Source organism: Paracoccus liaowanqingii, assembly GCF_004683865.2.
GTDB classification, from domain to species: Bacteria; Pseudomonadota; Alphaproteobacteria; order Rhodobacterales; family Rhodobacteraceae; genus Paracoccus; species Paracoccus liaowanqingii.
In genome coordinates this window covers 1,783,366-1,895,400 of sequence record NZ_CP038439.1, presented here as the reverse complement: position 1 = coordinate 1,895,400, position 112,035 = coordinate 1,783,366, and the positions used below count along the sequence as shown (strand labels likewise).

The following is a 112,035-nucleotide window of genomic DNA, read 5'->3' as shown; positions in this document are numbered from 1 at the left end:
CGTTGCTGGGGCCGTCGGGCTGCGGCAAGACCACGCTGCTGCGCACCATCGCGGGGTTCGAGGACATCAGCGACGGGGCCATCCTGATCGACCAGAAGCGCATGGACGAGGTGCCCGCCAACAAGCGGCCCACGAACATGGTGTTCCAGTCCTATGCGATCTTCCCGCATCTGACGGTGGCCGAGAACGTGGCCTTCGGGCTGCGCCGCGATCCGCGCGACAAGGCCGAGAAGGCGGCGGCGGTGGACGAGGCCTTGGCGATGGTGGGCCTGGCGGGCTATGGCGCGCGCTCGGCCCATGCGCTGTCGGGCGGGCAGCGGCAGCGGGTGGCGCTGGCGCGCGCGCTGATCCTGAAGCCCAAGGTGCTGCTGCTGGACGAGCCTTTGTCGGCGCTGGACCGCAAGATGCGCGAGCAGATGCAGGTCGAGCTGATCAAGCTGCAGCGGCAGGTGGGCATCACCTTCGTGCTGGTCACGCATGACCAGGAGGAGGCGCTGGTCATGTCCGACCGCATCGCCGTCATGTTCGAGGGCGAGATCGCGCAGCTGGACGGCCCCGAGGCGCTGTATGCGCGGCCCGCCACGCGGCGGGTGGCCGATTTCATCGGGGTGATGAACTTCCTGCCCGCGCAGGTGATCTCGGAGGCGGGCGGCATCGTGACGGCCGAGGTCGCGGGTCTGGGCCGGGTGGAGCTGCCCGCGACGCAGATCAGCCGCGCCAATCCCGAGGACGAGGGGCCGATGGTGGGTTTCCGCCCCGAGACGATGACCCTGCTGGGCCCCGGCGCCAGCCACAGCCAGCCGCGCGAGACGAACGCGACCATCGACGAGGTCGTCTATTACGGCGACATGACCTATTACGACCTGCGGCTGGACGGGGCGGCGCGGCTGGACGGCAAGGCCCGCACCGTGCGCATTTCCATGCGCAACGTCTTCGGTCGCGACGTGCAGGAGGTGGGCACGCGCACCCGGCTGGCCTGGTCGCCGGGCTCGCTGGTGCTGTTCCGGTAGGGACGCCCCGGCCTCAGCGCGGGGTCAGCCGGACCCAGATGCCGTCCGCCGCGCGGATGGTCAGGCGGGCCACGGGGGTGGGGGTGCGGTCGGTGACCTCCAGCCGCCAGCGCCCCAGGATGGCCGACAGCATCACCACGCCCTCGGCCATGGCCAGCCCCGCACCGGGGCAGGCGCGGGGGCCTGCGGAAAAGGGCAGGTAGGCGCCGCGCGCGCTGGCCTTGCCCTCGGGCGTGTCCCACCGGGCGGGGTCGAAGTCGTCGGGCCGGTCCCACAGCCTGCGGTGCCGGTGCAGGTGCCAGGGCGAGACGACCAGCTGCGCGCCGCGCGGCACATGGCGGTCGCGGAAGGTCTCGGGCCCTGTGGCCTCGCGCACGAACATCGCCACCGCCGGATAGAGCCTCAACGCCTCGCGGAAGACCGCGCGGGTGGCCTTCAGGCCACTGAGGCAGGCGAAATCGTCGGTCAGCATCTGGGCCTCGGCAGCCACGCGGTCCTGCCAGTCGGGGTTCGCGGCCAGCAGCCACAGGGCCCAGCCCAGGACCGAGGCGCTGGTCTCGTGCCCCGCCAGGAACAGCACCGCGACCTGGTCGATCATCTCGGCATCCGTGAAGCACCGGCCGGTCTGCGGATCGGGGGTGGTCATGATCTTGGTCGCCAGATCGTCGGGCGCGGTGCCGGTGGCGATGGCCGCCGCGCGGTCGCTGACCAGCGTTTCGATCAGGCCCCGGATGCGGGCGGCGGTGGTCCGGGTGCGGCGCGAATGGGGGCGCGGCATCCAGCGGGGCAGGGGCAGCAAGGCGGCCAGATTGACCAGCGGCTGCGCCTCCTGATGCTCGCGGAAGGCCTCGAACACGTCCGAGGCGATACGATGCTCGATGGGCAGCGAGAAGAGCGTGCGAAAGATCACGTCGGCGGCGGCATGGGCCGAATGCGGCTCGATGTCATGGACGCCCGGCGAAAGGCGCGTGGCGGCAGCGCGGGCGGCGTCCAGGATCGCGGGATAGCTGGCCCGCACCCGCCCGCCTTCAAAGGCCGGGTCGATGATGCGGCGCTGATGCGCCCATTCGGCCCCGTTCGAGATGAAGACGCCGTTGCCCAGAAGCGGCGCCAGCCCCTCGCGCATGCGGTTGGATTTCGGGAAATCGGCGGCGCGGTCCTGCAGGATGATGCGCAGCAGCGCCGGGTCGTTGCAGAAGAAGCTGTGGATCAGCGGCGTGCGGAACTCGGCCATCCACGCGCCGTAGAGGCGTTCCGGCAGGGCCGAGAGCAGGTCGCGGCGGAATCCCCGGATGAGGCCGCGCAGCGTGCCGCGCCCTTCGGTGCCCTCCGGTCGCGGCGTGCTCACGGGCGGGCGCCCACCGCCCGGGTGATGCGCGCGGGCGAGGGCTTGCGCCCCGCAAAGCGCTGCGCCAGCGTCTGCGGACCGGCGGTGATGGCGAAATAGTCGTAATCGCCGGGCCGGTCGAAGGCGCAGAGATACTGGAAATGCAGTCGGAACCAGCGGTTCTTGATCGCCTTCTGCCGCTCGGGCGACAGGGTCTGGGTGTAGGCGGCCGAGATCACCAGCGGCCATTTCTGCCCCTCGCCCCCGCCGCCGCAGACCGCCACCGGATCGCAGAGCGCAAAGCAGCAGGCATCGCCCGGCGCGGTCACGTCGAGCCAGAAGATCCCGTCGGCCCGGCCCAGCCAGGCCAGATCCTGACGCAGCCGCCCGGCATCGGGCAGGAAGGCCGCCATGGGGACGACATGGCCCAGGGTCAGCAGCGACAGCGTGGGGCCGCCGGGACGCGGCGGGTCCTCGCGCAGCAGATCGGCCAGCAGCGAGACGGCCAGATAGGCGCCCGAGGAATGGCCCACGACCAGCACCTCGTCGGGGCCGTCGTCCAGGATGTCGCGCAGGCGCGCGCGGAACTGGGTCAGCCGATCTTCCAGCGCGGGGGGATAGCCGCCGCGATGGCGGGCGGTGAAGGCATAGTCGTGCATCAGGTAATAGGCGAACAGCCGGTGATCCAGCCGCTGGCCCAGCACCAGCACCCCCCAGAGGGCCGCCAGCCCCGCCGGCAGCGCCAGCCACCCGCCCCCCAGGGCCACGACGCCCCAAGCCACCAGCCCGCCCGCCAGCAGCGCCAGCAGCAGCTGCACCAGAAGCACAACGATCGGATAGAGCGCCGCGATCACCGGCCCGCGCCGCAGCCGCATCAGCCGCGTCAGCGTGCCGGTCGCGATATAGGTCCAGGAGGTGCGCGCCAGCTGCGCGAAGGTTCCCGCGATTCCCTGCCGCATCGAAGCCTGCACGATGTCGGACCACAAGGCGACCTCGATCACGGTGCGGGTGTCGCGCCCCTCGACCTGGCCATGCACGGTCCAGGCAAAGCCCGGGGCCTGCGCCTTGGTGATGCGCAGCCGGTGGCCCGAGATGGCGGCCTGGTCGGCCCCCTCGCGGCGGTACAGCTCGCGATACCGCCGGGGCGGGATCGGGTCGAATCCCGGCAAATACAGGACATGGCGTCGGAACGGAGGGGTCATGCGGGCCTTCATCTGTCGGTTGCAGAATAGGGCCAAATGGCGGCGCGGCAAGGGGCGGCGGTCAGTCCCTGGTCCAGCGCGCCTCATGTGCCTCGATCGCGGCGATCCGGCGCGCGGTGGGCGGGTGCGACAGGAACCAGGCCGGGGCGCCGCCACCCGCGCTGCCGGTCAGCTTGTCCAGCTTGCGGAACAGCGATTTCTGCGGATCGGTGCCCAAACCGGCCTTGATCATCAGCGCGCTGGCGAAGCGGTCGGCCTCGAACTCGTCCTGGCGCGACAGGCGGGCGGCGACGGCGGTGGCGACCGCATTGGCGATCCAGGTGCCGATGCCGGGCAGGAAGCGGCCCAGCACCCCCGCCAGCGCCAGGCGGATGGCGTTCTGGCCGGCGAAGTCGATCATCCGGCGCCGCGAATGGCCAAGCGAGACATGGCCCAGCTCATGCGCGATGACGCTGGCCATCTCCTCGGCGGTGACCTCGCAGGCGTCCAGCTTGCGGATGAAGCCGCGCGTCAGGAAGATCCGCCCGTCGGGGGCGGCCAGGCCGTTCACCGGCTCGACCTCGTAGACATGGGCCTGGATGGGCGGCAGGTCCATCGCGTCGCCAAGGCGCTTGAGCATCGGCGTCAGGCGCGGATGGCGCAGCGGCGTGGCCTTCTCGTTCAGGTCCTTCTTCAGGCGCCATGCGGAAAAGAACCACATCGCGACCAGATAGAGGCCCAGCAGGATCAGCGGCAGAAACTTCATCATGCCCTCAATATGGGCGCCCCCGCCCGTCCGTGCCAGAGCCAGTTTGCCGCGCCGTCACCCCAGAAGCCGCATGGCGCGGGTCAGCCCGTCCAGCGTCAGGGGCAGCATGCGGTTTTCGAAGACCTCGCCCACCATGCCGATGGACTGGGTATGGGCCCACTGCGCCTCGGGGACGGGGTTCAGCCAGACATGGTCGGGAAAGCCCCCGGTCAGGCGCCGCAGCCAGACCTCGCCGGATTCGGCGTTCCAATGCTCGTTGGCGCCGCCCGGCACGGCGATCTCGTAGGGCGACATCGAGGCATCGCCCACCACGATGCATTTGTAGTCGCGGCCAAAGCGGTGCAGCACGTCCCAGGTCGGCGTCTGCGCCTCCCACCGGCGGCGGTTCTCGGTCCAGACCCCTTCGTAGAGGCAGTTGTGGAAGTAGAAGTGATGCATGTGCTTGAATTCGGCCCGCGCGGCGCTGAACAGCTCGTCCACCACGCGGACATGGTCGTCCATGCTGCCGCCCACATCCAGAAACAGCATGACCTTGACGGCATTCCTGCGCTCGGGGCGGGTCCGCACGTCGATATAGCCGTGATCGGCGGTGGCGCGGATGGTGCCGGGCAGGTCCAGCTCGTCCGCCGCCCCGTGGCGCGCCCATTGGCGCAACCGCTTCAGCGCGACCTTGATGTTGCGGGTGCCCAGCTCGGCCCGGTCGTCGAAATCGCGGAACTCGCGCCTGTCCCAGACCTTGACGGCGCGGCGGTGGCGGCTGTCCTCCTGCCCGATCCGCACGCCTTCCGGGTTGTAGCCGTAGGCCCCGAAGGGCGAGGTGCCCGCCGTGCCGATCCATGTGTTGCCGCCCTGGTGGCGGCCCTGCTGCTCGGCCAGGCGTTGGCGCAGCTTGTCCATCAGCGCCTCGAAGCTGCCCGATCCCGCGACCTGGGCCCGCTCGGCCTCGGTCAAGAGCCCCTCGGCCAGCTTCTCCAGCCATTCGCGGGGCAGGTCGCGGGAATCCAGCAGCGCCCCGACGGGAACCTCCTCCAGCCCGGAAAAGGTCTGGGCGAAGGCGCGGTCGAAGCGGTCCAGGTGGCGCTCGTCCTTGACCAGCACCAGCCGCGACAGCCCGTAGAAGCCGGCCACCGTGCGGTCGTCCAGTCCCGCGCCCATCCCCTCCATCAGGTCCAGCCATTCGCGCAGCGAGACCGGAACCCCCTGCCGTCGCAGGTTGTCGAGGAAGGGCAGGAACATCAGGCCATCCGGTGGACGAAGATCGTGGCGAAGACGCCGATCATGGCGCAGCCCAGGGCGAAGGCCACGGCATATTGCACCCGGTCGCTGCGCGTGCCGCCCAGCTTGGCGGCCCGGCGCCAGCCAAGAGCGGCCCCGACGATGGCGGCGATGATGACGATCATGTCGGTCCTTCCCGTGGCAGATCCTGCCGTCAGCAGATAGCCCGCCCCGCCCCCGCCCGCAACCGCGACCGATCCGCCCAATCGCGCGCGCCCGCCGCTTTCATCTTGGCCCAAATATCCACAGGGCGCCCGCCACGGCCACCCCTGGCCCGGGGACCGCGCGCGACCGCGACACGGGGCCCGCTTGCCCCCCGCCCGCCATCCCACTAGCCTCGTCCCCCGGGGGATCGGAGGATCACATGCAGGATTTCGGCGATTACGACCATATCATCGTGGGCGCGGGCTCGGGCGGCTGCGTGCTGGCCAACAGGCTCTCGGCCGATCCCCGCGCCCGGGTCCTGCTGCTGGAGGCCGGGGGCCATGACAACCGGCTCTGGGTGCACATCCCGGTGGGCTATCTGCACGCGATGGGCGATCCCTCGCTCGACTGGTGCTACGTGACCGAGCCCGAACCGGGGCTGGCGGGGCGGCGTCTCAACTATCCGCGCGGGCGGGTGCTGGGCGGCTGCTCGTCGATCAACGGCATGATCTACATGCGCGGGCAGGCGGCCGATTACGATGGCTGGCGGCAGATGGGCAATCCGGGCTGGGCCTGGTCGGACGTGCTGCCGCATTTCCGCGCGACCGAGCGGCATTACGACCCCGCCTGCGACCTGCATGGCGATCAGGGCGAATTGCGGGTCGAGCGCCAGCGGTTGCGCTGGCCCATCCTCGACGCCGTGGCCGAGGCCGCGCAGGAGCTGGGCCTGCCCGCCCGGCCCGATTTCAACACCGGCGACAACGAGGGCGTGGGCTATTTCCCCGTCACGCAGCGCAAGGGCATCCGCTGGAACGCGAGGAAGGCCTTTCTCGACCCTGCCCGCGGCCGCCCCAACCTGCGGATCGAGACCGACGCCCAGGTCCTGCGCCTGCAGATGGACGGGCGGCGCGTCACCGGCGTGGTCTTCGAGCAGCACGGCCAGCGCCGCCTGGCCCGCGCGCGGGGCGAGGTGATCCTGGCGGCCGGCGCCATCGGCTCTCCGGCGCTGCTGGAGCTGTCGGGCATCGGCCAGCCCGAGCGGCTGGCCGCCTTGGGCATCGCGCCGGTCCATGCGTTGCCCGGCGTGGGCGAGAACCTGCAGGATCACCTGCAGCTGCGCATGGTGTTCCGCATCGCGGGCGCGCGGACGCTGAATGACCGGGCGCGCACGATCTGGGGCAAGGCCGGGATCGCGCTGGAATATGCGCTTCGCCGCACCGGGCCGATGGCGATGGCGCCCAGCCAGCTGGGGATCTTTACCCGCTCGTCGGACCGCTACGACACGGCGAACATCGAATATCACGTGCAGCCGCTGTCGCTGGGCAAGTTCGGCGATCCGCTGGACGATTTCCCGGCGCTGACGGTGTCGGTCTGCAACCTGCGCCCCGAAAGCACCGGGTCCAGCCACATCACCGCCCCGGATCCACGCAGCCCGCCCGCCATCGCGCCGCGCTATCTGAGCACCGAGGGCGACCGGCAGGTGGCCATCGACAGCCTGCGCCATGCCCGCCGCCTGATGCAGACCGCCCGCATGGCCGAGTTTTCCCCCGAGGAGCATCGCCCCGGGGCGCATCTGACCTCGGATGCCCAGCTGCACGAGGCCGCGGCCCAGATCGGCACGACGATTTTCCATCCCGTGGGCACGACCCGGATGGGCACGGACCCCATGGCCGTGGTGGACCCGCAACTGCGCGTCCACGGGCTGGAAGGCCTGCGCATCGCGGATGCGGGGATCATGCCCGCCATCGTGTCGGGCAACACCCATGCGCCGGTGACCATGATCGCCAGCCGGGCCAGCGAGATGATCGCGCAGGACGCGCGCGAAAGGGCCTAGGGCCTTAGCGCCTCGCCCTTCAGCATCGACCGGAAGGCGTGCCAGCTGGATTTCGGCGTGCGGGTCATCGTCTCGTAATCGACATGGACCAGCCCGAAGCGCGGGCCATAGCCCCAGCCCCATTCGTAATTGTCCAATAGCGACCAGTAGAAGAAGCCGCGCACGTCCACGCCCTGATCCATCGCCGCCTTGGTGGCGCGCAGATGGTCGCCCGCGAACTGGATGCGGCGGGCATCCTCGGTGATGCCGGCGCCCGTGCCGCCCCCGGCCTCCAGCGCCATGCCGTTTTCCGTGACATAGAGGGGCAGGGCACCGGTATGGTCGCGGGCAAGGCGGGTCAGGAACTCGGTCAGGCCCTCGGGGCGGATCTCCCAGTCCATCTGGGTCTTGGGCAGGGGGCCCGGCGCCTCGGAGGCATGCGGCCAGAGCCCGGCATTGCCGGTATAGAGGCGGCGCGTGTAGTAGTTGACGCCCAGCCAGTCGAGGGGCTGCGCGATCAGGGCCATGTCGTCCTGCCAGCCCTGGGGCAGATGCGGGCCGATGCCCTCAAGGGCGGCGTCGGGATAGCCCTGACCCATCAGCGCGCGGATGAACCACTGGTTATAGATCGCATCCTGGGTTTCGGCGGCGCGCGCGGCCTCGGGGCTGTCGTCGGCGGGATGCGACGTCTCGAAGTTCAGCACGATGCCCAGGTTGTCCGCCCCGTCCGCGCGCAGGGCCTGCATGGCCGTGCCATGGGCCAGCAGCACATGGTGCATGGCGCGGGAGGCGGCGTGGATGTCGCGCAGGCCGGGCGCATGGGCGCCCAGGAAATGCGACAGCCAGGCGATGCACCACGGCTCGTTCAGGGTGGCGGCGCTGGTCATGCGGTCGCCGATCCGGGCATTCACGGCGCGGCACAGATCAGCGAAGCGCTGGGCGATGTCGCGGTTCTGCCAGCCCCCTAGGGCTGCCAGATCGGCGGGCAGGTCCCAGTGGTGATAGGTCAGGAAGGGCTTCAGCCCCCGCTCCAGCATGCCGTCGACCAGCTTGTCGTAGAAATCCAGGCCCTCGGGGTTCACGGTCACGCCGTCCGGCATCACCCGCGCCCAGGAGGTCGAGAAGCGGTAGGCGTCGAAGCCCGCGTCGCGCACCAGGTCCAGATCCTCGGGCCAGCGGGTCAGGTGGTCGCAGGCGCGGCTGCCGTCGCTGGCGTCGATGATGTTGCCGGGCGTGGCGGCGAAGCTGTCCCAATGCGACAGGCCCGCGCCGCGCGTGCCCTCGATCTGATAGGCCGAGGTGGCGGCGCCGAAGGTGAAGCCCTCGGGGAAGTCGGTGCGGGGGGGCAGCATGGGTCTCTCCTCACTGGTGGCGGTAACATGCTGGCATGATCGGGCCGCGCAGGGAAGGGGTCAGTGGCGCGGGGCGATCTGGCGCCAGGTGAAGGCCAGGATGAAGACGCCGGTCAGGATGACGATGATGGTGGGGGCGGGGGCGCTGTCCAGCCAGAAGCTGGCCCAGATGCCCGAAAGGCTGCTGGCGACCGCGATGGCCGTGGCCAGCCCCATCATCAGGGCCAGCCGCCGGGTCAGCAGGAAGGCGATGGCGCCGGGCGCGATCAGCAGGCCCACGGCCAGGATGATCCCCACCGCCGACAGCATCGCCACCACCGAGGCGGCGATCATCGCCAGCATCCCGTAATGCAGCCAGCCCACCCTGAGCCCCGAGACCCGCGCCTGCACCGGGTCGAAGGCCAGGAGCGCGAAGTCGCGCCATTTCAGGATCAGCGCGCCGGTGACGGCCAAGGCGATGGGCAGGGCCTGGGCGAAGTCCTGCGGGCCGATCCCCAAGATGTTGCCGAAGAGGATATGGTCCAGATGCACGCCGGGCGGAAAGAGGGTGAAGAGGATCAGGCCGAAGGCGAACATCCCCGCCATGACGACGCCAAGCGCCGTGTCGGGCTTGATGCGGCTGTTCTCGTCCAGCCAGCCCGCCGAGAGGGCGCAGATCATGCCCGCCGCGAAGGCGCCGACCAGCAGGGGCAGGCCCATCGCATAGGCCAGCACGATGCCCGGCAGCACCGCGTGGCTGATCCCGTCGCCCATCAGCGCCCAGCCCTTGAGGACCAGAAAGCAGCTGAGCAGCGCCGCGGGGATGGCCACGATCACCGCGATCAGCGCGGCATCGGCCATGACCGGAAAGGTGAAGGGCAGGAGGAGGCCGTTCATGCCCCCCCTCCCATCGCGGCGCGGGCGCGGGCACGCGCGGCGCGCAGCCCGTGGGTGGGGGCGAAGACGAAGGCTGCGAGGAAGATCAGCGTCTGCAGCGTCACGATGATGCCCCCGGTCGCGCCGTCCAGGAAGAAGCTGGCATAGGCGCCGATGGCCGAGGTGAGCGTGCCGATGGTGACCGAGATCAGGATCAGCCGCGCGAAGCGGTCGGTCAGCAGATAGGCGGTGGCGCCCGGCGTGACGACCAGCGCGATGACCAGGAAGGCCCCCACGGTCTGCATCGCCGCCACGGTCGAGGCGGCCAGCAGGGTGAAGAACAGCGCCTTGAGGCGGTTCGGATGCAGGCCGATGGTGCGGGCATGCGTCTCGTCGAAGAAGACGACCATCAGGTCGCGCCATTTCAGCAGGAGGATGGTCAGCGAGATGCCCGAGATCAGCACCAGCTGGATCACGTCGCCCGGCGCGATGGCCAGGATGTTGCCCATGGTGATCGCCTGCAGGTCCACCGCGACCGGGTTGAGCGAGACCATGAACAGGCCGATGCCGAAGAAGCCGGTGAAGATCAGCCCGATGATCGCGTCCTGCTTGAGCCCCGTGCGGGTGCCGAGGAACAGCATGGCCAGCGCGGCCAGCCCCCCCGACAGGAAGGCGCCGAGTGCGAAGGGCAGGCCCAGCATGTAGGCCCCCGCCACGCCCGGGACGATGGAATGGGAGAGGGCGTCGCCGATCAGGCTCCAGCCCTTGAGCATGAGATAGGCCGAGAGGAAGGCGCAGACGCCGCCCACCAGCGCCGAGACCCAGATCGCGGTCGCCATGTAGCCGTAGGTGAAGGGGGTGAGGGCGAGCTCGATCATCGGGCGCCGCGCGCGGGGGTGTCACACCCCCGCACCCCCGTGGGATATTTCCGCCAAGATGAAGGGGTCATGGGCGGTCGTCCGTGCCGGGGACGGCCTTGCGGTGGCGGTCGTCGTAGAAGACCAGCGGGCGTTCGTCATCGGTGAAGACGTCGACGGCGCGGCGGTCGGCATCGTCATGCAGGTCGGTGCCGCCCAGCATGAAGTGGCGCAGCGTGCCGCCGAAGGCCAGGCGCAGGTTCGCGGGGGTGAAGGTGGTGGCGGTCGGTCCCGAGGCCAGGACCGTGCCCTTGACCAGCACGACGCGGTCGCAATATTCGGGCACCGCGCCCAGGTCGTGGGTCGAGACCAGCATCACCCGCCCCTCGTCGCGCATCTGGCGCAGGAGCGTGATGATCGTCTGTTCGGTCTGCACGTCGACGCCGGTGAAGGGTTCGTCCAGCAGGATCACGCGGGCCTCCTGCGCCAGCGCCCGGGCCAGGAAGACGCGCTTCTTCTGGCCGCCGGACAGTTCCCCGATCTGGCGGCGGCGGAAATCGGTCAGGCCCACGCGGGAGAGGGCGTCGGTGACGGCCTGGCGGTCGGCGGCGCGCGCGCGGCGCAGGAAGCCCATATGGCCGTAGCGGCCCATCATCACCACATCCTCGACGAGGACGGGGAAGGTCCAGTCGACCTCCTCGGCCTGGGGGACATAGGCCACGAGGTTCTGCGACAGGGCCTTGCGCACCGGCAGGTCCAGGATGCGGACATGGCCCGCGGCATGGGGCAGCAGGTCCATCAGCGCCTTGAAGAGCGTCGACTTGCCCGCGCCGTTCACGCCCACGAGGGCCGTGACCGAGCCCTGCGGGACCGTGAAAGCGGCGTCCTTCAGGGCGGTATGGCCGTTGCGATAGGCGACGGTCAGTTGGGCGACCTCGATGCCGGGGGTGTCATTCATCTTCGAGGCTGTCGAGGATTGTTTCGGAGGTCACGCGCAGCAGGTCCAGATAGGTGGGCACCGGGCCGTCGGCCTCGGACAGGCTGTCGACATAGAGGATGCCGCCATAGTCCGCGCCTGTCTCGGCGGCGATGCTGCGGGCCGGGCGGTCCGAGACGGTGCTTTCCGAGAAGATCACCGGGGCGCCCGTCTCGCGCATCGCGTCGATCAGGCCGCGCACCTGCTGGGGCGTCCCCTGGCCTTCCGCGTTGATGGGCCAGAGGAACATCTCGGTCAGGCCGAAGTCGCGGGCGAGATAGGAGAAGGCGCCCTCGGAGGTGACGAGGAAGCGGCGATCCTCGGGCAGGGCCAGGGCACGGTCGCGCAGCGGGCCGATGACCCCGGCGATGCGGTCCTTGTAGGCGTCCGCGTTGGCCTGGTAGCCCTGCGCGTTGTCGGGATCGGCCTCGGCCATCGCCCGGGCGATGTTGTCGACATAGATCAGCGCCGAGGTCAGGGCCATCCAGCCATGCGGGTTGGGCAGGCCGTCATAGTCGCCGCCGGTGATCGGCAGCGGCTCGATCCCCTCGCTGACGGTGACGATCGGCACGTCGTCCAGCCGGTCGAGGAACTGGTTGGCCCAGGCGTCCAGATTGAGCCCGTTGACCAGCACCAGATCGGCCTCGGCGATGCCGATGATGTCGCGGGGGCTGGGCTGGTAGCCGTGGATCTCGGCCCCCGGGGGGGTGATGGACTGCACGCTGGCCAGATCGCCGCCCACGTTCCGGGCCATGTCCGCGATCACGGTGAAGCTGGTCGCGACGGTCAGGGTCTCGGCCCGGGCGGCAAGGGGCAGGAGGGTCAGAAGGACGGACAGCGCGCGGATCATGGAGGCTCCTTGGTTGGTTCGTTTTCTGCGAATCGTTCGCAACTGTCAAGAGCTGCGAACGAGTTGCAACTGGAGGGCGGTTGCGGCAGGATGGCGCGCATGGGCGAGCGACGGGCGGACAGGTTGGAACAGGCGCTGCGGGATGCGGGCGTGCGGGTCACGCGGCAGCGCGCGGCCCTGCTGCGGGTGATCGCCGCTGCCGAGGATCATCCCGATGCGGCCGAGCTGCATGGCCGGGCGGTGACCGCCGGGGCGGGCGTGTCGCTGGCCACCGTCTATCGCACGCTGACGACCCTGCGCGCGCAGGGGGTGATCGAGAAGCTGGAATTCCAGGGCGAGCCCGCCCGCTGGGAGGCCGCCGACCAGCGCCACCACGATCACATGATCGACCTGGACAGCGGCGCGGTCATGGAGTTCACCGACGAGCGGATCGAGCGGCTGCAGGCCGAGATCGCCGCCGAGATGGGATACGAGATCGTCCATCACCGGCTGGAGCTGTATGTCCGGCGCCGCTGAGGCAGGCTCGGACGGAAGGGGGCGCTGCCCCCCGTCGCCTGCGGCGCCTCCCCCCGGGATAGTTGCGGACCGCTGCAGGAGGGCGCGTGCAGGTCTTTGACAGGATCATTTCGGACCGGGGATCGCGCTATGCGGTCTCGGGCGGGGCGGTGGCCAGCCGGGCCGAGGTCGCGGCGCTGCTGGCCGAGCTGCGCGGGGTCAAGCGCTTTGCCAAGGCCACCCATCACAGTTGGGCGGTGGTTCTGGACGGCGCGGCGGTCAAGGATGACGACGGCGAGAGCGGGGCGGGGCAGCTGATCGCGCAGATGCTGGAGCGCGCCGGGCTGGAGGGGCATGTGGTCGTGGTCACCCGCTGGTATGGGGGCAAGCATCTGGGCGGCGACCGCTTCCGGCATGTGGCCGAGGCGGTGCGGCATTACCTGCGCGAGACCGGGCTGGGGTGAGGGGGGGTGACCTCCGCACGCCGGGGCACGCGGGGGTCGGTCGCTTGGGAAGAGGGGTCAGGGGCGGAACATGATCTTGCCCTCGCGCCCCGGGGTCAGGGCGGCGGTGACGGCCTCGGCGGGCTGGTCCAGGCCGAAGGTGCCGCCCGAGGGCAGCTTCAGCGCGCCGTCCATCACCAGACCGATCAGTTCGCCGAACATGCGCTGGCGATCCTCGGCCGGGGTCTGCGGCATCACGCGGGCGCCCCAGAAGCCCTTGACCGTCAAGTGCTTGAAGATGATCGGACCGGCGGGCAGCTGCAGGTCGTCGCCGGTCATCGAGCCGAAAGTGACCAGAAGGCCCTCGGTGCCCAGAAGGTCGACGAGGCCGGCCGCGATCGGGCCGCCGACGGAATCGACCGCCGCGCGGGCGCCGTCCTCGCCCAGGATGGCGTGGGCCTTGGCGATCCAGTCGGGATCGTTGGTCGAGACGATGTCGGTCATGCCGAGCGCGGCCAGCTCCTCGGCCGCCTCGGGGCGGCGCACGAGGTTCAGCAGGCGGATGCCGCGCGACTGCGCGAGGACCGCCATGATCTTGCCCACCGCGCCGTTCGCGGCGGTCTGGATGACCCAGTCCCCACGTTCGACATGCAGGAATTCCAGCAGGGTGATGGCGCTGAAGGGCATGGCGATCAGCTGGGCCGCAGCCTCGTCGGGCATCTCGTCGGGGACCGGGATCGCGCCCTCGGCTGCCGCGATGGCATATTCGGCCCAGGAGCCCTTCAGCCCGGCGACGGCCACGCGGCGGCCCTGCAGGGCCGGATCGACGCCGGGGCCGGTGGCCTCGACGATGCCCACGGCCTCGCTGCCGGCGATGGCGGGCAAAGGCGGCTTGGTGCCGTAGCTGCCGCGGATGGTCCAGAGGTCGTGGTTGTGGATCGGCGACAGGATCACGCGGATCAGCAGTTCGCCCTCCTGGGGGACGGGGCGGTCGGTCGGGGTGGTCTGCAGGACCTCGGCGGGATCGCCGAAGCGGTCATGGGTGACGGCATGCATGGGGGGGGCCTTTCGAAAGAACGCGTTGGCCCTGAACCTAGGCAGCCCGGGGGGCTTCTGCCAGAGGCGGGCGGGGTGGCGCGTCGTGCAGCGGTGCCGTCGCCTCGCGCCGCAGCGCCTTGGCCTCGGCCCGGTCCAGCGCGGCGAGGGCCTGCGCCTCGGAGGCGCCCTTGGCGCGCAGCCGCTGCCAGAGGCGCAGGCAGGAGGCGGGTGACCAAGGCAGGGCCGCGCCCGCCAGCCAGCGGCGCAGGGGCGCGGGCAGGGCGTCATAGGCCGCCATCGGGTCGCGGCTGCGGCGGCGCTGGCGCTGCGATGTGCGGCCCAGATTGCCGCAGCGCGCCGGGCGCGAGGGGCAGGCGGCGCCTATCATGCGGCGACCTCGTCCACCGGATCGACGACGACCAGCAGGCGCGTGAGGCCCGGCTGCGCGGGCGGCGAGCGGTGCAGGATCCCCGGGGGCTGGTTGCCCCAGTTGCGGCCCCGGAACAGCGCGGCGGCCCCGGTGGGCATCTGCTGGGGGTGGTCGACCCGGGCCTCGCCCGTGGCCGGGCCGAACTGCGTGCCGGCGCCGCGCAGGGTGCAGAGCAGCCGGGCGCGGACGGCATCGAGATGCCATTTCGGGCAGGACTGGCCGGCGCCGGCCTCGACGCGCAGGGTGACCAGCAGCGCGCCCAGATGGCGGGCGGCCTGGTCGGTCAACGTGGCGATCTGGTCGATCAGCGCGTCGCGATGCGGGCCGGGGGGCAGGCCGCGGTCGTCGCAGGCCGCGGCCAGGGCGGCGGATGCATCCCGCAGGCGCAGCACGCGGCGCAACTGCGGCAGGCGGCATCCGGGCAGCGCGTCCAGCCAGGCCTGGAAGGCCGGGTCGGGCCTGCGGTGCCACAGCGCCACCGCCACGCCGGGCATGGCCAGCGTCGCCAGGACGCGCGGATCGGGGGCGCTGTTGACCGCCGTGGCGGGGCGCGGGTCCGACCGCGTGCTCATGCGGCGGCCTCGGCGCGGCGCCAGGCGGGGAAGGGATCGGGCAGGCCGGCCCAGCCCTGCGGCGCCTCGCCCCATTCCTCGCCCAGAAGGCAGGCGTCCAGCCGGGCGCGCAGGCGGTCCTCGTCCATGCCGGCGCCGATGAAGACCAGCTCCTGGCGCCGGTCGCCATAGGGCTCGGCGCAGTGGCCGTCCAGATGGGCGCGGCCCTGCGGATGGGTGGGCCAGCGGTCGCGGGGCACCGCCGCCCACCACTGGCCCAGGGGCCGGACCGAGGAGAGGGCGCCCGCCAGCGAGAACTCGGCCACCCAATCGGGGCGCGTCGCGATCCAGAAATGGCCCTTGGCGCGGATCACGCCGGGCAGGGGGCCGTTCAGCAGTTCGAAGATCTTGCGCGGCTCGAAGGGCGCACGGGCGCGGTAGACGAAGGAGGCGATGCCGTATTCCTCGGTCTCGGGGGTGTGGTCGGCGAAACCGTAAAGCTCCTTGGCCCACATCGGATGGGTATGGGCGCGGTCAAAGTCGAACAGGCCGGTGTTCAGGATGTCGCGGGGCGCGACGCGGCCGTGGTCGGTCTGGATGATGCGGGCATCGGCATTCAGCGCGCGGATGATCTTGCGCGCGGCATCCACGCGGGCGGGCCCGGCATCGGCGCATTTGTTCAGCACGATCACGTCGGCGAACTCGATCTGGTCGGTCAGCAGGTCGACCAGCGTGCGGTCGTCCTGATCGCCCATGACCTCGCCCCGGTCGGCCAGGAAGTCGTGGCTGGAGAAATCGGCCGTCAGGTTCACCGCGTCGACGACCGTCACCATCGTGTCCAGCCGCGCCACGTCGGACAGGCTGACGCCGTCCGCATCTGCGAATTCGAAGGTGGTGGCGACGGGCAGCGGCTCGCTGATGCCGGTCGATTCGATCATCAGGTAATCGAAGCGCCCGGCTTCGGCCAGGCTGCGGACCTCGACCAGCAGATCCTCGCGGAGCGTGCAGCAGATGCAGCCGTTCGACAGCTCGACCAGGGTCTCGGGGGTGCGGGCCATGCCCCCCTCGGCGCGGATCAGGTCGGCGTCGATGTTCACCTCCGACATGTCGTTGACGATGACGGCGACGCGCAGGCCGTCGCGGCTGTTCAGGACCGTGTTCAGCAGCGTCGTCTTGCCCGCGCCCAGAAAGCCGGACAGGACGGTGACGGGAAGGCGGGTGTCTTGGGTCATGGCGTTCCTCGGCAAATCGATGTCCGAGGAAGTTACAGTATAACATAACGTATGGCAAGCCGCGGGAGGGGGCTGCGGAGAGGGGCATTGACGGCCCCGCCGTGATGGGCCATGCCGCGCCCCATGTTGCGCATCGATGAAATCAATTACTCCATCCAGGGTCGCCCGCTGTTCGTGGGCGCCTCTGCCTCTGTTCCCGAAGGCCACAAGGTCGGTCTGGTCGGCCCCAACGGCGCGGGCAAGACCACGCTGTTCAAGCTGATCCGGGGCGAATTGGGCCTGGATGGCGGCGCCATCAGCCTGCCCAACCGCGCCCGCATCGGCGGCGTGGCGCAGGAATCGGCGGCGACCGACCGGTCCGTGCTGGACACGGTGCTGGACGCCGATACCGAGCGCAACGCGCTGATGACCGAGGCCGACACCGCCACCGACCCCCATCGCATCGCCGAGATCCAGACCCGGCTGACCGATATCGACGCCTGGTCGGCCGAGGCGCGGGCTGCGACGATCCTGGACGGCCTGGGCTTCGACACCAATGACCAGCAGCGGCCCACCAGCGATTTCTCGGGCGGCTGGCGGATGCGCGTGGCACTGGCGGGGGTGCTGTTCGCGCAGCCCGACCTGCTGCTGCTGGACGAGCCGACCAACTATCTGGATCTGGAAGGCGCGCTGTGGCTGGAGACCTATCTGGCCCGCTATCCGCACACGGTCATCATCATCAGCCACGATCGGGGCCTGCTGAACCGGGCGGTCGGCCATATCCTGCATGTCGAAGACAAGAAGCTGACGCTGTATACCGGCGGCTATGACAGCTTCACCCGCATCCGCGCCGAAAAGCGCGCGTTGCAGGCCGCCGAGGCCAAGAAGCAGACCGAGCGCCGCGCGCATCTGCAAAGCTTCGTGGACCGTTTCGGCGCCAAGGCCAGCAAGGCCCGCCAGGCGCAGGCCCGCGTCAAGGCGCTGGCCAAGATGGAGCCGATCACCGCGCCAGAAGAGGCCAAGTTCTTCCGCTTCAGCTTTCCCCAGCCTGAGGAACTGTCGCCGCCCATCGTCGCGATGGAGGCCGTCTCGGTCGGTTATGGCGACCGCGCGGTGCTGTCGCGCCTTGGGCTGCGGATAGACCAGGATGACCGGATCGCGCTTCTGGGCCGCAACGGGCAGGGCAAGTCGACGCTGTCGAAGCTGCTGGCCAACCGGCTGGCGCCGATGACGGGCAAGGTGACCTCCTCGAACAAGCTGCGGGTCGGCTATTTCGCCCAGCATCAGGTGGACGAATTGTCGCTGGACGACACGCCGCTGGATCACATCCGCGCCGTGCGCCCCAACGAGATGCAGGCCCGCCAGCGCGCCCGCCTGGCCGGCTTCGGCCTGATGGAGGCGCAGGTCGAGACCAAGGTCCGCGCGCTGTCGGGCGGCCAGAAGGCGCGGCTGTCGCTGCTGCTGGCGACCATCGATGCGCCGCATCTGCTGATCCTGGACGAGCCGACCAACCACCTGGACATCGAGAGCCGCGAGGCCCTGTCCGAGGCGCTGAACGACTATACCGGCGCCGTGGTGCTGGTCAGTCACGACATGCACCTGCTGGGGCTGGTGGCCGACCGGCTGTGGCTGGTCAAGGACGGCGCGGTCGCCCCCTACGAGGGCGATCTGGACGATTACCGCCGCTTCCTTCTGTCGGGCGACGTGCCCGCCGAGAAATCGGGCGAGAGATCGCCCGAAGCGCCCAAGCCCGCCGCCCCCAAGCGCCCCAACCGCGACGCGGTGCTGGCCATGCGGTCGGACGTGCGCAAGGCCGAGGAGCGGGTCCAGAAGCTGACCGAGATGATGGGCAAGCTGGACAAGAAGCTGGCCGATCCGGGTCTGTACAACGATCCCTACGAGGCCGAGAAATGGGGCAAGAAGCGCGCCGAGGCCGTGCGCGCGCTGGCCTTCGCGGAAGAGTTGTGGATGGGCGCACTGGAAAAGCTTGACGCGGCCGAGAAAGCCTGACCCCAATGGCTGTGGCGGAAATGCCCGGACCGTTTCGGATGCTGCAGGGCAGCGGTTGTGCGCCGCCGATCGGCGCCTTAGATGGCCGTCACGCCCTTTGACCGGAACAGTCCCATGAAATACGCCCTGGCCTTCGCCATCCTCTTCGCCGCCCCGGTTTCCGCGCAGGATTTCGGCCTGACGGGTGACCGGGTCTTCTCGTTCGACCTGGGCCTGGGCGCCAAGATCGGTTCGGCCTATCCCGGCGCCGAAGAGGCCGAGGTCGCGCCCTGGTTCATCTTCCGAGATGCGGGCTTCGGCCCGGTGGGCACCGCGCCCGCGCAGGGCTTCTCGCTGGCCCCCTCGATCAACATCGTAGGCTCGCGCGACAGCAGCGACGAGGCCGCGCTGACCGGGCTGGACGACATCGACCGCGCCTATGAGCTGGGCCTGCGCGCCAGCTATGCCACCGGCCCCGTCACCGCCTATGGCAGCCTGCGCCGCGGCTTCGACGGCCACGAGGGCCTGACCGGCGAGGTCGGGGCGAAGTACCGCACCGAGCTGTCGGACCGCGTGACCCTGTGGTCGGGCGCCGAGGTCGGCTATGGCAACGACGCGTTCAACGACACCTATTTCGGCGTGACCCCTGCGGAAGGCGCGATCAGCGGTCTGCCCGTCACCGCCCCCGGCGGCGGCGTGAACGAGGCCGCGATCACCTTCGAGGCGCGCTATGCCCTGAACGACACCACCGCCCTGTCGGGCGAGGTGCGCTATGGCAAGCTGATCGGCGACGCTGCCGATTCGCCGGTCGTGCAGGACGAATACCAGCCCTCGCTGCGCCTCGGCATCACGCGCCGCTTCTCCTTCGGGTTCTGAGGCGGGCGGGGCCGCCTTCCTTCCATGTTCGGACACTGACGGCCTGCACCCCGGTGCGGGCCGTGATTTTTTGCGCGCCCCGCGGTGGGCAGTCAGGGCGCATCTGGTCGACGCGGGCTTGGTCGCCTGACCGGATCGCGGGGGCTTCGGGCCCGAGACCATCCGCTGCGTGCGCCTGACCTGATGAACCTTCGGGCACCGCCGGACCTGCCGCGCGCGGCAGGCCCGGCCCCGGTTGTGGGCGCGGGCGCGGGTCTCTAGGCTCGGTCGGGCCGGGCCTCCCGGACAGGACAGGCTTCATGACCCATTCCGACGTGCCTCTGCCCTTCACCTGCGACAAGCGCCCGGCCTTGGGCGATGCCGGGATGGTGGTGACCAATGCGCCGCTTGGCTCGCTGGCAGGGTCGGCGATGCTGGCCGCGGGAGGCAATGCGATCGACGCCGCCGTGGCCGCGCTGCTGACGCTGACCGTGGTCGAGCCGATGATGGTCGGCATCGCCGGGGGCGGGATCAGCCACCTGCGGCTGGCCGACGGGCGCCATGTGGTGATCGACGCGCTGTCGGTGGCGGGGCAGGGCGCGCGGGCGGACATGTTCACGCCCCTTCCGGACCGGCCGCCTGACGACATGGACACGCAGGACCGGCGCAACCTGGTCGGGCCCTCGGCCGTGGCGGTGCCGGGCAACCTGCGCGGCTGGTACATGATGCATCAGCGCCATGGCCGCCTGCCTTGGGCCGATGTGGTCGAGCCCGCGATCCAGGCCGCCGCGCGGGGCTTTGCCGTCAGCCCCTATCTGAACGGCGCGCTGGCCGAGCATGCGGACGACCTGTCGGCCGATCCGGGGATCGCCGCGCTGATGCTGCCCGGCGGTGCCCCGGCCCCGGTCGGCAGCCGGATGGTGATGGGCGCCTATGCCGACAGCCTGCGGCTGGTGCAGGCCGAGGGCGACGCGGCGCTGCATGGCGGGGCCTTGGGCCGCGCGCTGGTCGAGCGGCTGGCCACCGGCGGGCCGGATGCGGGCCATGTCACCCTGGCCGATCTGGAGGGCTATCGCGCCATCGAGCGCGAAGCGATCACCGGCAGCTATCGCGGCCATGCCATCGCGGGCCCGCCGCCCCCGGCCTCGTCCGGGGTCCATATCGTGCAGATGCTGAACATGCTGGAGGCGCATGACGTGGCCGCCCTGGGCTTCGGCACCCCCGCCGCGCTGCATCTGCTGGCCGAGGTGATCCGCGTGGGGTTCGAGGACCGCCGCGCCGCCTCGGGCGATCCGGCCTTCGTCGACGTGCCGGTGACGCGCTACATCTCCAAGGCCTATGCCGCCGACTGCCAGGGACGGCTGCGGGCGCGGGGCGGGGCTGTGGGGGCGCCGCCCGAGCCCCCCGAAAGCCGCGACACCACCCATGTGACCGTGGCCGACCGCGATGGCAACATCGTCACCGCCACCCATACGCTGAACGGACTGTTCGGGGCGCGCATCATGGTGCCGGGGACCGGGATCATCCCCAACAACTACATGGTGAACTATGACCCCCGCCCGGGGTTGGCGCTGTCCATCGCGCCGGGCAAGCGGGTGCCGACCTCGATGGCGCCGATGATCGTGCTGCGGGACGGGCGGCCGGTCTTCGCGCTTGGCCTGCCGGGGGGCGTGCGGATCTTTCCCTCGGCCCTGCAGGCGATCGTCAACCTGATCGATCACGGCATGAGCCTTCAGCAGGCGGTCGAGGCCCCGCGCCTGTGGACCCAGGGCGGGCATGTGGAACTGGAGCCCGCCTATGCGCCGATGCGGGACGCCCTGCGCGCGATGGGCCACGAGGTGCAGCTGCCTCGGACCATCGGCGGCGGCATGACCGCCATCGGCTTTGCCCCCGACAGGATGATGACCGGCGCCGCCTGCTGGCGCGCGGACGGCACGGTCCTGGCCCATGGCGGCGGGCTGGCCCGCCCCGGCATCCGCTTCAAGATCTGACCCCCCCGAAAAAAAACCGACCCCCACGGAGATGTCCATGACCCGCATTGCCCTGCTCGATCCCTCGGACCCGGCGCGCCTGGACCGGATGCGGTCGCTGCTGCCCGAGGGCTGGCAGCTGACCGCCGCGCCCTCGCGCAGCGCCGACGACCAGATGCAGGCGCTGCAGGGCGCCGCCTTCGCGATCACCGGCGATGCGCCGGTGACGGCGGCGATGATGGCCGTGCCGGGGCTGCGGGCGGTGCACAAATGGGGCGTGGGCTATGACGCCATCGACCTGGGGGCGGCGCGCGACCGCGGCGTGCGGGTGATGCGCACAACCGGGTCGAACGCCGTGGTGGTGGCCGAGACGACGCTTGGCCTGATCCTGGCGGTGAACCGCAACCTGGTGCGCGGCCATGTCGGCATCCTGCGCGGCGACTGGCCCAAGGGCGCCTTGGGGCCGACCTCGATGCAGCTCAGCGGGCGGACGGTGGGCATCGTCGGCATGGGCCATATCGGCATGGCGCTGGCGGGGATGCTGCGCGGCTTCGGCTGCCGGATCCTGTATACCAAGCGCCAGCCGCTGCCGCCCGAGGAGGAGGCCCGGATCGGGGCAGGCTTTGCCCCGCTGCACGACCTGCTGGCAGCCTCGGACGTGGTGACGCTGAACTGCGAGCTGAACGACAGCACCCGCAACCTGATCGACGCCGAGCGGCTGGCGCTGATGAAGCCCGACGCGATCCTGGTCAATGCCGCGCGCGGCGGGGTGATGGTCGAGGCCGATCTGGCGGACGCGATCCGCGCGGGTCGCCTGCGCGGGGCGGGGGTCGATGTCTTCTCGGTCGAGCCGATCGCCCCCGACAATCCGCTGCTGGGCCTGGACCAGGTGATCCTGACCCCGCATCTGGCCGCGATCTCGGCCGACGGCTTCGCGCCCACGGTGCAGCGGATGATGGACAACCTGCAGGCCGTGGCCGAGGGGCGCGCGCCCCGCGACATCGACATTCTGGTCTGAAGCGCGGCGGTCAGCGGCGCGGCGGCGCCTCCGGGCCCATCCGGGCCAGGATGCTGGCCACGATCGCGCCCGAGATATTGTGCCAGACGCTGAAGATCGCCGCCGGGACCGCCGCGAGGGGCGAGAAATAGGTCGTCGCAAGGGCTGCGGCCAGGCCCGAGTTCTGCATGCCGACCTCGATCGCGATGGCCTTGCGGCCCGCCAGCTCCAGCCCCGCCGCCCGCGCCGCCAGATAGCCGATCAGATAGCCCAGAAGGTTGTGCAGCACGACGACCGCGAAGATCATCAGCCCCGACTGCACGATGGCGCCCTTCGAGGCGCCGACCACGGCGGCCACGATCAGCACGATCCCGGTCACGCTGACCAAAGGCAGCGCCGGAATGGCCGCGCGCACGATCCCCGGCACCAGCCGCTGCGCCAGCAGGCCCAGGGCCAGCGGCAGCAGCACGACCTTGACGATGGACTGGAACATCGCCCAGGCATCCACGGGCAGGTATTCCCGCGCGAACATCAGGACCAGAAAGGGCGTCACCACCGGCGCCATCAGCGTGGTGACGCTGGTGCAGGCCACCGACAGGGCCGTGTCGCCCTTGGCCAGATAGGTCATCACGTTGGACGAGGTGCCCCCGGGGCAGCAGCCGACCAGGATGACGCCGGCGGCGACCTCGGGCGGCATCGGGATGATCCGGGTCAGCGCCACCGCCAGCAGCGGCATGATGATGAATTGCGAGGCCACGCCCACGCCCACGTCCAGCGGACGGCGCAGCACCTCGCCGAAGTCGCGAGCCGAGATGGTCAGCCCCATCCCGAACATGATGATCCCCAGCAGGGTGACGATCCAGGGCGTCAGCTGGCGGAAGGTCTCGGGCAGCAGGAAGCCCAGCACCGCGAAGAGCAGGACCCAGAGGGCAAATGTCTTGCCGACAAAGCCGGACAGTCGTGCCAGGGCGTTCATGAAACCTCTCCTTCGCGCAAGAATGCTGCGCCGTGTGCCGAGGCGCTGCGTTTAGGTGCGGGCGCGGCCAAGATCAAGCGGTTCCGGCCGTCCCGCCGGTCGTCGGGTAACGGCGACCGGCTGCGGGCAAAGAAGAACGCCCGCCGCCCGCGGGCCGGGTTTGGCGGAACGATCTCCGTCCGGCGAGGCCGCCTGTGCGGCGGATCGTTTCGCGGCCCAGTACTGCGGCGAAACAACCGCCCCGGGGCGGGGAAGTGGCCTGCGTCCCGAACCCCTTGCCGCAGCCAAGGCGGCATCCTAGCTGGCAGGTTCAGCCAGAGGGGTGCGCCATGTCCATCACGATCGCCGGGATGACCAAGCGGTTCGACCGCACCGAGGTGCTGCGCGGCATCGATCTGGACGTGGCCGACGGCGAGCTGGTGGCCCTGCTGGGGCCTTCGGGGTCCGGCAAGACGACCCTTCTGAAGATCATCGCCGGGCTGGAATGGCCCGATGCCGGGCAGCTGTCGGTGGCCGGGCAGGACTGGCTGCAGCTGGCCGCCCGCGACCGGCGCATCGGCTTCGTCTTTCAGCATTACGCGCTGTTTCCGCATATGAGCGTGCGCGACAACATCGCCTTCGGCCTGACCGTGCGCCCCCGCGCCGACCGTCCTGCCAAGGCGAAGATCGCCGCGCGGGCCGACGAGCTGATGACCTTCCTGCAGATCGACCATCTGGCCGACCGCTACCCTGCGCAACTGTCGGGCGGGCAGCGCCAGCGGGTGGCGCTTGGCCGGGCGCTGGCGATCAAGCCGCGCGTGCTGCTGCTGGACGAGCCCTTCGGGGCGCTGGACGCCGCGATCCGCCGCGACCTGCGCCGCTGGCTGCGCGGCGTGCACGAGGCGACCGGATCGACCACCATCTTCGTGACCCATGACCAGGAGGAGGCCTTCGAGCTGGCCGACCGCGTCGTCGTCATGGGGCAGGGGCGGATCGAGCAGATCGGCCATGCCGACCAGATCCACGACCACCCCGCCACGCCCTTCGTGGCCCGTTTCATGGGTGCCACGGTCGAGCTGCCGGTGACGCTGGCCTCGGGCCGCGCCGCCGCCCCGGGGCTGGACCTGACCGCCCTGCCGCGCCGGGCGCTGCCCGATGGCGCGGCAAGGTTGTTCGCCCGGCCCGCCGACATCCGCGCGATGCCCGACCCTGCGGGGGTCTGGCATGTGACCAGCCTCGCCAGCACCGGGGCCGAGCTGCGCCTGACCGCCACCCGCACCGACGGCGCCGAGGCCGAGGCGCAGATGCCCCGGCGCGGCGCTCCCGCCCTGACCAAGGGCGCCCCCGTCGCCCTGCGCGTCGAGGCGGCGGCGATCTTTCCCGACGCCCGCCGCGACACCGCCACCCCCGTCCTGCCCCTGTCCAAGGAGATCGCCCGATGAAACTGCCCGTTCTCGCCACCGCGCTGGCCCTGATCCTGACCGGTCCCGCCCATGCGCAGGACCGCCTGCTGAATGTCAGCTACGACATCGCCCGCGAACTGTTCGAGGCGCTGAACCCCGCCTTCGCCGCGCAATGGGAGGCCGAGACCGGCCGCTCGCTGACCATCGACATGTCGCATGGCGGATCCTCGCGCCAGGCCCGCGCGATCCTGGAGGGGCTGCCCGCCGATTTGGTGACCTTCAACCAGGAGACCGACATCGACGTGCTGGCCGAGAGCGGCCTGCTGCCCGAGGACTGGCGCGACGCCTTCCCCAACGGCGCCTCGCCCTATTACTCGCTGCCCGCCTTCCTGGTGCGCGAGGGCAACCCCAAGGGGATCGAGGACTGGGACGATCTGGCGCGCGAGGATGTGGCGCCCGTCTTTCCGAACCCCAAGACTAGCGGCAATGCGCGCTACACCTATCTGGCCGCCTATGCCTATGCGCTGGCGCAGAATGACGGCGACCAGGCGGCGGCGCAGGACTTCGTGCGCAGCGTCTTTGCCAATGTGCCGGTCTTCGACACCGGCGGGCGGGCCTCGACCCAGACCTTCGCGGAACGCGGCATCGGCGACGTGCTGGTGACCTTCGAGGCCGAGACCGGCCAGATCGCCGCGCAATACGAGGCCGAGGGGTTCGAGCGCGTGACCCCGTCGATGAGCCTGTTTGCCGCCTTCCCGGTCGCCGTGGTGGCCGAGAATGCCGAGGACAACGGCACGACCGAGCTGGCCACCGCCTATCTGGACTGGCTGTATACCCCCGAGGCGCAGCGCCTGCTGGCCGAGCGCGACTATCGCGTGACCGACGAGACCGTCGCGGCCGAGTTCGCCGATGCGCAGGCCCCGGTCGAGCTGGTCACCGTGGACGAGGTCTTCGGGGGCTGGGATGCCGTCTCGGCCGAGCATCTGGCCTCGGGCGGGATCCTGGATCAGGTCTTCGTCAACCGATGAGCACCGCCGCCGCCCCCTTCCGCGCCAAGCGCGTCCTGCCCGGGTTCACGCTGAGCCTGGGCACGACGCTGCTCTATCTGGTGCTGATCGTGCTGATCCCCATCTCGGCCCTGATCCTGAAGGGGGCCGAGATCGGCCCCGCCGCCTTCTGGGCGATCGTCAGTTCCGAACGCGCGGTGGCGGCCTTCCGCATCACCCTGACGGCGGCGGCCATCGCCACCGCCTTCAACGCGGTCTATGGGCTCTTGATGGCCTGGGTGCTGGTGCGCCACGACTTTCCCGGCAAGCGGCTGCTGGACGCGCTGATGGACGTGCCCTTCGCGCTGCCCACCGCCGTGGCGGGGCTGTCGCTGACGGCACTCTTCTCGGCCAATGGCTGGTTCGGACAGGTCCTGCACCCGGCGGGCATCCCGGTCGTCTACACGATCTGGGGCATCGCGCTGGCGATGGCCTTCACCTCGATCCCCTTCGTGGTGCGCACGGTCCAGCCGGTGCTGGAGGATCTGGACCCCTCGCTGGAACAGGCGGCCGAGACGCTTGGCGCGACGCCGTGGCAGGTCTTTGCCCGCGTGGTCTTTCCCGCGATCCTGCCCGCCTGGCTGGCTGGCTGCACCACCGCCTTCGCCCGGTCCCTGGGCGAGTTCGGGGCCATCGTCTTCATCGCCGGCAACCTGCCCGGGCAGACCGAGATCGCGGCCCTTCTGGCCTATATCCGGCTGGAGGAATACGACTACAACGGCGCCGCCGCCATCGCGCTGGTCCTGCTGGGCTTTGCGCTGGTGCTGCTGGTCCTGTCGAACATCCTGCAATCCTGGGCCGCCCGCCACCGCGAGGCCACACGATGAGCGCGCCCGACATGATCGCCCCCGGATCGGCCGCCACCGGCCACGGCCGCCCGGCCCGCACCATGGGCGCCCGCGCCCTGATCGCGCTGGCCGTCATTTTGACGCTGCTGATCGTGGTGGCGCCGCTGGCCTATATCTTCGCCCGCGCCTTTTCTGAAGGCTGGCGGGTCTATGCGTCGAACATCCTCGATCCCGCGACGCTGCACGCGATCTGGCTGACCAGCCTGGTCGCGGTGATCGTGGTGCCCCTGAACATCGCCTTCGGCATCGCGGCGGCCTGGGCCGTGGCCAAGCACCGCTTTCCCGGGCGCGGCATCCTGGTCACGATGATCGAGATCCCCTTCTCGATCTCTCCGATCATCGCGGGGATCTGCTATCTGCTGCTCTACGGGCGGCAGGGGCTGCTGGGACCGTGGCTGGGCGATCTGGACCTGCAGGTGATGTTCGCGCTGCCCGGCATCGTGCTGGTGACGATGTTCGTGACCGCGCCCTTCGTCGCCCGCGAGGTGCTGCCCCTGATGCAGGCGCAGGGCACCGCGCAGGAGGAGGCCGCCGTGACCCTTGGCGCCTCGGGCTGGCAGGTGTTCCGGCGCGTCACGCTGCCCAACATCCGGTGGGCGCTGCTCTATGGCGCCGTGCTGTGCACGGCCCGCGCGGTGGGCGAGTTCGGCGGCGTGTCGGTGGTGTCGGGCAACATCCGTGGCCAGACGAACACGCTGCCCCTGCATGTCGAGCTGCTGTTCAACGACCTGAACGCGGTGGGGGCCTTCGCCGCCGCCTCGACCCTGACGCTGCTGGCGCTGGTGGCGCTGGCGCTGAAGGCGGTGCTGGAGGCGCGGCGCGGCTGACCCGCGCCCCCGCCGCGCGGCCACCCGGCCCTTGCCGCGCGCGCTCAAGTCCTTGGGCGTGCAGCCCTGTCGCCCGCCTGCAACGTCGCGTCGCATCCCGCTCTGCCCGGTATCCCCGGCGGGAACCAATCCCATCCCCGGAACCTTGTCACGGGACTGACGCGAAAGCGTGGAATGGACGAGGACGGCACGTGGACGACAGGGACGACTGGACCCTCACCGAGGCACTGCATCACGAGCAGGGGCGGGGCGATCCCTTCGCGGCGGCGGTCCGGTCGACGCGCATGTCCATGATCATCACCGACCCCACCAAGCCCGACAACCCGATCATCTTCGCCAACGACGCCTTCCAGCGGCTGACCGGCTATGACCGCGACGAGCTGCTGGGCCGCAACTGCCGCCTGCTGCAGGGCGAACAGACCGATCCCGAGACGGTGGACCGCATCCGCGACGCCGTGACGGCGGGGACCGACATCGCCGTCGACATCCTGAACTATCGCAAGGACGGCTCGTCCTTCTGGAACGCGCTCTATCTCAGCCCGGTGCGCGACGATGCGGGCCGGATCCAGTTCTTCTTCGCCTCGCAGCTGGATGTGACCGACCGGATCGACGTGCAGGCGCGCATGGCCCGCGAGAAGGCCCGGGTCGAGACCGAGGTGACGCGGCGGGTGGCCGAACTGCGCGAGTCGCTGGATGCGCAGCGGCTGCTGCTGCACGAGGTCGATCACCGCGTGAAGAACAACATGACCATGATCGGATCGATCCTGCGCCTGCAGCTGCGCGAGGCGCATGACAGCCAGACCGCCGACCTGCTGCGCGCGATGATGACCCGGATCGACGCGCTGGCCACCGTGCACCGCCATCTCTACCAGTCCGAGGACGTGACGCGGTTCGACATCGGCTCCTACACCGTCAACCTCGCCTCGGACCTGACGCAGAGCCGGGCCGACTGCGACATCCGCATCCGCGCCGATCTGGGCCGGGCCGAGGTGCCCGCCGGGCAGGCCTCGGCCATCGGGCTGATCGTCAACGAGATCCTGTCCCACATGATCCTGCCCACCGATCACGGCGGCGCGCGGGTCTTCGACATCTCGTCGCGCGTGACCGGGGGCCGGGTCGAGCTGGGCATCCGCTTCGGGCGCGATGCCCGCGACGGCAGTTCCAAGAACCCCACGCTGCCGCGCTATTCCCCCTCGGGGGTCACTGAACAGATCATCTCCCGCTTGGCCGCGCAGACGCGTACCACCGTGTCCTGGGTCCAGGGGCCGTGCGGGTCCATCGAAGTCACCGTCGTCGTCGACACCGAGGTCTCATGAACCACCCCAAACCCCCGCTCTCGATCCTGGTCGTCGAGGACGAATTCATCATCGCGATGGATATCGAGATGATGATCGAGGATGCCGGCCACCGGGTCCTGGGCACCGCGGCCTCGCTGCAGGCGGTCGAGGCGCTGCCCGTCGGGGACCGGCCCGACGTGGCGCTGGTCGACATGCAGCTGGCCCAAGGCAGCACCGGGCTGGAGGTCAATGACGAGATCCGTCGGCGCTGGCCCGACACGATCGTCGTCTTCGTCACCGCCAATCCCAAGAAGATTCCCGAGGATTTTGCCGGCGCCCACGGCGTCATCGCCAAGCCCTTCTCGGCGGCGGGCTTCACGGCAGCGCTGCGCTATCTGGAGGAGGGGGTCTGCGATCCGCCCCCCGTCTCGCCCGAGCCGGGCAGCTTCGTGGCCTCGCCCGCCTTCGCCGCGCAATGGGGCTGAGCCGCGCCCGCGCCAGAGTCCGCCGTGCATAGTGCCCACGGAAAACGACCCTCCCCCGGACAGGGGAGGGTCGTTTTCAGTTTGTCAGTTCGTCGGGATGCGTCAGGCCGCTTGGGCGATGTCGCGGCCCTGCGTCTCGACCAGCGCGCCGTGCAGGGCGCGGATCGTGCCCGCCAAGGCGTCGCGTTCGACGATGAACTGCACGTCCACTTGGCGCGGGCCCTGCGTGGCGCCGATCGCCGACAGCCCGGCATCGGCCAGCGCGTTCAGCCCCCGGCTGAGCACCGCCAGCCCGTCCAGATCGCGTCCCACCGCCGACGCCATTGCCACCGCCCGCGAGGACACGCAGGCCGAGGGGAAGCGCTCGACCAGATCCTTCTCGACGCGGCGCAGCACCTTGAGGCTGCTGTCCACGTAATGCGTGATCGTGTTCGCGTTCGAGACCTTGCTGACGATGCGCACCTTGTGGCGTGTCAGCACCTCGAGGATCGCGGCGTCATAGCCCTTGGCGCCGACCATGTCCTGTTCGAACAGCTCCAGCGCGAAGACGTCCAGACCGGTGACGATCTCGACCGCCGGGGCATCCGCCGGCTGGTCGTCGATCAGCGTGCCGGGATCGTGCGGCTCGAAGGCGTTGGTCACGCGCAGCGGCACGCCCGACTGGCGCAGGGTCTTGGCGGCCTTGGGGTGGATCGCCTCCATCCCCAGGTTGGACAGCTGGTCGGCCACGTCGTAATTCGTGCGCCCCAGCTTGCGCACCGCATCGGCGCCCACCAGCTTGGGATCGGCCGAGGACAGATGGAACTCCTTGTGGATGATCGCCTCCTGCGCGCCGGTCAGCGCGGCCAGACGCGAGAAGGTCACCTCGGAATAGCCCCGGTCGAATTCGCGCATCAGCCCCTCGCGGCACTGGGCATAGCCGGTAACGATGGGCATCTCGGTCTGCGCGTCGATCCCGGACATGGCGCCCAGGATGCGCTCGTCCAGACTGACCTCTCCGGTGTCGCGCCAGCCCGACAGGTCGACGAAGCGGGCCGAGACCCCGGCGCGCTGCAGCATCAGCGTGGTGACGAAGGCCGAATGCGCCTCGCCCAGGCCCGACAGCAGCTCGCGTGTGTGCAGCATGTGTTCCGACAGCCGGAAATGGCCATAGGAGCACAGGCGCTGCAGGTCGATCAGGCAGTTCTTGGCGCCGATCAGGCGGTCGCGCACGAAAGCGTCGGCCCGCTCCAGATCGCCGGGATGCTCCAGCACCACGCGATGCGCGGCACCCATCGCCTCGCTGGCGCGGTCCAGCGCCGCCAGCCAGCCATGATCGCCCTCGCCGCTGGCGAAGGCCGCATAGACGCCGGGCTCGCCGGATTTTTTGTGCTCCAGCAGCAGGTCGGTGATGCCGCCAAAGGCCGAGACGACGAAGATCCGGCCATAGAGGTTCGGGCGGTCGCCGATCAGCAACGTGTCGCGCAGCTCATGGACCCGCGACATCGAGGTGCCGCCGATCTTCTCGACAGTATGGGTCGGTCCTGCCATGCTCAGGCCGTCTCGGCAGGCGCATAGCTGCCGTCTTCGCGATGGACCTCGGTCCCGGTGATCGGCGGGTTGAAGCAGCAGGCCATGACCAGCGTCTCGTCCGCGCGCAGCGTGTGGTGATCATTCAGGTTCAGCGCGTACATCACGCCGGGCGTGATCTGGTGCGTCTCGCCGGTGGCCAGATCGGTGATCGAGCCCTTGCCCGACATGCAATAGACGCTTTCAAAATGGTGCTTGTAGTGGAACGTGTGTTCCGAACCCGCCTCCAGCGTGGTGATGTGGAAGGAAAAGCCCATCCCGTCATCGGCCAGCAGCATGCGGACCGAGTTCCACCGGGCATCCGACACCGAACGGTCGGTGTCTTTCAGTTTGTTGAAATCACGAACGATCATGTGTCTTACTCCGCAGCAATCTTGGTGGCCAGAACGTCTCGGGCCGCATCCAGCAGGATGTCGAAGCCGCGCGACAGCAGATCGGTGGGCGTGGTCAGGGGGGCCAGCACCTTGACCACCTGATCCTCGTTCCCCGAGGTCTCGATGATCAGCCCGCCCTGGAAGGCGCGCTTGCAGATGGCGCCCGCCAACTCGCCGCCGCCCACATCGACGCCGCGCATCAGCCCGCGACCCTTCAGATAGGCACCGGGGATCATGTCGGCCAGTTCCGTCAGGCGCGTCTCGATCAGCGCGGCCTTCTGGGCCAGCTCGGCCTCGAAGGCCTTGTCCGACCAGAACTTCTCGATCGCCACGCGGGCGGTCACGAAGGCATGGGTGTTGCCGCGGAAGGTGCCGTTGTGCTCGGCGGGGCCGAAGACGTCATGCTGGGGCCGCACCAGGACCATCGCCAAAGGCAGGCCGAAGCCCGAGACCGACTTGGCCATCGGCACCAGATCCGGCATCACGCCCATCTCCTCGAACGAGAAGAACTTGCCGGTCCGCCCGCAGCCTGCCTGGATGTCGTCCAGAATCAGCAGCGCGCCATGCCGCTTGGCGATCTCGGCCACGGCCTTCACGAATTCGGCCGAGGCGGCGTTCAGCCCGCCCTCGCCCTGCACCGTCTCCATCATGATGGCGGCGGGGGCGTCGATGCCGCCCGAATTGTCCGACAGCATCTGGTCCAGCAGGGCGGCACTGTCCAACCCCTTGGCGTAATCGTCGAAGGGCACGCGGGTGACGCCCTGAGTCTCCATCCCCGCGCCGCCGCGATGATAGCCGTTGCCGGTGGCGGCCAGTGCGCCCATGGTCACGCCGTGAAAGCCGTTGGTGAAGGCCACGATGTTGGTGCGGCCGGTCACCTTGCGGGCGATCTTCATCGCCGCCTCGACGGCATTGGCGCCGGTCGGTCCGGTGAACATCACGCAGTGATCCATGCCGCGGGGCGCCAGGATATGCGTCTCGAACGCCTGCAGGAAGGCCGCCTTGGTCGTGGTGTGCAGATCCAGCCCATGCGCGATGCCGTCGCCCGAGATGTGCTCGATCAGCGCCGCCTTCATGTCGGGATCGTTGTGGCCATAGTTCAGCGACGAACAGCCGGCCAGGAAATCGATATGCTCGGATCCGTCCGCGCCCCGCATCACCGAGCCGCTGGCCGAGGCGAAGAGGGTGGGAATGCCCCGGCAATAGGACCGCGCCTCGCTTTCGCGACGGGTGAAGATGCCGGTGTCGGTGTCGGGTGTTGCCATGTCCTTGGCCATGAGAAGTCCTTTCGCACGATGTGCGTTATCAGCAGAATGGGGAATGCGCCGCAAAGGGATCAGGCGGCGCGGGCCTGACGGGCGGGCCGGGGCAGGGTGATCGTCACCATGTGCTCGGTCGCGTGGCGCCCGTCGAAATGTTCGTGGCGGGTGAAATGAGGATCGTCGCTCAGCTCGCCGCCCAGGGCGCGCGCCAGGCTGCGGAACAGCGCCCAGGAGGCGTCGTTGTCGCGCGTGATGGTGGTGTTCAGCCGGGTGGCGTCCGTGCATTCGTCGCGCTCGACCAGATGGGTCAGCATCTTGCGGCCCAGTCCCAGACCGCGCGCCCGTGGGCTGACCGCGACCTGCCAAACGAACAGCGCATCCTCGTTGGGGATCATGTGACCCGAGATCCAGCCCACGACATCGCCGTCCAGATCGGCGACCACGCAGGTGTCGCGGAAATGCTCGGCCTGCACCAGATTGCAGTACATCGAGTTCTCGTCCAGCGGCTTGCAGTCGCGCACCAGCTCCCACACGGCGGCGCCGTCGGTCGGGTCGGGCTTGCGCAGCACCAGCTGGCGGGGACGTTCGATGTCCTGCATATCCTTGGGCATGGGTCGGTGATCCTCGATTGCTTCGGGGCTCTAACTAACCGACCCGGGCGATGGTTTCAACCATTGCCCCGGATTTCCGCAAAGTTCCGGATAAGTAGTCACCCTGACTTGATAATTTTCACGTCTTTCACACGTGTCCGTGACCTTCACCCTTCGGCAGACGAATGACAGGTTGCCCCATTGCCCAGACCCCGCCGCCGGTGGCATACAGCCGTCCATGACCCAGGACGCCGCCATGACCCGCGATTCCGCCATTCCCCGCTCCGACGCGGCGCTGATCGCGCTGCGCCGCATCCTGCGCGCGACCGAGCAGTACGAGCGCGACCTCGCGCAGGCCGTGGGCCTGACCCCGGCCAAGCTGCGGGTGCTGCAGATCCTGGCCGCCCGCGACGACCGCACCGCCACCCCGACGCTTCTGGCCGCGCAGATGGGCGTCAGCCAGGCGACCGTGACAGCCTTGGTCGACCAGCTGGACAAGCTGGGCCTGACGCAGCGCCAGCGCTCCAGCACCGACCGCCGCCAGCTGCATGTCATCCTGACCGACAGCGGCGCCACCGCGCTGGCCGAGGCCCCCGACGCCCTGCAGCAGCATTTCGTGACGGGCTTTCACGCATTGCAGGACTGGGAACAGGCGATGCTGGTGGCCGCGCTGGAACGCGTCGCCGCCATGCTGAACGCGCAGGGCATCGACGCCTCGCCCGTCCTGACCCTGGGCGAGATCGGTCGCCCCCGCCCCCGCCCCTGACCTCCTGACCTCCTGACCCTTTCATCTTGGCCGAAATATCCCGGGGGGAGTCCGCAGGACGGGGGGCAGCGCCCCCCTGACGCCCTCTCAGTCCGTCCCGCCCCAGGGCCCGTGCCGGTCGGCGATCCCGTCCAGCCGCTCGAACCCATGCGCGCCGAAGAAGTCCCGCTGCGCCTGGATCAGGTTCGCCGTCCCGCGCGCCGTGCGCATCATGTCGAACCACATCAGCCCCGAGGCCAGCGCCGGCAGCGGATGCCCTGCCGCGATCCCCTGCGACACGACCTGCCGCAGGGCCGGCATCGCCCTGTCGATCAGCTCGGCGAAGAACGGCGCCAGGATCAGGTTGCGGCCCGGATCCTCGGCCAGCGCCTCGGCCATGTCGTTCAGCATGGTCGAGCGGATGATGCAGCCCGCCCGCCAGACCCGCGCGATCTGCGGCAGGTCCAGCGTCCAGCCGAAGCTGTCCGAGGCCGCCCCGATCATCGCGAAGCCCTGCGCATAGCACAGGATCTTGCCCGCGATCAGCGCCTGCTCCAGCGCCGCGGGCTCCAGCGCGCAGGGGCCCGCGCCGGCGCCGAAGCGCGCCTGGCCGGCATCCCGCTCGTCTAGCCGGGCGCTGACGTTGCGCGCCATGACGGCCGCCTCGATCACCGGGATGGGGGCCAACAGGTGCTGCGCCTCGATCGCGGTCCAGCGGCCGGTGCCCTTCTGGCCCGCGCGGTCCAGGATCACGTCGGGCATCGCGGCCCCCGTATGGGGATCGCGCGCGGCGGTGACGGCGGCCGAGATCTCGACCAGATAGCTGGACAGGATGCCCCCGTTCCAGCCCTCGAAGATCCGTGAGATGGCTGTGGCCTCCAGCCCCATGCCGTCGCGCATCAGGCCATAGACCTCGGCGATCATCTGCATGTCGGCATATTCGATGCCGTTATGGACCATCTTGACGAAATGCCCGGCGCCCGCATCGCCCATGCGGGCCGCGCAGGGGGCACCGTCCTCGGCTCGGGCGGCGATGGCGGTCATCACCGGCGCCACGCGGTCCCAGTCCGCCGCCGCGCCGCCGCCCATGATCGCGGGGCCGTGCCGCGCGCCCTCCTCGCCGCCCGAGATGCCCATGCCCAGAAAGCGGAAGGGCAGCCCGGCCTCGTCGCGGCGGTTGGTGTCGTGGAAATCGGCATTGCCCGCGTCGATCACCAGATCGTCGGCCTCCAGCAGCGGCGCCAGGGCATCCAGCTGCGCGTCCACCGCCTCGCCCGCGGGCACCATCAGGATGATCGTGCGGGGTCGGGCGATGGCGGCCACCAGCGCCTCCAGCGTGCCGGCGGGGATCACGCGGGGCGCCAGCGGTCCCGCCTCCGCGGCAAAGCGGCGGGTGACCTCGGTCGTGCGGTTCCAGACCGCAATGGGAAAGCCCTTCTCGGCGATGTTGAGCGCCAAGGCCGCCCCCATCGTCCCCAAGCCGATCAGCCCGATCCGTGCCTGTGCCATCTGCGCTGCCCCTTCTGCCTTCGGAAAATGCGGTTGCGGCCGTCTACCCGACCGCCCGCCCGCTGTCACGAGGGGGGAGTCGCTTGGGCGGGCCGGCCGGAGGAGGGGCGCGCGGCGATGCAGATCAGCGTCTGCAGGCCGGTCGCGACATGGGTGCGGGCCTCGCCCTCGACGGCAAAGACATCCAGCTGGCAGACGGTCAGCGTGCGCCCCGGCTTGAGGACGCGGCCCACCGCCTCCAGCCGCTCGCCTCGGGCGGGGTTCAGAAGGTTCAGCTTGAATTCGGTCGTCAGCACCTCATGGCCCTCGGGAAAGAGGGTGAGGGCCGCATATCCCCCGGCGGTGTCGGCCAGGGCCGAGGTGCCGCCGGCGTGGAAATAGCCCATCTGCTGGGTCAGCTCGGCGCGATAGGGCAGGTGCAGCACGACCTCTCCGGACCGGATCGCGGCGATGGTCGCGCCCAGATGGCGCATCAGGCCCTGCGCGCCGAAGCTGGCCTCGATCCGGGCGATGGTCCGGGGGGTGGGGTCCTGGGTCATGCGCGGCCTCTGGCAGGGTCCTGCAGCGGCGCGGGGCCGCAACGGACCCCGCGCCCGGCAAATCGGATCAGCGGCGGGTGCCGACCATCTGAAGCGCCAGCGCGCCGATGGCCACCTTGACCATGTCGCCCAGGATGAAGGGCGCCACGCCCACGGCCAGCAGCCGATCCGCCGGCACGAAGGCCGACAGCCAGATCAGGCCCGGCACATAGATGGCGACGGTGCCCGCGATCATCGCCAACGCCCGCATCCCCAGGCCGCGGCCCTGCGCCAGCGCGCCGGTCACGACCATGGCCAGCGCCATGCCGATCAGGAAGCCGGTCGTCGGGCCCGCCAGATAGGCCAGGCCCAGCCCGCGCTCGGGCGATCCGGCAAAGACCGGCAGCCCGGCCAGGCCAGCGGCCATGTAGGCGCCCATCGCCGCCAGCCCGAGGCGCGGACCCAGGCCCGCCGCGATGACCAGCACGGCCAGCGTCTGCAGCGTCATCGGCACGGGCCAGAACGGCAGCTGGATCTTGGCGCCAAGCGCGATCAGCGCGGCGGCGGCCAGCGTCAGGCCGGCCTTGGCGGCAAGGCTCTGTCCGGCGATGCGGTCCTGGGCAAGCAGCATGGGATGTCCCCTCGTTTGGAATGTGACGAATCAAGGACGGTCGCGCCGCCCGGAGCTGCCGCCATGAAACACTCAGGCCGGGCCTCGGGGCAAGGGGTCAGATGCCGGGGCCGTCCGTCGCGCCGTCACCGCCCCCCCAAGCCCATCGCCGCGTTGGGTTTCTCGGCCTCGCGACCTGCGTCAAGACGTCGCATCCTGGCGGCCGGGGCGGGCTTGACCCGAGGCCCCGATCCCCGCGCGCCGCTTGCGCCGACTTCTTTACACCGCGGGCGCGGGCCCGCGCCTGAGGCCCCGGGGCGGGCCCCGTCTTTTCGACCATGGCCGCGCATTTCCCGCATCCTGCCGTCTGTCGCCCTGAAAAAAAGGATGCTAAGACCCGTCGCCAACTGCATGCCGCGACAGAGGTTCGAGACATGGCTGACGACTATCAAAAAGTGGATCGCGTGATGGGTGGCCCGGCGGGCTGGGTGTCCATCGCCTTTCCCGGCATCCTGTTTCTGTACTTCCTCGGGCTCATGCCGCAGGTGGCGCTGGCGCCCGTGCTGGGCGGCATCGATTGGGTGCCCTCGCTCGGGATCCGGCTGGCGGTGCTGCTGGACGGGCTGAGCATGACCTTCGCGCTGCTGATCACCGGGATCGGCCTGGCGGTGACGCTGTATTCGGCGCGCTACCTGGGCGATCATCCCGATTATCCGCGCTTCGTCTGCTACCTGCTGATGTTCATGGTCGGCATGCTGGGCCTGGTGCTGTCGGACGACCTGATCATGCTGTTCGTCTTCTGGGAGGTCACGACGATCTCATCCTATCTGCTGATCGGCTTCAACGCCGACAGCGCCAAGTCGCGCCGCTCGGCGCTCCAGGCGCTGCTGGTGACGGGGACGGGCGGCCTGGCGATGCTGGGGGGCATGATCATCCTGGGCAATGTCGCGGGCACGTTCCAGCTGTCGCAGATCCTGACCATGGGCGACGAGATCCGCGCCCATCCCTGGTACATGGCGATCCTGCTGCTGGTCCTGGCGGGCACCTTCACCAAGTCGGCCCAGGTGCCGTTCCACTTCTGGCTGCCCAACGCGATGGCCGCGCCGACGCCGGTCTCGGCCTATCTGCACAGCGCCACGATGGTGAAGGCGGGCGTGTTCCTGATGGCGCGGATGAACCCGACGCTTGGCGGCACCGACGCCTGGTTCTGGATCCTGACGCTGTTCGGCGGCGTGACGGCTGTCTTCGCATCCGTCATGGCCATGCGGCAGACCGACATCAAGCAGGTCTTGGCCTATACCACGCTGATGGCGCTTGGCACGCTGACCATGTTCATCGGCGCGGGCACGCATTACGCGATCATGGCCGCGATGACCTTCCTGGTGGTGCACTCGCTCTACAAGGCGGCGCTGTTCCTGATGATCGGCATCGTCGACCATGCCACCGGCACCCGCGAGACGGCGGTGCTGGGTGGCCTGTCCAAGGCGATGCCGCTGACCGGGCTGGCCGCCGCGCTGGCCGCGATCAGCATGGCGGGCATCCCGCCCATGGTCGGCTTCATCGGCAAGGAATTCATGTACAAGGCCGGTCTGGGGCTGGAGGGCTTCGGCGCCTTCTGGGTCACGATGATGGCCTTCGCGGCCTCGGTGATGATGTTCGCGGTGGGCGGCATCGTCGCGCTGAAGCCCTTCCGGGGCGATCTGCGCCCGACGCCCCACGCGCCGCATGAAGGCCCCTGGCCGATGCTGGCCGGGCCGCTGGTCCTGGGCGCGCTGTCGCTGATCTTCGGCCTGGTGCCGGGCGTGCTGGGCCATTACCTGGTCGGCCCCGCCACCCATGCCGTCTTCGGTGAGGTGCGCCCCGTGGAGCTGTACCTGTGGGGCGGCATCAACATGGCGCTGATCCTGTCGCTGCTGACCTTCCTTGCGGGCTGGCTGGTCTATCGCCGGCACGAGGCGATCCGCGCCCGCCTGGCCGCCATCGAGGCGCGCAGCCGCGTCGATTTCGACGCGGGCTGGGACCGTCTGCTGGACGCGTTCAAGGCCTTCGCCGCCTGGCTGACCGGGCTGATCCAGACCGGCAGCCTGCAGCGCTACATGGCGGTGACCTTCGCCACCTTCGTCGTGCTGGTCGGCGGCACCTACATCCTCAAGGGCGCCTTCCAGGCCGGGCTCAGCCTGTCCACGGACGGGGTGCATCCGGTGCAATGGGCCGTCCTGGGCCTGATCGCCACCGGCGCGATCCTGACCGTCTGGACCCACAGCCGCATGACGGCGGTGGCGGCCATGGGCGTGGTGGGCATCGGCGTCGCGCTGATCTTCATCATGTTCAGCGCCCCCGACGTGGCCATCACCCAGCTTCTGGTCGAGGTGCTGGTCGTCGTGCTGGTCAGCCTGGCGATGCTGCGGCTGCCCTATCTGCCGCGCCGGTCCAAGATGGTGTTCCGCACCGGACATGCCGTCATCGCGGGGGGCATGGGCCTGATCACGACCTTCCTGACGATCTCGGTCCTGGCATCCGATTTCGACCGCCGCCTGACCACCTATTTCGAGGCGACCTCGTATCCCGAGGCCTTCGGACGCAACATCGTCAACGTGATCCTGGTCGATTTCCGCGCGCTGGACACGTTCGGAGAGATCACCGTGGTCGCCATCGCCGCCATCGCGGCCTTTGCCCTGCTGCGCGGGGCACCCCCCCGCCGCAAGCCCGAGGAGGAGAGCTGAGATGCAGTCGCTGATCCTGACCACGACGACACGCCTGATGGCGGCCCTGCTGCTGATGTTCTCGATCTATGCGCTGCTGCGCGGGCACAACCTGCCCGGCGGCGGCTTCATCGGCGGGTTGATCGGGGCCACGGCCTTCATCCTCTACACCATCGCCACCTCGGTCTCCGAGGCGCGGGCCGCGCTGCGCATGGACCCGTCGAACCTGGCGATGCTGGGGGTGGGGGTCGCCGCCTTGGGCGGCATGGGCGCGGGCTTCGCCGGAGAGCCGTTCTTCACCGGGCAATGGCTGTTCCTGTTCCAGGACGGCGACAGCTATGTGCCCCTGTCCACCGTCCTCGTGTTCGACATCGGAGTGTACATGGCCGTCTTCGGCGGAATCCTGACCCTGGTCTTTGCCCTGGAACAGGAGATCTGAGCGTGGAACTGCTGCTTGCCATCACCCTGGGCATCCTGGTGTCCACCTCGGTCTATCTGATGCTGGACCGCAACGTGCTGCGCTTCCTGTTCGGGCTGGTCCTGCTGTCGAACGCGGTCAACCTGCTGATCTTCGCGGGCGGCCGCCTGACCGCAGGCGCCCCGCCGCTGATCGCGCCGGGCGAATACGCGCCCACGGGCACCGTGGCCAACGCCCTGCCGCAGGCGCTGGTGCTGACCGCCATCGTCATCGGCTTCGGCCTTCTGGCCTTCACGCTGGCGCTGGTCTACCGGACCTTCATGACGCTCGGCACCGTCAACAGCGACGAGATGCGCATCGCCGAACCCATGGACGAGAAGGATCTGGACACCGGCAAGCTGGGTCTGGGCCGGGCCGACCCGCAACAACCCGCCACCGGGCAGGAGGCCGGAATATGAGTTGGCTTCTGGTCTATCCGATCCTCATCCCCGTGATGACGGCGGTGCTGTGCTATCTGTTCCGCAACACGGTCGCCGGGCGCTGGATCTCGGTCGCGGGCACCACGGCGCTGCTGCTGGCCAGCCTGATGCTGATGTCCGAGGTGCTGGACCAGGGCGTGCTGGCCGCGCAGATGTCGAACTGGGACGCGCCCTTCGGCATCACCCTGGCCGCCGACCTGCTGGGCGGCGTCATGGTGGTCATCACCGCGATCACGGGCCTGGCCACCGTCATCTATTCGCTGTCCGAGATCCCCGAGCGGCTGGAGCGTCTCGGCTTCCACGCCCTGCTGCAGACCCTGCTGATGGGCGTCTGCGGGGCCTTCCTGACGGGCGACCTGTTCAACCTCTATGTCTGGTTCGAGGTCATGCTGATCTCCAGCTTCGGCCTGCTGGTCCTGGGCGGCACGCGCGAGCAGCTGGACGGCGGCATCAAGTACGTGCTGCTGAACCTGGTCTCGACCATCATGTTCCTGTCCGGCATTGGCCTGCTCTATGGCCTGACCGGCACGCTGAACATGGCCGACCTGCATCTGGCGGTGCGCGGGGTGGAAAACACCGGGCTGCTGACCACCGTCGCGGTGATGTTCATGGTGGCCTTCGGGGTCAAGGCGGCGCTCTTCCCGCTGTTCTTCTGGCTGCCCGCCTCGTACCACACGCCACCGGTCGCGGTGTCGGCGATCTTCGCGGGGCTGCTGACCAAGGTGGGCGTCTATGCGCTGATCCGCATGTTCACGCTGGTCTTCGACCAGGACGTGGGCTTCACCCACACGCTGCTGTTGTGGCTGGCGGTCGTGACCATGGTCACGGGCGTCCTGGGGGCGGCGGCGATGAACGACTTCCGCCGCATCCTGTCCTTCCACATCATCAGCCAGATCGGCTACATGGTGCTGGGGCTGGCGCTGTACACGCCCCTGGGCCTGATGGGCGCGGTCTTCTACCTGGTCCACCACATCATCGTGAAGGCCAACCTGTTCTTCGTGGCGGGCGTCGCCAAGCGCATCGGCGGATCGACCGATCTGGCGCGGCTTGGAGGGCTTTACGCCCATGCGCCGCTTCTGGCCTTCCTGTTCCTGATCCCGGCCTTCTCGCTGGCGGGCTTTCCGCCGCTGTCGGGCTTCTGGGCCAAGTACGTGGTCGTCAAGGCCGCACTGAACCTCGAGATGTGGTTCGTGGCGGGCGTGTCGCTGGCCGTGGGCCTGCTGACCATCTTCTCGATGACCAAGATCTGGGGCGCGGCCTTCTGGCCCGCGCATCCGGACGGACTCAAGCCGCGCCTGTCGGACCTGCCGGTTGGTGACCGGGTGGCGCTGATGCTGCCGATCGTGGCACTGGCCGCGCTGACCTGCATCATCGGCCTCTTCCCCGAGCCCTTCGTGCAGTTCGCCGAACGCGCCGCGGGGCAGCTGCTGGATCCGACCGAGTATGTCACGACCGTTCTGGGGGTGCAGCCATGAACCTCTTTGCCGTCAATCTGGTGCTGGCCTTTGCCTGGGTCGCGCTGACTGGGGGGCTGACGCTTGGCGGGCTGATCACCGGCTTCCTGGTCGGCATGGCCGCCATGTGGCTGGTCCGCCCGCTGTTCCCGCAGACCGGCAGCTATTTCCTGCGGCTCTATTATTGGATCCGCCTGATCGTCATGTTCGTCTATGAACTGGTGGTCAGCTCGATCCCCGTGGTCAAGGAGGTGCTGACCCCCGGCCAGCGGTCCGAGCCTGCGCTGATCGCCGTGCCGATCACCGTGACCACCGACACGCAGATCACGCTTCTGGCCAATTTCATCTCGCTCACGCCGGGCACGCTCAGCCTGGACGTGTCCGAGGACCGCAAGACCATCTATATCCACGCGATGTTCGCGGACGATCCCGACGCGATCCGGGCGCAGATCCGCGACCGGTTCGAGGTCTGGGTGCGCGAGGCGACGGAGTAAGGCGATGACAGTTCTCGATTATGCAATCCTGCTGGGCTTCGTGCTGGTCATCCTGGGGGTGACGCTGGCGACCATCCGTCTGGTGATCGGGCCGACCCTGGCCGACCGGATCGTGGCCTTGGACATGATGACGGTGCAGCTGGTGGCCTTCGGCGGCCTGGCCGCCCTGCAGGCCCGCAGCGCGGCCTTCCTGGACGTGGCGGTCGTGCTGGCGCTGGTGGGCTTTCTGGCCACCGTGTGCCTCGCCCGCTATCTGGAACGGCGCATCCTGCTGACGGCGGAGGAACTGGCATGATCACCGAACTGATCGTTTCGCTGTTCGTGGTCGCCGGGGGCATCTTCTGCTTTGCCGCCGGGATGGGCGTGCTGCGCCTGCCCGACCTGATGCTGCGGATGCATGCCTCGACCAAGGCGGGCACGCTTGGCTCGGGCCTGATCCTGGTGGCGGTGGCCATCGCCTTCGCGGAAAGCACCGTCGTCGCGCGGGCCGTGGCGGCGATCCTGTTCCTGATCCTGACCGCCCCGGTCGCCGCCCACCTGATCGGGCGCGCGGCCTTCCGCACCGGCGTGCCGATGGTCGACGACACCGCCTGCGAGGAGGGGGTGGCCGAGGCCCTGCGCAAGCGTCCCCCCGAAGCCCATCTCGAGGCTGCCGCGGCCCCGGCCGTCGAGGCCGAACCCGAGGCCGAGGGCGGCACCCTGGCCACCGGCGGGGCGCCGCGGAAGGCCCCGTGAACGGGGCTTTCCAAACCCGCCGCTTGGGCGTAAATCTGTCGGGTTGGCGGACGAACCGCCGGATCTGAAAGAGCTGAATGAGCCAGGACATCCCCGCGATCACGCGCACCGAAGACCTCGCCCGCTTCTGCGAGGCCGCCAAATCCGCCCCCTATGTCACCGTCGACACGGAATTCCTGCGCGAGCGGACCTTCTGGTCCAAGCTGTGCCTGATCCAGCTGGCGATCCCGCCCGCCTCGACCGGCAAGACCCCCGGAGGAGAGGCCGTGCTGGTCGATCCGCTGGCCGAGGGGCTGTCGCTGGAACCCCTGTACGATCTCTTCCGCCATACCGGCACGGTCAAGGTCTTCCACGCCGCCCGCCAGGATCTGGAGATTTTCTTCCACGACGCGCAGCTGTTCCCCACGCCGCTGTTCGACACGCAGGTCGCGGCGATGGTCTGCGGCTTCGGCGAGCAGGTCGGCTACGAGACGCTGGTGCGCAAGATCGCCAAGGCCGATCTGGACAAGTCCTCGCGCTTCACCGACTGGTCGCGCCGCCCCCTGTCGGAGGCGCAGGCGGCCTATGCCCTGGCCGACGTGACCCATCTGCGGGTGATCTACGAGTTCCTCTCGGCCGAGCTGGTCAAGACCGGGCGCCAGGCCTGGCTGGCCGAAGAGATCGCCGTGCTGGAAGACCCCGAGACCTATATCACCCGGCCCGAGGAGGCCTGGCTGAAGGTGCGCACCCGCACCAACTCGCCGCGCTTCCTGGCGATCCTGCGGGAACTGGCGCGGTTCCGCGAATCCTATGCGCAGGACCGCGACATCCCGCGCTCGCGCGTCTACAAGGACGACGCGATGATCGAGCTGGCCTCGACCAAGCCGCTCTCCGAGGCCGATCTGGGCAAGTCGCGGCTATTGCTGCGCGAGGCCCGCAAGGGCGACATCGCCAATGGCATCATCGCCGCCGTCAAGGCGGGGATCGAGACGAAGGACCTGCCGCAGGTCAAGGCCGACGAGCCGGGCCGCCCGGGCAATGCGGCGCTGTCGGACCTGCTGCGCGTGCTGCTGAAGGCCAAGGCCGATGCGGCGGGCGTGGCCCCCAAGCTGATCGCCTCGGCCTCCGAACTGGACGCCATCGCCACGGGGCATCGCGACGTGCCGGCCCTGCAGGGCTGGCGGGCCGAGGTCTTCGGAAAGGACGCCCTGCGCCTGGCGGGCGGAGAGATCGCCTTGTCCGCGCAGAACGGCGCGGTCAAGGTCGTGCCGGCCCGCTAGGCCGATGCCACCGCCGGTCGTCCTGACGCGTCCCTGGCCCGAGGATGCCGAGGCGATCGCGGCGGCGCTGTCGAACTGGGACACCACGCGCTGGCTGTCGACGCCGCCCTGGCCCTACGGCGTCGCGGACGCGCAGGAGTTCATCGCGCAGGCCTCGCTGGACGAATATGCCATCCGCTTGGGCGACCGGCTGGCCGGGACGGTTCTGGCGGGGCGCGCCTTCGGGCTGTGGATCGCGCCGGATCTGCAGGGGCAGGGCATCGGACGCCGGGCCGGGGTGCTGGCGCTGTCGCGGCTGTTCCTGTCGGGCGCCGAGGGGGTCCACTCGCATGTGCTGCTGGGCAACGAGCGGTCCGAACGGCTTCTGGACTGGCTGGGCTTCGCGCCGCAGGGCCGTGCGACGATCCGGTCCCGCCCGCTGGACCGGCCCGTGGCGGCGACCGTCCTGCACCTGGACCGCGCCGCCTTCGAGGCCCGCCATGCCATCGCCCTGACCACGGCGCGCCTGTCGATCACCGCGATCACCCCGGCGGACATGCCCGCCCTGCACGCCATCGTCACGCAGCCGCAGGTCGCGCGCATGATGCTGCGCTTTCGCCCCGACATGCGGCTGGACGAGGCCGCCTCCCTGCTGGCCGATGGCGGGCTGCTGCCGCCCCTGCGCCTGGCCGTGCGCCATGCGGGACGGGTGATCGGCGCGGTGGGGCTCAGCGCGGGAACGCCGCCACGGCTGCATTATTTCCTGGACCCGCAGATGGCGGGGCAGGGCTTCGGGCAAGAGATGGTGGCGGCGGTCTTTCACGAGCTGGTCGCCCGCTTCGCCCCGCCCGAGATCATGGCCGATGTCTTCTTGGACAATCCCGCCTCGCGCAAGATCCTGAAGAACCTGGGCTTTCGCCGGGCCGAGGACGTGGCCCTGTTCGCCCATGGCCGCGACGCGCAGGCCGATGCGGCGCTGTATCGCTGGCGGCCGGGCCTGCTGCCCTGACCGTCGCGCGTCAGACGTCCTCGGGCGCCCTGGGGGTCTGCACCAGCCGGAAGCTCGCCCGCCGTTCCTCGGGCGTGGTCTCGCTCTGCGGGCGGCGATCGGGCGTCGGCCGGGCCTGTATGTCGGAGGGCGGCGCGCGCCTGCGGCCGGGCTTGGGCGCCTGCAGCAGGAATTCCGGCGCCTCTTCGGCAAAGCCGATGGTCGAGGGCGAGGGCGCCAGCGTCTGGCCCCCCTCGATGATCGGCATCACCTCGTCGCCCACCAGGTCGAAGCGGCGCGGCGCGACGCCCTGCTCTCCGTCGGCGACTAGGCAACCCAGGGCGCGCGTCACGTCGCCCAGATCCGAACGCAGCGGCAGCAGCAGCATCACCGCCGACAGCTGCGGGCGGGCATAGCTGGCCCCGGCCTGCAGGGTCAGCTGCGCGATCTGCGGGGCCTTGAAGACGCTTTCCAGCACGTCCGAGAACCGCCCGCGCGAGCTGGTGTTGATCAGCGCGCAGACCGGCATGCCGCGCACCTCCATTCCCATCAGGTCGATCAGGTGGCGCCCGGCCAGACGCAGGCGGCCCGCGCCCGGCGCGATCCGTTCCAGGATGAAGGCATGGTCCAGGATCCGGGCGATGGCGCGCGGGTCGACATCGGCGCGCGCGGGCACGGCACGACCCTGCCGGATGCTGTTCCAGTAGTTGCGCATCTCGCGCAGCATGCGCTCGGGGCGCGGGGGCTCGTAATCCTGCAGATGCAGGACACGCCCCGTTCCGGTGCCGGAGGGCGGCTCCGGTTTGGTTTCTGATCCGTCCTTCAGGTCCGACAAGGGCACCTCTTCTGGTTCCGGCATGACCGGGCTATACCCATGTCTGCAAACCATCTTTAGGCGAAAGGGATCCCCGCGCCGAGTCATTTCGTGAACGAATGGTTAAGATGCGCTGCAATCTGGGCAGGACTTGACCGCCGCGCCCTGCCGGGGCATCCCACGGGCAGCGAGACGCGGCAAGGGGACACGCAACCATGATCGACCGGACCGGCCTGATGGTCATCCTGTCCTCGCCCTCGGGCGCGGGCAAATCGACATTGGCGCGGCGGCTGATGGACTGGGACGACAGCCTGCGCTTTTCCGTCTCGGCCACGACGCGGGCGCCGCGCCCCGGCGAGGTGGACGGGGTCGACTATCACTTCACCTCGCAGGAGGGCTTCCTGCAGATGGTGGCCGAGGATCAGATGCTGGAGCATGCCGAGGTTTTCGGCAACCTTTACGGCAGCCCGCGCGGCCCGGTCGAGCGGGCGATGCGCGAGGGGCGCGACACGCTGTTCGACGTCGACTGGCAGGGCGGCCAGCAGATCCGCGCCTCGGCCTTGGGCGGGCATGTGGTGTCGATCTTCGTGCTGCCGCCCTCGCTGCCCGAGCTGGAGCGGCGCCTGCGCGCGCGCGGCCAGGACAGCGAGCCGGTGATCGCGGGCCGGATGCTGAAGAGCCGGTCCGAGATCAGCCACTGGGCCGAATACGACTACGTGCTGGTCAATGACGATCTGGACCAGACCGAGGCGCGGCTGCGCGCCATCCTGACCGCCGAGCGGCTGCGCCGCGACCGGCAGGCGGGCCTGGGCGGCTTCGTCAAGGCGCTGATGGCCGAGGAGGAGGTCCGATGACCGCCACCTTCCCCCGCATGGCGGGCTGAGCGCATGGCGCCGGCTGCCGGCATGCGCCGCCTTGCGGGGTTCCTGGACGGGGTGCCGGTGCCGATGCTGGCCGTGGACCGCGACGCCCGGGTGATCGCGGCCAACGGGCTGGCGGGCGGGCTTCTGGGCGCCGACCTGCCGGGGCGTCCCTTCGTCACCGTGCTGCGCCATCCCGCGATCCTGCAGGCGCTGGACTGGGTGCTGGACCCCACCGTCATGCCCGCGCCGACGCCAGACCCGGCCCTGCCCACGGCCCCCGAGGGGGTGGCGGTGCTGCGCGCCGCCTGCGCCGCCGACGGGCGCGAGATCATGGCCGAGATCACCATCGCGCCGCTGCCCGCGCCCTTGGGCCGCGGGGCCACCATCGCGGTGATCGACCGCTCGGTCGCGGAAGAGGCCGAGCAGATGCGCCGCGATTTCGTGGCCAATGTCAGCCACGAGCTGAAGACGCCCCTGACCGCCATGACCGGCTTCATCGAGACGCTGCGCGGCCCCGCCCGCGACGATGCCCGCGCCCGCGACCGGTTCCTGGACATCATGGAGCGCGAGGCCGGGCGCATGAATAGGCTGATCACCGAACTGCTGACGCTGAGCCGGGTGCAGGCCGAGGAACGGCGCCGTCCTTTGGGCCGGGTCGATCTGCCGGGCATCCTGCGCGGCGTGCTGGCCACCCTGACGCCGCGCGCCGAACTGGCCGGGGTGACGGTCGAGACCCTGGGGCTGGACCAGCCGCTGCGCCTGCCGGGCGACGGCGACCAGCTGACGCAGGTGTTCCAGAACCTGATCGAGAACGCGCTGAAATACGGCGCCTCGGGCGGTAGCCTGCGCGTCACGCTGTCGCGCATCGCCCACGAGCCGCTGCTGCGCGGTCCGGCCTGGGCGGTGGTGGTCGAGGATCGCGGCGAGGGGATCGAGGAGCAGCATCTGCCCCGCCTGACCGAACGCTTCTACCGGGTCGACACCCACCGCGCCCGCAGCCAGGGCGGCACCGGGCTGGGGCTGGCCATCGTCAAGCATATCGTCAACCGCCACCGGGGCCGGCTGCGGATCGAGAGCCGGCTTGGCGAGGGCAGCCGCTTCACCGTGATCCTGCCCGAGGGGCTGTCGCGCGGCTGACGGGCGCCGGGTTTTCGGCGGGCGGGGTCGGGGGGGCTGTCCGCCCCCCGGCCCGTGCCGGGCCTCCCCCCGAGGATATTTTCGTGAAGAAGAGGGGGTCCGGGGACGGGGCAGGGGCCTGCTGCCCCTCGCCCTTCGGCGGCGCTTGGCCTATAAGGCCGCCAGGTATCGGTGAAGGGATGTCGTCATGTCGCAATCGTCGCAGGCCGATCCGGCCAAGCTGGCCGCCGCCCGGGCGGCGGTGGCGCTGGTCCGGGACGGGATGAGGCTGGGCCTGGGCACCGGCTCGACCGCCAGCATCATGGTGCGCGAACTGGCCGCCCGCGTCGCGGCCGAGGGTCTGGGCCTGCGCTGCGCGGCGACCTCGACGGCCACGGCGAAGCTGGCCGAGAGCCAGGGGCTGACGGTCGAGAGCCTGGATGCGATCGGCTGGCTGGACATGACCATCGACGGCGCCGACGAGGTCGATCCGCAGCTGCACCTGATCAAGGGCGGCGGGGCGGCCCATCTGCGCGAGAAGGTCGTGGCCGCCGCCAGCGACCGCATGGTGGTCATCGCCGATCCCGGCAAGGTGGTCGAGGTGCTGGGGGCCTTTCCGCTGCCCGTCGAGGTGCTGCAGTTCGGCTTCGAGACGACCCGCAAGCTGATCCGCCGCGCGCTGGAGGGGCTGGATCTGGGCGAGCGCGACGTGCTGCAGCGCCTGTCGGGCAGCGACGCGCTGGTGACCGACGAGGGGAACTTCATCCTGGACCTGCATCTGGGTCAGATCCCCGATCCCGCCGCCCTGTCGCGCGCGCTGCAGGGCATTCCCGGCATCGTCGAGCACGGGCTGTTCTTGGGCATGTGCGATCTGGTCATCGTCGGGCGCGAGGATGGCAGCGTGGTCGAGCTGGCCCGCGACGCCGATATCGACGCCGACATGCTGGCCCATGAAGGAGAGTGAGACCGTGAGCTTCGACTATGATCTGTTCGTCATCGGCGGCGGCTCGGGCGGCGTGCGCGCCGCGCGGATCGCCGCATCCGAATACGGCGCCAAGGTGGGACTGGCCGAGGAAAGCCGCATGGGCGGCACCTGCGTCATCCGCGGCTGCGTGCCCAAGAAGCTGATGATCTTCGCCGCCCAGGCCGGGCTGATGGCCGAGGAGATGCGCGGCTATGGCTGGTGCGACGCGCAGGCCGGCGCCTTCAGCTGGGAGGTGTTCCGCGAGAAGCTGGATGCCGAGCTGACGCGGCTGGAGCTGATCTATCGCGCGGGGCTGAGCCGCGCGGGCGTCGAGGTCCATGACCAGCGCGCCCGGCTGGCGGGGCATCACGAGATCGAGCTGGCCGACGGCACCCGCAAGTCCGCCCGCCACATCCTGATCGCCACCGGCGGACGCCCGGCCCTGATCGGCATTCCGGGCGAGGAGCTGGCGATGGTCTCGGACGACCTGTTCGTCATGGATAAGCTGCCGGGGCGCGCGCTGCTGGTGGGCGGCGGCTTCATCGCCTGCGAATTCGCCACAATTTTGGCGGGTCTGGGCGTGGACACTGTGCAGGCCTATCGGGGCGACGCGGTGCTGCGCGGCTTCGACCGCGAGGCGCGCGATCTGGCGACGCTGCAGCTGAGCGCGGTGGGCGTCGATCTGCGTCTCGGCCTGACGCCGGTGGCGCTGGAACGGGCGGGCGCGGGCATCCGCGTCACCTTCGACGACGGCACCCGTGAGGAATTCGACGCCGTGCTGATGGCGACCGGTCGCGATCCTTATACCAAGGGGCTGGGGCTGGAGACGACCGAGGTCCGGCTGAAGCGCAACGGCGCGATCGAGGTGGACGAATGGTCGCAGACCTGCGTGCCCTCGATCTTCGCGGTGGGCGACGTGACCGACCGGGTCAACCTGACCCCGGTGGCGATCCGCGAGGGACACAGCTTCGTCGACACGGTGTTCGGCGCCAGGCCCCGCAAGGTCGATCATTCGGTCGTGGCCAGCGCCGTCTATCTGCGCCCGCACGAGCTGGCCACGGTCGGGCTGACCGAGGAGGAGGCGCATGCCCGGGGCGCCGTCGATGTCTATTCGACGGTCTTCCGGCCCATGCGATCGATGTTCGCGGGCAGCGATGCCAAGGTGATGATGAAGCTGCTGGTCGATCCGGCGACCGACAAGGTGCTGGGCTGCCACATCTTCGGCCCCGAGGCCGGAGAGATGATCCAGCTGGCCGCCATTCCCATCGGCATGGGCGCGACCAAGGCGCAGTTCGACGCGACCATCGCCGTCCACCCCACCGCCGCCGAGGAGCTGGTGACGATGCGCACCCCCTCGCGCCGGTTGCAGGCGCTGTCCGGGACCGGACTGGCCTGACAATCGCGTGGGCGCGGCCCCAGGTCGCGGCCAGAGGCCGGGCGCAGGCTTGCATTTCAGGTCTGGGCGCCCCAATTTTCAACTCACGGAAATACCAACGAAAGAAGGTCTATCGGATGGCAAATCAGGGCCCCTGGGGCGGAGGCGGCGGCGGAAACGGCGGTCGGGATGACGGGGATCGTGACAAGAAGCCCGCAGGTCGTCCCTGGGGCGAACAGCCGCCGCAGGGCGGCCCGCGCCGTCCCGGACCGGGAGGAGAGCCTCAGCGTCCCGAGATCGAGGATCTGATGAAGAAGGGCCAGGAGCGCCTGCGCGTCCTGATGGGCGGGCGGGGCGGCGGTGGCGGCACCGGCGGCGGCAATGGCGGCGGGGGCAGCCCGATGGGGCCGAACTTCGGGCTGAACCGCTCGACCCTGGCGGTGGCCGGTCTGGTCGCGGTCGGCCTGTGGGCCTTCGCCAGCTTCTACCGGGTGCAGACCAACGAGCAGTCGGTCGAGTTCCTCTTCGGCCGCGCCGTGGACGTGGGGACCGAGGGTCTGAACTTTGCCCCCTGGCCCTTCGTGACCGCCGAGGTCGTGCCCGTCACCAACGAGCGCGTGACCGAGATCGGCACCGGCCAGGGCGGCGAGATGGACAGCGGGCTGATGCTGACCCGCGACCAGAACATCGTGGACATGGAATACCAGGTCGTCTGGAACATCCGCGATCCGCAGGCCTACCTGTTCAACCTGGCCGATCCCGCCGACACGATGCGCGCGGTTGCCGAAAGCGCCATGCGCGACATCATCGCCCGGACCGAGCTGGCGCCGATTCTGAACCGCGACCGGGGCGCCATCGCGTCCGATCTGCAGACCTCGGTCCAGTCGACGCTGGACGCCTATCAGTCGGGCATCAACGTCGTCCGGGTCAACCTGGACCGCGCCGATCCGCCCGAGGAGGTGATCGACGCCTTCCGCTCGGTCCAGGCCGCGCAGCAGGAGCGCGACCGTCTGGAGAACGAGGCCGACGCCTATGCCAACCGCGTCCTGGCGCAGGCCCGCGGTAACGCGGCGCAGGTGCTGGAGCAGGCCGAGGGCTATCGCGCCGAGGCGGTCAACACCGCCGCGGGTGAGGCCGCGCGCTTCAACTCGATCTACGAGGAATACGTGAACGCCCCCGAGGTGACCCGCCGCCGGATGTATCTGGAGACGATGGAGCAGGTCTTCGGCGACGTGAACAAGATCATCATCGGCGAGGGCGTCGGTGGCGAGGGCGGATCGGGCGTCGTGCCCTACCTGCCGCTGGACCAGCTGCGCGGCAGCCAGACCTCGTCCGAGGACACGGGCAGCGTGCGCAACGCGACGACCGGCCTGCTGAACACGACGACGGGCACGTCGTCGACCACCACGCCGGGCACGACCAGCACCCCCGCAACCACCACCGGAGGGACGAACTGATGGCCGCACGGACCAAGCTTCTGACCACACTGGCCATCCCGGCCCTGATCCTGGTGGCCGTCGTGGCCGCCTCGTCCATCTTCATCGTCGACGAGCGGGAAAAGGCGCTTGTCCTGCGGATCGGTCGAGTCGTCGACGTGCACGAGACGCCGGGCCTGGGCTTCAAGCTGCCCTTCGTGGACAATGTCGTGAAATATGACGGGCGGATCCTGGGCATGCCCACCAGCCCGCTGGAAGTCACGCCGCTGGACGATCGCCGCCTGGTGGTCGATGCCTTCGCACGCTGGCGGATCACCGATCCGGTCCGCTTCCGGCAGGCCGTCGGCGCGGGCGGGGTGCAAAGCGCCCAGATGCGGCTGGAGCCGATCGTGCGGAACTCGATCCGCGAAGTGCTGGGTACGGTTCCCTCGACCGCCGTGCTGTCGGACGACCGCACGACGCTGATGAACCAGATCCGCGACGAGGCGCGCGGCAATTCGGGCGGCCTGGGGATCGAGATCATCGACATCCGCCTGACCCGCACCGACCTGCCCGAGCAGAACCTGGCCGCGACCTATGGCCGGATGCGCGCCGAACGCGAACGCGAGGCCGCCGACGAGATCGCACGCGGCAATGAGGCCGCGCAGCGGATCCGCGCGGCCGCCGACCGGACCATGGTCGAGCTGACCTCGGAAGCCGGGCGCCGGGGCGAGATCGTCCGAGGCGAGGCCGATGCGCAAAGAAACGCGATCTACGCCGATGCCTATGGCCGCGATCCCGAGTTCTTCGCCTTCACCCGGTCGCTGACCTCGTATCAGCGGTCGCTCAGCGGTAACAACAGCTCGTTCGTGATGCAGCCCGACAGCGAATTCTTCACCTATCTGTCGGGGGACGGCGGCGCGGATGCCAACCCTGCTTCGACCCCGGTGCCCGCCGGCACTTCGGCGGCCCAGTTCGACACGCCGGAACCCACGGTGATCGAGGACGAGGAAGGGCTGGTCACCCCCGAGGTCACCGACCGCGAGGGCAACCCCTTGGGCGAAACCTCGGGCGTGCGGCTGACGCCGGTTCCCGAAAGCCTGGCCACCCCGCCGCAGGAACCGGCCGAGATCCTCTCGCCCGATGCCGAGGTGCAGGGTGCCGCACCGACCGAGGCGCCCGCGACCGACGCCCCGGCCGCGGATGCGGATGCCCCCGCCGCCGAGGCTCCGGCCACCGAGGCGCCCGCCGCCGCGGCACCGGCCGAGGCCGCGCCTGTCGAAACGGCGCCGCAGACCGCTCCGGCGAACTGATATCGGAGCGGGCGGGGTCATCCCCGCCCGCCTTCGGATCGCGGGCTGCAATGAAAATCACGATCTGTTCACGACCCGAGAGCGTGGTTTATTTGCAACGACACCCCAGATAGCGTTCATAGCCATCAGGCAGCCAGGGGCGTCTCGTCCCGCCGCGCTGCCCTCGAGAGATGAGGACATCCAGCATGAAACCGCTTTTCCATGGCCATATCCTGACCGCATCGGCGCTGGCGCTGGCGGTGGGGCTTGGTTCCGCGGGCGCCCAGCAGGTCGTCGACCCCGCCAATTCCGACCTGCCGCCCGAAGTGAGCGAACAGGCGCAGGAGGCCGCCGAGGCCAACCGCCCCCTGGGTGCCGACGCGGCGCAGGCCGAGGCCGCGCAGGTCATGCCCGGCAGCTTTGCCGATCTTGCCGAACAGGTCTCGCCCGCCGTGGTGAACATCACCACCACCTCGGTCGTGTCGCAGCCCACCGGCGGACCCGGCTTCCCCGAGGGCAGTCCCTTCTCTGACCTGTTCCGCGAGTTCGGCATGCCCGGGATGCCCGGCGGCCCCGAAGGCGGTCCGACGCAGCGCAGCCCGCAGCGGTCGAACGCGCTCGGCTCGGGCTTCGTGATCTCGGCGGATGGCTACATCGTCACCAACAACCACGTGATCGAGGGCGCCGACCAGATCGAGGTCGAGTTCTATGCCGGCGAGCGCCTGCCCGCCGAGGTGGTGGGCACCGATCCCAACACCGACGTGGCGCTGCTCAAGGTGGAAAGCGACGCAGCGATCCCCTTTGTAACCTTCGGCGACAGCGACAGCGCCCGGGTGGGCGATTGGGTGCTGGCGCTTGGCAACCCGCTTGGGCAGGGCTTCTCGGCCAGCTCGGGCATCGTCTCGGCCCGCAACCGCGAACTGTCGGGCACCTATGACGATTACCTCCAGACCGATGCAGCGATCAACCGGGGCAACTCGGGCGGACCGCTGTTCAATCTGGACGGCGAGGTGATCGGCGTGAACACCGCCATCCTGTCGCCCAATGGCGGCTCGATCGGCATCGGCTTTTCCATGGCCTCGAACGTGGTGTCGCAGGTCGTGTCCCAGCTGCAGGAATTCGGCGAGACGCGGCGCGGCTGGCTGGGCGTGATGATCCAGGACCTGACGCCCGAGATGGCCGAGGCGATGGGCCTGCAGGCCTCCAGCGGGGCGATGATCACCGACGTTCCGGAAGGCCCGGCCCGCGAGGCGGGATTGCAGACCGGCGACGTGATCACCCGCTTTGACGGCTCCGAGGTCGAGGATACCCGCGGCCTGGTGCGCCGCGTGGCCGAGGCGCCCGCTGGCGAGACGGTGCAGGTCGTGGTCATGCGCGACGGCGAAGAACAGGTGCTGGACGTGACCCTGGGCCGCCGCGAGACCGCCGAGGGCGAGGCCCCGGCCGCCGCCGAGGAACCGGCCGAGACGGACGTGCTGGGCATGTCGGTCACCGCGCTGACCCCCGAGATGGCCGCCGAACTGGGCGCCGCCCGCGACGCGCGCGGTCTGGTCATCACCGAGGTCGACCCCGAGGGGCCGGCCGCCGACAAGGGCCTGTCGCCGGGCGACATCATCACCGATGTGAACCAGCAGGCGGTGACCTCCGTCGCGGATCTGGAGGCGCGCGTCGCCGAGGCCCGCGAGGCCGGGCGCCAGTCGGTGCTGATGCTGATCCGCCGGGGTGGCGATCCGCTGTTCGTGGCGCTGCCCCTGTCCGCGGACGGCGAGGGCGAGGCCGAATAAGGCCCGCACCCCGACACGACGATCACGACGGGGCGGCCCTTGGGCTGCCCCTTTTCAATCCGGCCCCGATCGCCTAACTGCGGCGGGACACCGAAACCGGGCATCAAGGGAACGAGCGACATGGCGAAGATTACCTATATCGAACACAACGGCACCCGGCACGAGGTCGAGGTCCGCCCCGGCATGACGGTCATGGAAGGCGCGCGCGACAACGGCATCCCCGGCATCGACGCCGATTGCGGCGGCGCCTGCGCCTGTTCGACCTGCCATGTCTATGTCGATCCGGCCTGGGTCGACAAGCTGACCCCGCGCGACGCGATGGAAGAGGACATGCTGGATTTCGCCTACCAGCCCAATCCCGAACGCTCGCGCCTGACCTGCCAGATCAAGGTGACCGAGGCGCTGGACGGTCTGGTCGTGCAGATGCCCGAGCGCCAGATCTGACCGGCATGGCCGCCCTCCGGCGCAGCGGGGCGCAGCGTCTCTGGGTGGCGCTGGCCGCCCTGCTGCTGCTGGCCGCGCCCGCATGGGCCGACCGGCTGGAGGTGCTGGTGACCGGCGTCCCCGACGACCGGGGCGTGGTGGCCTGCAGCCTGCACGGCGATCCGGGCGGCTTTCCCCAAGGCGTGCCGCTGGCCGCCGACCGGGTGCCGCCGCGCGGCGGGCAGGCGCGCTGCGTCTTTTCCGGCGTGGCGCCGGGCCGCTATGCGGTCGCGGTGATGCATGACGCGGATGCCGACGGGCGGCTTGGTACCAATGTCTTCGGCATCCCGACCGAGGGCTGGGGCGTGTCGGGCAACGCCGCGCCGCGCCTGCGGGCGCCGCGCTTCGACGAAAGCGCCTTCGACATGGGGCCGGACCCTGTGGGGCTGCAGGTCGTCCTGCGCTGACGCCGGGGTTTCGCCGCCGCGCGATCCATGGCAGCAAGCGGGGGACCTGACCGGAAAGGACCCGCCCGGATGCGCTTTCGCTGCCTGCACAGTTCCGACCTGCATCTGGGCAAGCCCTTCGGCGGCTATCCCGAGGGCATCCGCAACCGCCTGCGCGAGGCCCGCCACGGCGCCATCGGGCGGCTGGCGCAGGCCGCGCGGGATCACGGGGCCGGGGTCGTGCTGCTGGCGGGCGACAGCTTCGACGCCGAGACGCCCGCCCCCGACACGCTGCGCCAGGCCCTTCGCGCCATGGCCGAGGCCGTCGACATCCGCTGGATCCTGCTGCCGGGCAACCATGACAGCCTTGCCGCCTCGGAACTGTGGCGCCGCATCGGCGCGGACGGCCCGCCGAACCTGCAGCCGATCCTGAACCCCGAGCCGGTGGCTTTGGCCGAGGGCGTCTGGCTGCTGCCCGCGCCCTGCACGCAGCGCCGCGCGGGCCGCGACCTGACCGAAGCGATGGACGCGCCCACGCCCTCGGGCGCGCTGCGCATCGGGCTGGGCCACGGGCCGATCCTCGATTTCGACGAGGGCGGGGGCCGCGCGGGGATCATCCCGCCCGACCGGGCGGCGCGCTCGGGGCTGGACTATCTGGCGCTTGGCGACTGGCACGGGCAGATGCCCGTGGGGCCCGCCACCTGGTATTCCGGCACGCCCGAGGCGGACGGCTTCAAGCATGACACCCGCCCCGGCGCGCTGCTGGTCGATCTGGCGGGCCAAGGCGCGGCCCCGCAGGTGCAGCCGCTGCCCCTGGGCCAGTTCCGCTGGCTGCGCCCGCATCTGGACCTGTTGCCCGGCGATGCGGCGACGGACAGTCTGGACCGCGTCCTGCCCGCGGATGCCCGGCGCGACCATCTGGTCAGCCTGACCGCCTCGGGGCGGCTGGCCTTGGCGGATCGCGCCACGCTGGATGCCGCGCTGCAGGACCTGGCCCCGGATTTCGGCTGGTTCGGCGCCGACCTGTCGGCCCTGCAGGTCGAGGCGCGGCCCGACGATCTGGACCTGATCGACCGTGCCGGTGCCCTGCGCCACGCCGCCGAGGCGCTGCTGTCGGACAGCCAGGCGCCGCAGCTGTCGCAGGCCGACCGCGACATCGCGGCGGCGGCGCTGTCGCGCCTCTACAGCTTCGCGCAGGAGGTGCAGGCATGAAGCTGCGCGGGATCGAGCTGACCAATGTCCGCCGCTTCGCCGGGCGCCGGGCCATCCTGTCGGATCTGGGCGACGGCGTCACCGTGCTGTCCGAGCCCAACGAGTTCGGCAAGTCCACCTTCTTCGACGCGCTGCATGCGCTGTTCTTCGAACGCCATCGCAGCAGCCGGGCGCCGGTCAAGGCGCTGCAGCCCCATGCCGGGGGCGCCCCCGAGATCTCGGCCGAGATCGAGCTGCCCGAGGGCCGCTTCCGCCTGCACAAGCGCTTCCTGTCGCGCCCGCAGGCCCGCGTCACAGACGCGGAGGGCCGCCTGATCGCGCAGGAGGACGAGGCCGAGGCCTGGATCGACCGGCTGATGGGCGGCGATCTGGCGGGCCCCTCGGGCCTGCTCTGGGTGCGGCAGGGATTGCTGGGGCTGGAGCCCGAGGGCGCCAGCGCGGACGAGCGGCGCGAACGCGAGCGCGGCCTTGGCGCGCGGCGCGAGCTGCTGTCCTCGGTCGCTGGAGAGATCGACATGATGACCGGGGGGCGGCGCATGGATCTGGTGCTGGCGCGCGTCACGGACGAGATGGCGCGGCTGGCCACCGCCACGGGCCGGCCCCGGGCGGGCGGCGAATGGGCCCGCGCCATCGAGGAGGCGGCGACGCTGGCACAGGCCGAGGCCGAGGCGCAGGACAAGGCGCAGCGCCTGTCGGGCGACCTGACGCGCCGGGCCGAGGTGCAGCGGCGTCTGGCGCGGCTGTCCGATCCGCAGGCGGCCCGGCTGCGGGCGCAGGCGCTGGCCGAGGCACAGGCCGCCCATCAGGCCGCCCGTGCCCATGCCGACCGTACCCAGCAGGCCGAGCGCGACCTGAAGCTGGCGCAACTGGACGAGGCGGGCGCGCGGGCGCGCATCGATCAGGTGCAGCAGCTGACCCTGCGCCTGGATCAGGCCCGCGCGGCCCGGGCCGAGGCCGAGGCCCGCGCCGCCTCCCTGCAGGCGCGCGCCGAGGATCTGGCGCAGCGCGACCGCCGCGCCGCCGCGGATCTGCAGGCCGCGGCCCAGGCCACGCGTGCCAGCCGGGCGCGTCTGGCCGTGGCGCAGCGCGCTCGGCTGGCCCAGGCCGCCCGGTCCCGCGCCGCCGACCTGACCCGCAGCCTGGAGCGGGCCGAGGCCCTGCAGGCGCAGATGCAGGCGGACCGCGCGGAACGTGCGCGCCTGACCGTCACCCCCAAGGCGATGGCGGCGCTGGAGGCCGCGCAGACGGCGCTGGACCGCGCGCAGGCCCGGGCCGAGGCGCAGGCGGTCTGCATCGAGGCGCTGCCGGACGGTCCCCCGGCGACCTGGCCCGATGGCGCGCCGCTCGGGCCCGGGATGGTGCCGGTGATGGCGCGGACGCGGCTGGACCTGCCGGGCTTCGGCGTGCTGATCGTGGATCCCGGCCTGGGGCAGGGGGCGGTTGCCGCCGTGGCGCAGGCGCAGGACGCGCTGGACCGGGCGCTGGCCCAGTGCGGGGCGGCGGACCTGCCCGAGGCGCGGCGCCAGCTGGCCTTGGCACAACGGCTGGACGACGCCACCCGGCAGGGCGCGCAGACGCTGGAGGGGCTGGCCCCCGAGGGGTTGGAGACGCTGCGCACCGCCTGCGCCACCGCTTTGGCCGAGGCCGACAGCGCCCCCGCGGAGGCCGAGGACCCTGCGCCGCTGGAACGCGAGCTGGCCGCCACCGAGGCCGCCGAAGCCGAGGCGCAGGCCACCGCGCGCGGCGCCCACGAGGCCGCCATCGCCGCCGGAGAGGCCCGTGCCGATGGCGAGGGCGAACGCCGATCCGCCGAGCGGGCGCTGGCCGAGATGCAGGACGAGGCGGGCGCGCCCGAGGATCTGGCCGCCCGGCTGCAGGCGCTGCAGGCTGACCTGCCCGGCCTGTCCGCCCGCCACGCGGCGGCGGCCCTTCAGGTGCAGGACCTGGCGGCCTCGGCCCCCGACCTGACCACCGCCGAGGCCGCCCTGACCCGCGCCGCCAGCGCCGCCGAGCAGGCCCGCCGGGATCTGGAGGGGCTGCGCGAGGAGCTGGCCGCGCTGAACATGCGCATCGAGATCCTGGCCGAGGAGGGCATCGAGGAGCTGCGCGACGACGTGACCGGCCGCCGCATCACGGCCCAGGCCCGGGCCGCGCGCTTCGAGGCCGAGATGGCGGCGCTGACCCGCCTGCGTACGGCGCTGGACCAGGCCCGCAGCCGCCAGCGCGACGCCTATTTCCGGCCCGTGCTGCGCGAATTGCAGCCGCTGCTGGCGATCCTGCATCCGGGTGCGGCGCTGCAGATCGACGATGACAGCCTGCTGCCCCATGCGATGACCCGCGACGGCCAGGCCGAGACGCTGGACATCCTGTCGGGCGGCACGCGCGAGCAGGTGGCGATCCTGACCCGGCTGGCCTTCGCGCGGCTGTTCGCGCAGGCGGGTCGACCGGTGCCGGTGATCCTGGACGACGCGCTGGTCCATACCGACGACGACCGGATCGAGGCGATGTTCACCGCCCTGCACCGGGTGGCCGCCGACCAGCAGGTGCTGGTCCTGACCTGCCGCCAGCGGGCCTTCGAGAGCCTGGGCGGCGCGCGGGCGCAGGTGCGCATCGAAGCGGTGTGAGGCGTCAGTCCTGCGCGACCTGCGCCTCGATCCAGGCGCGGAAGCGGGTAAAGGCCGGGTCGCCCTGCCGCCGGTCGGGCCAGGCCAGCCAATAGGCGCCCTCGCCCGGGACGGCGGGGCGCAGGATCGGGACCAGCCGCCCCTCGTCGATCTCGGGCTGCGCCAGATAGCTGGGCAGCAGCGCCACCCCCAGGCCCGAGATCGCCGCCTGGATCATCATCGAGAACTGGTCCATCACCATCCCCGACACCGCCACGTCCGCGCCGCCCTGCGCCGCGACCCAGGCCTGCCAGCCCGAGGGGCGCGTCTCCAGCTGCAGCATCGCAAGCCCGGCCATGTCGGCGGGGGCGGCGATCTGGTGCCGGGCCAGGAAGGCGGGCGAGGCGCAGGCGGTCAGCCGTTCGTCGAACAGCTTGACGTGATGCGCGTCCGGCCAGTCGGGCTGGCCGAAATAAATCACCGCATCAAAGGCTTCGCTGGCAAAGCTGAAGCGCTGGATCTTGGTCGACAGGTTGATCGAGATGCCCGGATTGTCCGCCAGGAACTGCCCGATGCGCGGCGCCAGCCAGCGCGTGGCGAAGGTGGGCAGCACCGACAGCGACAGCACGCCCCCGCCGGGATTGGCGATCAGCCCCATGCTGGCGCGCTGGATCAGGTCCAGCCCTTGCGTGACCGAGGCCGCATAGACCGCCGCCTCGGCCGTGGGGGTCAGGCGCTTGCGGTCGCGGGTGAACAGCGGCTTGCCCAGCTGCCGCTCCAGCGAGGCGACCAGCCGGCTGACGGTGCTTTGCGTCAGGTGCAGCTCGTCCGCCGCCGCCGTGACCGAGGCGTGGCGCATCACCGCCTCGAAGGCGATCAGCTGGGACAGCGAGGGCAGAAACCGGCGTTGGCGCATACGATCATTCATAGAATGCATGATGCCATGAGGAAATAGGGTTTTTCGGGGGGCGCCGGATCGGATAGGCTGTGCCGAACAGTCACCCGATGCAGGAAGGCGCCATCATGCTGGACAAGACCACCGTGGACCACAAGGGCACCACCTTTGCCTGGGAGGATCCGTTCTTGCTGGACGACCAGCTGGAAGAGGACGAGCGGATGATCCGCGAGACCGCCGCCTCCTTCGCCGCCGACAAGCTGGCCCCGCGCGTGCAGGCGGCCTATCTGAACGAGCAGACCGACCCCGAGATCTTTGCCGAGATGGGCGCCAGCGGGTTGCTGGGCGTCACCATCCCTGAGGAATACGGCGGGGTGGGCGCGTCCTACGTGGCCTATGGTCTGGTCGCGCGCGAGGTCGAGCGGATCGACAGCGGCTATCGCAGCATGATGTCGGTGCAGTCGAGCCTGGTGATGTTCCCGATCCATGCCTACGGATCCGAGGAACAGCGGATGAAATACCTGCCCAAGCTGGCCTCGGGCGAATGGATCGGCTGCTTCGGCCTGACCGAGCCCGATGCCGGGTCCGACCCCGCCGGCATGAAGACCCGCGCCGTCAAGACCGAGGGCGGCTATGTGCTGAACGGTGCCAAGATGTGGATCTCGAACAGCCCGATCGCGGATGTCTTCGTGATCTGGGCCAAGTCGGACGCGCATGGCGGCAAGATCCGCGGCTTCGTGCTGGAAAAGGGCATGAAGGGCCTGTCGGCGCCCAAGATCGGCGGCAAGCTGTCCCTGCGTGCCTCGATCACCGGCGAGATCGTGATGGAGAATGTCGAGGTCGGCGAGGATGCCCTGCTGCCCAATGTCAGCGGCATGAGCGGGCCCTTCGGCTGCCTCAACCGCGCGCGCTATGGCATCAGCTGGGGCGTGATGGGGGCGGCCGAGGATTGCTGGTTCCGCGCGCATCGCTATGGCATGGACCGCAAGCAGTTCAACCGTCCGCTGGCCGCCACGCAGCTCTACCAGAAGAAGCTGGCCGACATGCAGACCGAGATCGCCTTGGGCCTGCAGGCGTCCCTGCGCGTGGGTCGGCTGATGGACGAGGGCCGCTTCGCGCCCGAGATGATCTCGCTGATCAAGCGCAACAATTGCGGCAAGGCGCTGGACATCGCGCGGATGGCCCGCGACATGCATGGCGGCAACGGCATCCAGATCGAATACCATGTGATGCGGCATTCGCAGAACCTGGAGACCGTGAACACCTACGAGGGCACCCATGACGTGCATGCCCTGATCCTGGGTCGGGCGCAGACCGGGCTGGCGGCCTTTGGCTGAGGGGCCTCTGGCGGGCCTCAAGGTCGTCGAGCTGGCCCGCATCCTGGCCGGTCCCTGGATCGGCCAGACCCTGGCCGATCTGGGGGCGCAGGTCATCAAGGTCGAGGCGCCCGAGGGCGACGACACCCGCCGGTGGGGGCCTCCGTTCATCGACCGCCCCCGCGCGGACGGCACGGTGGAGACGGTCGCGGCCTATTTCCACGCCACCAATCGCGGCAAGACCAGCGTCACCTGCGACTTCAACGATGCGGGCGATCTGGCGCGGCTGCGGGACCTGATCGACGGCGCCGACGTGGTGATCGAGAACTTCAAGCAAGGCGGGCTGGCGCGGTTTGGGCTGGATTATGCCAGCGTCTCGGCGCGCAATCCGGGGCTGGTCTATGCCTCGGTCACGGGCTTCGGGCAGACCGGGCCGCGCGCCCGACAGCCGGGCTATGATTTCCTGATCCAGGGCATGGGCGGGATCATGGAGCTGACCGGCGATCCTGCGGGCGAGCCGCAGAAGGTCGGCGTGGCCTGGATCGACGTCTTCACCGGGCTTTACGGCGTGATCGGCATCCAGGCGGCGCTGGCGGAACGGGTGCGGTCGGGGCGGGGGCAGCAGGTCGATCTGGCGCTGTTCGACTGCGCGATTGGCGTGCTGGCCAATCAGGCGGCCAATCACCTGCTGGGCGGGGTCGAGCCCGCGCGGCTTGGCAATGCCCATCCCAATATCGTGCCCTATCAGGTCTTTCCGGCGTCGGACGGGCATCTGATCGTCGCCTGCGGCAATGACCGCCAGTTCCGGTCGCTGTGCCTGGCGCTGGACCTTCCCGATCTGGCGCAGGATCCGGCGCTGGCCACCAATGCCCTGCGCGTGGCGGGGCGCGAGGCGCTGTGCGCGACCCTAGCCGAGGCCACGGCCCGACGCAGCCGCGGCGACCTGATCGCGGCGCTGACGCAGGCGGGGGTGCCGGCGGGGCCGATCAACCGGGTGTCAGAGGCGCTGTCCGATCCGCAGGCAGGGGCGCGAGGCATGGTCGTGGCGCCCGAGGGGATTGCGGGGCTGCGCACGCCGATCACCCTGTCGCGCAGCCCGACCGTGGCCGACGGCGCCGCCCCCGCCCTGGGCGAAGGGCGCTGGTCCTTCGATCCGGCCTGAGGTCGCGGCCCTAGTTCGCAGCGGTGACCTGCGCCAGCGGCGCCGCATCATGCAGCGGCAGCGCCGCGTGGCTGGCCCGGTCCCCAAGCGCGCAGTCGAAGACGATGTCCGTGCCCATGCCGAAGACCCGCATCTCGGGGCGCAGCGCGTCCTTCAGCCGGTCCACGGGGGACAGGCTGGTCAGGCCCTGCGGTCCCGCCCCGATGATCAGCGGCGCGACCGAGACCTGCAGCCGGTCCAAGAGCCCGGCCTCGAGGAACCCGGTGATGGTCAGCCCGCCGCCCTCGATCAGCAGCGATCCCAGCCCCATGCCGCGCAGGCCCTCCAGGATCTGCGCGGGGTCCAGCCGTCCATCGGGGCTAGGCAGGCGCAGGATCTCGATGCCCGGGGCGCGGGGGCGGTCGGTGCCGGTCACGACGATGCGGCGCGCGCCGTCCGCCGCCAGCACCAGCGCGTCGTCGGGCAGGCGTCCGCGCGGATCGATGACAATGCGCGCGGGGTTGGCGCCGCTGCACAGCCGCACCGTCAGGCGGGGCTGGTCGTGCAGCGCCGTCCTGACGCCGATCACCACGCCGTCGACCAGCGCGCGCAGCCGGTGCAGATGCGCCAGCCCCTCGGGGCCCGACACGTCGCGCGCATCGCCCGAGGCGGTGGCCACGCGCCCGTCCAGCGACTGCCCGATCTGCGCCAGCGTCACCGCCCCCAGATCGCGCCGCGCCACCGGACCGTAGAGGTCCAGCGCGGCGCGCTCGCCGGGCGAGAAGCGCCCGCAGCAGGCGCAGGCCATGCCGTTGCGGACCGACAGGATGCGGTCCCAGACCCGGGGGGTGACGTCGACGACCTGCATGGCTCCTCTCCTCTCTGGTCCGGTCAGGTCTGCCGCGCGGGCAGCGCCAGCAGATCGCGATGGCCGATGACGCACAGGCTGCCCTCGGCAGCGGCGGCGCGGCGGTCGCCCCATGCGGCGGCACCTGTCGCGCCCATCTCGGCGGCGGCGCCGGCGATCCCCTCCAGCAGCGCGCGCTGCAGGGGGGCAGTGTCGGCATCCAGGCGCCACGGGCTGTCGCCCTCGGTCACGCGAAAGCCTGCGGCGGCGAAGATCGCGGCGGCGCGGGTGGCGGCATCGGGGCCAAGCGCGGGGCCCAGGCCCTTGTCCCCGCGCTGGTGGTCGTTGAAGGCGCGGGTGATCTGGGCGTCCTCGGGAAAGGCCGGATCCCAGGTCATCACGCCGTCATAGGACAGCGCGCCATAGAAGGGCAGGCCGGCCTTGGCCAGATGCGCGGCCAGCGCCGCGATCCAGGGGGCGGGCATCAGGTCCAGCAGCGCCGAGGCGGTGACCAGCGTCACCCCCTCGAACAGCAGGGCGTCCAGATCGCGCAGGTCCAGCGCATGGGTGTCAGCCCGGCCCGGCGCTTCGGTCGCGGCCCGCTCCAGCAAGGCAGGGTCGTTGTCGACCAGATGCCAGCGCGCATGGGCGGGCAGGTGCGGGGCCAGCGTGCGCAGAGTCGATCCCGTGCCGCAACCCAGATCCAGGATCACCGGATCCGCCCCGGCCGCCGCGACGGCACCCGCCAGCAGCCCGGCATCGCGGGCGGCGATGTCGGCGGGTTCGCGCAGCGCCAGCCAGTCGGCGGAAAAGCCCATGACTAGAGGTCCCCCTCGAACCAGGCGCGGGCCATGTGGCTTTCGTGCAGAAGGATGCGCAGCTTCTTCACGCGCCCGCCATCGGACAGCCCACCCGCGCGCACCTTCTCGGCCATCCGGTCGAAGATATGCTTGCACAGGAATTCGGTCGTGGTCATTTTTCCCGCGAATTCAGGGATCTCGTCGAGGTTCTTGTAGCGAAGTGGAGCCAGCGTCTCGGCCAGCGCCTCGGTGGCCAGACCGATATCGACGACCAGGCTCTCATGGTCCATCTCTTCGGCGAAGAAGGCGGCGTCGACCGTGAAGGTCGCGCCGTGCATCCCCTGCGCGGGCCCGAAGGTGGGCGAGGGGAAGGAATGGGCGATCATGATATGGTCTCGGACTTCGACGGCGAACATGGGGACTCCTGATAAGGTCAGTAACGGATACGGTGGCACAGCGTGCCAGGATCGGCGAGGATGCCGGGATAGGCGGCGGGCAGGTCGGTAAAATCGCTCTCGCCCGAGATCAGCGCGTCCAGCCGGTCATCCGCCAGCAGGTCCAGCGCCACCGCCAGGCGGCGGCGATAGGTCCAGCGGGGCGCGCGGTCGGGCGGGATGGTCCCCACCTGAGAGCTGACGATCTTCAAGCGGCGGCTGTGGAAGGCCCCGCCCAGGGGCAGCGCGATCTGGGCCGCGCCATGCCAGCTGGCCTCGGTGATCTGGGCCTGCGACCCGGCCAGCGACAGGGCCAGGGTCAGCCCGGCCTCGGTCGCGCTGGTGTGGATGACGACGTCCTGATCTTCGGGCGCATCCTCGGGTGCGGCATGGGCGCAGCCCAAGGCCTGCGCCAGCGGGGCGCGGTCGGTCTGCGGATCAATGACAGTGACATTTGCGCCGGGCAGGCGGGCGGCCAGGCTGGCGACCAGCAAGCCCACCAGCCCGCCGCCGATCACGGCGATCCGGTCGCCCGCACCTGCGCCGCTGTCCCACAGGATGGTCAGCGCGGTTTCCATGTTCGCCGCCAGTACGGCCCGTTCAGGGGCCAGCGCCTGCGGCAGCGGGGTCAGCGCCGCCTCGGGCAGGCGGAATTCGGTCTGGTGGGGATGAAGGGCGAAGACATGCCGCCCCTGCAGCGCGCCCTCGGTGACAAGACCCACGGCGGCATAGCCGTATTTCACCGGGAAGGGGAAATCCCCCTCCTGATAGGGCGCGCGCATGCGGTCATGTTCGCTGGCGGGAACGCGGCCCGACAGGACCAGCCGTTCTGTCCCCCGGCTGATGCCGGAGAACAGCGTGCGGACATGCACGCCCTCGCCCATCGCGCCGGGGCGGGTCTGGACCTCGCCCGGCCCGGTGCACCACAGGGCGGGGGCGCTCATGCGAGCAAGTGCCCGGACTTGCGGGCCTTGGTGTCCAGATAGCGGGTGTTGTCGGGGCCGCGCCCGATCTTCAGCGGCACGCGCTCGGCCACCACGATGCCCTCGTCGGCCAGCCGGGCGATCTTGGCGGGGTTGTTGGTCATCAGCCGGACCTGGCCGATCCCCATCTGCCGCAGCAGGGCGGCGCCGGTGCGGAAATCGCGCTCGTCATCCTCGAAGCCAAGGCGGTGGTTCGCCTCGACCGTGTCCAAGCCCTGATCCTGCAGGCTGTAGGCGCGCATCTTGTTGGCAAGCCCGATGCCGCGCCCCTCTTGGTTCAGATACAGAAGGATGCCCGCGCCCTCGGCCTCCATCGCGGCCAGGGCGGCCTGCAGTTGCGGGCCGCAGTCGCATTTCAGCGACCCCAGCACGTCGCCGGTGAAGCAGGCGGAATGCAGGCGAACCAGCACGGGGCTGGCGCGGTCGGGCTGGCCGACCTCGACCACGTAATGCTCGGCCCCGCCATCGGGGGCACGGAAGACATGCAGGCGCCCGTTGCGCGCCGCCAGCATCGGCACGCGGGCGTTCGAGATCGGGCGCGGATCGCGCGGCAGTTGCAGCTGCGTCAGCGCATCGGCGGCGGGCAGGATGCACAGGTCATGGCGCAGGGCGGTGGCGATGACGTCGGGGCCGGTGGCGACCAGTGCGGCGGGCAGCAGCTCGGCCGCCTTGACCAACCGGATCGCGGCGCGGTGCAGCATGTCGGGCGCACGCTGCGACGCCTGCGGCAGGGCACCGGAGGGGGGCATGCCGTGCGAGGGATCGGCCAGCGCCTGGATCCATTCCAGACGGGCGCCGGGCGGCACGGGCAGCAGCGCCACCTCGCCCTCGTGAGGGCGATGGCGCAGCGCCTCGGCCCGACGCGAGGTCACGACCAGCTGGCAGTCGTCACCACGCTCGGCAAAGCGTTCGGGGGAGAGTGTCTCGACGGGATAGACCATCGCGGGACCCTCGGCGCCGGTCAGCACGACCGGCAGGCCAAGCCGCAGGTCCGAGACCATCCGGGCCACGCGTTCCGACAAGCGAAGGGCCAGAGGATCCCCGCCCAAGGCGGTCATGGGAGAGGCGGGCGGAAATGCTTTCATAGGTCAACCTTCGGCCCACAAACTGGACTTTTGTAAATGTTCCAACGTTGGCAGTCACGTAACAGTTCCTGAAAGGTTGCAGGGCCGTGGCACGATGTCGCAATGATTTCAATGGTCCCGCAGCGACCTCATTGTCATCTGGACGTCGCGTCTCGGCATGCCATAGTCTTGCGTTCGGGTTCAACGGAGGTTTCCCCATGCAGTTGCGCGCCACTCTGGGGCTGATCCGGTCGCTGGCCATCTACTACAATCCGTGGCGGCGCCGGCAGCTGCACGCCTTCTACGCGGGGATCCTGGCGCCCGGCGCGCTGGCCTTCGACATCGGCGCCCATGTCGGCAGCCGGGCGCGGGCGATGCGGGCTGCGGGCGCCCGCGTGGTGGCCTGCGAGCCGCAGCAGCCCTTCGCGGGCTTCCTGCGCCGCAGCCTGCCGCGCGACATCATCCTGGTGGAAAAGGCCGTGGGCCCGTCCGAGACGGTGGCGCGGATGTCGGTCTCCTCGCTGCATCCCACGGTGTCCTCGCTCAGCACCAGCTTCACCGGCGAGGCAGCCTCCAAGCCGGGCTTCGGCCATGTGCGGTGGGACAGCAGCCAGGAGGTGCAGGTGACCACGATGGACCGGCTGATCGCCGATCACGGCCTGCCCGATTTCGTCAAGATCGACGTCGAGGGGTTCGAACTGGACGTGCTGGCAGGCCTGGGCCAGCCGCTGCCGCTGTTGTCGGTGGAGTACCTGCCGGCCTTCATCGACCGCACGCTGGCGGTGATCGACCGGCTGGAGGGGCTGGGCCGCTACAGCTTCAACCCGGTCGCGGGCGAGGAGGGGCAGTTCCTCTGGGCGGAGTGGCGGGGCCCCGAGGCCGCGCGGGACTGGCTGCGCGGGCTGGACGCCCAGGGGGGCTCGGGCGACCTTTACGCGCGGCTGACCTGAACAGGCGCGCGCAGGGCTGTGGCGAAGGCGTCGAACAGGGCCGGGCTGGCCGCGATGACGGTGCCGCTGTCCTCGGGGCGTTCGGCCGGGGTCCAGCCCTCGACCCGGGCACCCGCCTCTCGCAGCAGCACAAGGCCCGCGGCGATGTCCCAGGGGCGCAGGCGGCGTTCCCAGAACCCGTCCAGCCGTCCCGCCGCGACATAGGCCAGATCCAGCGCCGCAGCCCCCATCCGCCGCACCCCCGCCGATTGCGGCAGGATCCGCGTCAGATCGCCGGCATGATCGTCGATATGGGGCATGTCGCCGAAGGGAAGGCCGGTGCCATAAAGCGCCGCATCGAAGCCCGGCGGCGGGGCAGGGGTCAGGGGCACGCCGTTCAGATGCAGCCCGCCGCCGATCCGGGCGCTGAAGGTCTCGTCCTTCAAGGGGTCGTGGACGACGCCCAGCACCAGCCGCCCGTCCTCCTCCAGCGCGATGGACACCGCCCAATGCGCGATGCCGCGCAGGAAATTCGTGGTGCCGTCCAGCGGATCGACGATCCAGCGCCGCGCGCCGGGGCGGGCTTCGGTCTCCTCGCCCAGCCAACCGTCGGTCGGGGAGGGGCCCAGCAGCCGGTCGCGCAGCAGCGCCTCGGCACCAAGGTCGGCCTGCGACACGAAGTCGCCCTGCCGCTTGGCGTCGATCCGGAGCGCGCCGCGGTCGGCCCATGCGGCGCGCAGCCCCTCTCCGGCCTCGCGGGCGGCGGCGATGGCCAGGGTCAGATCGTCTTGCGTGCCCACGGGCGGTCCTTTCGACAGGTCGGGCATAGCTGCCCGGCAGCGCGGCACAGGGGCCGCAAGGGTCGGGCCACACGGGATTATCAGTTGCGGCCCGCGCCCGATCGGGCAATCTGCCCGCAGCCATGGAATTCGGCAAGCCCGCGCGGGTCGATTTCCGCCACCCCACCGGAGGTCTTCGACCATGCGCTTTCTCAAGGCGGTCATCGGGGCCATCGTCATCATCGGTGCCGGTGTGCTGGGTCTGACCCTGTCCGACCGGCTTCTGGCCGCCCCCGACACGCAGGTGCGCGGCGGCGACGGCGTCCGCGCGCCGGTCCCGGTCGAGACGGTGCCGGTGCGGCTGGAGCGATTCGTCGACAGCGTCCGCGCCGTGGGCACCGCCCGCGCCCGGCGCGCGGTCGACCTGATGCCCGAGGCCAGCGGCCGCATCACCCGTATCGGATTTCGTCCCGGCGCCCGCGTCGAGCAGGGCGCCGTGCTGCTGGAACTTGACGACCGCGCGCAGCAGGCCGACCTGGCCGCCGCCGAGGCGACGCTGGCCGAGGCCGAGGCCGCCTTCGATCGCCAAGAACAGCTGAACCGCACCGGCAACGCCTCGGACGCCGCCTTCCAGACCGCTCGCGCCGCGCTGCTGCGCGCCGAGGCCGAGCGGGACCGCGCTCAGGTCCAGCTGGACGACCGCCGCCTGCGCGCGCCCTTCGCGGGCGTGATCGGACTGACCGATCTGGTCGAGGGGCAGATGCTGGACAGCGGCACCCCCATCGCCTCGCTGGACGACCTGGACATGATCGAGGTCGATTTCGCCGTTCCCGAACAGCTGCTGCCGCGCCTGGCTGAGGAACAGGAGGTGCGGCTGCGCTCCTCGGCCTGGCCCGACCGGGTGTTCCAGGCCCGGCTCAGCCTGATCGACACGCGGGTCGACGCGGCCACCCGGTCCATCGCGCTGCGGGCCGAGATGCCCAATGCCGACCGCGCGCTGGCGGGCGGCATGTTCCTGCAGGTCGAGCTGGTCCTGGATCAGGGCGACCGCCCCGCCGTTCCCGAAGCCTCGATCAGCGTCGAGGGCCCCGTCCACCGCGTGCTGGTCCTGCAGGACGGGCAGGCGGCCTGGGCCGAGATCGAGGTGGGCCAGCAGGCCGACGGGCTGATCGAGGTGCTGGGCGGCATCGAGGTCGGCACCCAGATCATCGTGTCGAACCTGCACCGGGTCGAGCCCGGCACCGCCGTCGAGGCCACACCCCGGGTCGACCGCACCGCCGTCGCGCAGCCGGGGACGGGCGGATGAGCCTTCCCGACTTCGCCCTGCGCCGCCCGGTCTTCGCCACGGTCATGAACCTGCTGATCGTGCTGATCGGCGCCGTCGCCGTCACCCGCCTTCCGGTCCGCGAGCTGCCCTCGGTCGAGGCGGCCGAGGTGACGGTGCGCGTCGACTATACCGGCGCCGCCCCCGATGTCGTCGACAACCAGCTGGCCAGCGTGATCGAGGGCAGCCTTGCCGGCGTCAGCGGCGTGACCGCCATGCAGACGAATTCCGACCGGGGCGGCATGCGCACCCGGCTGACCTTCGACACCTCGCGCGACATCGACGCCGCCGCCAACGACGTGCGCGCCGCCGTGGACCGGGTGCTGAACGACCTGCCGGACGGGGCGGGCACGCCGCGCGTCGAGAAGAACGACGACGAGGGCGATCCGGTCATCCGCATCAGCATGTCCAGCCTGTCGATGACGCCGCTGGAGCTGTCGGACTACGCCAGCCGCTTCATCACCGACCGGCTGGCACGGCTGCCGGGCGTGGCCAATGCCTCGATCTTCGGGGAACGCGCGCCGTCCATGCGGATCTGGCTGGATCAGTCGCGCATGGCCGCCTATGGCATCACCACCGGCGACATCATCTCGGCCCTGCAGGCCAACAATGTCGAACTGCCTGCCGGCCAGATCGAGACCGGCGCCCGGCAGCTGCAGGTGCTGGCGCAGACGCGCTTCACCAGCGCCGCCGTCTTCGGCCAGGTCGTGCTGCGCGACGAGGGCGGGCGCCCGCTGCGCCTGTCCGATGTCGCCCGCATCGAGGAGGGTGCCGAGGAGACCGACACCATCTATCGCGCGAACGGCGTGATCGCCCTGGGCCTGGGCGTGCAGCCGCAGGCGCAGTCGAACACCGTCGCCATCTCGACCGCCGTGCGCGAGGAGCTGGACCGCATCCGCCCGACCCTGCCCGACGGCATGCAGATGCGCATCACCACCGACGAGGCGGTGTTCATCGAAAGTTCGATCTCGCAGGTGATCAAGGTCTTTGCCGAAGCCGTGGTGCTGGTCACCGCCGTGATCTTCCTGTTCCTCGGCTCGTTCCGGCTGTCGCTGGTGCCGGTGGTGACGATTCCCATCTCGGCGCTCGGCTCGCTGCTGGTGATGCTGTTTCTGGGTTTCTCCATCAACATCCTGACTTTGTTCGCCTTGATCCTGGCCATCGGTCTGGTCGTCGACGATGCCATCGTGGTGCTGGAGAACATCCAGCGCCACCGCGCGATGGGCGCCAGCCGGGCCGAGGCGGCGCGGCGCGGCGCCGGTCAGGTCAGCTTTGCCGTCATCGCCACCACCGCCGTGCTGATCGCCGTCTTCCTGCCGGTCAGCTTCATGGAGGGCGAGCTGGGCCAGCTGTTCGCGGAATTCGGCATCGTGATGGCCGTCGCGGTCGCCGTGTCGGGCTTTGTCGCGCTGACCCTGTCGCCGGTGCTGGCGGCGCGGGTGATGCCGCGCGAGGATCGCCCCAACCTGCTGACCCGCAGCGTCAACCGGGTGATCGGCTGGCTGGAGCGCGGCTACGACCGGGTCCTGGGCCATCTGATCGCGCATCCGGTGGCCATTCTGGCGCTGACCGTCTTCACCGTCGCGGGCGCCGTGTCGGTCTATCAGGCGCTGCCGCGCCAGCTGACCCCGGACGAGGACCGGGGCGGGTTCCGCATCGTGCTGAATTCGCCGCAGGGCTCGAACCTGGACTATACCGATGCCGCCACCCGCCGGGTCGAGGCGATGCTGGACGAGCTGCGCGCGGAGGGGGTCGTGGACAACGCGACCTCGATCGTGGGCATCTGGGGTGACACGCGCCGGTCGCTGATCTTCGTGACGCTGGTGCCGTGGGACGACCGCGAGGTCGGCGTGGACGACGTGATCGCCGGCCTGCGCCCGCGTCTGGATGCGCTGACCGAAGTGTCCAGCTCGATCCGGCCCTCGGGGGCCTGGGTCTGGGTGGCGGCAGCGGCAGCATCAGCTGGTCCATCGGCGGCCCCGATCTGGAACGCGCCGCCCTGTGGGCCGAGGATGTGGCCGCCCGTCTGGCCGATGCGCCGGGCCTGTCGGGGATCGAGGTCGACTATGCCGCCAACCAGCCGGGCGCCTCGCTGTCCATCGATCGCACCCGCGCGCAGGACCTGGGGCTGGACAGCGAGACGGTGGCGCAGACCCTGCAGGTGCTGTTCGCCTCGCGCACGGTCGGCGAATACAGCAGCGACGGGCGGCAATATCCCGTCATCCTGCAGGCCGCCGCCGAGGATCGCGATTCGGTGCAGGACATGCTGTCGGTGATGATCCGCAACACGCGCGGCGACCTGATCCCGCTCTCGGCCTTCGCCGAGATCGCGACCGGCGCCACGGTGCCCGAGATCAACCGCTACGACCGCCTGATCTCGGTCGAGACCGAGGCCGATCTGGTCGAGGGCACCGATCTGGCCCGCGCCATCGCCACCGTCGAGGCCGCCGCGGTGGACCTGCCTGCGGGGGCGCTGCTGGTCTGGCGCGGACAGGCCGCCGACTATCAGGACAACCAGGGCGGCGTCGCCACGGTCTTCGCCATGGCGCTGATGATCGTGTTCCTAGTGCTGGCCGCGCAGTTCGAAAGCTTCCGCACGCCGCTGACCATCATGCTGACCGTGCCCCTGGGTCTGGCCGGGGCGGTGGCGACGCTGTGGCTGACGGGGGCCTCGGTCAACATCTTCTCGCAGGTGGGGATGATCCTGCTGATCGGGATCATGGCCAAGAACGGCATCCTGATCGTCGAATTCGCCAACCAGCTGCGCGAGGAGGGCCGCGATCTGGTCTCGGCCGCGCGGGAAGGGGCGGTGACGCGCCTGCGCCCGGTCCTGATGACCACCATTGCCACCGTGCTGGGCGCGGTGCCGCTGGCCACGGCCTCGGGCGCGGGGGCCGAAAGCCGCCGCGCCATCGGGGCGGTGATCGTGGGCGGGCTGTCGCTGGCCTTCATCCTGACGCTGCTGCTGACGCCGGTCATCTACGTGCTGATCGAGCGGATCGGGCGCCGGGGCGATGCCGTCGACGCGGCATCCGACCCGCAGCCCGCAGGTCCGCGGCAAGCGGCGCCCCAGCCTGCCGAATAGGCGCGGGGCGGTCAGTCCCGCGCCGCCAGCATCTCCAGGATCACGCCGAGGGCGGCGCCCATATGCGCCCGCATGGCGCCTGCCGCGCCGTCCGCATCGCGGGCGGTGATGGCCGCCAGAATGGCGCGATGTTCGGCGCGCGAGGCGTCGACGCGCTCGGCCCGCGCCTCGAACTGGGCGTTGCGCCAGGGCAGGCTGCGGCGGTTCAGATCCTCCAGTACCTCGGCCAGCACGTCATTGCCCGCCCCCTGCCGCAGGATCTGGTGAAAGCGCATGTTCAGCCCGGCATAATCGGCATCGGGCGCGTCGGCGCGCTCCAGCACCCCGGCCAGCATCGCGTGATCGGCGGGGGTCATGCGCAGGGCTGCCATGCCGGCGCACAAGGCTTCCAGTTCCGCCAGCGCCTCGAACAGGTGGCGCAGCGCCTCGGTGGACATGCGGCGCACGGCGAAGGCGCGGCGCGGGCCGCGTTCGACCAGCCCCTCGGCGGCCAGACGCTGCAGGGCCTCGCGCACGGGCGTCCGCGACAGGCCGAACTGCCCGGCCAGCGCCGTCTCGGCCAAGGCATCGCCGGGGCGCAGACCACCGGCCACGATCTGCGCGGACAGCGTGGCATGGATCTGATCGGCCGAGCGGGGGGCGGACATGGGCATTTCCATCAATTGTATTCCGGACGTCCTCACCTGTATACATGTCGCCAGACACTCACCACCGATTCCGTCACCTCCGGAGAGCCCATGACCCGTTTCGATTTCCTGTCGGGCCGCCGCGCGCCCAGCTATGGGGCCCGTGCCATGATCGCGACCTCGCACCCGCTGGCCAGTGCGGCGGGCCTGGCGGTTCTGGCCGAGGGGGGCAATGCGGTCGATGCCGCCATCGCCGCCAGCACGGTGCAGGCGGTGGCCGATCCGCTGATGACCGGGATCGGCGGCGACTGCTTCGCGCTCTACGCCCCGGCGGGGGGCGCGGTGCGGGCGCTGAACGGATCGGGCCGCGCCCCTGCCGCCGCCAGCGTCGCGGCACTGCAGGCGGCGGGGCTGACCGACCACATCCCGCAGACCAGCCCCCATGCCGTGACGGTGCCCGGCGCGATCTCGGCCTGGTGCCGGCTGCATGCCGATCTGGGATCTCTGCCCCTGTCGCGGCTGTTCCGCGATGCCATCGGCTATGCCCGGGACGGCTATCCCGTCACCCCCCGCGTGGCGCAGGACTGGGCCGATGCCGCCGCGCTGATCGGCGGCGATCCCCATGCGGCGGCGGTCTTCCTGCCCGCCCCGGCGGCGGGGGCGCGTCATGCCCAGCCCCTGCTGGCCGACCGGCTGGAGGAGATCGCGGCGCAGGGTGCGGCGGGCTTTTATCAGGGCGACACCGCCGCGCAGATGGTCGCGCATCTGGCGTCCCTTGGCGGGCTGCACACGGAACGGGATTTCGCCGAGGCCACCGAGGGCGCCGAATGGGTCGCGCCGATCAGCGCCAGCTATCGCGGCTTCGAGGTGCATGAATGTCCGCCGAACGGGCAGGGGGTGGCGGCGCTGCTGATCCTGAAGATCCTCGAGGGCTTCGACATGGCTGCCCTGTCGCCCGCCGACCGCATCCATGTCGAGGCCGAGGCGACCAAGCTGGCCTATCACCACCGCGACGCGCTGCTGGGCGATCCCGACCACTGCCCCGGCCTGGCCGAGGCGCTGCTGTCGGACCCCGCCATCGCCGCGCTGCGGGGCCGCATCGACATGGCCCGCGCGCAGCCTCCGGTGCTGTGGGACGAGCCCGAGCACAAGGACACCATCTATCTGTGCGTCGTGGATGCCGAGGGCAACGCGATCTCGTTCATCAACTCGATCTTTCACGGCTTCGGATCGGGGCGGCTGGATCCCGCGACCGGAGTGCTGTTTCACAGCCGGGGCGCGTCCTTCTGGCTGATCCCGGGCCATCCCAACGCCATCGGGCCCCGCAAGCGGCCCATGCACACGATCATCCCCGGCATGGTCACCCAAGGGGGCCGCGCGGTCATGCCCTTCGGCGTGATGGGCGGGCAGTACCAGGCCACCGGCCACGCGGCCTTCCTGTCGGCGGTGATCGACCGGGGCCTGTCCCTGCAGGCGGCGATGGACGAGCCGCGCAGCTTCGCGACCGAGGGCGTGCTGCAGGTCGAACCGACGATGCCGCAGGACATCTGCGACGATCTGGCCGCGCGGGGCCATGTCATCAAGCGCCTGGCTGGCCCGATGGGCGGCGCGCAGGCGATCCGGATGTCGGACGGCCTGCTGGAGGGCGGATCGGACAGTCGCAAGGATGGCATGGCCATCGGATTCTGAAGGGTAACCACGATGAGACGCTTTCTGGGACGGATCGGGATCGACAGCTACATGCTGATGCTGCTGGGCACGGTCCTGCTGGGGCTGGTCCTGCCCGCGCGCGGGGTCGCGGCCGAGGGGCTGGGGCAGGTCACCTACTGGGCGGTGGCGCTGCTGTTCTTCCTCTATGGCGCCAAGCTGGACCCGGCCTCCGTCAAGGCGGGGATGCTGAACTGGCGGCTGCAGGGGCTGACCTTCGGATCGACCTATCTGGTCATCCCCGCTTTGGGTCTGGGCTTCGCTGCCGTCTTCGGCGGGATCCTGGGGCCGCAGGTGACGATGGGGGTGGTCTTCCTGGCGGTCCTGCCCTCGACGATCCAGAGCTCGATCGCCTTCGTGTCGATGTCGGGGGGCAACGTGCCTGCCGCCATCTGCGCGGCCTCGCTGTCCAATCTGGTGGGCGTGGTGCTGACGCCCGCGCTGGTCGCGCTGCTGCAGCAGGCGGGCGAGGGGGGCGTCAGCCTGGACGCGGTGATCCGCATCGGCACGCAGATCCTGCTGCCCTTCGTGCTGGGCCAGATCCTGCGCCCCTGGGTCGGGCATTTCGTGCGCACCCGCAAGCGGCTGACGTTGGTCGTGGACCGGGGCGCGATTCTGCTGATCGTCTATTCGGCCTTCAGCGCGGGCACCGTCTCGGGCCTCTGGGCCGAGATCCCGCCCGTCAGCCTGATCGTGCTGATCGCGGTGATGCTGGCGATGCTGGTGGTGGTCTTCGCGCTGATCGGGGGCTTGGGCCGGCTTTGCAAGCTGCCGCCCGAGGACCGGTCGGTCCTGTTCTTCTGCGGCTCGACGAAAAGCCTGGCCTCGGGCCTGCCCATCGCGGCGGCGCTGTTTCCGTTCGAGACGGTGGGGGCCACGGTGCTGCCGGTGCTGATCTATCATATGGCGCAGCTTCTGATCTGCGCGATGATCGCGCAGCGCCATGCGCGGGCGGCGCAGACGGCGCTGGTGTCGTGACCCCGCCGTCGGCCTGACGGGGGAAAGATAGGCCCCCCGTCAGGGAACCGCGTCTGCCGGGTCACGTTGCCCCTGACCCAGCAAGCGGTTCAAGGAGCCCCCATGGCACATCGCCCCGCAGCCAGGTTGTCCATCAATGGCCAATCCCAAGACTTCCAAGGCGATCCCCGCCGCACCCTGCTCGATTTCCTGCGTCTCGACCTGGGCCTGACCGGCACCAAGAAGGGCTGCGACCACGGTCAATGCGGCGCCTGCACGGTCATCGTGAACGGTCGCCGGATCAATTCCTGCCTGTCCCTGGCCGCCATGCATGACGGCGACGAGATCACCACCATCGAAGGTCTGGGCACGCCCGAGGCGCTGTCGACCCTGCAGAAGGCCTTCGTGGCCCATGACGGCTTCCAGTGCGGCTATTGCACGCCGGGCCAGATCTGTTCCGCCGCCGCCATGATCGACGAGATCCGCGCGGGCTGGCCCAGTGCGGTCAGCGACGATCCCACCGCCGCGCCCGCCCCCATCGACGATGCCGAGATCCGCGAACGGATGAGCGGCAACCTGTGCCGCTGCGGGGCCTATGACAACATCGTCTCGGCCATCCGCGAGGCGATGGCCGCCGAAGAGGTGGCCCAATGAAGGCGTTTGACTATAGCCGGGCCGAGGCCACCGCCGATGCCGTGGGCCAGTCCGCCCGCCTGATCGCCGGCGGCACGAACCTGCTGGACCTGATGAAGCTGGAGGTCGAGACGCCCGAGGCGCTGCTGGACATCACCCGCATCGGCCTGAACGCCATCGACGCCGAGGGCGAGGGCCTGCGCATCGGCGCGCTGGTCAGCAATTCGGACGCCGCCGCCGATCCGCGCATCCGCCGCGACTGGCCGCTGCTGTCCGCCGCCATCCTGGCCGGGGCCAGCCCGCAGCTGCGCAACAAGGCCACGATGGGCGGCAACCTGTGCCAGCGCACGCGCTGCGGCTATTTCATGGACAACCGCTCGGCCTGCAACAAGCGCGAGCCGGGCTCGGGCTGCGCGGCCATCGGCGGCGTGAACCGCAACCATGCGATCCAGGGCGCCTCGGCCGACTGCATTGCCACCTATCCCGGCGACATGGCCGTGGCCCTGTCGGCGCTGCAGGCGGTCGTGCATACCGAACGCCCCGAGGGCACGCGCGAGATCCCGATGCGGCATTTCCACCGCCTGCCGGGCGACACGCCCCAGCAGGACAACCATCTGGAGCCGGGCGAGGTCATCACCTCGATCAGCCTGCCCGCGCCCTTGGGCGGACGGCAGATCTATCGCAAGGTGCGCGACCGGGCCTCCTATGCCTTCGCGCTGGTCTCGGTCGCCGCGGCGCTGCGGATGGAGGAGGGGCGCATCGCCTCGGTCCATCTGGCCTTCGGCGGCGTGGCGCATACGCCCTGGACGAACGACCATGTGGACGCGCTGCTGACCGGCGAGCGTCCCTCGCCCGCGCTGTTCGACAAGGCCGCCGACCTGCTCTTGGAAGACGCGCAGGGCCAGGGCCACAACGATTTCAAGATCCCGCTGCTGCGCCGCACCCTTGCGGCCGTGCTGGCGGAAGCCACGGGGGAATGACCATGAGCGATACCTATGACACCCCCGATACCCGCGACATGCTGGACCGCACCCGCCAGGGCGTGATCGGCAAGCCGCTGGACCGTCCCGAGGGCGGGCTGAAGGTGGCCGGTCAGGCGACCTATGCCGCCGAATATGCCCGCGAGGGCTGCGCCGAGGGTGTGCTGGTCGGGGCGACCATCAGCACGGGCCGCGCGACCGCGATCCACAAGGACGAGGTTCTGGCGATGCCCGGCGTGCTGGGCGTCTATGCCGCCCCGCAGATGCTGCGCCGTCCGGCGCAGGGTACGGCGGGCGAGGCGCCCTTGCAGGACCCGTCGCGCGTCGATTACCCGTTGCAGCCCGTGGCGCTGGTCGTGGCCGAGACCTTCGAGCAGGCCACCACCGCCGCCAAGGCGCTGCGCATCGACTATGACGATGCCTCGACCTCGGCCCGCTTCCTGCCGACGCACGAGACCGCCGAGGCGGCCAAGGAGCCGGTGACGGCGGGCGATCTGGAGGCCGCGCTGCGCGACGCCGCCCATGTCATCGACGCGAACTTCACCACGCCCGGACACGCCAGCGCGGCGATGGAGCCGCATGCGGCGATCGCGGAATGGGACGGGGACGACCTGACCCTGTGGGGCAGCTTGCAGATGATCGCCTTCAACGTGGCCGAACTGGCCGACAGCCTGGGCATCGATCCCGAACATGTTCGGATCCTGTCGCCCTATGTCGGCGGCGGGTTCGGGTCCAAGCTGGGGATCTCGCACGAGGCCGTCGCGGCCTCGCTGGCGGCGCGCGAGCTGGGCCGTCCGGTGCGCGTGGTCATGAGCCGCCAGCAGGTGTTCCAGTCGATCATGCGCCGGTCGGAAACCGTCCAGCGCATCCGTCTTGGCGCCGGGGCCGATGGCCGCCTGACCGCCTTCGGTCACGAGGCGCTGGTGTCGAACCTGCCCGAGGAGTCCTTCTCGGAGCCCGTCACGCAGGCCTCGGAATTCCTCTATGCCGGCGACAACCGCCTGCTGGCGGTGCGCAAGTCCGACATCACCCGCCTGACCGCCGGATCCGTCCGGGCGCCCGGCGAGGCCGTGGGGATGCAGGCGCTGGAGGTGGCGATGGACGAGCTGGCCATCGCCTTGGACATGGACCCGGTGGAACTGCGCAAGCGCAACCTGCCCGAGACGGTCCCGGGAGAGGGCACGCCCTATTCCTCGCGCCGTCTGGTCGAGTCGCTGGATGCCGGGGCCGCGGCCTTTGGCTGGGACCAGCGCAGCCCCACCCCCTGCGCACGGCGCGAGGGCGAATGGTGGATCGGCATGGGCATGTCCTCGGCCGCCCGCGTCAACATCCTCGCCAAGGCCGAGGCGCGCGTGACCCTGACGGCCCAAGGCCATGTCGTGGTCGAGACGGATCACACCGACATCGGCACCGGCAGCTATGCGATCTTCGGCCAGATCGCGGCCGAGATGCTGGGCCAGCCCATCGAGCGCACCACGGTCAAGCTAGGCGACAGCCTGCTGCCCGCAGGCTCGGGCTCGGGCGGCAGCTGGGGGGCCTCGTCGACCGGATCGGCGGTCTTCTACGCCTGCGAGGCGATCCGCGCGACCCTGGCGCAGGCGCTTGGCTGCAGCGCGGACGACCTGATCCTGCAGGACGGCAAGGCCTGGGCCGAGGGCGTGGAGGCACGCCCCGTCACCGACCTGCTGACCGAGGATCTGACCCGCACCGGCAGGATCGAGCCGGGCGAGCTGATGGAGAAGGTCAACCAGTCCACCTATGGCGCCTTCTTCTGCGAGGTCGCGGTCAATGCCTTCACCGGCGAGACTCGGCTGCGGCGCATGACCGGGGCCTTCGGTTTCGGCCGGGTGCTGAACGCCAAGACCGCGCGGTCGCAATGCATCGGCGGCATGGTCTGGGGCATCGGCAGCGCGCTGACCGAGGAGCTGTCCTTTGACACCCGCGACGGCCATCTGGTGAACCACGATCTGGCGGAATACCACGTGCCGGTCCATGCCGACATCCCGCCGATGGAGGTGATCCTGCTGGAGGAGCGCGATGCCGACGCATCCCCCCTGCAGTCCAAGGGCGTGGGCGAGCTGGGCATCTGCGGCGCGGCGGGCGCGATCGCCAACGCGATCTACAACGCCTGCGGTGTGCGGCTGCGCGACTTCCCGATGACGCCGGACAAGCTGCTGGCCGACCTGCCCGATCCCTTCGCCCCCGCCGCCTGAGGATCGTCCCCTGACCCAAAGCACCCGGGCGCGCGCCATCCGCGCGCCCGGGTCCATCCGACAGGAGCCTTTCCATGCCCGACGACATGCCCCCCGCCGACCGCGACGCCCAGACCTCGTCCTATGACGGCCCGGTCGGGGGATGGGGGTCGGCCAAGGGCATGGCCGCCATCGCCCGCGTGGCCCGCCCCGGTCCCGGCGCCTTCGAGACGCTGCGCCGCCAGAACAAGCCCGGCGGGCTGATGTGCTCGTCCTGCGCATGGGCCAAGCCGCCGAACCCCCATGTCGTGGAATTCTGCGAGAACGGCGCCAAGGCCACGCTGTGGGACCTGACCAGCGCCCGCTGCGGCCCCGGCTTCTTCCGCGATCACCGGGTGACCGAGCTGGCCACCTGGTCGGAATACGACCTGGAGCGTGCCGGGCGCCTGACCCATCCGCTGCGCTATGACGCCGCCACCGACCGCTATGTCGAGACGACCTGGGACGCGGCCTTCACCCAGATCGGGCGCGAGCTGCAGGCGGCCGACTCCAAGGCCACGACCTTCTACGCCTCGGGCAAGGCGGGGCTGGAGGCGTCGTTCCTCTATGGCCTCTTCGCCCGCGCGATGGGGCACAACAACCTGCCCGACAGCTCCAACATGTGCCACGAGACGACCTCGGTCGGCCTCAAGGAGGTCATCGGCTCGCCCGTGGGGACCTGCGTGCTGGAGGATTTCGACCATTGCGACATGATCCTGCATGTCGGCCAGAACCCCGGCACCAACAGCCCGCGCATGCTGCATCCGCTGCAGCAGGCGGCCAAGCGCGGCTGCTGCATCGTGGCGATCAATCCCCTGCGCGAGAAGGGCCTGCTGGAATTCGCCAATCCGCAGAGTGCCTGGCAGATGACCGTGGGCGCGCCGACCGAGATCGCGGACCGCTATCTGCAGGTCCGCGCGGGCGGCGACATCGCGGCCCTGACCGGCATCGCCAAGCATGTGCTGGCGCTGGAGAAGGCCGGGGGCGGGGTCTTGGACCACGCCTTCCTCGACGCGCATTGCCACGGGCTGCAGGACTGGATGGCTTGGGTCGATGCGACCGATTGGGCCGATCTGGAACAGGTCAGCGGCCTGACCCGCGCCGCGATGGAGGGGATCGGCGCGATCTATGCCCGGTCCAAGGCGGTGATCGGCGTCTATGGCATGGGGCTGACGCAGCATGTCCACGGCTCGGACGCGATCGCGGCGCTGGTGAACCTGCTGCTGCTGCGCGGCAATATCGGCCGCAAGGGCGCCGGGTGCAGCCCCGTGCGCGGCCATTCCAACGTGCAGGGCCAGCGCACCGTGGGCATCACCGAAAAGCCCGAGCTTGTCCCCAACGAAAGGCTGCGCGACTTGTTCGGGATCACACCGCCGATGGAAGAGGGCTGGAACACCACCGTCTTCGTCAAGGCGCTGCTGGAGGGCCGCGCCAAGGTCTTCCTGGGTCTGGGCGGCAACCTGGCCCGCGCGGTGCCCGATACCGACCGCGTGGCCGAGGCCTGGGGCCGGATGGACCTGACGGTCCATGTCGCCACCCGCCTCAATCGCACGCATCTGATGCCGGGGCGGTCCTCGTGGCTGCTGCCCTGCCTCGTGCGCGCCGAGGAGGACATGCAGGACGGCACCAACCAGCAGGTCACCATCGAGGACAGCTTCAGCCATATCCACGGCTCGATCGGCAAGCGCGGTCCCGCCAGCCCGCATCTGCTGTCCGAGACGGCCATCATCGCCCGGCTGGCCGAGGCGACGCTGCCGGTGAACCCCAGGATGCCCTGGGGCCACTGGACCCGCGACTATGGCCGCATCCGCGACCTGATCGAGGCGGTCTATCCCGACGATTTCCGCGATTTCAACGCGCGCATGGACCAGCCCGGCGGCTTCTATCGCGGCAACCCCGCGCGCGACCGCGACTGGCAGACCGACAGCGGCAAGGCGCAGTTCACCGTGCCCGCGGCCCTGGACGCGACCGGGCTGGGGCGCGATCCGGGCCTCTATCGCCTGATCACGCTTCGGTCGAACGACCAGTTCAACACCACGGTCTATGGCATGTCCGACCGGCTGCGCGGGATCGAGGGCGACCGCATGCTGGTGATGATGTCGCCCGAGGACATGGCTGCCGAGGGGCTGGTGGCAGAGCAGCGCATCGCCTTGGCGGGCGACGCCGAGGACGGGATCGCGCGCCGGGTTGCGGGGCTGCGCATCATCCCCTATGACCTGCCGCGCGGCTGCATCGCGGGATATTTCCCCGAGCTGAACCCGCTGTCGCCCCTGTCGCGGGCCGATCTGGCCTCGGACACGCCGGCGACCAAGGGGATCCCCGTCCGGCTGGACCTGGCCTGATCGGGCGCGACCCGACCCGAAAGGCCCCTTCCCATGCCGCAATTGCTGGCGTTCACCCTTCTGGCGCTGATCCTGTGGATCGGCGACATCGTCTCGACCCGGACGCGCTCCTGGCTGCCCTCGGTCTTCGTCTGCGCGCTGCTGTTCCTGGCGGGCTACTGGACGTTCTTCCCCGAGGACATCGTCCAGACCGCGGGCTTCGAGACGCCCATCGTCTTTCTGGCGATGTATCTGCTGATCACCAACATGGGCACATTGCTGTCGGTCGAGGAGCTGGGCCGCCAGTGGCGCACCGTCGTCATCGCGCTGTCGGGAATCGGCGGCATCCTGGCGCTGCTGTTCACAGTCGGCCTGACGGTTCTGGACTGGCAGACCATCGTCGTGGGGGCGCCGCCCTTGGTGGGGGGCGTCGTGGCCTCGCTGATCATGTCGCAGGCGGCGGCGGACGCCGGGCTGCAGGCGCTGTCGGTGCTGGCGATCCTGATCTATGTGATGCAGGGATTTGCGGGCTATCCCCTGACCGCGATCATGCTCAAACGCGAGGGGCGGCGCGTGCTGGCGGCCCATCGCGCGGGCGACTGGCAGGCCCCGGCGATGGCGACCGAGACAGCCGAGGCGCCCCTTCCGCCGCGCCTGTTCGCCAGCCTGCCCGCCGCCTATGACACCGCCTATTTCAAGATGCTGCGGTTGGGCGCGGTGGCCTTTGCCGCATGGGGCACCTCGGAACTGGCGGCGCCCGTCGTCACCCTCAGCCCCTTCGTGCTGTGCCTGGTCTTCGGCGTCGTTGCCACCTCCGTGGGGTTCCTGGAACGCGAGCCCTTGCGCAAGGCCAATGCCTTCGGCTTCACCGTGCTGATCCTGATGGTCTTCATCTTCGACGGGCTGAAGCGCGCCACGCCCGAGATGCTGGGCCAGCTGATCGTGCCGCTGGTGGCGATCATCGGCATCGGCTTGCTGGGGATGTATCTGGCCTCGTGGAACGTGGGGCGCCTGCTGGGCGTGACGCCCGCGATGGCCTTCGCCTGTTCGCTGACCGCGCTTTACGGCTTTCCGGCGGATTACATCATCACCAAGGACGTGATCGACACGCTGACCGAGGACGCGGCCGAGCGCGAGGTCTTGACCGCCCATCTGCTGCCGCCGATGCTGGTGGCGGGCTTCGTGACCGTCACCATGGTGTCGGTCGTGTTGGCAGGGATATTCGTGGGGATGATTGCATGACCGGATTTGCCGATGCGCGCCGGGTCGAGGCGCTGATCGAGGGGATCGACCGGTTCAACGCCACGCCGGGGCAGGGGACGACGCGGCTGACCTACAGCCCCGCCTATGCGCAGGCGCGCAACTTCGTCGCCTCGCAGATGGTCGAGGCGGGGCTGGCCGTGCGCGAGGATGCCGTGGGCAACGTCTTTGGCCGGATCGAGGGCACCAATCCCGGTCTGGCACCGATCCTGGTCGGCTCGCATCTGGATTCGGTCCCGAATGGCGGGCGCTTCGACGGGCCTGCGGGCGTGGTCGCGGGGATCGAGACGGCGTTCCTGTTCCGCGATCTGGGCCTGCGCCCCGAACGCCCCGTCGAGGTCATCGCGATGATCGAGGAGGAGGGCGCGCGCTTCGGCGGCGGTCTTTTCGGGTCGCGGCTGCTGACGGGGCAGGTGGACCCCGCCACGCTGGAGGATCTGCGCGACGATGACGGGATTTCCGCCGCCGCCACCATGCGCGACTATGGGCTGGACCCGGCGGGGGCTGCGCAGGCGGCGCTGGCACCGGGCGCCATCCACGCCTTCCTGGAACTGCATATCGAGCAGGGCCCGGTGCTGGAGGCCGAGGGCCGCGACATCGCCATCGTCGACCGCATCGTCGGGCTGGCGCAGCTGAAGGTCACCGTGCGGGGCCGGGCGGGACATGCGGGCACCACGCCCATGGACCAGCGCTGCGACGCGCTGGTGGGCGCGGTGGGCATCCTGTCGCAACTGCCCGATCTGGCGCGGCAGGTGGGCCGCGACAGCGTGCTGACCGTGGGCAAGATGGAGGTGCTGCCGGGCGGCGCCAATGTCATTCCCGACCATGTCTGGTTCTCGGTCGATCTGCGCGCGCCCGCCGAGGCGGATGTGCGCCAGCTGATCGACATGGTCCGCGCTACCGCCGCCCATGCGCAAGGCAACGGCCTGACCTGCACGGTCGAGCAGCAGCTTTACGCAGCCCCCACGCCCCTGTCGGGCCAGATCCATGCCGCGCTGACGGGGCAGGCGGATGCCTTGGGCGTCTCGCACAGGGTGATGGTCAGCGGGGCGGGGCATGACGCGATGATCATGGCGGGGGTCGCGCCCACCGGCCTGATCTTCGTGCCAAGCCGGGGCGGGATCTCGCACGCGCCCGAGGAATGGACCGATTACGTGCAGCTGGCGCGGGGCATCGACGTGATCTTCGCCACGATCCGGCAGATGTCGAACGCCCGCCCGGGCTGAGGCGCCGCAGTCAGCGCTCCAGCACCAGCAGGTCGCCCTCGAAGCTGACGCGGGCGAAGCGGCGCAGGTAGGACATGCCCAGCAGGCTGTCCTGCAGCTCGCTGTCGATGACTACGGCGGGCACGTCGCGGTCCACCGCATCGCCAAGCGCGAATTGCGCGATGGTGACGGGCGCGGTGCCAACGCGCCCGTTCGCCGTCACCGCCTGCCCCGAAAATCGCAGTCGGCCCAGGTCCATTCCGATGGCCTCGGCATCGCTGCGGCTGAGCGCGACGGTGGTCGCGCCGGTATCGACGATGAAGTCGACGGGCGTGCCGTTCAGCAGCGCCTCGAGATGGAAATGCCCGCCGGGGCCTGCCGGGATCTCGATCCGGGCGCCGCCCTCCAGCACCTGCTGGCGCGGCGCGTTGGCCCCCTGCCACCAGTCATAGCCCAGGGCCAGCCCGGCGATCACCACGCCCCACAGGAACAGCTGGCGCAGCGCCCGCCCGCCGCGGCCCGACAGCTCGACCAGCATCGCGCCCCCGATGACCACCAGCAGCAGGCCATAGAAGGCCAGGCGCGAGACCTCGTCCCCGCTCATGAGAACAGCCCCGAGCCCTGCAGCCCGTCGATGACGAACTGCACCGACAGCGCCGCCAGCAGCATCCCCAGCAGGCGCGTGACGACCATCGTGCCGGTCCGGCCAAGGGCGCGGGCCAGGGGCGTGGCCAGCACGAACAGCACCATGCAGATGCCCAGCACGGCCAGCATCATCAGGTGGATCATCGCGACATGGGCGATGCCCTGATTCTCGCCGGCCAGCAGGATCATCGTGGCCAGCGCGCCGGGCCCCGCCAGCAGCGGCATGGCCAGCGGAAAGACCGACGGATCGTCCGCGCCGCCCTCGTTCTCGGCCTGGCCCTCGCGCCGCTCGGTGCGCCGCTCGAACAGCATGTCCAGCGCGGTCAGGAACAGCAGAAGGCCCCCCGCGATGCGGAAGGCCGAGATCGAGATGCCGATGCCCGACAGGATCGCCTCTCCGGCCAGCCCGAACAGCGTCAGCAGGATCGCGGCAATCACAAGCGATCTCAGGCCGATGCGCAGCCGGGCGGGCGCGTCCATGCCCGGGGTCAGGGCGATGAAGATCGGCGCCAGGCCGATCGGGTCGATGACCACGAACAGGGTGACGAAGGCGGTGACGTAGAGGGACATGTCCATGCCCCCTTATCACCCGGCCCGGGCGCGCTGCCAAGCGCCGCTGTCCCCGCAGGTATCCCTGCGGACAGCCGCCGATCCTCACGGGAATGGGCTTTGCATTCCCCCGGGCAAGGGGGTAAATGTCAGCGGCGGGTGGCCCGACCACCCTGCAAGGGAGTTTCTCATGCTGAACAACATTGGCCTTCCGGGCATCCTTCTGATCGCGGTCGTCGTGCTGGTCCTTTTCGGACGCGGCAAGGTGTCCTCGCTGATGGGAGAGGTCGGCAAAGGCATCACCGCCTTCAAGCGCGGCGTCAACGATCCCGCCAATGACGTGGAAACCGCCGCCGACATCGACCGCACCCCAACCCGTCAGGTGCCGGGCGAGGCCGCGCGCAACGTGACCCCGCATGGCGCCATGCCGGGGACCACCTCGGTCGGTCCCGACGGATCGCCCGTTCCCGGCCCGCGTCCGACCGACCGCAGCTGATCGCCGGAAAGGCAGGGATCCCATGCTGGACGTCGGCTGGACCGAGCTGCTGCTGATCGGCATCGTGGCCCTGATCGTGGTGGGTCCCAAGGACCTGCCGCACCTGTTCCACGCCCTGGGCCGCTTCACGGCCAAGGCGCGGGGCATGGCGCGGGAATTTTCGTCGGCCATGGAGGATGCCGCCAAGGGATCGGGCCTCGACGAGGCGTCGAAATCCCTGCGCGACGTCAAGAACCTGACCTCGAAGAAATCGCTCGGCCTCGACGCGCTGGACCGCGCGGCGGACCGGTTCGAGAAATGGGACCCCAAGCGCCCGGCCCCCAAGGGCGCGGGCCTGCAGCCCGATCCCGATGCACCGGCGACCCCGCAGGCGGTGGCAAAGGCCGCCGCCCCCGTGACGGGCCCGCTGCCCGCCGCGGCAGGGGCATCGGCGGCGGCTGCAACCCCGGTCTTGGCCGCGCCGCAGGCCACCCCCGCCGCATCCCCGGCCGGGACCGGCGACGCCCCGGCTTCGGCACGGCGCCTGCATGCGGTGCGCCGCCGCGACATGAAAGACGACTGAATTGGCCAGCAAGACCAAGACCAAGCCGCAGACGGACGACGATCTGGACGACAGCTCGGCCCCGCTGATCGAGCATCTGACCGAGCTGCGCACCCGCATCATCTGGTCGATGGTCGCCTTCATCGTGGCGATGGTGCTGAGCTACACGATCTGGAACCCGATCTACAACGTCCTGACCCAGCCCATCTGCCATGCGCTGGAGGAACGCGGCCAGGAATGCGGACTGATCCTGCTGAAGCTGCAGGAGGGCTTCTTCGTCGCCGTGCGCATCTCGCTTCTGGGCGGGTTCGTGCTGGCCTTTCCGATCATCGGCTACCAGATGTGGCGTTTCGTCGCCCCGGGCCTCTATCGCAACGAGAAGGCCGCCTTCTTTCCCTTCCTGATCGCCTCGCCGGTCATGTTCTTCATTGGCGGGTCGTTCGCCTTCTACGTCATCCTGCCGATGGCCTACGACTTCTTCCTCAGCTTCCAGCAGGGACCGCTGCAGCTGCCCGACGATGCGACGGCCGCGGGTGCGGCGGCGGCCCCGGACGCCAGCGCGCTGGCGGCGATCGTGTTCCAGGGCTCGGTCGACGAATACCTGTCGCTGACCATCAAGTTCATCCTGGCCTTCGGCCTCAGCTTCCAGCTGCCCGTGCTGCTGACGCTGATGGGCAAGGCGGGGCTGGTCTCGGCCGAGGGGCTGGGATCGGTGCGCCGCTATGCGGTGGTGGCGATCCTGGCGCTGGCGGCGGTGGCGACGCCTCCCGACGTCATCTCTCAGGTGGTGCTGTTCGTGGTGATCTATGGCCTCTACGAGGTCTCGATCCAGCTAGTCGCCCGGATCGAGCGCAAGCGCGAGGCCGAGCTGCGCGCCCAGGGCCTGTGGGTCGATGACGACGAGGACGAGGGCGACGACAAGGAGCCGGCGCGGTGACCCGCCCGATCCTGGACCGCATCGCCGAGGCGCTGGAACGGATGGCCCCGCCGCCCGTGCCGGCCCCCGATTTCGGCAAGGCCGCGGCCTTCGTCTGGCACCCCGATCCCGACCGGCTGGAGCCGGTGGACCGGGTCGACCGCGTGGCGCTGGACCAGCTGATCGGCATTGACCGCGCCAAGCAGGTGCTGCTGGACAACACGCTGCAATTCGCCCGCGGCTTCGGCGCGAACAACGCGCTGCTCTGGGGTGCCCGGGGCATGGGCAAGTCGTCGCTGGTCAAGGCGGTCCATGCCGAGGCCGTGGCGCAGGGCCTGCCGCTGGTCCTGGTCGAGATCGCGCGCGACGACTTGGCCTCGGTGTCGCGCCTGCTGGCGGTGCTGGGACGGGCCTCGACGCGGCGCTTCCTGCTTTTTTCCGACGACCTGTCCTTCGGCCAGGAGGACGTGCAGTACAAGTCGCTGAAGGCGGTGCTGGATGGCGGGATCAGCGGGCGGCCGAACAATGTCATCCTCTACGCCACCTCGAACCGGCGCCACCTGATGCCGCGCGAAATGATCGACAACGAACGCGCGACCGCGATCCATCCCGGCGAGGCGGTCGAGGAAAAGGTCTCGCTGTCGGACCGCTTCGGGCTGTGGCTGGGCTTTCACCCCTGCGACCAGGATCAGTTCCTGGCGATGGTGCGGGGCTATTGCGCCATCCACGGGCTGGACATCGACCCCGACCGGCTGCGGGCCGAGGCGATCGAATGGCAGGCGACGCGGGGCGCGCGCTCGGGCCGGGTGGCGTGGCAGCTGTTCACCGACCTGGCGGGGCGGCACGGCCTTGCGGTCTGATCCGCGATGACCGGGCGCAGCGCGAATGTCCTGACCGGAACCCGCATCCGCGAGCGGCGCCTGGCCCTGTCGCGCCGGCAGGCCGAGGTGGCGCGGTCCATCGGCATCTCGGCGGCCTATCTGAACCTGATCGAACACAACCGCCGCCCCGTCGGCCCCGACCTGATCGCGCGGCTGGCCGCCGAGCTGGAGGTGCCCGCCGACGAGCTGGCCGAGGGCCGCGAGGAGATCCGCATCGCCGCCCTGCGGGAGGCGGCGGCCCATCCCGTGGCCGTGGGCACCGCGCCCGAACTGGATCAGGTCACCGAATACCTGGCGCGCTATCCGGGCTGGTCGGCGCTGCTGATCGCCCATGCCCGGCGCGCGGGCGGGCTGGAGCGCCAGCTGGTCGACCTGTCGGACCGCATGACGCAGGACCCCTATCTGCTGACCACGCTGCACGAGATCCTGTCGGCGGTGACCGCCGTGCGCTCGACCGCCGCGATCCTGGTCGAGGAGGGCGAGATCTCGCCCGAATGGCGGCGGCGCTTTCACCAGAACCTGCATCAGGACAGCCAGCGCCTGTCGCTGACCGCGCAGGCGCTGGTGGCCCATCTGGACAGCTTCGAGGCCGAGGGCCACGCCTGCACCCCCCAGGAAGAGGTCGAGGCCTGGCTGGCCGAGGCCGGGCATCAGGTGCCCGACCCGTCCGTGCTGGCCTCGGATGCCGCGCGGGCGATGGCGGCCGAGCTGCTGGACGGGCTGCAGGCGGATCGTGCGGCGCTGCCCGACGCGGTGCTGGCGGGGGCGGTGGCCGATGCCGGGCGCCCGGCCGATCCGCTGCGGCTGGCGGGCATCCTAGACCTGCCGCTGGATCTGGTGATGCGGCGGCTGGCCGATCTGCGCCCGCCGGGCTTCGAGGGGGCGGGCCTGCTGGTCTGCGACGGCTCGGGCGTGCTGACCACGCGCCGCGCCGCGCAGGGCTTCGCGCTGCCGCGCCCGGGCGACAGCTGCGCGCTCTGGCCGCTGTATCATGCGCTGGCGGTGCCGCAGGTGGCGCTGGCCCGCGCGGTCGTCACCCCCGAGGGGCGGGGCTTTCGGACCCTGTCCTATGCGCAGCGCCACCAGCCGCGCGGGCTGGACGGGCCGTTGCTGACCGATGCGCTGATGCTGCTGATGCCCGTGGACGGGCCCGCGCCCGCCGACGCGCTGCCCATCGGCCCGGCCTGCCGCATCTGTCCGCGCATCGACTGCCCGGCCCGTCGCGAGGTCTCGATCCTGATGCCGCAGGCAGGGCCGGGCGGCAGGGCGTGACCTGACCGGACAGGCTTGACCGGCCACGCAAAATCGTGGCAGCGGACCTTTGACAGCGGGCCGCGATCCGGCCCATGATCCCCGCGCGCGCCCGGGGACGCGCGGGACCGCAGGCGGGGAGGCTTGGCCGGATGCAGATGGACATCCTGATGATCGAGGACGAGCCCAACATCGCCGAGGCGGTGCGCTTCCTGCTGACGCGCGAGGGCTGGCGGGTCGGGCTGCATGCCGATGGCGCGGGCGCGATCGAGGCGATCCGCGCCGCCGCGCCGCGCCTGGTGATCCTGGACCTGATGCTGCCCAACCGCTCGGGCGCGCAGATCCTGGACGACCTGCGGGCCGAGGATCACGCGGCCCTGGCCACCACCCCGGTCCTGATGCTGACCGCGCGCGGCCAGAGCCCGGATGCCGGGGCGCGGGCCGATGCGGTGCTGGCCAAACCCTTCGACAATGACGAGCTGCGCCGGACCGTGCGCCGGATGCTGCCATGAGGCGCGGGCCGTCGCCCGGTCGGGGCAGGGGGCGCTGATGCCCGACCGGCCGCTGTTTCTGGAACGCGCCTCGTTTCATCGCCGCCGCCTTGGCGATGCGGCGCGGGTGCTGCCGGTCCTGACGATGCTGCTGATCCTGGTGCCGGTCTGGTGGATGCCCGCCAGCCTGTCCTATGCGGGCGGCGCGGTCTGGATCTTCGGGCTGTGGGCCGGGCTGATCGTCGTCGTGTGGGCGCTGCACCGCGCCCTGCTGCGCGCCGAGGCCGCCACCCTGCGCGCCAGCGAGACGCCGCCCCCTGCGACCGAGACGCCGCCCCCTGCGACCGAGACGCCGCCCCCCGCGACCGAGACGCCGCCCCCGCGACCGAGACGCCGCCGCCTCGAACCGAGGGGCCCGCCGATGCCCTTTGAGGCGCTGCTGGCCACGTGCCTGGGCTATGTCGCGCTGATGTTCGGCGTGGCCTATGCCGCCGACCGCGCGGCGGCGCGGGGCCATGTGCGCTGGCTGGACCATCCGCTGGTCTACACGCTGTCGCTGTCGGTCTATTGCTCGGCCTGGACCTTCTACGGCGCGGTGGGCTACGCCTCGCGCTCGGGCCTGGAGTTCGCCACGATCTATCTGGGGCCGACGCTGGTCTTCACCGCCGCCTGGTGGGGCTTGCGGCGGCTGGTGCGGGTCGCACGGATGCATCACGTCACCTCGGTCGCGGACCTGATCTCGGCCCGGTTCGGCAAGTCGAACCGGCTGGCGGCCATCGTGACGCTGATCGCGGTCATCGCCTCGACTCCCTATATCGCGCTGCAGCTGCAATCGGTGCGCCTGTCCTTCGAGGTCTTCGCCACTAACGCCCCGAACGGCCCCGACATCGACGGCGCGCTTGGCGGCACGGCGCTGTGGGTGGCGGCGGGGCTGGCGCTGTTCACCATCCTCTTCGGCACGCGCAACCTGGCCGCCGACGAACGCCACCACGGCGTCGTCACCGCCATCGCGCTGGAGGCGGTGGTCAAGCTGGTGGCCTTCATCGCGCTTGGGGTCTTCGTGGTCTGGGGACTGGCAGACGGCCCCGGCGACATGCTGGACCGCATCGCGCGCACCGCCGCCGATCCGCAGGTGGCCGAGGGCTGGCTGCTGCGGCCCGACCGCTGGACGGCGCTGATCCTGGTCTCGGCCGCCGCGATCCTGACCCTGCCGCGCATGTTCCAGGTGATGGTCGTCGAGGCTGCCGACGAGGAGCGCCTGCATGTCGCGGGCTGGGCCTTTCCGGCCTATCTATTCGCCATGTCGCTCTTCGTGCTGCCCATCGCGGTGATGGGGCGCGAGCTGCTGCCCGCCGGGTCGAACCCGGACCTGTACGTGCTGACCCTGCCGGCGGCGGCGGGGCAGGACATGCTGGCGCTGCTGGTCTTTCTGGGCGGCTTCTCGGCCGCGACATCCATGGTGGTGGTCTGCGCGATCGCGGTGGCGACGATGGTGTCGAACCACTGGCTGGTGCCCGCCTGGCTGGCGCTGCGCCGCATTCCCTCGCCAGACGAAAGCGACGACCTGCGCGGCTTCGTGCTGAACGCCCGGCGCGTGGCGATCCTGGCCGTCATGGCGGCGGGCTGGGTCTATCATCAGGCCTCGGGCGGGACCGCGGCGCTGGCGGCGATGGGGCTGGTGGCCTTCACCGGCATGGCGCAGGTGCTGCCCGCGATGCTGGGGGCCTGCTGTGGCGCGGCGCCAACCGCAAGGGTGCCTATGCGGGGATCGGATCGGGGCTGGTCCTGTGGATGGCGCTGATCTTCCTGCCCTCGGTAGGGGTCGGGGGCGATCTGCCGGTGCCGCCGGGGGTCGACCCGTGGACGGCGGCGGTCATGGGGTCACTGGTCGTGAACACGCTGGCCTTCATCGGCATGTCGATCTTTGGCTTTCCCGATCCGGTGGAACGCCTGCAGGGCCTGTCCTTCGTCTCGGCGGTCGAGCCCATCCGCCACAGCCGCATGATGCGTGGCGACGACCGGGCCGAGCCGCTGTTGGCGATGGCGCGCAAGGTCTGGGGGGCCGATGCCGCGCTGCGCTATTTCCAGGCCGAGGCGCGGGCGCAGGGCCGCTCGGGCTATCTGCCCGACCTGACCCCGCGCTTCCTGACCCGGCTGGAGCGGCGGCTGGCGGGGTCCATCGGCTCGGCCACCGCGCATGCGATGATCGACCGCGTGGCGGGGGGCGTCGCGCTGACCGTGGCCGACCTGCTGCAGGTTGCCGACGAGGCGCAGCGCGCCAAGGAGGAGACGCAGCGGCTGGAGGCCGCGCAGGCCGAACTGACCCGCACCGCACGGCAGCTGCGCGAGGCCAATGACAAGCTGACCGACCTGTCGGTGCAGAAGGACGCCTTCCTGGGCCAGATCAGCCACGAATTGCGCACGCCCATGACCTCGGTCCGGGCCTTCTCGGAGATCCTCAAGGAGCCCGACCTGACGCCCGAGGAGCGCAGCCGCTTTGCCGGCATCATCCATGCCGAGGCGGGGCGGCTGACGCGGCTTCTGGACGATCTGCTGGACCTGTCGGTGCTGGAAAGCGGGCGGGCGCAGCTGAACGTGTCGGTCGTGAACCTGCACGACCTGATCACCCGCGCGCTGGCCGCGGCCTCGGCCACCCGGCCCGAGCGGGGGTTCCTGATCGACCGCGACCTGCCGGCCGAGCATCTGGGCCTGATCACCGATCCCGACCGGTTGCTGCAGGTGCTGATCAACGTCATCACCAATGCCCGCAAGTATTGCGACGCGGCCCATCCGGTTCTGATCCTGCGCACCCGCCGTCCCGAGGCGGGCGGCGCGGTGATCGACATCGTCGACAATGGCAGCGGTATCGACAGCGGGCGCCAGTCCCTGATCTTCGAGAAGTTCGCCCGGCTGAACGATCCGGCCCGGGCCGGAGGGGCGGGCCTGGGCCTGGCCATCTGCCGCGAGATCATGCTGACGCTTGGCGGCGACATCAGCTATCTGCCGGGGCAGGGCGGTGCCGCTTTCCGCATCACCCTGCCGCAGCGCCCGCCCGCATCGGCCGGGTCCGAGCTGCCCGGTTAACCCTTTTTCAATCGAGACCGCCCAGATTGGGACGTGGCGAGCAAGCGATTCGGACCCGACATGATCCCTTCTGACCCCAACGATCGCGGCGATGGCGTCCTGCGCCGCATGTTGCGGGTGCGCAGCCAGGCCAGGCTGGGGCAGGGCGGGGCGCCTCAGCTGCCTTCGCCCGCGGCCCCCACCCCGGCGCGGGCGGCGGCCACGGCGATCGGGCGGGCGGCGGACCGGCTGTACAAGCTGCCGGTGCGGACGCTGTCGGTCCGGCCCGGGGCGCTGACGCTGGCCGAGCTGCCCGAGATGCTGTCCGACCTGCCGCTGATCGCGGTGCTGCAGGGCCCGGGCGACAGCCTAGGCGCCATCGCGCTCTGTCCGCAGGCCGTGGCGGGGCTGGTCGAATGGCAGGCTTTGGGCCGGGTGACCTCGCGCGGGCTGGAACGCCGCCGCCCGTCGCGCAGCGACGCGCTGCTCTGTGCCGAATTCATCGACACCTTCTTGAAGGAACTGCCCGCCGAGATGGCCGGGGTCGAGGGGTTCGAGGCGGTGGCGGGCTTCAGCTTCATGACCCATCTGGATGATCCGCGCCCGCTGTCGCTGATGCTGGACGACGGGCCGTTCCGCAGCCTGTCCTTCGATCTGGGCATCGGCGCCCCCGACATGCGCGAGGGCAAGCTGCTGCTGGCCCTGCCGCAGCCCGCGGGCCTGGCCCGCCCCCGGACCGAAGCGCCCGCCCCCCCGCAGGTGGCCGCCCCCGCGGCCCCGTCCCCGCCGCCGCCGTCCCCGCGTCCGACCCTTGCGGCCGCCATGCAGGACGCGCCGGTCCAGCTTTCGGCCATCCTCTGCCGCCGCCGCATCTCGCTGGCCGAGCTGCGCGGATTGACGCAGGGGCGGCTTCTGACCCTGCCGCGCAACAGCCTGGCGCAGGCCACCTTGGAGACCGCCGACGGGCAGGTCCTGGCCACCGGCAAGTTCGGCGAGGCCGAGGGATGCCACGCACTGCGCCTGCGCGATCCCGCCCTGCCCCTGGCAGGGGACGAGGCCGATTTCCCCGCCCGCCACGCCCCGGGCGATCTGGACGGGATGCCGGGCGTCGCCCCGCCGCAGGACCTTGCGCGGCCCGATCCCTTCCGCGAGACCGGCGCCGGGGCACCCGTCGTCAGCTTCCCCGCCATGACCGGCCTGACCATGCTGGGCGGCTAGGGCGGCGCTTTCTCCTTGAATCTCCCGCGCTGCCGCCGCATGTAACGGCGGTCCCGAATCCTGCGGGACGATTATGATGGAGTGACCATGGCCAAGGAAGAAATGCTCGAATTCCCCGGCGTCGTGAAAGAACTCCTGCCCAATGCGACATTCCGGGTCGAGCTTGAAAACGGCCATGAGATCATCGCACATATGGCAGGAAAGATGCGCAAGAACCGCATCCGCGTTCTGGCCGGCGACAAGGTGCAGGTGGAAATGAACACCTATGACCTGACCAAGGGGCGGATCAATTACCGCTTCAAGTAAACCCGCTGCCGGGGCCCTGGCCCCGCCGGCCGCCGAGACGGCAGACGGCCCGGTCCCCGCGCCGTCCCGCCCGCCCCGGCTGATCCTGGGATCGGCCAGCCCGCGACGGCTGGACCTGCTGGCCCAGATCGGCATCACCCCCCACGCCCTGCGCCCCGCCGATATCGACGAGACCCCGCGCAAGGGTGAGGTGCCGCGCGATTATGTCCGCCGCATGGCCGCCGAGAAGGCCGCGGCGCTGGACCTGGCGCCCGACGAGGCCGCGCTGAGTGCCGACACCACCGTGGCCGTCGGCCGCCGCATCCTGGGCAAGCCCGCCGACCGCGACGAGGCCGCGGCCTTCATGCGCCTGATGTCCGGGCGCCGCCATGTCGTGCTGACCGCCGTCGCGCTGCGCCACGGCAGCCGCCTGTCGCAGCGCCTGGTCGAGACCAAGGTCCGCATGCGCCCGATCGCCGCGCCCGAGTTGCAGCGCTATCTGGACATGGGCGACTGGCAGGGCAAGGCCGGGGGCTATGCCATCCAGGGCGCCGCCGCCGCCTTCATCCCCTGGCTGCAGGGATCGTTTTCCGCCGTGGTGGGGCTGCCGCTGGCGGAAACCGCCGCGATGCTGGCCGCCATCGGCATCCACCCCATTCCGAAAGGAGATGCCCGATGAAGGGTCGCCAAGTCGTTCTGGGCCATCTGTTCGGGCTCGAATCCGCCGCCCTGATGGAGGATGGCCAGCTGGTCGACCTGATGGTCGCCGCCGATCCCCTGACCGCGCTGGCGCCCGGCGCCATCTGCCGCGCGCAGACCGACCGCTTCATGAAGGGGCAGGGCGGGGTCTTCCTGCGCCTGCCCGACGGGCAGACCGGCTATCTGCGCGACCGCAAGGGCGTGTCCGAGGGCAAGCCCCTGCTGGTGCAGGTCGCGGGCGTCGCCGAGGAGGGCAAGGCCGTGCCCCTGTCCACCCGGCTGATCTTTCGCGGCCGCCACGTGCTGGTGACGCCCGGCGCCCCCGGCGTGAACGTCTCGCGCCGCATCCGCGACGAGGATCGCCGCGAGGCGCTGGAGGCCCTGGGCCGCACCGCCCTGGGCGACCGCGACCACGGCCTGATCCTGCGCAGCGCCGCCGCCGAGGCCGAAGATGACGAGATCCTGGCCGAACTGACCGAGCTGATCGATCTGACCGACCGCATCTGCGCCGAGACCTCGGGCGGCCCCGAGCTGCTGCTGGACGCCCCCACGCCGTGGGAGCAGGCCTGGATGGACTGGGCCGACCCGGTCCCCGACGCCGTCGAGGAGGGCGCGGACAGCTTCGACCGCTGCGGCGTGCTGGACGCCGTCGACGCGCTGCTGGCCGATCGCCTGCCTTTGCCGGGCAGTGGCGATGCGCATGTCGAGGTGACCCGCGCGCTGGTGGCCGTCGACGTGAACACCGGCAATGACAGCTCGGCCGCAGCCGGGCTCAAGGCCAATATCGCGCTGGCCCGCGAACTGCCGCGCCAGCTGACGCTGCGGGGCCTGGGCGGCCAGATCGTCATCGATTTCGCCCCCATGCCCAAGCGCGACCGCGCCACGCTGGACCAGGTCCTGCAGGCCGCCTTCCGCCAGGCGGGGACCGAGGCGACGCTGGTCGGCTGGACCGCGATGGGTCTCTACGAGCTGACCCGCAAGCGCGACCGCGTGCCGCTGGCCCGTCTGGCCGCCGCCGGCGGGGGCACCTGATGGCCTGCCCGATCTGCAGCAAGGACAGCACCCCGCGCTATCGCCCCTTCTGTTCCAAGCGCTGCGCGGATGTCGATCTGGCGAAATGGCTGCGCGGCGCCTATGTCATCCCCGGCCCCCCGCTGGAGGAGGTCCCCTCGGACGATCCCGACCGGGACTGACAGTCCGAGCAAAAAAAACCGCGGATTGGGTCTGGACAGTCGCCCCTCCGCTTCGTAAATACCGCTCACTCGGGCGCCAGAGATGGCGCCGTCCGGGGCCCGGATAGCTCAGTTGGTAGAGCAGCGGATTGAAAATTCGCGTGTCGGCGGTTCAAATCCGTCTCCGGGCACCATTAATTTCCCAGATTATCGTGCTGGCCTCCGGCATTCGGAGTTGTCCCTGGTCGCGCGACATCTGCCTCATGCGCATCCTCCCTCACGCAGTCTTGAGCGCGGTTTGCCGCCTCCGTCGCTTCGGTCGCATCGGTTTTGGCCGGGATCGCGCTATGATCGGTCCGAAGCCACGCCGGGCGCCCCCCGCATCGGCCCTCGCAGGAGAATGCCTGATGACGACCCATCGCACCACCCGCCGGACCTTGCTGCGCGTCGCGGGCGCCGTTGCCGCCACCGGGATGACCGGCCTGCTGGTCCCCGCCCGGGCGCAGGGGCTGGCGCCGACGCCCTCGATGCGGGGCGGGGCCAACAACTACCGTCCCGGGGCGCCGGTCGTGGCGCGGATCGGCGGGGGCGGCTTTTGGATGACCGGCACCGTGCGCCGCGCGGGCGACGGGGCGCCCTTGGCCGGGCAGCGCATCCAGATCTGGGCCCACACCACCGAGGGGCAGGAACGTGACCCCCAGAGCCACGGCGCCACGCTGACGGATGCGGAGGGGGTCTTCCGGCTGGAAATGCCGCAGATCATCCCGGCCTTCGGTCAGGCCCACGGCCATCTGGCCTATGACGGCGCCGAGTTCCAGACCGTCTTCCTGCGCCCCGTCATGGCACGGGCCAGCGACACCAGCCTGAGCGCGGACTTCGTCCTGCAGCCGGTCTGATCCGCGTGCCGTCAACAGGCGCGATCCGCCGGCGGACGGCGCTGGTCTGGGCTGCCCTGCTGGCCGCCCTCATCGTGCCGATCCTTGCCGCCGCCGCCAGCCCGCTGCTGGCGTGGCGCGACCCGGTCTATATCCTGGCGGGGCTGGCCGGGGTCGCCGCCTTGGCGCTGCTGCTGGTGCAGCCCCTGCTGGCCGCGGGGCTGCTGCCGGGCCTGACGCTGGCCGCCTCGCGCCGCACGCATCGCTGGATCGGCGCGGGGCTGGTCGCCGCCGTCCTGATCCATGTCGCGGCCCTCTGGATCACCAGCCCGCCCGATGTGGTCGATGCCCTGCTGTTCAGGTCGCCGACCCCCTTCTCGGTCTGGGGGGTCATCGCCATGTGGGCGGTCTTCGGCGCCGCGCTGCTGGCGGCGACCCGCCGCCGCCTGCGCCTGCGACCCCTGCTCTGGCGGCGGGCCCATCTCACCCTGGCCGCCGTGATCGTCTCGGGAACGGTCCTGCATGCGGTGCTGATCCAGGGGACGATGGAGACGGTGTCGAAGCTTGCGCTCTGCGCGCTGGTCGTCGCCGCGACGGTGCGGGTGGTGGCGGGGCGACGCGGCCCTGCGGCCAGGCCGCGCTGAGGGGGCGCTGTCCCCCGCCACCCCTGCCCGCCTCAATCCTGCCGGGAACCACCCCGGTCGACCAGCCGCACCTCGCGTTGCGGGAAGGGGATGGTGACGCCGTGGGCCTTGAACGTGTCCCACAGCGCCAGGAAGACCTTGCCGCGGATGTTGGTCAGGCCGCCGGTCGGGTCCTTGATCCAGAAGCGCAGCACATAGTCGACGCTGGAATCCCCGAAGCCGGTGATGTGGCAGACCGGGGGGCGGGTGCTGAGGACCCGCTCGTCGGTCAGGGCGGCCTCGGTGGCGATGCGGCGCACCAGATGCGGGTCGTCGTCATAGGAGGCGCCGAAGCGGATGTCGAGGCGGACGAACTCGTCGGAATGGGACCAGTTGACGACCTGGCCGGTGATCAGGTCCTCGTTCGGGATCAGGTATTCGCGCCCGTCGCGGGTCGAGATCGAGGCATAGCGGGCGCCCAGCTCGTTGATCCAGCCGAAGGTCTCGCCGATCGAGATGACGTCGCCCGGCTTGATCGACTTGTCCATCAGGATGATCACGCCCGAGACCAGGTTCGACACGACCTTCTGCAGCCCGAAGCCCAGCCCCAGGCCGATGGCGCCGGACAGGAAGGCCAGCGCGGTCAGGTCGACGCCGATGGCGCGCAGCCCGATGATGAAGGCGGCCAGGAACAGGCCCGTCTGCAGCAGCTTGACGGCCAGCACGCGCATGGAGGGGGTCAGGTCGTCGCTGGCGGCGATCCGCGCCGACAGCCAGCGCGAGGCGAACTTGGCGACCAGGAAGAAGACCGTGAGGATCGTGACCATCTGCAGCAGCATCAGGACCGAGATGCGGACCTCGCCCATCTCGATGGCCATGCGGTCCAGGAGCCGGGCGGTCTGGTCGGTCAGACCGAGCGCGTTCAGCGTGACCCAGCTGAGCGCGCCCCACCGCACCGCCTTGCGCAGCAGCGGGTTGCGGATCAGCCGCGTGGTGAAGACGATGATCAGCCAAGCCAGCGCCACGTTCGCCAGCAGGACCAGCAGGTAGGACCGGCTTGGCCAGGTCACCTCGCGCATCACCATGACGGTCAGCCAGACAAGGGCCACGAACAGGATGCCGCGCAGGCGCCGGTGGACCACCACCAGGAACCGCATCCGCCACATCGGCCAGCCCTCGCGGCTGTGCATCCAGGCCCGCAGCCGCGGCGCCAGCACCCGGCCCAGCAGATGCGCGACGGCCAGGACCGCCAGCGCGATCAGCAGCTGATAGATGTTCCAGGGTCGCAGCAGGCCCGTGGCAAAGGCGTGCCATTGGCCGGCCAGCCCCTGTCCCAGTTCCACCACGTCGCGCGCCAATGCCTGATCGATCTGCGGCTTCCTTTCCGTCCGGCGCCCCGGGGGCGGGGCAGGGGATCAGACTGCCCCGGACCGGCGGGGCAGGCAAGCGGCCCGCCGCGCCGTCGGGCAGGCGCAGATCACGCCTGCTGCAGCGTCAGGCTGGCCTGCAGCGCCGCCAGATGGCTCAGGCCCTGGGGCATGTTGCCCAGCCAGGCGCCGGTCGTGGGGTCGATCATCTCGGGCAGGATGCCGGGGCCGTCCGCGATGGTCTGGCGCAGGCCCGCCATCAGCGCGCGGGCCTCGTCCCTCTGGCCCAGAAGCGCGCGGGCCTCGACCATCCAGAAGGAACAGGCCAGGAAACACCCCTCTTCCTGATCCATGCCCGTGTAGCGGTAATGCAGATGCCGGTCTGCGCCGAGCGTCCGGTCGATGGCGTCCAGCGTCCGGCGCAGGCGGTCATGGCCGTCGAAATCGAAGCGCACTGCCAGGGTCAGCGACGCGTCCAGCCGCGTGGTGCCCGGATGCATGACATAGGCGCCCAGATCCTCGTTCCAGCAATTCGCGTCGATCCAGTCGGCGATGCGCTGGCGCTCGCGGCTCCAGCGGTCGCGGCAGGTGGTGGGCAGCTGGCCCGCATCAGCCAGCTCCACCGCGCGGTTCAGGGCCTGCCAGCAGCTGATCTTGGACATCGTGTAATGTTCCAGCTCGGGCAGTTCCCAGATGCCGGAATCCTTCAGCTTCCAGCGGTCGGCGCATTCGTCGGCCAGGTGGGACAGGGTCTCGGCGCTGCGGGCATCGATCAGGTTGCCCGCGCGGGTGAAGACCGACACCGTCTCGAAGATGTCGCCATAGATGCCGTGCTGGTGCTGATGGGCGGCGCGGTTGCCGGCCAGGACCGGGCGCGAGTGGCGATAGCCGGGCAGGTCGACCTGCCGCACCGTCTCCTCGACCCCGCCATCCAGCCGGAAGCAGACGCGGGCCCCGTGGGCACAGAGCTGGTTCAGCAGCCAGGTCAGGGCGGCCTTGGCCTCGATGACCACGCCAAGCCGCAGGAACGAGGCGATGACATAGCCCGCGTCCCGCACCCAGGCAAAGCGGTAGTCGTAGTTCTTGTCGCCGCCGATCCGCTCGGGCAGCGAGGTCGTGGCCGCCGCGGCGATGGCCCCACTTGGCGCGTAAAGTAGCATCTTCAGCGCCAGCGCCTGGCGGACCAGGAAATCGCGGTCCGGGTGGTCGGGCGCGAAGGACCCGCACCAGTCGCGCCATTCCCGGTCCGACAGGTCGATCCGCGCGTCGATATCGGCCAGCGCCGGCACGACCAGCGGCTCGCTCGCGCCCGCGACGATGGCCAGGATCTCGCGCTGGCCCGCCGCCAGGTCCAGCCGGGCGGTGACGCGGTCGTCGCCCTGATCGGTGATCTTGACGCCGTCGCCATGCAGGAACAGGCCCAGCACCGATCCGACATGAAAGGTCTCGTGCGGGCCGCGGCAGGACAGGTAGGGGCTGCGCAAGCCGGCGCGATGGCCCAGCTGCAGGGTGATGTCGAAGCTCATCCGCCCCTCCAGCACCTCCACCCGGCGGGCCAGCTCGCACCAGGGCAGCCGCCCCGCCGTGCCGCTGTTCAGCGATTCCGTCAGCAGGGCCACGCCCCCGGGTCCGCGGAAGCGCGTCTCCAGCACGTTGCTGTCGGGGCGATAGCGCCGGTCGACCTGACGGGCGTCGCGGGGCGTGATGTCGAAGAAGCCCGCCTGCGCGCCGTTCTGCAGCGGGGCCGAGCCGGCCAGCAGGCGGTCGAACAGGGGCGGGCTGTCCATGTTCGGGACGCACCACCAGTCGATGCCGCCATCCGTCCCCGACAGCGCGATCGAGCGCCCGTCACCCAAGGCGGCATAGCTGTCCAGATCGGCGAATCCCGCCGCGTCGCGCGCCACGGGGATCAGGCCCCCTGGCCCAGATTGATCGACAGGCCGCCGTCGATGAAGAAGCTTTGCCCGGTGATGTAGGAGGCCGCGTCCGAGACGAGGAAGGCGATCAGCGCGGCGACCTCCTCGGGCTGGCCCGCGCGACCCAGGGGGATGTTGCTTTCCATCTGCCGCCGCAGGTCGGGATCGTCCTGCGCCTCCTGGTTGATGGGGGTCATGATCATGCCGGGGGCCACGTTGTTCACCGTGATCGACGCCCCGGCCAGTTCCAGCGCCAGCGTGCGGGCCAGCATCCGCAGCCCGCCCTTGGCCGCGTCATAGGCCGACGATCCGGCACGCGGCACCTCCTGGTGGACCGAACTGACATTGACGATGCGCCCGCCATGCCCCGCAGGCACCGCCCGCCGGGCGAAGGCGCGGCACAGAAGGAAGGGGCCGGTCAGGTCGGTGGCGACCGTTTTCAGCCAGTCGTCATCCTCCATGTCGACGGCATGGGCACCGCTGGCGTCGATCCCGGCATTGTTGATCAGCACATCGGCCCGCAGCCCCTGCTCGTCGAGATAGGCGAAGAGCGCCTCGACCTGGGCGGGGTCGCTCTGGTCGAGCCCCTGGACATGGACCGTGCGGTCCAGAGCCCGGAGGGCCTCGGCGGTCGCCTCGGCCCCGTCGCGGTCGCTGTGATAGGTGACCAGGATGTCGTGCCCGGCCCGGGCCAGCGCCTCTGCCGTGGCGCGGCCGATGCCGGAATCCGATCCGGTGACGATGGCGATGGGGGCGTGGGGGCTGTCTGACATGTCGGGTGATCCGGCGTTGCTGCGTTGCCCGCCAAACGCCGCCGAGGGTTGGGCGTTCCTTGGAGCTTGCGCAGGGCACCGGTCACGATCGCGGCAGGGTGCGGATGATGGGACGGGATGCGGCAGGTGATCTGCCGCCACGGCGCGCACCGGCACGGTTTGGGGCAGGGATCTGTCGACCAACACGCTGGCATGACAGGCAATTCAGGACATGGGATGACCTGGTGCTGTGAGAGAGGATTGAACTCTCGACCTCACCCTTACCAAGGGTGTGCTCTACCACTGAGCTACCACAGCGCCGATGAGGGGGCGTTTAGACAATGGCCGGGGGGCGCGCAAGGGGCATTTGCGCGAAATCGGGCGAAATGTCGGATTGCCGCCGTCGCCCGTCGGCTTTGCTGGACGAGGCCCTCGCGCGGCGGTAACAGGGCAGGCATGACCGACCGACGCGACGACACAGCCGGGCCCGACAGCCGCGACCAGCGCCTTGGACAGGCGCTGCGCGCGAACCTGGCGCGGCGCAAGGCGCAGGCGCGGGCCCGCTCGGCCGGCAGTGCCGCCGATCCGGCACCGGACGGCCCGGCCGCGGAGGACAATGCCGCGGACAACGCTGCCGCAGGCGATACCCAGAACAAGACCGCCCCGCACGCGGGCGGCGAGACAGGCAAGGACAGCTGATGGACCAGATCATCGTCGCGGGGAACGGCCCGCTGAGCGGGGAAATCCCGATCGCCGGGGCCAAGAACGCCTGCCTCACGCTGATGCCCGCCACGCTGCTGACCGACCAGCCGCTGACGCTGACCAACGCGCCGCGCCTGTCGGACATCCGCACGATGACCGCGTTGCTGGGATCCCTGGGGGCCGAGGTCGCCAGCCTGCAGGACGGCCAGGTGCTGGCCCTGTCCAGCCATGCGCTGACCAGCCACCGGGCGGATTACGACATCGTGCGCAAGATGCGCGCCTCGATCCTGGTGCTGGGGCCGCTGCTGGCCCGCGACGGCGTGGCCGAGGTGTCCCTGCCCGGCGGCTGCGCGATCGGCGCGCGGCCCGTCGACCTGCATCTGCGCGCGCTGGAGGCGATGGGCGCCAGCCTGGATCTGCGCGAGGGCTATGTCCACGCCAAGGCGCCCTCGGGCGGCCTGCGCGGCGCGGTCTTCGACTTTCCCGTGGTCTCGGTCGGCGCGACCGAGAACGCGCTGATGGCCGCGACGCTGGCGCGGGGCACGACCGTCCTGAAGAACGCCGCGCGCGAGCCCGAGATCGTGGATCTGGCGCGCTGCCTGCGGGCGATGGGCGCGCTGATCGAGGGCGAGGGCACCGGCACGATCACCATCGAGGGCGTGCAGGCGCTGCATGGCGCGACGCACCCGGTGGTCACCGACCGGATTGAACTCGGCACTTACATGCTGGCGCCCGCGATGTGCGGGGGCGAGGTCGAGTGCATCGGCGGGCGGATCGAGCTGCTGGCGGCCTTCTGCGAGAAGCTGGACGAGGCCGGGATCAGCGTCGAGGAGACCCCGCGCGGCCTCAAGGTCGCGCGCAGAAACGGCCGCGTGCGCGCCGTCAACGTCACGACCGAGCCCTTCCCGGGCTTCCCGACCGACCTGCAGGCGCAGTTCATGGCGCTGATGTGCATGGCCGAGGGCACATCGGTGCTGGAGGAGACGATCTTCGAGAACCGCTTCATGCATGCGCCCGAGCTCACCCGGATGGGCGCTCGGATCGAGGTGCAGGGCGGCCACGCGACCGTCACCGGCGTCGAGAAGCTGCGCGGCGCGCCGGTGATGGCCACCGACCTGCGCGCCTCGGTCAGCCTGATCCTGGCGGGGATGGCGGCCGAAGGCTCCACCATTGTCAGCCGCGTCTATCACCTGGACCGGGGCTACGAGCATGTCGTGCGCAAGCTGCGCGGCGTCGGCGCCCATATCGAACGCGTGAAAGAGGAGGCCTCATGACCGGCGACGCCCGTTTCTCGGATGCCGACCCCCGCCCGCTGGCCCTGAAGGCCGAGGACGAGGTCGATCTGCGCATCCTGTCCTCGCTGCTGCAGGACGCGGTCCTGACCGGGGCCGACATCACCCATGATCGCAGGGCGCGGCGGCTGGCGCTGCTGGTCACCCGCTTCCGGTGGGAGGATGCCGAGGCCGCCCGGACCGAGGGCCGCAGCTTCGAGCGGGTGCGCGCGATCCTGGTGATCGGCGACGTGACCCGGGTGGTCAGCGACGGCGTGGGGCGCGCGGGCGACACGGTGCTGTCGCTCTTGGCCCTGCGCTGGCAGCCGGGGCCCGACGGCACGGGCCGCCTGTCGCTGGATTTCGCGGGCGACGGGACCATCATCGCTGAGGTCGAGTGCATCAACCTGGACCTGCGCGACGTGACGCGGCCGCATGCGGCGGTCTCGGGCCAGGCGCCGCGGCACCCCGAGTGAGGGATCTGGATATTTGAGTGAAGAAGAAGCCCGTCCGGATCGCCCGGGGCCGACCCTGCGGGTCGGGACGGCGGCGGGCGGGGCGTTTCAAAGGGGATGCGTATGCCGGTCTTTCTGAACACGCGCGATGCCGGTTTCGAGGCCGGGTTCGGGCGCATGCTGTCGGCCAAGCGCGAGGATTCGACGGATGTGAACGACGCGGTCACCGCGATCATCCGCGACGTGCGGGCGCGGGGGGATGCGGCGCTGTGCGAGCTGACCTCGCGCTTCGACCGGCTGGACCTGACGCCCGGGACGCTGCGCTTCTCGGCCGAGGAGATCGCGGCGCAGGTTGCGCTTGTGTCGCCCGAGGATCGCGCCGCGCTGATGCTGGCGGCCGAGCGCATCCGCGCCTATCACGCCCGCCAGATGCCCGAGGATGCCAGCTGGACCGACCCCGAGGGCGCGACCCTGGGCTGGCGGTGGTCGGCGGTGTCGGCGGCGGGGCTGTACGTGCCGGGCGGGCAGGCGGCGTACCCGTCCAGCGTGCTGATGAACGCGATCCCCGCGCGGGTGGCGGGGGTCGAGCGGCTGGTGATCTGCGTGCCCACGCCCGACGGGATCATCAACCCGCTGGTGTTGCTGGCGGCCCAGCTGTCCGGCGTGGACGAGATCTATCGCATCGGCGGCGCTCAGGCGGTGGCGGCGATGGCCTATGGCACCGATACGATCCGCCCCGTGGACAAGATCACTGGGCCGGGCAATGCCTATGTAGCGGCGGCCAAGCGGCAGGTCTTTGGCCGGGTCGGCATCGACATGATCGCGGGCCCTTCTGAGGTTCTGGTCATCGCGGACGGGGATCAGAATCCCGACTGGCTGGCTTGGGATCTGCTGGCGCAGGCGGAACATGACGCGGATGCGCAGTCGATCCTGATCACCACCGACGAGGCCATGGCGCAGGCCGTGGCGGCCGCGGTGGACCGGATCATCCCGACGCTGGACCGCGCGGCCATCGCCGGGGCCAGCTGGCGCGATTACGGCACGCTGATCGTCGTCCGAGATCTGGACGAGGCGGCAGCCCTCTCCAACCGCATCGCGCCCGAGCATCTGGAGCTGTGCGTCGACGACCCCGAGGGGCTGGCCGCGAAGTGCATCCATGCGGGCGCGATCTTCCTCGGCGCGCACACGCCCGAGGCGGTGGGCGATTATGTCAGCGGGCCGAATCACGTGCTGCCGACGGCGCGCTCGGCACGGTTCAGCTCCGGCCTGTCGGTGATGGATTTCGTCAAGCGCACGACCATGGCGCGGCTGACGCCGGGCGCCTTGGCGGCCATCGGCCCCGCCGCCGTGCGTCTGGCCGCATCCGAGGGCTTGCAGGCGCATGGCGCTTCGGTTCAGGCTCGGTTGGGGACCCTGAACGAAAGGCTGTCGGAATGAGCCGCATCACCCGCATCGAGATCGACGACAGCGCCATCGCGCCCGCCACCCCCGAGATGGAGCAGGAGCGGCGCGTGGCGATCTTCGATCTGATCGAGGACAACAGCTTCACCGTCCCGGGCCGCGATGGGGCACCGGCGCCCGACGGGCCCTTTATCCTGGACCTGTCCATCCGCGAGGGGCGGCTGGTCTTCGACATGACCGACGAGGCGGGCGCCAAGGTGGCCGAGTTCCACCTGTCGCTTGGTCCCTTCCGGCAGGTGGTCAAGGATTACTTCCAGATCTGCCAGAGCTACTTCGACGCGGTCAAGCGCCTGCCCCCCGCCCAGATCGAGGCGATCGACATGGCCCGGCGCGGCATCCACAACGAGGGCGCGCGCACCCTGCAGGAGCGGCTGGAGGGCAAGGCCACCCTGGACATCGACACCGCGCGGCGCCTGTTCACCCTCATCTGCGCGCTGATCCCGCAGGGCTGACCGGGCATGGCGCAGGACAAGATCCCCTCGTCGGTCCTGTTCTGCTGCGACCACAATGCCATCCGCTCGCCCATGGCCGAGGGGATGATGAAGAAGTTCCACGGCCGCGCCGCCTATGTGCAGTCTGCGGGCGTGAAGAGCGACATGGAGGTGGACGGCTTTGCCATCGCCGTCTGCGACGAGATCGGCGTGCATCTGGCCAACCACCGCAGCCGCAGCTTCGACCAGATGCGGGACTGGGGCGATGATCTGGGCCAGTTCGACCTGATCGTGGCGCTGTCGCCCGCCAGCCAGCGCATGGCGCTGGAGATGACGCGCCACGCGCATCTGGAGGTCGAGTACTGGCCGATCATGGACCCCACGGGCCTCGCCGAGGGGCGCGAGGCGCGGCTGGCCGCCTATCGCCAGACCCGTGACCAGATCGAGGCGCGGATGCTGGACCGCTTCGGCCCGCCCACCCGGCAGGGCGACGACGAGCTCTAGCGGCGGCGCCAATGGGCGGGAACGTCCCAGAGGGGGCGGTTCATCTCGGCCTCGACATCCTCGCGGGTCAGGCCGATGTCGCGCAGCTGGTCGTCGGTCAGCCGGTCCAGGTCCAGCCGGGTGCGGCGCAGGTCGAACATCGTCAGGATCCGTTCGATCCACGAGGGGCGGGGCAGGATGCCGTGGCCGGTCACGACGCGCAGCAGGGCCTTGGAATTGGGGGTCATCGGTCAACTCCGGTGATATGATCCATCAGGGATGAAGATGAATGATGCTTGGATCATCTTCATCCTTGATTGGTATCCCGCCGTGGCCTATCTGTGAAACGAATGATTTTGATGCCAGCCATCAAGGACAATGAAGGATCGGCCGCCATGCGCAATCTGGACATCGCCACGCTGAGATCCCTGCAGGCGGTGGCCGAATACGGCGCCGTCACCCGCGCCGCCGAGGCGCTGAACATGACGCAGAGCGCGCTGTCCATGCAGATGAAGCGGCTGGAGGAGGCCTTCGGGCGCCCCATGCTGGACAAGGCCGGGCGCGGCGTGGTGCTGTCGGATTTCGCGCAGGACCTGCTGGGCGAAAGCCGCAAGCTGGTGGCGCTGAACGACGCGATCCTGGCGCGGTTCACCGGCCTGCGCCCCGAGCGGCGCCTGCGGGTGGGGCTGACCAGCGACTGGATGTTCACCAAGGTCGCCCAGACCGTGCGGGCCTTCCGGCAGGATTTCCCGCGCGTCGAGCTGATCATCAACGATTCGCGCACCAAGGACCTGCAGGCCCAGATGCGGCGCGGCGAGCATGACGTGATCCTGACCACCGAATTCGATGCCCCGCCCGGCGCCATCAACCTGGCCAAGGTCGATCTGGCCTGGTTCGGGGCGACGGGGGGAACGGCCTGGCGCGAGCGGCCGCTGCAGATCGCCAATTCGACGAACTGCGCCTATTACCCGGTCGGCATGGGGGCGCTGGATCAGGCCGGGATCGAATGGGTCCATGTCGCGGGCGAGGGGGGCAACGACACCTGGCGGGTGCTGGCCGCCGCGGATCTGGGGGTCACGCTGTTGCCGCGCGGGATCTCGCAGCCGGGGCTGGAGGTGGTGGATCACGGCGGCGCGATGCCGCCGCTGCCGCCGACCTGGCTGAACGTCTATGTGGCAGACGGGCCTGCCCGCCAGATCGCCGCGGATTTCGCGGGCTATCTGCGACAGGTCGTCTGCGAGGTGGCGGCGGCGGCCTGACGGATCAGACCACCACGCCGGCGCCGTCGGTGGCCGGGCCCGCGACGGCGCGGAAGGCGGCGAACAGCTCGCGCCCCATGCCCTCGCTGCTCTCCTCGGGGTCGAAGGCCATCGGCGTGCGGGCCTCGAAATCGGCTTCCAGGCATTCCAGCGTGCCATGCGCCGCGTCCAGCCGCAGCATGTCGCCATCGCGCAGCCGGGCCAGCGGGCCGCCGCTGGCGGCCTCGGGCGAGATGTGGATGGCGGCGGGCACCTTGCCCGAGGCGCCCGACATGCGCCCGTCGGTGACCAGCGCGACCTTGAGGCCCCGGTCCTGCAGCACCGCCAGCGTGGGCGTCAGCGAATGCAGTTCGGGCATGCCATTGGCGCGCGGACCCTGGAAGCGGACGACGACGATGGTGTCCTCGGTGAACTCGCCGTTGCGGAAGGCGGTCTTGACGGCCTCCTGGTCCTGGAAGACCCGGGCGCGCGCCTCGATCATGTGGCGTTCGGGGGCGACGGCGCTGATCTTGATGACCCCCCGGCCCAGATTGCCCTGCAGCTGCTTCATGCCGCCGGTCCTGGCGAAGGGATCGCTGGCCGGGCGCAGGATCTTGTCGTTCAGGCTGTCGCGGGCGCCGGCCTCCCACCGGATGCGGGCGCCGTCCAGCCGCGGCTCGGCGGTGTAGCCGTCGAGGCCCGTGCCGTTGATCGTCTTGACGTCGGGGTGCAGCAGCCCGGCCTCGAGCAGCTGGCCGATCATGTAGCCCAGGCCGCCCGCGGCGTGGAAGTGGTTTACGTCGGCCAGACCGTTGGGATAGACCCGCGCCATCAGCGGCACGTTCTCGGACAGGTCGTGGAAATCCTCGATGTCGATGAGGACGCCCGCCGCGCGCGCCATCGCGGGCAGGTGCAGCACCAGATTGGTGGAGCCGCCCGTGGCCATCAGCCCGACGATGCCGTTCACGAAAGCGCGTTCGTCCAGCACCTCGCCCGCGGGCAGGTATTCGTTGCCCAGATTGGTGATCGCGGCGGCGCGCTCGACCGCCGCCACCGTCAGCGCCTCGCGCAGCGGCGTGTTCGGGTTCACGAAGCTGGAGCCGGGCAGGTGCAGGCCCATGAACTCCATCAGCATCTGGTTGGTGTTGGCGGTGCCGTAGAAGGTGCAGGTTCCGGGGCCGTGATAGGAGGCCATCTCGGCCTTCATCAGCTCCTCGCGGCCGACCTCGCCGGTGGCGAATTGCTGGCGGACGCGGGATTTCTCGTCATTGGGCAGGCCCGAGGGCATGGGGCCTGCGGGGACGAAGACGGCGGGGACATGGCCGAAGGTGGCGGCGGCGATGATCAGCCCCGGCACGATCTTGTCGCAGACGCCCAGATACATCGCCGAATCGAAGCAGTCATGCGAGAGCGCCACCCCCGCCGCCAGCGCGATCACGTCGCGGGAGAAGAGCGACAGCTCCATCCCCTTGCGCCCCTGGGTGACGCCGTCGCACATTGCGGGCACGCCGCCCGCGACTTGCACCGTGGCCCCTGCCGCCTGGCCCGCCGCCCGGATCAGGTCGGGATAGCGCTCGTAGGGCTGATGGGCCGACAGCATGTCGTTATAGGCCGTGACGATGCCGATATTGGGCTTGCGGGTGGTGGCCATGTCCGCCTTATCCTCCATCGCGGCATAGGCATGGGCCTGGTTGCCGCAGGAGAGGTGCGCGCGGGCGGGGCCGTCCTGCGCGGCGCGGGCGATCTTGGCGAGATAGCGGCCGCGCGAGACCTGCGAGCGTTCGCGGATGCGGTCGGTGACGCGGTCGATGGTGGCGTGAAGGGTCATGGCGTGGCCTCCTCTGGCTTTGGCGGCAGTATATGCCGTTAGCGATAACGGTTCAACCATGCGCGTGCGGGGACGTCGCAGGGGGGCGCTGCCCCCCGGCCTTGCGGCCTCCCCCCGGGATATTTGCGCCAAGATGAAGGGGCGCGGGCGCTTGTGCGGGCGGGTGGGGCGTGGCAGATCGGCGGCTAAAGGAGAATTGCGATGAGCGAGCTGACCGGCGATCGTCCCGTCATCCGGCTGCGGCCCAAGTCGAAGCCCCAGGCCATCCGGCACGGCTTCCCTTGGGTCTTTGCCGACGAGGCGGTGCTGGACCGCCGTACCAAGGCGCTGCCCCCGGGCGGCATGGCCGTGCTGGAGGATCCCGAGCGGGTGCCCCTGGGGCTGGTGACCGTCAACCCGGCCTCGAAGATCATCGCGCGGGTGATGGATGCCGACCCCGCGGCGGTGATCGACGGCGCCTGGCTGCGGGCACGGCTGGAGCGGGCGCTGGCCTTGCGGGCGCGGATCTATGACGCGCCCTTCTACCGGCTGGTCCATGCCGAGGCGGATGGGCTGCCGGGGCTGGTCATCGACCGCTTCGGCGACGCGGCGGTGATCCAGCCCAACGCGGCCTGGGCCGACGGAATGGTGGACGAGATCGCCGAGGCGCTGGTCGCCGTGACCGGCGTGACCACGGTGGTGGTGAACGGGCAGGGCCGCTCGCGCGCCCTGGAGGGGCTGACCGAGCGGCTGGAGGTGATCCGCGGGACGGCCCCCGACGCGCCGGTGCCGGTGCAGATGAACGGCGCCGTCTATCTGGCCGACCTGCTGGGCGGGCAGAAGACGGGGCTGTTCTTCGACCAGCGCCCGAACCACGCCTTCCTGCAGCGGCTTGTGGGGGAGGGGCAGGTGCTGGACGTCTTCAGCCATGTCGGCGGCTTCGGTCTGGCGGCGCTGGCGGGGGGCGCGTCCCATGCATTGTGCGTCGACGGCAGCGCGCCTGCGCTGGAACTGGCGCGCGGCGGGGCCCAGGCGATGGGGGCCACCGACCGGCTGGAGACGATGCAGTCCGACGCCTTCAAGGCGCTGGAGAGCTTGGCCGCCGAGGACCGCCGCTTCGACGTGGTGGTCTGCGATCCGCCGGCCTTCGCGCCCTCCAAGCCCGCGCTGGAGGCGGGTCTGCGCGCCTATGAGCGGGTGGCCCGGCTGGCCGCGCCGCTGGTGGCGCCCGGCGGGTATCTGGCGCTGTGCAGCTGCAGCCATGCGGCCGACCTGACCTCGTTCCGCAATGCCAGCGCGCGGGGCATCGGCCGGGGCGGGCGGCGCGGCGTGCTGATCCATACGGGCCAAGCCGGCCCCGACCATCCGACCCTGCCGCAACTGGCCGAGACGGGCTATCTGAAGACGCTGTTCTTCCGGCTGGACTGATGCGGGCGGTCCTGGACGCCAATGTCCTGTTCCCGACCATCCTGCGCGAGATCCTGACCGATCTGGCGCAGGCGGGCCTCTACCACGCGCTATGGTCCGAGCGGATCCTGGCGGAATGGCGCCATGCCGCCGCCAGGCTGGGCCCCGACCAGGACGAGGTGGCGGGGGCCGAGATCGCGTTGCTGCGCCTGCGGCTGCCCGAGGCGGTGCAGCCCGACGACGGGGTGGCTGCGATCGATCTGGACTTTCCCGACCCCGCCGACCGCCATGTGGTCGAGGCG

108 protein-coding genes, 2 tRNA genes and 2 pseudogenes (2 of these 112 cut by a window edge) are annotated in these 112,035 nt (G+C 70.4%); 73 read left to right on the top strand and 39 right to left on the bottom strand.

Translation table 11 applies throughout. The features are described 5' to 3' along the window. Nucleotides 1–1,010 carry the 3' portion of an ABC transporter ATP-binding protein gene (locus E4191_RS09190; RefSeq protein ID WP_135314406.1) on the top strand. Its footprint begins 91 nt before the window's first position, so the window shows 1,010 of its 1,101 coding nt (coding positions 92–1,101); its start codon lies beyond the left edge, outside the window; it ends in the stop codon at nt 1,008–1,010. A 13-nt stretch (nt 1,011–1,023) separates the two neighbouring features. On the opposite strand, the gene E4191_RS09185 is transcribed toward E4191_RS09190, so the two are convergent. The 5 genes from E4191_RS09185 to E4191_RS23750 form a co-directional block, all read right to left on the bottom strand. Further along, a complete protein-coding gene (locus tag E4191_RS09185; protein WP_228461201.1) occupies nt 1,024–2,358 on the bottom strand; it encodes a cytochrome P450 in 1,335 nt (444 codons plus the stop codon). Beyond that, entirely contained in the window at nt 2,355–3,539 is a 1,185-nt protein-coding gene (locus E4191_RS09180; protein ID WP_135313151.1) for an alpha/beta hydrolase family protein, read from the bottom strand. Before E4191_RS09180 ends, E4191_RS09185 begins: the two co-directional genes overlap by 4 nt. A gap of 61 nt (nt 3,540–3,600) precedes the next feature. Then, nucleotides 3,601–4,287 carry a M48 family metallopeptidase gene (locus E4191_RS09175; RefSeq protein WP_135313150.1) on the bottom strand — a complete coding sequence of 229 codons (687 nt, stop codon included), beginning with the start codon at nt 4,285–4,287 and terminating at the stop codon, nt 3,601–3,603. A gap of 54 nt (nt 4,288–4,341) precedes the next feature. Further along, nucleotides 4,342–5,523, bottom strand: a complete 1,182-nt coding sequence (locus E4191_RS09170; protein ID WP_135313149.1) for a vWA domain-containing protein — start codon at nt 5,521–5,523, stop codon at nt 4,342–4,344. Next, on the bottom strand, nt 5,523–5,687 hold the full coding sequence (locus tag E4191_RS23750; RefSeq protein WP_168217430.1) for a hypothetical protein: 165 nt from the start codon (nt 5,685–5,687) through the stop codon (nt 5,523–5,525). The genes E4191_RS09170 and E4191_RS23750 overlap by 1 nt, the downstream gene beginning before the upstream one ends. A 239-nt stretch (nt 5,688–5,926) precedes the next feature. On the opposite strand from E4191_RS23750, the gene E4191_RS09165 reads away from it, so the two are divergent. After that, a complete protein-coding gene (locus E4191_RS09165; RefSeq protein WP_135313148.1) occupies nt 5,927–7,540 on the top strand; it encodes a GMC family oxidoreductase in 1,614 nt (537 codons plus the stop codon). Here E4191_RS09165 and E4191_RS09160 read toward each other — a convergent pair. The 5 genes from E4191_RS09160 to E4191_RS09140 all read right to left on the bottom strand — a co-directional run bounded on the left by E4191_RS09160 (nt 7,537) and on the right by E4191_RS09140 (nt 12,409). Then, a complete protein-coding gene (locus E4191_RS09160) occupies nt 7,537–8,871 on the bottom strand; it encodes a GH1 family beta-glucosidase (RefSeq protein ID WP_135313147.1) in 1,335 nt (444 codons plus the stop codon). The two genes, E4191_RS09165 and E4191_RS09160, sit on opposite strands and share 4 nt — an antisense overlap. Nucleotides 8,872–8,931: 60 nt before the next feature. Beyond that, entirely contained in the window at nt 8,932–9,747 is an 816-nt protein-coding gene (locus E4191_RS09155; protein WP_135313146.1) for a metal ABC transporter permease, read from the bottom strand. Then, nucleotides 9,744–10,604 (bottom strand): metal ABC transporter permease, encoded by an 861-nt coding sequence (locus E4191_RS09150; protein ID WP_135313145.1) that lies wholly within the window; start codon nt 10,602–10,604, stop codon nt 9,744–9,746. Before E4191_RS09150 ends, E4191_RS09155 begins: the two co-directional genes overlap by 4 nt. Before the next feature lie 67 nt (nt 10,605–10,671). Then, on the bottom strand, nt 10,672–11,541 hold the full coding sequence (locus E4191_RS09145) for a manganese/iron ABC transporter ATP-binding protein (protein ID WP_135313144.1): 870 nt from the start codon (nt 11,539–11,541) through the stop codon (nt 10,672–10,674). Further along, a complete protein-coding gene (locus E4191_RS09140) occupies nt 11,534–12,409 on the bottom strand; it encodes a metal ABC transporter substrate-binding protein (protein ID WP_135313143.1) in 876 nt (291 codons plus the stop codon). Before E4191_RS09140 ends, E4191_RS09145 begins: the two co-directional genes overlap by 8 nt. A gap of 99 nt (nt 12,410–12,508) precedes the next feature. Here E4191_RS09140 and E4191_RS09135 point away from each other — a divergent pair, with 99 nt between their 5' ends. Beyond that, entirely contained in the window at nt 12,509–12,925 is a 417-nt protein-coding gene (locus tag E4191_RS09135; protein WP_135313142.1) for a Fur family transcriptional regulator, read from the top strand. Nucleotides 12,926–13,011: 86 nt separating this feature from the next. Next, nucleotides 13,012–13,368: a YigZ family protein gene (locus E4191_RS09130; protein WP_135313141.1), complete on the top strand. Its 357-nt coding sequence runs from the start codon at nt 13,012–13,014 to the stop codon at nt 13,366–13,368. A gap of 57 nt (nt 13,369–13,425) precedes the next feature. Here the strand turns inward: E4191_RS09130 and E4191_RS09125 are convergent, their stop codons facing one another. From E4191_RS09125 to E4191_RS09110, 4 genes are read right to left on the bottom strand one after another with little or no spacing between them, the layout of a single operon-like run. Continuing rightward, nucleotides 13,426–14,403: a zinc-binding dehydrogenase gene (locus E4191_RS09125; RefSeq protein ID WP_135313140.1), complete on the bottom strand. Its 978-nt coding sequence runs from the start codon at nt 14,401–14,403 to the stop codon at nt 13,426–13,428. 37 nt (nt 14,404–14,440) lie between these two features. Continuing rightward, nucleotides 14,441–14,773 (bottom strand): DUF6525 family protein, encoded by a 333-nt coding sequence (locus E4191_RS09120; protein ID WP_228461199.1) that lies wholly within the window; start codon nt 14,771–14,773, stop codon nt 14,441–14,443. Further along, nucleotides 14,770–15,387, bottom strand: coding sequence for a DUF1826 domain-containing protein (locus E4191_RS09115; protein WP_176562677.1), 618 nt, complete (start codon nt 15,385–15,387; stop codon nt 14,770–14,772). The genes E4191_RS09120 and E4191_RS09115 overlap by 4 nt, the downstream gene beginning before the upstream one ends. Then, on the bottom strand, nt 15,384–16,598 hold the full coding sequence (locus E4191_RS09110; RefSeq protein ID WP_135313138.1) for a GTP-binding protein: 1,215 nt from the start codon (nt 16,596–16,598) through the stop codon (nt 15,384–15,386). The genes E4191_RS09115 and E4191_RS09110 overlap by 4 nt, the downstream gene beginning before the upstream one ends. Nucleotides 16,599–16,721: 123 nt before the next feature. Between E4191_RS09110 and E4191_RS09105 the strand changes: the two genes are divergently transcribed. The 4 genes from E4191_RS09105 (at nt 16,722) to E4191_RS09090 (ending at nt 22,409) form a co-directional block, all read left to right on the top strand. After that, a complete protein-coding gene (locus E4191_RS09105; protein ID WP_135313137.1) occupies nt 16,722–18,587 on the top strand; it encodes an ABC-F family ATP-binding cassette domain-containing protein in 1,866 nt (621 codons plus the stop codon). 114 nt (nt 18,588–18,701) lie between these two features. Continuing rightward, on the top strand, nt 18,702–19,442 hold the full coding sequence (locus tag E4191_RS09100; protein WP_176562676.1) for a MipA/OmpV family protein: 741 nt from the start codon (nt 18,702–18,704) through the stop codon (nt 19,440–19,442). A gap of 299 nt (nt 19,443–19,741) precedes the next feature. Next, nucleotides 19,742–21,412 (top strand): gamma-glutamyltransferase, encoded by a 1,671-nt coding sequence (gene ggt, locus E4191_RS09095; protein ID WP_135313135.1) that lies wholly within the window; start codon nt 19,742–19,744, stop codon nt 21,410–21,412. A gap of 37 nt (nt 21,413–21,449) precedes the next feature. Continuing rightward, a complete protein-coding gene (locus E4191_RS09090) occupies nt 21,450–22,409 on the top strand; it encodes a 2-hydroxyacid dehydrogenase (RefSeq protein ID WP_228461197.1) in 960 nt (319 codons plus the stop codon). Between the two features lie 10 nt (nt 22,410–22,419). On the opposite strand, the gene E4191_RS09085 is transcribed toward E4191_RS09090, so the two are convergent. Continuing rightward, nucleotides 22,420–23,364 carry a bile acid:sodium symporter family protein gene (locus E4191_RS09085; RefSeq protein WP_135313134.1) on the bottom strand — a complete coding sequence of 315 codons (945 nt, stop codon included), beginning with the start codon at nt 23,362–23,364 and terminating at the stop codon, nt 22,420–22,422. Between the two features lie 329 nt (nt 23,365–23,693). Here E4191_RS09085 and E4191_RS09080 point away from each other — a divergent pair, with 329 nt between their 5' ends. From E4191_RS09080 to E4191_RS09055, 6 genes are all read left to right on the top strand, one after another. Then, nucleotides 23,694–24,785 (top strand): sulfate/molybdate ABC transporter ATP-binding protein, encoded by a 1,092-nt coding sequence (locus tag E4191_RS09080; RefSeq protein WP_135313133.1) that lies wholly within the window; start codon nt 23,694–23,696, stop codon nt 24,783–24,785. After that, nucleotides 24,782–25,774, top strand: coding sequence for a sulfate ABC transporter substrate-binding protein (locus E4191_RS09075; protein ID WP_135313132.1), 993 nt, complete (start codon nt 24,782–24,784; stop codon nt 25,772–25,774). Before E4191_RS09080 ends, E4191_RS09075 begins: the two co-directional genes overlap by 4 nt. Further along, the gene (cysT, locus tag E4191_RS09070) at nt 25,771–26,619 is read left to right on the top strand and encodes a sulfate ABC transporter permease subunit CysT (protein WP_135313131.1); all 849 of its coding nucleotides are present in this window, start codon (nt 25,771–25,773) and stop codon (nt 26,617–26,619) included. Before E4191_RS09075 ends, cysT begins: the two co-directional genes overlap by 4 nt. Beyond that, nucleotides 26,616–27,467 carry a sulfate ABC transporter permease subunit CysW gene (gene cysW / locus E4191_RS09065; protein ID WP_176562675.1) on the top strand — a complete coding sequence of 284 codons (852 nt, stop codon included), beginning with the start codon at nt 26,616–26,618 and terminating at the stop codon, nt 27,465–27,467. Before cysT ends, cysW begins: the two co-directional genes overlap by 4 nt. Nucleotides 27,468–27,658: 191 nt before the next feature. After that, nucleotides 27,659–28,783 (top strand): PAS domain-containing protein, encoded by a 1,125-nt coding sequence (locus E4191_RS09060; protein ID WP_135313130.1) that lies wholly within the window; start codon nt 27,659–27,661, stop codon nt 28,781–28,783. Continuing rightward, the gene (locus E4191_RS09055; protein ID WP_135313129.1) at nt 28,780–29,229 is read left to right on the top strand and encodes a response regulator; all 450 of its coding nucleotides are present in this window, start codon (nt 28,780–28,782) and stop codon (nt 29,227–29,229) included. Before E4191_RS09060 ends, E4191_RS09055 begins: the two co-directional genes overlap by 4 nt. 102 nt (nt 29,230–29,331) lie before the next feature. On the opposite strand, the gene E4191_RS09050 is transcribed toward E4191_RS09055, so the two are convergent. Genes E4191_RS09050 through ectA form a run of 4 tightly spaced genes read right to left on the bottom strand, consistent with a single transcriptional unit; the run spans nt 29,332 to nt 33,045 of the window. Then, nucleotides 29,332–30,759, bottom strand: a complete 1,428-nt coding sequence (locus tag E4191_RS09050) for an aspartate kinase (RefSeq protein WP_135313128.1) — start codon at nt 30,757–30,759, stop codon at nt 29,332–29,334. Between the two features lie 2 nt (nt 30,760–30,761). Further along, a complete protein-coding gene (locus E4191_RS09045; protein ID WP_135313127.1) occupies nt 30,762–31,151 on the bottom strand; it encodes an ectoine synthase in 390 nt (129 codons plus the stop codon). Between the two features lie 5 nt (nt 31,152–31,156). After that, nucleotides 31,157–32,449: a diaminobutyrate--2-oxoglutarate transaminase gene (gene ectB, locus E4191_RS09040; RefSeq protein WP_135313126.1), complete on the bottom strand. Its 1,293-nt coding sequence runs from the start codon at nt 32,447–32,449 to the stop codon at nt 31,157–31,159. Nucleotides 32,450–32,508: 59 nt separating this feature from the next. After that, a complete protein-coding gene (gene ectA / locus E4191_RS09035; RefSeq protein ID WP_135313125.1) occupies nt 32,509–33,045 on the bottom strand; it encodes a diaminobutyrate acetyltransferase in 537 nt (178 codons plus the stop codon). Between the two features lie 235 nt (nt 33,046–33,280). Here ectA and E4191_RS09030 point away from each other — a divergent pair, with 235 nt between their 5' ends. Continuing rightward, nucleotides 33,281–33,790: a MarR family winged helix-turn-helix transcriptional regulator gene (locus E4191_RS09030; protein ID WP_135313124.1), complete on the top strand. Its 510-nt coding sequence runs from the start codon at nt 33,281–33,283 to the stop codon at nt 33,788–33,790. Nucleotides 33,791–33,877: 87 nt separating this feature from the next. On the opposite strand, the gene gndA is transcribed toward E4191_RS09030, so the two are convergent. The 3 genes from gndA to E4191_RS09015 form a co-directional block, all read right to left on the bottom strand. Continuing rightward, nucleotides 33,878–35,278, bottom strand: coding sequence for an NADP-dependent phosphogluconate dehydrogenase (gene gndA, locus E4191_RS09025; RefSeq protein ID WP_135313123.1), 1,401 nt, complete (start codon nt 35,276–35,278; stop codon nt 33,878–33,880). Between the two features lie 65 nt (nt 35,279–35,343). Beyond that, nucleotides 35,344–35,817: a PaaI family thioesterase gene (locus E4191_RS09020; RefSeq protein WP_228461195.1), complete on the bottom strand. Its 474-nt coding sequence runs from the start codon at nt 35,815–35,817 to the stop codon at nt 35,344–35,346. Between the two features lie 67 nt (nt 35,818–35,884). After that, nucleotides 35,885–36,427, bottom strand: coding sequence for a biotin transporter BioY (locus E4191_RS09015; RefSeq protein ID WP_135313122.1), 543 nt, complete (start codon nt 36,425–36,427; stop codon nt 35,885–35,887). 413 nt (nt 36,428–36,840) lie between these two features. Between E4191_RS09015 and E4191_RS09010 the strand changes: the two genes are divergently transcribed. From E4191_RS09010 to E4191_RS08970, 9 genes are all read left to right on the top strand, one after another. After that, complete coding sequence (locus E4191_RS09010) at nt 36,841–39,129, top strand: putative monovalent cation/H+ antiporter subunit A (RefSeq protein WP_135313121.1); 2,289 nt, start codon at nt 36,841–36,843, stop codon at nt 39,127–39,129. A 1-nt stretch (nt 39,130) separates the two neighbouring features. Continuing rightward, entirely contained in the window at nt 39,131–39,547 is a 417-nt protein-coding gene (locus E4191_RS09005; RefSeq protein ID WP_135313120.1) for an MnhB domain-containing protein, read from the top strand. 2 nt (nt 39,548–39,549) lie between these two features. Beyond that, nucleotides 39,550–39,984, top strand: coding sequence for a Na+/H+ antiporter subunit C (locus tag E4191_RS09000; protein ID WP_135313119.1), 435 nt, complete (start codon nt 39,550–39,552; stop codon nt 39,982–39,984). Continuing rightward, nucleotides 39,981–41,480: a Na+/H+ antiporter subunit D gene (locus E4191_RS08995; RefSeq protein WP_135313118.1), complete on the top strand. Its 1,500-nt coding sequence runs from the start codon at nt 39,981–39,983 to the stop codon at nt 41,478–41,480. The genes E4191_RS09000 and E4191_RS08995 overlap by 4 nt, the downstream gene beginning before the upstream one ends. Beyond that, on the top strand, nt 41,477–41,953 hold the full coding sequence (locus E4191_RS08990) for a Na+/H+ antiporter subunit E (RefSeq protein ID WP_135313117.1): 477 nt from the start codon (nt 41,477–41,479) through the stop codon (nt 41,951–41,953). Before E4191_RS08995 ends, E4191_RS08990 begins: the two co-directional genes overlap by 4 nt. Nucleotides 41,954–41,957: 4 nt before the next feature. Continuing rightward, the gene (locus E4191_RS08985) at nt 41,958–42,248 is read left to right on the top strand and encodes a monovalent cation/H+ antiporter complex subunit F (RefSeq protein ID WP_135313116.1); all 291 of its coding nucleotides are present in this window, start codon (nt 41,958–41,960) and stop codon (nt 42,246–42,248) included. Then, nucleotides 42,245–42,688, top strand: coding sequence for a monovalent cation/H(+) antiporter subunit G (mnhG, locus tag E4191_RS08980; protein WP_135313115.1), 444 nt, complete (start codon nt 42,245–42,247; stop codon nt 42,686–42,688). Before E4191_RS08985 ends, mnhG begins: the two co-directional genes overlap by 4 nt. A gap of 89 nt (nt 42,689–42,777) precedes the next feature. Next, nucleotides 42,778–43,947, top strand: coding sequence for a ribonuclease D (rnd, locus tag E4191_RS08975; RefSeq protein ID WP_135314400.1), 1,170 nt, complete (start codon nt 42,778–42,780; stop codon nt 43,945–43,947). A gap of 4 nt (nt 43,948–43,951) precedes the next feature. Beyond that, entirely contained in the window at nt 43,952–44,935 is a 984-nt protein-coding gene (locus E4191_RS08970) for a GNAT family N-acetyltransferase (protein ID WP_135313114.1), read from the top strand. A 10-nt stretch (nt 44,936–44,945) separates the two neighbouring features. Here E4191_RS08970 and E4191_RS08965 read toward each other — a convergent pair whose 3' ends face one another. Continuing rightward, nucleotides 44,946–45,749 (bottom strand): PAS domain-containing protein, encoded by an 804-nt coding sequence (locus E4191_RS08965; RefSeq protein WP_228461193.1) that lies wholly within the window; start codon nt 45,747–45,749, stop codon nt 44,946–44,948. 197 nt (nt 45,750–45,946) lie between these two features. Here E4191_RS08965 and gmk point away from each other — a divergent pair, with 197 nt between their 5' ends. The 11 genes from gmk to E4191_RS08910 all read left to right on the top strand — a co-directional run bounded on the left by gmk (nt 45,947) and on the right by E4191_RS08910 (nt 59,242). Next, complete coding sequence (gene gmk / locus E4191_RS08960; protein WP_176562739.1) at nt 45,947–46,582, top strand: guanylate kinase; 636 nt, start codon at nt 45,947–45,949, stop codon at nt 46,580–46,582. A gap of 33 nt (nt 46,583–46,615) precedes the next feature. Then, entirely contained in the window at nt 46,616–47,728 is a 1,113-nt protein-coding gene (locus E4191_RS08955; protein WP_228461191.1) for an ATP-binding protein, read from the top strand. A 187-nt stretch (nt 47,729–47,915) separates the two neighbouring features. Next, nucleotides 47,916–48,671 (top strand): ribose-5-phosphate isomerase RpiA, encoded by a 756-nt coding sequence (rpiA, locus tag E4191_RS08950; RefSeq protein ID WP_135313111.1) that lies wholly within the window; start codon nt 47,916–47,918, stop codon nt 48,669–48,671. Nucleotides 48,672–48,675: 4 nt separating this feature from the next. Continuing rightward, a complete protein-coding gene (gorA, locus tag E4191_RS08945; protein ID WP_135313110.1) occupies nt 48,676–50,067 on the top strand; it encodes a glutathione-disulfide reductase in 1,392 nt (463 codons plus the stop codon). 116 nt (nt 50,068–50,183) lie between these two features. Next, on the top strand, nt 50,184–51,503 hold the full coding sequence (gene hflK / locus E4191_RS08940; RefSeq protein ID WP_135313109.1) for an FtsH protease activity modulator HflK: 1,320 nt from the start codon (nt 50,184–50,186) through the stop codon (nt 51,501–51,503). Beyond that, nucleotides 51,503–52,774, top strand: a complete 1,272-nt coding sequence (gene hflC, locus E4191_RS08935) for a protease modulator HflC (protein WP_135313108.1) — start codon at nt 51,503–51,505, stop codon at nt 52,772–52,774. Before hflK ends, hflC begins: the two co-directional genes overlap by 1 nt. 386 nt (nt 52,775–53,160) lie before the next feature. Beyond that, a complete protein-coding gene (locus E4191_RS08930; RefSeq protein WP_228461699.1) occupies nt 53,161–54,537 on the top strand; it encodes a Do family serine endopeptidase in 1,377 nt (458 codons plus the stop codon). A gap of 120 nt (nt 54,538–54,657) precedes the next feature. Then, the gene (locus E4191_RS08925; protein WP_135313106.1) at nt 54,658–54,981 is read left to right on the top strand and encodes a 2Fe-2S iron-sulfur cluster-binding protein; all 324 of its coding nucleotides are present in this window, start codon (nt 54,658–54,660) and stop codon (nt 54,979–54,981) included. A gap of 5 nt (nt 54,982–54,986) precedes the next feature. Beyond that, a complete protein-coding gene (locus E4191_RS08920; protein ID WP_135313105.1) occupies nt 54,987–55,427 on the top strand; it encodes a DUF2141 domain-containing protein in 441 nt (146 codons plus the stop codon). 69 nt (nt 55,428–55,496) lie between these two features. After that, a complete protein-coding gene (locus E4191_RS08915; protein WP_135313104.1) occupies nt 55,497–56,618 on the top strand; it encodes a metallophosphoesterase family protein in 1,122 nt (373 codons plus the stop codon). Beyond that, entirely contained in the window at nt 56,615–59,242 is a 2,628-nt protein-coding gene (locus tag E4191_RS08910) for an AAA family ATPase (RefSeq protein ID WP_135313103.1), read from the top strand. Before E4191_RS08915 ends, E4191_RS08910 begins: the two co-directional genes overlap by 4 nt. Before the next feature lie 4 nt (nt 59,243–59,246). Here the strand turns inward: E4191_RS08910 and E4191_RS08905 are convergent, their stop codons facing one another. Continuing rightward, entirely contained in the window at nt 59,247–60,137 is an 891-nt protein-coding gene (locus tag E4191_RS08905) for a LysR substrate-binding domain-containing protein (RefSeq protein ID WP_135313102.1), read from the bottom strand. A gap of 107 nt (nt 60,138–60,244) precedes the next feature. On the opposite strand from E4191_RS08905, the gene E4191_RS08900 reads away from it, so the two are divergent. After that, nucleotides 60,245–61,453, top strand: coding sequence for an acyl-CoA dehydrogenase (locus E4191_RS08900; RefSeq protein ID WP_135313101.1), 1,209 nt, complete (start codon nt 60,245–60,247; stop codon nt 61,451–61,453). Further along, a complete protein-coding gene (locus E4191_RS08895) occupies nt 61,446–62,594 on the top strand; it encodes a CaiB/BaiF CoA transferase family protein (protein ID WP_135313100.1) in 1,149 nt (382 codons plus the stop codon). The genes E4191_RS08900 and E4191_RS08895 overlap by 8 nt, the downstream gene beginning before the upstream one ends. A 10-nt stretch (nt 62,595–62,604) precedes the next feature. Here the strand turns inward: E4191_RS08895 and E4191_RS08890 are convergent, their stop codons facing one another. From E4191_RS08890 to ribA, 5 genes are read right to left on the bottom strand one after another with little or no spacing between them, the layout of a single operon-like run. Then, complete coding sequence (locus E4191_RS08890; RefSeq protein WP_135313099.1) at nt 62,605–63,441, bottom strand: RibD family protein; 837 nt, start codon at nt 63,439–63,441, stop codon at nt 62,605–62,607. 23 nt (nt 63,442–63,464) lie between these two features. Continuing rightward, nucleotides 63,465–64,238: a class I SAM-dependent methyltransferase gene (locus tag E4191_RS08885; protein WP_135313098.1), complete on the bottom strand. Its 774-nt coding sequence runs from the start codon at nt 64,236–64,238 to the stop codon at nt 63,465–63,467. 2 nt (nt 64,239–64,240) lie between these two features. Then, on the bottom strand, nt 64,241–64,636 hold the full coding sequence (locus E4191_RS08880) for a 6-pyruvoyl trahydropterin synthase family protein (protein WP_135313097.1): 396 nt from the start codon (nt 64,634–64,636) through the stop codon (nt 64,241–64,243). Nucleotides 64,637–64,653: 17 nt separating this feature from the next. Next, complete coding sequence (locus E4191_RS08875; protein ID WP_135313096.1) at nt 64,654–65,598, bottom strand: zinc-dependent alcohol dehydrogenase; 945 nt, start codon at nt 65,596–65,598, stop codon at nt 64,654–64,656. Then, nucleotides 65,595–66,722: a GTP cyclohydrolase II gene (gene ribA, locus E4191_RS08870; protein ID WP_135313095.1), complete on the bottom strand. Its 1,128-nt coding sequence runs from the start codon at nt 66,720–66,722 to the stop codon at nt 65,595–65,597. The genes E4191_RS08875 and ribA overlap by 4 nt, the downstream gene beginning before the upstream one ends. 197 nt (nt 66,723–66,919) lie before the next feature. On the opposite strand from ribA, the gene E4191_RS08865 reads away from it, so the two are divergent. Then, nucleotides 66,920–67,651: an FkbM family methyltransferase gene (locus tag E4191_RS08865; RefSeq protein WP_228461189.1), complete on the top strand. Its 732-nt coding sequence runs from the start codon at nt 66,920–66,922 to the stop codon at nt 67,649–67,651. On the opposite strand, the gene E4191_RS08860 is transcribed toward E4191_RS08865, so the two are convergent. Next, the gene (locus E4191_RS08860) at nt 67,633–68,430 is read right to left on the bottom strand and encodes an inositol monophosphatase family protein (protein ID WP_228461187.1); all 798 of its coding nucleotides are present in this window, start codon (nt 68,428–68,430) and stop codon (nt 67,633–67,635) included. The two genes, E4191_RS08865 and E4191_RS08860, sit on opposite strands and share 19 nt — an antisense overlap. A gap of 181 nt (nt 68,431–68,611) precedes the next feature. Here E4191_RS08860 and E4191_RS08855 point away from each other — a divergent pair, with 181 nt between their 5' ends. The 3 genes and pseudogenes from E4191_RS08855 to E4191_RS24550 all read left to right on the top strand — a co-directional run bounded on the left by E4191_RS08855 (nt 68,612) and on the right by E4191_RS24550 (nt 72,818). After that, on the top strand, nt 68,612–69,715 hold the full coding sequence (locus E4191_RS08855; RefSeq protein WP_176562674.1) for an efflux RND transporter periplasmic adaptor subunit: 1,104 nt from the start codon (nt 68,612–68,614) through the stop codon (nt 69,713–69,715). Next, nucleotides 69,712–71,586 (top strand): annotated as a pseudogene (locus E4191_RS24555) (efflux RND transporter permease subunit); the annotation flags it as partial. The gene E4191_RS08855 and the pseudogene E4191_RS24555, both read left to right, overlap by 4 nt. Next, entirely contained in the window at nt 71,562–72,818 is a 1,257-nt protein-coding gene (locus tag E4191_RS24550; protein ID WP_135313091.1) for an efflux RND transporter permease subunit, read from the top strand. The pseudogene E4191_RS24555 and the gene E4191_RS24550, both read left to right, overlap by 25 nt. A gap of 11 nt (nt 72,819–72,829) precedes the next feature. On the opposite strand, the gene E4191_RS08840 is transcribed toward E4191_RS24550, so the two are convergent. Beyond that, nucleotides 72,830–73,465: a GntR family transcriptional regulator gene (locus E4191_RS08840; protein WP_176562673.1), complete on the bottom strand. Its 636-nt coding sequence runs from the start codon at nt 73,463–73,465 to the stop codon at nt 72,830–72,832. A gap of 90 nt (nt 73,466–73,555) precedes the next feature. Here E4191_RS08840 and E4191_RS08835 point away from each other — a divergent pair, with 90 nt between their 5' ends. The 8 genes from E4191_RS08835 to E4191_RS08800 all read left to right on the top strand — a co-directional run bounded on the left by E4191_RS08835 (nt 73,556) and on the right by E4191_RS08800 (nt 84,759). Continuing rightward, entirely contained in the window at nt 73,556–75,133 is a 1,578-nt protein-coding gene (locus E4191_RS08835) for a gamma-glutamyltransferase family protein (RefSeq protein WP_135313089.1), read from the top strand. 12 nt (nt 75,134–75,145) lie between these two features. Continuing rightward, nucleotides 75,146–76,129 carry a bile acid:sodium symporter family protein gene (locus tag E4191_RS08830; RefSeq protein WP_135313088.1) on the top strand — a complete coding sequence of 328 codons (984 nt, stop codon included), beginning with the start codon at nt 75,146–75,148 and terminating at the stop codon, nt 76,127–76,129. Between the two features lie 102 nt (nt 76,130–76,231). Next, entirely contained in the window at nt 76,232–76,762 is a 531-nt protein-coding gene (locus E4191_RS08825) for a 2Fe-2S iron-sulfur cluster-binding protein (protein ID WP_135313087.1), read from the top strand. Then, complete coding sequence (locus tag E4191_RS08820) at nt 76,759–77,721, top strand: FAD binding domain-containing protein (RefSeq protein WP_135313086.1); 963 nt, start codon at nt 76,759–76,761, stop codon at nt 77,719–77,721. Before E4191_RS08825 ends, E4191_RS08820 begins: the two co-directional genes overlap by 4 nt. After that, nucleotides 77,718–79,934 (top strand): xanthine dehydrogenase family protein molybdopterin-binding subunit, encoded by a 2,217-nt coding sequence (locus tag E4191_RS08815; RefSeq protein ID WP_135313085.1) that lies wholly within the window; start codon nt 77,718–77,720, stop codon nt 79,932–79,934. The genes E4191_RS08820 and E4191_RS08815 overlap by 4 nt, the downstream gene beginning before the upstream one ends. Before the next feature lie 74 nt (nt 79,935–80,008). Then, on the top strand, nt 80,009–82,294 hold the full coding sequence (locus tag E4191_RS08810) for an FdhF/YdeP family oxidoreductase (RefSeq protein WP_407947014.1): 2,286 nt from the start codon (nt 80,009–80,011) through the stop codon (nt 82,292–82,294). Nucleotides 82,295–82,327: 33 nt separating this feature from the next. Then, nucleotides 82,328–83,515 carry a hypothetical protein gene (locus E4191_RS08805; protein WP_135313084.1) on the top strand — a complete coding sequence of 396 codons (1,188 nt, stop codon included), beginning with the start codon at nt 82,328–82,330 and terminating at the stop codon, nt 83,513–83,515. Next, complete coding sequence (locus E4191_RS08800; RefSeq protein ID WP_135313083.1) at nt 83,512–84,759, top strand: Zn-dependent hydrolase; 1,248 nt, start codon at nt 83,512–83,514, stop codon at nt 84,757–84,759. Before E4191_RS08805 ends, E4191_RS08800 begins: the two co-directional genes overlap by 4 nt. A 10-nt stretch (nt 84,760–84,769) precedes the next feature. Here E4191_RS08800 and E4191_RS08795 read toward each other — a convergent pair whose 3' ends face one another. Continuing rightward, on the bottom strand, nt 84,770–85,342 hold the full coding sequence (locus E4191_RS08795) for a retropepsin-like aspartic protease family protein (RefSeq protein ID WP_135313082.1): 573 nt from the start codon (nt 85,340–85,342) through the stop codon (nt 84,770–84,772). Continuing rightward, a complete protein-coding gene (locus E4191_RS08790) occupies nt 85,339–85,959 on the bottom strand; it encodes a MarC family protein (RefSeq protein WP_135313081.1) in 621 nt (206 codons plus the stop codon). The genes E4191_RS08795 and E4191_RS08790 overlap by 4 nt, the downstream gene beginning before the upstream one ends. A gap of 163 nt (nt 85,960–86,122) precedes the next feature. On the opposite strand from E4191_RS08790, the gene E4191_RS08785 reads away from it, so the two are divergent. The 15 genes and pseudogenes from E4191_RS08785 to E4191_RS08715 all read left to right on the top strand — a co-directional run bounded on the left by E4191_RS08785 (nt 86,123) and on the right by E4191_RS08715 (nt 98,464). After that, complete coding sequence (locus E4191_RS08785) at nt 86,123–86,428, top strand: twin-arginine translocase TatA/TatE family subunit (protein WP_135313080.1); 306 nt, start codon at nt 86,123–86,125, stop codon at nt 86,426–86,428. Nucleotides 86,429–86,450: 22 nt separating this feature from the next. Next, nucleotides 86,451–86,990, top strand: coding sequence for a Sec-independent protein translocase protein TatB (gene tatB / locus E4191_RS08780; RefSeq protein WP_135313079.1), 540 nt, complete (start codon nt 86,451–86,453; stop codon nt 86,988–86,990). 1 nt (nt 86,991) lies between these two features. After that, nucleotides 86,992–87,906, top strand: coding sequence for a twin-arginine translocase subunit TatC (gene tatC, locus E4191_RS08775; protein WP_135313078.1), 915 nt, complete (start codon nt 86,992–86,994; stop codon nt 87,904–87,906). Continuing rightward, complete coding sequence (locus E4191_RS08770; protein WP_135313077.1) at nt 87,903–88,745, top strand: ATP-binding protein; 843 nt, start codon at nt 87,903–87,905, stop codon at nt 88,743–88,745. Before tatC ends, E4191_RS08770 begins: the two co-directional genes overlap by 4 nt. A gap of 6 nt (nt 88,746–88,751) precedes the next feature. Next, entirely contained in the window at nt 88,752–90,038 is a 1,287-nt protein-coding gene (locus tag E4191_RS08765; protein WP_135313076.1) for a short-chain fatty acyl-CoA regulator family protein, read from the top strand. A gap of 131 nt (nt 90,039–90,169) precedes the next feature. Then, complete coding sequence (locus E4191_RS08760) at nt 90,170–90,529, top strand: response regulator transcription factor (RefSeq protein WP_135313075.1); 360 nt, start codon at nt 90,170–90,172, stop codon at nt 90,527–90,529. A 400-nt stretch (nt 90,530–90,929) separates the two neighbouring features. Further along, nucleotides 90,930–93,592 (top strand): annotated as a pseudogene (locus E4191_RS08755) (ATP-binding protein). A gap of 60 nt (nt 93,593–93,652) precedes the next feature. Beyond that, nucleotides 93,653–94,789 (top strand): FliM/FliN family flagellar motor switch protein, encoded by a 1,137-nt coding sequence (locus tag E4191_RS08750; protein WP_135313074.1) that lies wholly within the window; start codon nt 93,653–93,655, stop codon nt 94,787–94,789. Nucleotides 94,790–94,876: 87 nt separating this feature from the next. After that, nucleotides 94,877–95,095 carry a translation initiation factor IF-1 gene (gene infA, locus E4191_RS08745; RefSeq protein ID WP_010397442.1) on the top strand — a complete coding sequence of 73 codons (219 nt, stop codon included), beginning with the start codon at nt 94,877–94,879 and terminating at the stop codon, nt 95,093–95,095. Between the two features lie 79 nt (nt 95,096–95,174). Beyond that, entirely contained in the window at nt 95,175–95,753 is a 579-nt protein-coding gene (locus E4191_RS08740; protein ID WP_228461697.1) for a Maf family protein, read from the top strand. Beyond that, nucleotides 95,750–96,805, top strand: coding sequence for a ribonuclease E/G (locus E4191_RS08735; RefSeq protein ID WP_135313072.1), 1,056 nt, complete (start codon nt 95,750–95,752; stop codon nt 96,803–96,805). Before E4191_RS08740 ends, E4191_RS08735 begins: the two co-directional genes overlap by 4 nt. Continuing rightward, nucleotides 96,805–96,966 carry a DNA gyrase inhibitor YacG gene (locus tag E4191_RS08730; RefSeq protein WP_135313071.1) on the top strand — a complete coding sequence of 54 codons (162 nt, stop codon included), beginning with the start codon at nt 96,805–96,807 and terminating at the stop codon, nt 96,964–96,966. Before E4191_RS08735 ends, E4191_RS08730 begins: the two co-directional genes overlap by 1 nt. 97 nt (nt 96,967–97,063) lie before the next feature. Continuing rightward, a tRNA-Phe gene (locus tag E4191_RS08725) sits at nt 97,064–97,139 on the top strand. Between the two features lie 213 nt (nt 97,140–97,352). Further along, nucleotides 97,353–97,841 carry a peptidase associated/transthyretin-like domain-containing protein gene (locus tag E4191_RS08720; RefSeq protein ID WP_135313070.1) on the top strand — a complete coding sequence of 163 codons (489 nt, stop codon included), beginning with the start codon at nt 97,353–97,355 and terminating at the stop codon, nt 97,839–97,841. Between the two features lie 5 nt (nt 97,842–97,846). Beyond that, nucleotides 97,847–98,464 (top strand): ferric reductase-like transmembrane domain-containing protein, encoded by a 618-nt coding sequence (locus tag E4191_RS08715; RefSeq protein WP_228461184.1) that lies wholly within the window; start codon nt 97,847–97,849, stop codon nt 98,462–98,464. Nucleotides 98,465–98,496: 32 nt separating this feature from the next. Here E4191_RS08715 and E4191_RS08710 read toward each other — a convergent pair whose 3' ends face one another. The 4 genes from E4191_RS08710 to E4191_RS08695 all read right to left on the bottom strand — a co-directional run bounded on the left by E4191_RS08710 (nt 98,497) and on the right by E4191_RS08695 (nt 102,796). Continuing rightward, a complete protein-coding gene (locus tag E4191_RS08710) occupies nt 98,497–99,801 on the bottom strand; it encodes a mechanosensitive ion channel family protein (RefSeq protein WP_407947013.1) in 1,305 nt (434 codons plus the stop codon). Nucleotides 99,802–99,920: 119 nt separating this feature from the next. Then, on the bottom strand, nt 99,921–101,714 hold the full coding sequence (locus E4191_RS08705; RefSeq protein ID WP_228461182.1) for a glycoside hydrolase family 15 protein: 1,794 nt from the start codon (nt 101,712–101,714) through the stop codon (nt 99,921–99,923). A 5-nt stretch (nt 101,715–101,719) separates the two neighbouring features. Next, nucleotides 101,720–102,499, bottom strand: coding sequence for an SDR family oxidoreductase (locus E4191_RS08700; RefSeq protein WP_135313067.1), 780 nt, complete (start codon nt 102,497–102,499; stop codon nt 101,720–101,722). A 222-nt stretch (nt 102,500–102,721) separates the two neighbouring features. Then, a tRNA-Thr gene (locus E4191_RS08695) sits at nt 102,722–102,796 on the bottom strand. A gap of 138 nt (nt 102,797–102,934) precedes the next feature. Here E4191_RS08695 and E4191_RS08690 point away from each other — a divergent pair. The 6 genes from E4191_RS08690 to E4191_RS08665 all read left to right on the top strand — a co-directional run bounded on the left by E4191_RS08690 (nt 102,935) and on the right by E4191_RS08665 (nt 107,302). Beyond that, on the top strand, nt 102,935–103,177 hold the full coding sequence (locus E4191_RS08690) for a hypothetical protein (protein ID WP_135313066.1): 243 nt from the start codon (nt 102,935–102,937) through the stop codon (nt 103,175–103,177). Further along, nucleotides 103,177–104,454 (top strand): UDP-N-acetylglucosamine 1-carboxyvinyltransferase, encoded by a 1,278-nt coding sequence (gene murA / locus E4191_RS08685; protein WP_135313065.1) that lies wholly within the window; start codon nt 103,177–103,179, stop codon nt 104,452–104,454. The genes E4191_RS08690 and murA overlap by 1 nt, the downstream gene beginning before the upstream one ends. After that, complete coding sequence (locus tag E4191_RS08680) at nt 104,451–104,927, top strand: DUF2948 family protein (RefSeq protein WP_135313064.1); 477 nt, start codon at nt 104,451–104,453, stop codon at nt 104,925–104,927. Before murA ends, E4191_RS08680 begins: the two co-directional genes overlap by 4 nt. 102 nt (nt 104,928–105,029) lie before the next feature. Continuing rightward, nucleotides 105,030–106,343 carry a histidinol dehydrogenase gene (hisD, locus tag E4191_RS08675; protein ID WP_135313063.1) on the top strand — a complete coding sequence of 438 codons (1,314 nt, stop codon included), beginning with the start codon at nt 105,030–105,032 and terminating at the stop codon, nt 106,341–106,343. After that, the gene (locus tag E4191_RS08670; RefSeq protein WP_135313062.1) at nt 106,340–106,819 is read left to right on the top strand and encodes a UPF0262 family protein; all 480 of its coding nucleotides are present in this window, start codon (nt 106,340–106,342) and stop codon (nt 106,817–106,819) included. Before hisD ends, E4191_RS08670 begins: the two co-directional genes overlap by 4 nt. A 6-nt stretch (nt 106,820–106,825) precedes the next feature. Then, a complete protein-coding gene (locus E4191_RS08665; protein ID WP_135313061.1) occupies nt 106,826–107,302 on the top strand; it encodes an arsenate-mycothiol transferase ArsC in 477 nt (158 codons plus the stop codon). On the opposite strand, the gene E4191_RS24135 is transcribed toward E4191_RS08665, so the two are convergent. Next, entirely contained in the window at nt 107,299–107,529 is a 231-nt protein-coding gene (locus tag E4191_RS24135; protein WP_228461180.1) for a DUF1127 domain-containing protein, read from the bottom strand. The two genes, E4191_RS08665 and E4191_RS24135, sit on opposite strands and share 4 nt — an antisense overlap. Before the next feature lie 147 nt (nt 107,530–107,676). Here E4191_RS24135 and E4191_RS08655 point away from each other — a divergent pair, with 147 nt between their 5' ends. Beyond that, entirely contained in the window at nt 107,677–108,540 is an 864-nt protein-coding gene (locus E4191_RS08655) for a LysR family transcriptional regulator (protein WP_176562672.1), read from the top strand. A 4-nt stretch (nt 108,541–108,544) separates the two neighbouring features. Here E4191_RS08655 and edd read toward each other — a convergent pair whose 3' ends face one another. Next, complete coding sequence (edd, locus tag E4191_RS08650; RefSeq protein WP_135313059.1) at nt 108,545–110,347, bottom strand: phosphogluconate dehydratase; 1,803 nt, start codon at nt 110,345–110,347, stop codon at nt 108,545–108,547. Between the two features lie 201 nt (nt 110,348–110,548). Here edd and E4191_RS08645 point away from each other — a divergent pair, with 201 nt between their 5' ends. Next, nucleotides 110,549–111,754, top strand: coding sequence for an RSP_2647 family RNA methyltransferase (locus tag E4191_RS08645; protein ID WP_135313058.1), 1,206 nt, complete (start codon nt 110,549–110,551; stop codon nt 111,752–111,754). Beyond that, a protein-coding gene (locus tag E4191_RS08640) for an RSP_2648 family PIN domain-containing protein (protein WP_135313057.1) crosses the window boundary here: on the top strand, nt 111,754–112,035 show its 5' portion. Its footprint extends 258 nt past the window's final position; the window shows 282 of its 540 coding nt (coding positions 1–282); the start codon lies at nt 111,754–111,756; its stop codon lies beyond the right edge, outside the window. The genes E4191_RS08645 and E4191_RS08640 overlap by 1 nt, the downstream gene beginning before the upstream one ends.

Bases quoted from the DNA above. Each gene is read 5' to 3' on its own strand.
- E4191_RS08880 (WP_135313097.1), bottom strand. From the start codon at position 64,636: ATGTTCGCCGTCGAAGTCCGAGACCATATCATGATCGCCCATTCCTTC.
- E4191_RS09135 (WP_135313142.1), top strand. From the start codon at position 12,509: ATGGGCGAGCGACGGGCGGACAGGTTGGAACAGGCGCTGCGGGATGCG.
- tatB (WP_135313079.1), top strand. From the start codon at position 86,451: ATGCTGGACGTCGGCTGGACCGAGCTGCTGCTGATCGGCATCGTGGCC.
- E4191_RS08800 (WP_135313083.1), top strand. From the start codon at position 83,512: ATGACCGGATTTGCCGATGCGCGCCGGGTCGAGGCGCTGATCGAGGGG.
- E4191_RS08655 (WP_176562672.1), top strand. From the start codon at position 107,677: ATGCGCAATCTGGACATCGCCACGCTGAGATCCCTGCAGGCGGTGGCC.
- E4191_RS08760 (WP_135313075.1), top strand. From the start codon at position 90,170: ATGCAGATGGACATCCTGATGATCGAGGACGAGCCCAACATCGCCGAG.
- cysT (WP_135313131.1), top strand. From the start codon at position 25,771: ATGAGCACCGCCGCCGCCCCCTTCCGCGCCAAGCGCGTCCTGCCCGGG.
- E4191_RS08820 (WP_135313086.1), top strand. From the start codon at position 76,759: ATGAAGGCGTTTGACTATAGCCGGGCCGAGGCCACCGCCGATGCCGTG.
- E4191_RS09080 (WP_135313133.1), top strand. From the start codon at position 23,694: ATGTCCATCACGATCGCCGGGATGACCAAGCGGTTCGACCGCACCGAG.
- E4191_RS08835 (WP_135313089.1), top strand. From the start codon at position 73,556: ATGACCCGTTTCGATTTCCTGTCGGGCCGCCGCGCGCCCAGCTATGGG.
- E4191_RS08900 (WP_135313101.1), top strand. From the start codon at position 60,245: ATGCTGGACAAGACCACCGTGGACCACAAGGGCACCACCTTTGCCTGG.
- E4191_RS09105 (WP_135313137.1), top strand. From the start codon at position 16,722: ATGTTGCGCATCGATGAAATCAATTACTCCATCCAGGGTCGCCCGCTG.
- E4191_RS09010 (WP_135313121.1), top strand. From the start codon at position 36,841: ATGGCTGACGACTATCAAAAAGTGGATCGCGTGATGGGTGGCCCGGCG.
- E4191_RS08995 (WP_135313118.1), top strand. From the start codon at position 39,981: ATGAGTTGGCTTCTGGTCTATCCGATCCTCATCCCCGTGATGACGGCG.
- E4191_RS08925 (WP_135313106.1), top strand. From the start codon at position 54,658: ATGGCGAAGATTACCTATATCGAACACAACGGCACCCGGCACGAGGTC.
- E4191_RS08970 (WP_135313114.1), top strand. From the start codon at position 43,952: ATGCCACCGCCGGTCGTCCTGACGCGTCCCTGGCCCGAGGATGCCGAG.
- E4191_RS08905 (WP_135313102.1), bottom strand. From the start codon at position 60,137: ATGCGCCAACGCCGGTTTCTGCCCTCGCTGTCCCAGCTGATCGCCTTC.
- E4191_RS08765 (WP_135313076.1), top strand. From the start codon at position 88,752: ATGACCGGGCGCAGCGCGAATGTCCTGACCGGAACCCGCATCCGCGAG.
- E4191_RS08985 (WP_135313116.1), top strand. From the start codon at position 41,958: ATGACAGTTCTCGATTATGCAATCCTGCTGGGCTTCGTGCTGGTCATC.
- E4191_RS08990 (WP_135313117.1), top strand. From the start codon at position 41,477: ATGAACCTCTTTGCCGTCAATCTGGTGCTGGCCTTTGCCTGGGTCGCG.
- E4191_RS09120 (WP_228461199.1), bottom strand. From the start codon at position 14,773: ATGATAGGCGCCGCCTGCCCCTCGCGCCCGGCGCGCTGCGGCAATCTG.
- gndA (WP_135313123.1), bottom strand. From the start codon at position 35,278: ATGGCACAGGCACGGATCGGGCTGATCGGCTTGGGGACGATGGGGGCG.
- rpiA (WP_135313111.1), top strand. From the start codon at position 47,916: ATGTCGCAATCGTCGCAGGCCGATCCGGCCAAGCTGGCCGCCGCCCGG.
- E4191_RS09180 (WP_135313151.1), bottom strand. From the start codon at position 3,539: ATGACCCCTCCGTTCCGACGCCATGTCCTGTATTTGCCGGGATTCGAC.
- E4191_RS08815 (WP_135313085.1), top strand. From the start codon at position 77,718: ATGACCATGAGCGATACCTATGACACCCCCGATACCCGCGACATGCTG.
- E4191_RS09055 (WP_135313129.1), top strand. From the start codon at position 28,780: ATGAACCACCCCAAACCCCCGCTCTCGATCCTGGTCGTCGAGGACGAA.
- E4191_RS08890 (WP_135313099.1), bottom strand. From the start codon at position 63,441: ATGCAGGTCGTCGACGTCACCCCCCGGGTCTGGGACCGCATCCTGTCG.
- E4191_RS08875 (WP_135313096.1), bottom strand. From the start codon at position 65,598: ATGAGCGCCCCCGCCCTGTGGTGCACCGGGCCGGGCGAGGTCCAGACC.
- E4191_RS09050 (WP_135313128.1), bottom strand. From the start codon at position 30,759: ATGGCAGGACCGACCCATACTGTCGAGAAGATCGGCGGCACCTCGATG.
- E4191_RS08930 (WP_228461699.1), top strand. From the start codon at position 53,161: ATGCCCGGCAGCTTTGCCGATCTTGCCGAACAGGTCTCGCCCGCCGTG.
- E4191_RS08910 (WP_135313103.1), top strand. From the start codon at position 56,615: ATGAAGCTGCGCGGGATCGAGCTGACCAATGTCCGCCGCTTCGCCGGG.
- murA (WP_135313065.1), top strand. From the start codon at position 103,177: ATGGACCAGATCATCGTCGCGGGGAACGGCCCGCTGAGCGGGGAAATC.
- ggt (WP_135313135.1), top strand. From the start codon at position 19,742: ATGACCCATTCCGACGTGCCTCTGCCCTTCACCTGCGACAAGCGCCCG.
- E4191_RS08915 (WP_135313104.1), top strand. From the start codon at position 55,497: ATGCGCTTTCGCTGCCTGCACAGTTCCGACCTGCATCTGGGCAAGCCC.
- E4191_RS09015 (WP_135313122.1), bottom strand. From the start codon at position 36,427: ATGCTGCTTGCCCAGGACCGCATCGCCGGACAGAGCCTTGCCGCCAAG.
- E4191_RS09150 (WP_135313145.1), bottom strand. From the start codon at position 10,604: ATGATCGAGCTCGCCCTCACCCCCTTCACCTACGGCTACATGGCGACC.
- E4191_RS08700 (WP_135313067.1), bottom strand. From the start codon at position 102,499: ATGTCAGACAGCCCCCACGCCCCCATCGCCATCGTCACCGGATCGGAT.
- hflK (WP_135313109.1), top strand. From the start codon at position 50,184: ATGGCAAATCAGGGCCCCTGGGGCGGAGGCGGCGGCGGAAACGGCGGT.
- E4191_RS08830 (WP_135313088.1), top strand. From the start codon at position 75,146: ATGAGACGCTTTCTGGGACGGATCGGGATCGACAGCTACATGCTGATG.
- E4191_RS09045 (WP_135313127.1), bottom strand. From the start codon at position 31,151: ATGATCGTTCGTGATTTCAACAAACTGAAAGACACCGACCGTTCGGTG.
- E4191_RS09115 (WP_176562677.1), bottom strand. From the start codon at position 15,387: ATGAGCACGCGGTCGGACCCGCGCCCCGCCACGGCGGTCAACAGCGCC.
- E4191_RS09005 (WP_135313120.1), top strand. From the start codon at position 39,131: ATGCAGTCGCTGATCCTGACCACGACGACACGCCTGATGGCGGCCCTG.
- E4191_RS08920 (WP_135313105.1), top strand. From the start codon at position 54,987: ATGGCCGCCCTCCGGCGCAGCGGGGCGCAGCGTCTCTGGGTGGCGCTG.
- E4191_RS08665 (WP_135313061.1), top strand. From the start codon at position 106,826: ATGGCGCAGGACAAGATCCCCTCGTCGGTCCTGTTCTGCTGCGACCAC.
- E4191_RS08795 (WP_135313082.1), bottom strand. From the start codon at position 85,342: ATGAGCGGGGACGAGGTCTCGCGCCTGGCCTTCTATGGCCTGCTGCTG.
- cysW (WP_176562675.1), top strand. From the start codon at position 26,616: ATGAGCGCGCCCGACATGATCGCCCCCGGATCGGCCGCCACCGGCCAC.
- E4191_RS08805 (WP_135313084.1), top strand. From the start codon at position 82,328: ATGCCGCAATTGCTGGCGTTCACCCTTCTGGCGCTGATCCTGTGGATC.
- E4191_RS09155 (WP_135313146.1), bottom strand. From the start codon at position 9,747: ATGAACGGCCTCCTCCTGCCCTTCACCTTTCCGGTCATGGCCGATGCC.
- E4191_RS08790 (WP_135313081.1), bottom strand. From the start codon at position 85,959: ATGGACATGTCCCTCTACGTCACCGCCTTCGTCACCCTGTTCGTGGTC.
- E4191_RS08865 (WP_228461189.1), top strand. From the start codon at position 66,920: ATGCAGTTGCGCGCCACTCTGGGGCTGATCCGGTCGCTGGCCATCTAC.
- E4191_RS08645 (WP_135313058.1), top strand. From the start codon at position 110,549: ATGAGCGAGCTGACCGGCGATCGTCCCGTCATCCGGCTGCGGCCCAAG.
- E4191_RS08855 (WP_176562674.1), top strand. From the start codon at position 68,612: ATGCGCTTTCTCAAGGCGGTCATCGGGGCCATCGTCATCATCGGTGCC.
- E4191_RS08810 (WP_407947014.1), top strand. From the start codon at position 80,009: ATGCCCGACGACATGCCCCCCGCCGACCGCGACGCCCAGACCTCGTCC.
- ribA (WP_135313095.1), bottom strand. From the start codon at position 66,722: ATGAAAGCATTTCCGCCCGCCTCTCCCATGACCGCCTTGGGCGGGGAT.
- ectB (WP_135313126.1), bottom strand. From the start codon at position 32,449: ATGGCCAAGGACATGGCAACACCCGACACCGACACCGGCATCTTCACC.
- E4191_RS09100 (WP_176562676.1), top strand. From the start codon at position 18,702: ATGAAATACGCCCTGGCCTTCGCCATCCTCTTCGCCGCCCCGGTTTCC.
- mnhG (WP_135313115.1), top strand. From the start codon at position 42,245: ATGATCACCGAACTGATCGTTTCGCTGTTCGTGGTCGCCGGGGGCATC.
- E4191_RS08680 (WP_135313064.1), top strand. From the start codon at position 104,451: ATGACCGGCGACGCCCGTTTCTCGGATGCCGACCCCCGCCCGCTGGCC.
- E4191_RS08750 (WP_135313074.1), top strand. From the start codon at position 93,653: ATGATCCCTTCTGACCCCAACGATCGCGGCGATGGCGTCCTGCGCCGC.
- infA (WP_010397442.1), top strand. From the start codon at position 94,877: ATGGCCAAGGAAGAAATGCTCGAATTCCCCGGCGTCGTGAAAGAACTC.
- E4191_RS08840 (WP_176562673.1), bottom strand. From the start codon at position 73,465: ATGTCCGCCCCCCGCTCGGCCGATCAGATCCATGCCACGCTGTCCGCG.
- E4191_RS09165 (WP_135313148.1), top strand. From the start codon at position 5,927: ATGCAGGATTTCGGCGATTACGACCATATCATCGTGGGCGCGGGCTCG.
- E4191_RS24135 (WP_228461180.1), bottom strand. From the start codon at position 107,529: ATGACCCCCAATTCCAAGGCCCTGCTGCGCGTCGTGACCGGCCACGGC.
- E4191_RS08670 (WP_135313062.1), top strand. From the start codon at position 106,340: ATGAGCCGCATCACCCGCATCGAGATCGACGACAGCGCCATCGCGCCC.
- E4191_RS08785 (WP_135313080.1), top strand. From the start codon at position 86,123: ATGCTGAACAACATTGGCCTTCCGGGCATCCTTCTGATCGCGGTCGTC.
- E4191_RS08955 (WP_228461191.1), top strand. From the start codon at position 46,616: ATGGCGCCGGCTGCCGGCATGCGCCGCCTTGCGGGGTTCCTGGACGGG.
- E4191_RS09090 (WP_228461197.1), top strand. From the start codon at position 21,450: ATGACCCGCATTGCCCTGCTCGATCCCTCGGACCCGGCGCGCCTGGAC.
- E4191_RS09110 (WP_135313138.1), bottom strand. From the start codon at position 16,598: ATGACCCAAGACACCCGCCTTCCCGTCACCGTCCTGTCCGGCTTTCTG.
- E4191_RS09085 (WP_135313134.1), bottom strand. From the start codon at position 23,364: ATGAACGCCCTGGCACGACTGTCCGGCTTTGTCGGCAAGACATTTGCC.
- hisD (WP_135313063.1), top strand. From the start codon at position 105,030: ATGCCGGTCTTTCTGAACACGCGCGATGCCGGTTTCGAGGCCGGGTTC.
- E4191_RS09145 (WP_135313144.1), bottom strand. From the start codon at position 11,541: ATGAATGACACCCCCGGCATCGAGGTCGCCCAACTGACCGTCGCCTAT.
- edd (WP_135313059.1), bottom strand. From the start codon at position 110,347: ATGACCCTTCACGCCACCATCGACCGCGTCACCGACCGCATCCGCGAA.
- E4191_RS09160 (WP_135313147.1), bottom strand. From the start codon at position 8,871: ATGCTGCCCCCCCGCACCGACTTCCCCGAGGGCTTCACCTTCGGCGCC.
- E4191_RS08730 (WP_135313071.1), top strand. From the start codon at position 96,805: ATGGCCTGCCCGATCTGCAGCAAGGACAGCACCCCGCGCTATCGCCCC.
- E4191_RS09125 (WP_135313140.1), bottom strand. From the start codon at position 14,403: ATGCATGCCGTCACCCATGACCGCTTCGGCGATCCCGCCGAGGTCCTG.
- ectA (WP_135313125.1), bottom strand. From the start codon at position 33,045: ATGCCCAAGGATATGCAGGACATCGAACGTCCCCGCCAGCTGGTGCTG.
- E4191_RS08825 (WP_135313087.1), top strand. From the start codon at position 76,232: ATGGCACATCGCCCCGCAGCCAGGTTGTCCATCAATGGCCAATCCCAA.
- E4191_RS08720 (WP_135313070.1), top strand. From the start codon at position 97,353: ATGACGACCCATCGCACCACCCGCCGGACCTTGCTGCGCGTCGCGGGC.
- E4191_RS09140 (WP_135313143.1), bottom strand. From the start codon at position 12,409: ATGATCCGCGCGCTGTCCGTCCTTCTGACCCTCCTGCCCCTTGCCGCC.
- E4191_RS09175 (WP_135313150.1), bottom strand. From the start codon at position 4,287: ATGATGAAGTTTCTGCCGCTGATCCTGCTGGGCCTCTATCTGGTCGCG.
- E4191_RS23750 (WP_168217430.1), bottom strand. From the start codon at position 5,687: ATGATCGTCATCATCGCCGCCATCGTCGGGGCCGCTCTTGGCTGGCGC.
- E4191_RS08885 (WP_135313098.1), bottom strand. From the start codon at position 64,238: ATGGGCTTTTCCGCCGACTGGCTGGCGCTGCGCGAACCCGCCGACATC.
- E4191_RS08735 (WP_135313072.1), top strand. From the start codon at position 95,750: ATGAAGGGTCGCCAAGTCGTTCTGGGCCATCTGTTCGGGCTCGAATCC.
- E4191_RS09170 (WP_135313149.1), bottom strand. From the start codon at position 5,523: ATGTTCCTGCCCTTCCTCGACAACCTGCGACGGCAGGGGGTTCCGGTC.
- E4191_RS09075 (WP_135313132.1), top strand. From the start codon at position 24,782: ATGAAACTGCCCGTTCTCGCCACCGCGCTGGCCCTGATCCTGACCGGT.
- hflC (WP_135313108.1), top strand. From the start codon at position 51,503: ATGGCCGCACGGACCAAGCTTCTGACCACACTGGCCATCCCGGCCCTG.
- E4191_RS08690 (WP_135313066.1), top strand. From the start codon at position 102,935: ATGACCGACCGACGCGACGACACAGCCGGGCCCGACAGCCGCGACCAG.
- E4191_RS09030 (WP_135313124.1), top strand. From the start codon at position 33,281: ATGACCCGCGATTCCGCCATTCCCCGCTCCGACGCGGCGCTGATCGCG.
- E4191_RS09020 (WP_228461195.1), bottom strand. From the start codon at position 35,817: ATGACCCAGGACCCCACCCCCCGGACCATCGCCCGGATCGAGGCCAGC.